Annotated in this window: 109 protein-coding genes, 1 tRNA gene, 2 pseudogenes and 1 riboswitch (1 of these 113 running past the window's edge); of the genes and pseudogenes, 42 read left to right on the plus strand and 70 right to left on the minus strand. The window is 70.3% G+C overall.

Translation table 11 applies throughout. The features are described 5' to 3' along the window. The 7 genes from JKG67_RS19220 to JKG67_RS11225 all read right to left on the minus strand — a co-directional run. Positions 1–299: DUF3558 family protein (locus JKG67_RS19220; protein WP_203337409.1), on the minus strand; the 299-nt coding region annotated here is incomplete at its 3' end. Continuing rightward, positions 299–1,063 (minus strand): hypothetical protein, encoded by a 765-nt coding sequence (locus tag JKG67_RS11200; RefSeq protein ID WP_203337410.1) that lies wholly within the window; start codon positions 1,061–1,063, stop codon positions 299–301. The genes JKG67_RS11200 and JKG67_RS19220, both read right to left, overlap by 1 nt. Before the next feature lie 316 nt (positions 1,064–1,379). Next, on the minus strand, positions 1,380–1,670 hold the full coding sequence (locus tag JKG67_RS11205) for a hypothetical protein (RefSeq protein WP_203337411.1): 291 nt from the start codon (positions 1,668–1,670) through the stop codon (positions 1,380–1,382). A gap of 1,107 nt (positions 1,671–2,777) precedes the next feature. Further along, the gene (locus JKG67_RS11210; protein ID WP_203337412.1) at positions 2,778–3,308 is read right to left on the minus strand and encodes a hypothetical protein; all 531 of its coding nucleotides are present in this window, start codon (positions 3,306–3,308) and stop codon (positions 2,778–2,780) included. Between the two features lie 88 nt (positions 3,309–3,396). Next, complete coding sequence (locus JKG67_RS11215) at positions 3,397–3,693, minus strand: WXG100 family type VII secretion target (protein WP_238998344.1); 297 nt, start codon at positions 3,691–3,693, stop codon at positions 3,397–3,399. Positions 3,694–3,727: 34 nt separating this feature from the next. Beyond that, complete coding sequence (locus JKG67_RS11220) at positions 3,728–4,039, minus strand: WXG100 family type VII secretion target (protein WP_203337099.1); 312 nt, start codon at positions 4,037–4,039, stop codon at positions 3,728–3,730. 64 nt (positions 4,040–4,103) lie between these two features. After that, positions 4,104–5,465, minus strand: coding sequence for a hypothetical protein (locus tag JKG67_RS11225; RefSeq protein ID WP_203337414.1), 1,362 nt, complete (start codon positions 5,463–5,465; stop codon positions 4,104–4,106). A gap of 148 nt (positions 5,466–5,613) precedes the next feature. On the opposite strand from JKG67_RS11225, the gene eccCa reads away from it, so the two are divergent. Then, positions 5,614–9,603, plus strand: coding sequence for a type VII secretion protein EccCa (gene eccCa, locus JKG67_RS11230; protein WP_203337415.1), 3,990 nt, complete (start codon positions 5,614–5,616; stop codon positions 9,601–9,603). 19 nt (positions 9,604–9,622) lie between these two features. Here the strand turns inward: eccCa and JKG67_RS11235 are convergent, their stop codons facing one another. Then, positions 9,623–10,072: a nuclear transport factor 2 family protein gene (locus tag JKG67_RS11235; protein ID WP_203337416.1), complete on the minus strand. Its 450-nt coding sequence runs from the start codon at positions 10,070–10,072 to the stop codon at positions 9,623–9,625. A gap of 144 nt (positions 10,073–10,216) precedes the next feature. Between JKG67_RS11235 and JKG67_RS11240 the strand changes: the two genes are divergently transcribed. After that, complete coding sequence (locus JKG67_RS11240; RefSeq protein ID WP_203337417.1) at positions 10,217–10,372, plus strand: hypothetical protein; 156 nt, start codon at positions 10,217–10,219, stop codon at positions 10,370–10,372. Between the two features lie 112 nt (positions 10,373–10,484). On the opposite strand, the gene JKG67_RS11245 is transcribed toward JKG67_RS11240, so the two are convergent. The 10 genes from JKG67_RS11245 to JKG67_RS11290 all read right to left on the minus strand — a co-directional run bounded on the left by JKG67_RS11245 (position 10,485) and on the right by JKG67_RS11290 (position 24,868). Continuing rightward, a complete protein-coding gene (locus tag JKG67_RS11245; RefSeq protein ID WP_203337418.1) occupies positions 10,485–12,071 on the minus strand; it encodes a helicase HerA-like domain-containing protein in 1,587 nt (528 codons plus the stop codon). 30 nt (positions 12,072–12,101) lie between these two features. Next, entirely contained in the window at positions 12,102–12,770 is a 669-nt protein-coding gene (locus JKG67_RS11250) for a response regulator (RefSeq protein ID WP_307816528.1), read from the minus strand. Continuing rightward, a complete protein-coding gene (locus JKG67_RS11255; protein WP_203337419.1) occupies positions 12,767–14,071 on the minus strand; it encodes a sensor histidine kinase in 1,305 nt (434 codons plus the stop codon). Before JKG67_RS11255 ends, JKG67_RS11250 begins: the two co-directional genes overlap by 4 nt. 86 nt (positions 14,072–14,157) lie before the next feature. Beyond that, the gene (cobC, locus tag JKG67_RS11260) at positions 14,158–15,543 is read right to left on the minus strand and encodes an Rv2231c family histidinol phosphate aminotransferase CobC (RefSeq protein ID WP_203337420.1); all 1,386 of its coding nucleotides are present in this window, start codon (positions 15,541–15,543) and stop codon (positions 14,158–14,160) included. After that, a complete protein-coding gene (locus tag JKG67_RS11265; protein WP_307816529.1) occupies positions 15,540–17,075 on the minus strand; it encodes a cobyrinic acid a,c-diamide synthase CobB in 1,536 nt (511 codons plus the stop codon). Before JKG67_RS11265 ends, cobC begins: the two co-directional genes overlap by 4 nt. Beyond that, positions 17,072–17,686, minus strand: coding sequence for a cob(I)yrinic acid a,c-diamide adenosyltransferase (gene cobO, locus JKG67_RS11270; protein ID WP_203337421.1), 615 nt, complete (start codon positions 17,684–17,686; stop codon positions 17,072–17,074). Before cobO ends, JKG67_RS11265 begins: the two co-directional genes overlap by 4 nt. After that, entirely contained in the window at positions 17,686–19,905 is a 2,220-nt protein-coding gene (locus JKG67_RS11275; protein ID WP_307816530.1) for a magnesium chelatase subunit D family protein, read from the minus strand. Before JKG67_RS11275 ends, cobO begins: the two co-directional genes overlap by 1 nt. Continuing rightward, complete coding sequence (gene cobN / locus JKG67_RS11280) at positions 19,902–23,648, minus strand: cobaltochelatase subunit CobN (RefSeq protein WP_203337422.1); 3,747 nt, start codon at positions 23,646–23,648, stop codon at positions 19,902–19,904. The genes JKG67_RS11275 and cobN overlap by 4 nt, the downstream gene beginning before the upstream one ends. A 52-nt stretch (positions 23,649–23,700) precedes the next feature. Beyond that, positions 23,701–23,771, minus strand: a riboswitch (cobalamin riboswitch). Between the two features lie 156 nt (positions 23,772–23,927). Then, entirely contained in the window at positions 23,928–24,380 is a 453-nt protein-coding gene (locus JKG67_RS11285; RefSeq protein ID WP_203337423.1) for a hypothetical protein, read from the minus strand. A 71-nt stretch (positions 24,381–24,451) separates the two neighbouring features. Further along, positions 24,452–24,868 (minus strand): hypothetical protein, encoded by a 417-nt coding sequence (locus JKG67_RS11290; protein ID WP_203337424.1) that lies wholly within the window; start codon positions 24,866–24,868, stop codon positions 24,452–24,454. Between the two features lie 56 nt (positions 24,869–24,924). On the opposite strand from JKG67_RS11290, the gene JKG67_RS11295 reads away from it, so the two are divergent. The 5 genes from JKG67_RS11295 to JKG67_RS11315 are packed head-to-tail and all read left to right on the plus strand — an operon-like array spanning position 24,925 to position 28,948. Further along, positions 24,925–26,049 carry a ferredoxin-like domain-containing protein gene (locus tag JKG67_RS11295; RefSeq protein ID WP_203337425.1) on the plus strand — a complete coding sequence of 375 codons (1,125 nt, stop codon included), beginning with the start codon at positions 24,925–24,927 and terminating at the stop codon, positions 26,047–26,049. Then, entirely contained in the window at positions 26,049–26,681 is a 633-nt protein-coding gene (locus JKG67_RS11300; RefSeq protein WP_443678536.1) for a precorrin-8X methylmutase, read from the plus strand. Before JKG67_RS11295 ends, JKG67_RS11300 begins: the two co-directional genes overlap by 1 nt. 40 nt (positions 26,682–26,721) lie before the next feature. Beyond that, on the plus strand, positions 26,722–26,973 hold the full coding sequence (locus tag JKG67_RS11305) for a type II toxin-antitoxin system VapB family antitoxin (protein ID WP_203337426.1): 252 nt from the start codon (positions 26,722–26,724) through the stop codon (positions 26,971–26,973). Further along, positions 26,970–27,368: a type II toxin-antitoxin system VapC family toxin gene (locus tag JKG67_RS11310; RefSeq protein WP_203337427.1), complete on the plus strand. Its 399-nt coding sequence runs from the start codon at positions 26,970–26,972 to the stop codon at positions 27,366–27,368. Before JKG67_RS11305 ends, JKG67_RS11310 begins: the two co-directional genes overlap by 4 nt. Further along, on the plus strand, positions 27,365–28,948 hold the full coding sequence (locus JKG67_RS11315; protein ID WP_307816531.1) for a precorrin-2 C(20)-methyltransferase: 1,584 nt from the start codon (positions 27,365–27,367) through the stop codon (positions 28,946–28,948). The genes JKG67_RS11310 and JKG67_RS11315 overlap by 4 nt, the downstream gene beginning before the upstream one ends. 1 nt (position 28,949) lies before the next feature. Here JKG67_RS11315 and JKG67_RS11320 read toward each other — a convergent pair whose 3' ends face one another. Further along, on the minus strand, positions 28,950–29,510 hold the full coding sequence (locus tag JKG67_RS11320; protein WP_203337428.1) for a hypothetical protein: 561 nt from the start codon (positions 29,508–29,510) through the stop codon (positions 28,950–28,952). A gap of 131 nt (positions 29,511–29,641) precedes the next feature. On the opposite strand from JKG67_RS11320, the gene JKG67_RS11325 reads away from it, so the two are divergent. Then, a complete protein-coding gene (locus JKG67_RS11325; RefSeq protein WP_203337429.1) occupies positions 29,642–30,634 on the plus strand; it encodes an LLM class flavin-dependent oxidoreductase in 993 nt (330 codons plus the stop codon). Here the strand turns inward: JKG67_RS11325 and JKG67_RS11330 are convergent. Beyond that, positions 30,631–31,341, minus strand: coding sequence for a cobalt-precorrin-6A reductase (locus tag JKG67_RS11330; RefSeq protein WP_203337430.1), 711 nt, complete (start codon positions 31,339–31,341; stop codon positions 30,631–30,633). The two genes, JKG67_RS11325 and JKG67_RS11330, sit on opposite strands and share 4 nt — an antisense overlap. 131 nt (positions 31,342–31,472) lie before the next feature. Between JKG67_RS11330 and JKG67_RS11335 the strand changes: the two genes are divergently transcribed. Further along, positions 31,473–32,585 (plus strand): cobalt-precorrin-5B (C(1))-methyltransferase, encoded by a 1,113-nt coding sequence (locus JKG67_RS11335; protein WP_203337431.1) that lies wholly within the window; start codon positions 31,473–31,475, stop codon positions 32,583–32,585. Between the two features lie 27 nt (positions 32,586–32,612). Here the strand turns inward: JKG67_RS11335 and JKG67_RS11340 are convergent, their stop codons facing one another. From JKG67_RS11340 to JKG67_RS11365, 6 genes and pseudogenes are all read right to left on the minus strand, one after another. Beyond that, complete coding sequence (locus tag JKG67_RS11340) at positions 32,613–32,843, minus strand: hypothetical protein (protein WP_203337432.1); 231 nt, start codon at positions 32,841–32,843, stop codon at positions 32,613–32,615. Positions 32,844–33,154: 311 nt separating this feature from the next. Further along, positions 33,155–33,895, minus strand: a complete 741-nt coding sequence (cobM, locus tag JKG67_RS11345; protein ID WP_203337433.1) for a precorrin-4 C(11)-methyltransferase — start codon at positions 33,893–33,895, stop codon at positions 33,155–33,157. Beyond that, positions 33,892–34,539: a precorrin-6Y C5,15-methyltransferase (decarboxylating) subunit CbiT gene (cbiT, locus tag JKG67_RS19300; RefSeq protein ID WP_443678537.1), complete on the minus strand. Its 648-nt coding sequence runs from the start codon at positions 34,537–34,539 to the stop codon at positions 33,892–33,894. The genes cobM and cbiT overlap by 4 nt, the downstream gene beginning before the upstream one ends. Then, positions 34,528–36,588: pseudogene (locus JKG67_RS11355) on the minus strand (cobyric acid synthase); the annotation flags it as partial. The gene cbiT and the pseudogene JKG67_RS11355, both read right to left, overlap by 12 nt. After that, complete coding sequence (locus JKG67_RS11360; RefSeq protein WP_203337434.1) at positions 36,585–37,514, minus strand: cobalamin biosynthesis protein; 930 nt, start codon at positions 37,512–37,514, stop codon at positions 36,585–36,587. The pseudogene JKG67_RS11355 and the gene JKG67_RS11360, both read right to left, overlap by 4 nt. Positions 37,515–37,538: 24 nt before the next feature. After that, positions 37,539–37,730 (minus strand): DUF5302 domain-containing protein, encoded by a 192-nt coding sequence (locus JKG67_RS11365; protein WP_203337435.1) that lies wholly within the window; start codon positions 37,728–37,730, stop codon positions 37,539–37,541. Positions 37,731–37,864: 134 nt separating this feature from the next. On the opposite strand from JKG67_RS11365, the gene JKG67_RS11370 reads away from it, so the two are divergent. Continuing rightward, positions 37,865–38,164: a type II toxin-antitoxin system VapB family antitoxin gene (locus tag JKG67_RS11370; RefSeq protein WP_203337436.1), complete on the plus strand. Its 300-nt coding sequence runs from the start codon at positions 37,865–37,867 to the stop codon at positions 38,162–38,164. Continuing rightward, on the plus strand, positions 38,161–38,670 hold the full coding sequence (locus JKG67_RS11375) for a LytR C-terminal domain-containing protein (RefSeq protein WP_203337437.1): 510 nt from the start codon (positions 38,161–38,163) through the stop codon (positions 38,668–38,670). The genes JKG67_RS11370 and JKG67_RS11375 overlap by 4 nt, the downstream gene beginning before the upstream one ends. Before the next feature lie 18 nt (positions 38,671–38,688). Here the strand turns inward: JKG67_RS11375 and JKG67_RS11380 are convergent, their stop codons facing one another. Continuing rightward, a complete protein-coding gene (locus JKG67_RS11380) occupies positions 38,689–40,152 on the minus strand; it encodes a potassium/proton antiporter (protein ID WP_203337614.1) in 1,464 nt (487 codons plus the stop codon). A 113-nt stretch (positions 40,153–40,265) separates the two neighbouring features. Between JKG67_RS11380 and JKG67_RS11385 the strand changes: the two genes are divergently transcribed. From JKG67_RS11385 to JKG67_RS11405, 5 genes are all read left to right on the plus strand, one after another. After that, a complete protein-coding gene (locus JKG67_RS11385) occupies positions 40,266–41,777 on the plus strand; it encodes an FAD-binding protein (RefSeq protein WP_203337438.1) in 1,512 nt (503 codons plus the stop codon). 93 nt (positions 41,778–41,870) lie between these two features. Further along, complete coding sequence (locus JKG67_RS11390) at positions 41,871–43,040, plus strand: pyridoxal phosphate-dependent aminotransferase (RefSeq protein ID WP_203337439.1); 1,170 nt, start codon at positions 41,871–41,873, stop codon at positions 43,038–43,040. 75 nt (positions 43,041–43,115) lie between these two features. After that, entirely contained in the window at positions 43,116–43,529 is a 414-nt protein-coding gene (locus tag JKG67_RS11395) for a hypothetical protein (protein ID WP_203337440.1), read from the plus strand. Next, the gene (locus tag JKG67_RS11400; protein ID WP_203337441.1) at positions 43,526–44,410 is read left to right on the plus strand and encodes a hypothetical protein; all 885 of its coding nucleotides are present in this window, start codon (positions 43,526–43,528) and stop codon (positions 44,408–44,410) included. The genes JKG67_RS11395 and JKG67_RS11400 overlap by 4 nt, the downstream gene beginning before the upstream one ends. Beyond that, a complete protein-coding gene (locus JKG67_RS11405) occupies positions 44,407–45,639 on the plus strand; it encodes a hypothetical protein (protein ID WP_203337442.1) in 1,233 nt (410 codons plus the stop codon). The genes JKG67_RS11400 and JKG67_RS11405 overlap by 4 nt, the downstream gene beginning before the upstream one ends. Positions 45,640–45,654: 15 nt before the next feature. Here the strand turns inward: JKG67_RS11405 and JKG67_RS11410 are convergent, their stop codons facing one another. Genes JKG67_RS11410 through JKG67_RS11440 form a run of 7 tightly spaced genes read right to left on the minus strand, consistent with a single transcriptional unit; the run spans position 45,655 to position 49,935 of the window. Beyond that, entirely contained in the window at positions 45,655–45,840 is a 186-nt protein-coding gene (locus JKG67_RS11410; protein WP_203337443.1) for a type II toxin-antitoxin system Phd/YefM family antitoxin, read from the minus strand. Positions 45,841–45,843: 3 nt separating this feature from the next. Next, complete coding sequence (locus tag JKG67_RS11415; protein ID WP_203337444.1) at positions 45,844–47,295, minus strand: vWA domain-containing protein; 1,452 nt, start codon at positions 47,293–47,295, stop codon at positions 45,844–45,846. Next, positions 47,295–48,170 (minus strand): AAA family ATPase, encoded by an 876-nt coding sequence (locus JKG67_RS11420; protein WP_203337445.1) that lies wholly within the window; start codon positions 48,168–48,170, stop codon positions 47,295–47,297. The genes JKG67_RS11415 and JKG67_RS11420 overlap by 1 nt, the downstream gene beginning before the upstream one ends. A gap of 49 nt (positions 48,171–48,219) precedes the next feature. Continuing rightward, a complete protein-coding gene (locus JKG67_RS11425) occupies positions 48,220–48,483 on the minus strand; it encodes a GlsB/YeaQ/YmgE family stress response membrane protein (RefSeq protein WP_238998334.1) in 264 nt (87 codons plus the stop codon). A gap of 10 nt (positions 48,484–48,493) precedes the next feature. Next, complete coding sequence (locus JKG67_RS11430; RefSeq protein ID WP_203337446.1) at positions 48,494–49,267, minus strand: crotonase/enoyl-CoA hydratase family protein; 774 nt, start codon at positions 49,265–49,267, stop codon at positions 48,494–48,496. A gap of 36 nt (positions 49,268–49,303) precedes the next feature. After that, complete coding sequence (locus tag JKG67_RS11435; RefSeq protein WP_203337447.1) at positions 49,304–49,714, minus strand: type II toxin-antitoxin system VapC family toxin; 411 nt, start codon at positions 49,712–49,714, stop codon at positions 49,304–49,306. Next, positions 49,711–49,935 (minus strand): type II toxin-antitoxin system Phd/YefM family antitoxin, encoded by a 225-nt coding sequence (locus JKG67_RS11440; RefSeq protein WP_203337448.1) that lies wholly within the window; start codon positions 49,933–49,935, stop codon positions 49,711–49,713. The genes JKG67_RS11435 and JKG67_RS11440 overlap by 4 nt, the downstream gene beginning before the upstream one ends. Positions 49,936–50,015: 80 nt before the next feature. Between JKG67_RS11440 and JKG67_RS11445 the strand changes: the two genes are divergently transcribed. Beyond that, the gene (locus JKG67_RS11445) at positions 50,016–50,927 is read left to right on the plus strand and encodes a metallophosphoesterase (protein ID WP_203337449.1); all 912 of its coding nucleotides are present in this window, start codon (positions 50,016–50,018) and stop codon (positions 50,925–50,927) included. Between the two features lie 60 nt (positions 50,928–50,987). On the opposite strand, the gene JKG67_RS11450 is transcribed toward JKG67_RS11445, so the two are convergent. The 9 genes from JKG67_RS11450 to JKG67_RS11490 all read right to left on the minus strand — a co-directional run bounded on the left by JKG67_RS11450 (position 50,988) and on the right by JKG67_RS11490 (position 60,160). Beyond that, a complete protein-coding gene (locus tag JKG67_RS11450; protein ID WP_203337450.1) occupies positions 50,988–51,977 on the minus strand; it encodes an alpha/beta fold hydrolase in 990 nt (329 codons plus the stop codon). Beyond that, positions 51,974–53,419: a wax ester/triacylglycerol synthase family O-acyltransferase gene (locus tag JKG67_RS11455; protein ID WP_203337451.1), complete on the minus strand. Its 1,446-nt coding sequence runs from the start codon at positions 53,417–53,419 to the stop codon at positions 51,974–51,976. Before JKG67_RS11455 ends, JKG67_RS11450 begins: the two co-directional genes overlap by 4 nt. After that, entirely contained in the window at positions 53,416–55,041 is a 1,626-nt protein-coding gene (locus JKG67_RS11460; protein WP_203337452.1) for an AMP-binding protein, read from the minus strand. The genes JKG67_RS11455 and JKG67_RS11460 overlap by 4 nt, the downstream gene beginning before the upstream one ends. 24 nt (positions 55,042–55,065) lie before the next feature. Then, a complete protein-coding gene (locus JKG67_RS11465; RefSeq protein ID WP_203337453.1) occupies positions 55,066–55,872 on the minus strand; it encodes a lysophospholipid acyltransferase family protein in 807 nt (268 codons plus the stop codon). Further along, entirely contained in the window at positions 55,869–56,684 is an 816-nt protein-coding gene (locus JKG67_RS11470; RefSeq protein WP_203337454.1) for an alpha/beta fold hydrolase, read from the minus strand. The genes JKG67_RS11465 and JKG67_RS11470 overlap by 4 nt, the downstream gene beginning before the upstream one ends. A gap of 79 nt (positions 56,685–56,763) precedes the next feature. Then, entirely contained in the window at positions 56,764–58,395 is a 1,632-nt protein-coding gene (locus tag JKG67_RS11475; protein ID WP_203337455.1) for a copper resistance CopC/CopD family protein, read from the minus strand. Beyond that, positions 58,395–59,108 carry a YcnI family protein gene (locus JKG67_RS11480; protein ID WP_203337456.1) on the minus strand — a complete coding sequence of 238 codons (714 nt, stop codon included), beginning with the start codon at positions 59,106–59,108 and terminating at the stop codon, positions 58,395–58,397. Before JKG67_RS11480 ends, JKG67_RS11475 begins: the two co-directional genes overlap by 1 nt. Before the next feature lie 111 nt (positions 59,109–59,219). Beyond that, positions 59,220–59,729 (minus strand): cell division protein FtsQ, encoded by a 510-nt coding sequence (locus JKG67_RS11485; RefSeq protein WP_203337457.1) that lies wholly within the window; start codon positions 59,727–59,729, stop codon positions 59,220–59,222. Positions 59,730–59,806: 77 nt separating this feature from the next. Then, complete coding sequence (locus JKG67_RS11490; RefSeq protein WP_203337458.1) at positions 59,807–60,160, minus strand: winged helix-turn-helix transcriptional regulator; 354 nt, start codon at positions 60,158–60,160, stop codon at positions 59,807–59,809. Between the two features lie 103 nt (positions 60,161–60,263). On the opposite strand from JKG67_RS11490, the gene JKG67_RS11495 reads away from it, so the two are divergent. After that, positions 60,264–61,118 (plus strand): SDR family oxidoreductase, encoded by an 855-nt coding sequence (locus JKG67_RS11495; protein WP_203337459.1) that lies wholly within the window; start codon positions 60,264–60,266, stop codon positions 61,116–61,118. A 5-nt stretch (positions 61,119–61,123) separates the two neighbouring features. Here the strand turns inward: JKG67_RS11495 and JKG67_RS11500 are convergent, their stop codons facing one another. Next, on the minus strand, positions 61,124–61,525 hold the full coding sequence (locus JKG67_RS11500) for a hypothetical protein (RefSeq protein ID WP_203337460.1): 402 nt from the start codon (positions 61,523–61,525) through the stop codon (positions 61,124–61,126). 73 nt (positions 61,526–61,598) lie between these two features. Between JKG67_RS11500 and JKG67_RS11505 the strand changes: the two genes are divergently transcribed. From JKG67_RS11505 to JKG67_RS11520, 4 genes and pseudogenes are all read left to right on the plus strand, one after another. After that, a complete protein-coding gene (locus JKG67_RS11505; RefSeq protein ID WP_238998335.1) occupies positions 61,599–62,201 on the plus strand; it encodes a MerR family transcriptional regulator in 603 nt (200 codons plus the stop codon). A 104-nt stretch (positions 62,202–62,305) separates the two neighbouring features. Beyond that, positions 62,306–63,301, plus strand: a complete 996-nt coding sequence (locus JKG67_RS11510) for an alpha/beta hydrolase family protein (RefSeq protein WP_203337462.1) — start codon at positions 62,306–62,308, stop codon at positions 63,299–63,301. A gap of 157 nt (positions 63,302–63,458) precedes the next feature. Then, positions 63,459–64,757, plus strand: coding sequence for a hypothetical protein (locus tag JKG67_RS11515; protein ID WP_203337463.1), 1,299 nt, complete (start codon positions 63,459–63,461; stop codon positions 64,755–64,757). A 311-nt stretch (positions 64,758–65,068) separates the two neighbouring features. Beyond that, positions 65,069–66,392: pseudogene (locus JKG67_RS11520) on the plus strand (ISL3 family transposase). A 63-nt stretch (positions 66,393–66,455) separates the two neighbouring features. On the opposite strand, the gene JKG67_RS19095 reads toward JKG67_RS11520, so the two are convergent. The 4 genes from JKG67_RS19095 to JKG67_RS11540 form a co-directional block, all read right to left on the minus strand. Continuing rightward, entirely contained in the window at positions 66,456–68,309 is a 1,854-nt protein-coding gene (locus JKG67_RS19095; RefSeq protein WP_203337464.1) for a pentapeptide repeat-containing protein, read from the minus strand. A gap of 461 nt (positions 68,310–68,770) precedes the next feature. Continuing rightward, positions 68,771–68,860: transfer RNA gene (locus tag JKG67_RS11530), tRNA-Ser, on the minus strand. A gap of 68 nt (positions 68,861–68,928) precedes the next feature. Then, entirely contained in the window at positions 68,929–69,393 is a 465-nt protein-coding gene (locus JKG67_RS11535; protein ID WP_372442074.1) for a nucleoside deaminase, read from the minus strand. Next, complete coding sequence (locus JKG67_RS11540; protein ID WP_307816533.1) at positions 69,393–69,887, minus strand: tRNA adenosine deaminase-associated protein; 495 nt, start codon at positions 69,885–69,887, stop codon at positions 69,393–69,395. Before JKG67_RS11540 ends, JKG67_RS11535 begins: the two co-directional genes overlap by 1 nt. Positions 69,888–70,015: 128 nt before the next feature. Between JKG67_RS11540 and upp the strand changes: the two genes are divergently transcribed. After that, the gene (gene upp, locus JKG67_RS11545) at positions 70,016–70,654 is read left to right on the plus strand and encodes a uracil phosphoribosyltransferase (RefSeq protein WP_203337465.1); all 639 of its coding nucleotides are present in this window, start codon (positions 70,016–70,018) and stop codon (positions 70,652–70,654) included. 54 nt (positions 70,655–70,708) lie between these two features. Here the strand turns inward: upp and thpR are convergent, their stop codons facing one another. Next, positions 70,709–71,296 (minus strand): RNA 2',3'-cyclic phosphodiesterase, encoded by a 588-nt coding sequence (gene thpR / locus JKG67_RS11550; RefSeq protein WP_238998336.1) that lies wholly within the window; start codon positions 71,294–71,296, stop codon positions 70,709–70,711. Between the two features lie 143 nt (positions 71,297–71,439). On the opposite strand from thpR, the gene JKG67_RS11555 reads away from it, so the two are divergent. Continuing rightward, on the plus strand, positions 71,440–72,972 hold the full coding sequence (locus JKG67_RS11555) for a Re/Si-specific NAD(P)(+) transhydrogenase subunit alpha (RefSeq protein WP_203337466.1): 1,533 nt from the start codon (positions 71,440–71,442) through the stop codon (positions 72,970–72,972). A 5-nt stretch (positions 72,973–72,977) separates the two neighbouring features. Further along, positions 72,978–74,423, plus strand: a complete 1,446-nt coding sequence (gene pntB / locus JKG67_RS11560) for a Re/Si-specific NAD(P)(+) transhydrogenase subunit beta (RefSeq protein WP_203337467.1) — start codon at positions 72,978–72,980, stop codon at positions 74,421–74,423. Between the two features lie 77 nt (positions 74,424–74,500). On the opposite strand, the gene JKG67_RS11565 is transcribed toward pntB, so the two are convergent. Beyond that, complete coding sequence (locus JKG67_RS11565; RefSeq protein ID WP_203337468.1) at positions 74,501–76,657, minus strand: MMPL family transporter; 2,157 nt, start codon at positions 76,655–76,657, stop codon at positions 74,501–74,503. A gap of 94 nt (positions 76,658–76,751) precedes the next feature. On the opposite strand from JKG67_RS11565, the gene JKG67_RS19100 reads away from it, so the two are divergent. After that, positions 76,752–77,495 carry a TetR/AcrR family transcriptional regulator gene (locus JKG67_RS19100; protein ID WP_203337469.1) on the plus strand — a complete coding sequence of 248 codons (744 nt, stop codon included), beginning with the start codon at positions 76,752–76,754 and terminating at the stop codon, positions 77,493–77,495. A 74-nt stretch (positions 77,496–77,569) separates the two neighbouring features. Here JKG67_RS19100 and JKG67_RS11575 read toward each other — a convergent pair whose 3' ends face one another. Together JKG67_RS11575 and JKG67_RS11580 are read right to left on the minus strand one after the other, a co-directional pair. Beyond that, positions 77,570–78,586: an amidohydrolase family protein gene (locus tag JKG67_RS11575; RefSeq protein WP_203337470.1), complete on the minus strand. Its 1,017-nt coding sequence runs from the start codon at positions 78,584–78,586 to the stop codon at positions 77,570–77,572. Continuing rightward, positions 78,583–79,008: a metal-sulfur cluster assembly factor gene (locus JKG67_RS11580; protein WP_203337471.1), complete on the minus strand. Its 426-nt coding sequence runs from the start codon at positions 79,006–79,008 to the stop codon at positions 78,583–78,585. Before JKG67_RS11580 ends, JKG67_RS11575 begins: the two co-directional genes overlap by 4 nt. Positions 79,009–79,147: 139 nt before the next feature. On the opposite strand from JKG67_RS11580, the gene JKG67_RS11585 reads away from it, so the two are divergent. Continuing rightward, positions 79,148–79,942, plus strand: a complete 795-nt coding sequence (locus JKG67_RS11585; RefSeq protein ID WP_203337472.1) for an IclR family transcriptional regulator — start codon at positions 79,148–79,150, stop codon at positions 79,940–79,942. 29 nt (positions 79,943–79,971) lie between these two features. Further along, a complete protein-coding gene (locus JKG67_RS11590) occupies positions 79,972–80,469 on the plus strand; it encodes an ASCH domain-containing protein (protein WP_203337473.1) in 498 nt (165 codons plus the stop codon). Positions 80,470–80,480: 11 nt separating this feature from the next. Here JKG67_RS11590 and JKG67_RS11595 read toward each other — a convergent pair whose 3' ends face one another. After that, positions 80,481–81,626: an acyl-CoA dehydrogenase family protein gene (locus JKG67_RS11595; RefSeq protein WP_203337474.1), complete on the minus strand. Its 1,146-nt coding sequence runs from the start codon at positions 81,624–81,626 to the stop codon at positions 80,481–80,483. A gap of 286 nt (positions 81,627–81,912) precedes the next feature. Between JKG67_RS11595 and JKG67_RS11600 the strand changes: the two genes are divergently transcribed. Further along, positions 81,913–82,674, plus strand: a complete 762-nt coding sequence (locus tag JKG67_RS11600) for a TetR/AcrR family transcriptional regulator (protein ID WP_203337475.1) — start codon at positions 81,913–81,915, stop codon at positions 82,672–82,674. Here JKG67_RS11600 and JKG67_RS11605 read toward each other — a convergent pair. Continuing rightward, a complete protein-coding gene (locus JKG67_RS11605) occupies positions 82,664–83,365 on the minus strand; it encodes an NAD-dependent deacylase (protein WP_203337476.1) in 702 nt (233 codons plus the stop codon). The genes JKG67_RS11600 and JKG67_RS11605 overlap by 11 nt on opposite strands. A gap of 98 nt (positions 83,366–83,463) precedes the next feature. Between JKG67_RS11605 and JKG67_RS11610 the strand changes: the two genes are divergently transcribed. Genes JKG67_RS11610 through JKG67_RS11620 form a run of 3 tightly spaced genes read left to right on the plus strand, consistent with a single transcriptional unit; the run spans position 83,464 to position 85,628 of the window. Then, complete coding sequence (locus JKG67_RS11610; RefSeq protein ID WP_203337477.1) at positions 83,464–83,769, plus strand: hypothetical protein; 306 nt, start codon at positions 83,464–83,466, stop codon at positions 83,767–83,769. After that, positions 83,766–85,112 (plus strand): putative T7SS-secreted protein, encoded by a 1,347-nt coding sequence (locus JKG67_RS11615; protein ID WP_203337478.1) that lies wholly within the window; start codon positions 83,766–83,768, stop codon positions 85,110–85,112. The genes JKG67_RS11610 and JKG67_RS11615 overlap by 4 nt, the downstream gene beginning before the upstream one ends. An 18-nt stretch (positions 85,113–85,130) precedes the next feature. After that, positions 85,131–85,628 (plus strand): hypothetical protein, encoded by a 498-nt coding sequence (locus tag JKG67_RS11620; protein WP_203337479.1) that lies wholly within the window; start codon positions 85,131–85,133, stop codon positions 85,626–85,628. Positions 85,629–85,640: 12 nt separating this feature from the next. On the opposite strand, the gene JKG67_RS11625 is transcribed toward JKG67_RS11620, so the two are convergent. Next, on the minus strand, positions 85,641–86,180 hold the full coding sequence (locus JKG67_RS11625; protein WP_203337480.1) for a hypothetical protein: 540 nt from the start codon (positions 86,178–86,180) through the stop codon (positions 85,641–85,643). A 115-nt stretch (positions 86,181–86,295) separates the two neighbouring features. Here JKG67_RS11625 and JKG67_RS18890 point away from each other — a divergent pair, with 115 nt between their 5' ends. From JKG67_RS18890 to JKG67_RS11640, 3 genes are all read left to right on the plus strand, one after another. Next, complete coding sequence (locus JKG67_RS18890) at positions 86,296–87,933, plus strand: helix-turn-helix transcriptional regulator (RefSeq protein ID WP_203337481.1); 1,638 nt, start codon at positions 86,296–86,298, stop codon at positions 87,931–87,933. Between the two features lie 170 nt (positions 87,934–88,103). Beyond that, positions 88,104–88,706, plus strand: coding sequence for a GNAT family N-acetyltransferase (locus JKG67_RS11635; RefSeq protein ID WP_203337482.1), 603 nt, complete (start codon positions 88,104–88,106; stop codon positions 88,704–88,706). After that, on the plus strand, positions 88,703–89,533 hold the full coding sequence (locus JKG67_RS11640; protein ID WP_203337483.1) for a class I SAM-dependent methyltransferase: 831 nt from the start codon (positions 88,703–88,705) through the stop codon (positions 89,531–89,533). The genes JKG67_RS11635 and JKG67_RS11640 overlap by 4 nt, the downstream gene beginning before the upstream one ends. Before the next feature lie 2 nt (positions 89,534–89,535). On the opposite strand, the gene JKG67_RS11645 is transcribed toward JKG67_RS11640, so the two are convergent. Continuing rightward, a complete protein-coding gene (locus JKG67_RS11645; RefSeq protein WP_203337484.1) occupies positions 89,536–89,850 on the minus strand; it encodes a DUF4333 domain-containing protein in 315 nt (104 codons plus the stop codon). 66 nt (positions 89,851–89,916) lie between these two features. Next, complete coding sequence (locus JKG67_RS11650; protein WP_203337485.1) at positions 89,917–90,255, minus strand: DUF4333 domain-containing protein; 339 nt, start codon at positions 90,253–90,255, stop codon at positions 89,917–89,919. A 155-nt stretch (positions 90,256–90,410) separates the two neighbouring features. Here JKG67_RS11650 and JKG67_RS11655 point away from each other — a divergent pair, with 155 nt between their 5' ends. After that, complete coding sequence (locus JKG67_RS11655; protein WP_203337486.1) at positions 90,411–91,322, plus strand: NAD(P)H-binding protein; 912 nt, start codon at positions 90,411–90,413, stop codon at positions 91,320–91,322. 10 nt (positions 91,323–91,332) lie between these two features. On the opposite strand, the gene JKG67_RS11660 is transcribed toward JKG67_RS11655, so the two are convergent. The 7 genes from JKG67_RS11660 to JKG67_RS11690 form a co-directional block, all read right to left on the minus strand. Then, entirely contained in the window at positions 91,333–91,944 is a 612-nt protein-coding gene (locus tag JKG67_RS11660) for a CPBP family intramembrane glutamic endopeptidase (protein ID WP_203337487.1), read from the minus strand. Positions 91,945–91,960: 16 nt separating this feature from the next. Continuing rightward, on the minus strand, positions 91,961–93,232 hold the full coding sequence (locus tag JKG67_RS11665; protein WP_203337488.1) for a glutaminase: 1,272 nt from the start codon (positions 93,230–93,232) through the stop codon (positions 91,961–91,963). A gap of 111 nt (positions 93,233–93,343) precedes the next feature. Beyond that, on the minus strand, positions 93,344–93,619 hold the full coding sequence (locus tag JKG67_RS11670) for a DUF4242 domain-containing protein (RefSeq protein ID WP_203337489.1): 276 nt from the start codon (positions 93,617–93,619) through the stop codon (positions 93,344–93,346). 78 nt (positions 93,620–93,697) lie between these two features. Further along, positions 93,698–96,196: an ATP-binding protein gene (locus JKG67_RS11675; RefSeq protein ID WP_203337490.1), complete on the minus strand. Its 2,499-nt coding sequence runs from the start codon at positions 96,194–96,196 to the stop codon at positions 93,698–93,700. A gap of 387 nt (positions 96,197–96,583) precedes the next feature. After that, positions 96,584–96,826 (minus strand): addiction module protein, encoded by a 243-nt coding sequence (locus tag JKG67_RS11680; RefSeq protein ID WP_203337491.1) that lies wholly within the window; start codon positions 96,824–96,826, stop codon positions 96,584–96,586. Between the two features lie 9 nt (positions 96,827–96,835). Then, on the minus strand, positions 96,836–97,018 hold the full coding sequence (locus tag JKG67_RS11685; RefSeq protein ID WP_203337492.1) for a hypothetical protein: 183 nt from the start codon (positions 97,016–97,018) through the stop codon (positions 96,836–96,838). A 125-nt stretch (positions 97,019–97,143) separates the two neighbouring features. Next, a complete protein-coding gene (locus JKG67_RS11690) occupies positions 97,144–98,088 on the minus strand; it encodes a 1,4-dihydroxy-2-naphthoyl-CoA synthase (protein ID WP_203337493.1) in 945 nt (314 codons plus the stop codon). A 40-nt stretch (positions 98,089–98,128) separates the two neighbouring features. Between JKG67_RS11690 and JKG67_RS11695 the strand changes: the two genes are divergently transcribed. Beyond that, a complete protein-coding gene (locus tag JKG67_RS11695; protein ID WP_203337494.1) occupies positions 98,129–99,139 on the plus strand; it encodes a hypothetical protein in 1,011 nt (336 codons plus the stop codon). Positions 99,140–99,163: 24 nt separating this feature from the next. On the opposite strand, the gene JKG67_RS11700 is transcribed toward JKG67_RS11695, so the two are convergent. Next, complete coding sequence (locus JKG67_RS11700; protein WP_203337495.1) at positions 99,164–99,772, minus strand: ACT domain-containing protein; 609 nt, start codon at positions 99,770–99,772, stop codon at positions 99,164–99,166. A gap of 147 nt (positions 99,773–99,919) precedes the next feature. Here JKG67_RS11700 and bluB point away from each other — a divergent pair, with 147 nt between their 5' ends. Further along, positions 99,920–100,546, plus strand: a complete 627-nt coding sequence (gene bluB, locus JKG67_RS11705; RefSeq protein WP_203337496.1) for a 5,6-dimethylbenzimidazole synthase — start codon at positions 99,920–99,922, stop codon at positions 100,544–100,546. On the opposite strand, the gene recD is transcribed toward bluB, so the two are convergent. From recD to recC, 3 genes are read right to left on the minus strand one after another with little or no spacing between them, the layout of a single operon-like run. Further along, on the minus strand, positions 100,528–102,291 hold the full coding sequence (gene recD / locus JKG67_RS11710) for an exodeoxyribonuclease V subunit alpha (RefSeq protein ID WP_203337497.1): 1,764 nt from the start codon (positions 102,289–102,291) through the stop codon (positions 100,528–100,530). The genes bluB and recD overlap by 19 nt on opposite strands. Next, positions 102,288–105,635 carry a UvrD-helicase domain-containing protein gene (locus JKG67_RS11715; protein ID WP_203337498.1) on the minus strand — a complete coding sequence of 1,116 codons (3,348 nt, stop codon included), beginning with the start codon at positions 105,633–105,635 and terminating at the stop codon, positions 102,288–102,290. The genes recD and JKG67_RS11715 overlap by 4 nt, the downstream gene beginning before the upstream one ends. Beyond that, on the minus strand, positions 105,632–108,955 hold the full coding sequence (gene recC, locus JKG67_RS11720; protein ID WP_203337499.1) for an exodeoxyribonuclease V subunit gamma: 3,324 nt from the start codon (positions 108,953–108,955) through the stop codon (positions 105,632–105,634). Before recC ends, JKG67_RS11715 begins: the two co-directional genes overlap by 4 nt. Positions 108,956–109,087: 132 nt before the next feature. On the opposite strand from recC, the gene JKG67_RS11725 reads away from it, so the two are divergent. From JKG67_RS11725 to JKG67_RS11740, 4 genes are all read left to right on the plus strand, one after another. Beyond that, positions 109,088–109,552, plus strand: coding sequence for an HNH endonuclease (locus JKG67_RS11725; protein ID WP_307816534.1), 465 nt, complete (start codon positions 109,088–109,090; stop codon positions 109,550–109,552). A gap of 309 nt (positions 109,553–109,861) precedes the next feature. Further along, positions 109,862–110,509: a hypothetical protein gene (locus tag JKG67_RS11730; protein WP_203337501.1), complete on the plus strand. Its 648-nt coding sequence runs from the start codon at positions 109,862–109,864 to the stop codon at positions 110,507–110,509. Continuing rightward, positions 110,509–111,027: a hypothetical protein gene (locus JKG67_RS11735; protein WP_203337502.1), complete on the plus strand. Its 519-nt coding sequence runs from the start codon at positions 110,509–110,511 to the stop codon at positions 111,025–111,027. The genes JKG67_RS11730 and JKG67_RS11735 overlap by 1 nt, the downstream gene beginning before the upstream one ends. Before the next feature lie 57 nt (positions 111,028–111,084). After that, a complete protein-coding gene (locus JKG67_RS11740; RefSeq protein WP_203337503.1) occupies positions 111,085–112,137 on the plus strand; it encodes a glycoside hydrolase family 16 protein in 1,053 nt (350 codons plus the stop codon). Between the two features lie 4 nt (positions 112,138–112,141). On the opposite strand, the gene JKG67_RS11745 is transcribed toward JKG67_RS11740, so the two are convergent. Both JKG67_RS11745 and JKG67_RS11750 read right to left on the minus strand, forming a co-directional pair. Continuing rightward, positions 112,142–112,528, minus strand: coding sequence for a DUF1304 domain-containing protein (locus JKG67_RS11745; protein WP_203337504.1), 387 nt, complete (start codon positions 112,526–112,528; stop codon positions 112,142–112,144). Between the two features lie 92 nt (positions 112,529–112,620). Next, on the minus strand, positions 112,621–112,913 hold the 3' end of the coding sequence (locus tag JKG67_RS11750; RefSeq protein ID WP_203337505.1) for an FAD-dependent oxidoreductase. The gene runs 1,093 nt beyond the window's last position; 293 of the gene's 1,386 nt are visible here — the last part of the coding sequence; its start codon lies off the right edge, out of view — the gene reads right to left on this strand; its stop codon occupies positions 112,621–112,623.

A 112,913-nucleotide genomic window follows, 5' to 3' on the forward strand; every position in this document is an offset into this window, starting at 1 on the left:
CCGACCAACACCTCCACACCGATCCCCCAATGCGGCCGCCACACGCACGCCGCCTCCAAATCCGACGCGTACAAGGTCCGCGTTCCAGGCCGATCCCCGGTCCGCCACTCCGCATAATCCTCAGGATCCAACAGATCGCACGGATCCACCGGGGCCTCGACAGGCTCGACCGGCGGGGCGGGCTCAATGGTGGGCTCAGTCGTGGGCGCCGGGGCACCCGTCGGCTCCGACGTCCCACCACCCGTGCAGCCAGCCAACAACACGCCGACCACCACCGCCACCCCGAGAAGACCCCGCATCAACCCACCGCATCCCGCCACGCCTGGATCAACACATCCATCAACTCATCAAAGTCCGCCTCCGACACACCTGCAGGACGCGACCCCGACTCCGCATCCCGGAAGTTCACCTCCAGCATCTGTCGCGTGGCATCGACCGTCACGTAGTCACCCCAGTCACGATCATCAGTGCCACGGAGCCGCGACATCCCCGCTGGCGCCGGCAACCGACGCACCGTTCCCTGCGCTAGTGAACGGCCAAAACTCTCGTTCTCCTGCTTGAGTGCCTCCGGACTCAACGCGTAGCCTCTCGTCCGCAAAGTCAGTCCTCGCGAGGAGATGTAGGCACACTCCCACCCCGCATCACCACGGGCGTACTCAACCTCACCCAACACACGCGTGAGGACCGGATGATCCACCGGAGGGCACTCCTCGGGCAGCACGATCGGATGCTCATGCATCGCCGGGGAAACCCGCTCGACCACCTTCTCCAGCAACGGCCGCACATCCTCCAACGGCACCAGACTCCGATTCACCCGCACCCACACCGTGTGCTCCCCCACCCGCGCCGCGCCCATCGTGTGACCAGCCGGAGTGTGGTAGGCCACCCGCACCGGCAACCGCTCGGTATGCCCGAACGCCGCATCACCGATCCCATCCCAGGCCACCAACTCAGCGAAACTGAGGTTCTCCTCCAGCCGCTCACGCTCATCCTCGAACTGGTCACCGGGCACCATCGTGTATCCGATCAGCACATCGGACCCGATCCCCCACTGCGACGGCATCAGACACACCGCCGAGGCAGGAGGACCGAACAGCGACACCCGCGGTTCCTGGTCCCCGGTGCGCCACTGCTCGTAATCCTCAGGATCCAACAACTCACACGGATCCACCGGAGCCTCGACCGGCGAGGCCGTCGGAGCTGGCTCCGTCGTGGGAGCCGGGGAACCAGTCGGCTCCGCCACCCCACCACCAGTGCAGGCAGCCAACACCAACATCAGACCAGCCAGCGCGACCGCACCACGTACCCGCATCAACACTCCCGAGGAGAGAAGGGAAACAAGAACCCGAAGTCTGCCACCCCCCACCCCGGGGCTCACTTCAACACCGGCGGGCCACCCTTGTCGTCATAGTCCTCGAACCACTCATCCCAAGCCCCACCAGACCCAGCATCCTTGCGATCCCGACCCCGCTTCCCCCCAGCACCACGACCACCCGCAGCCCCCGCCGCGCCGCCGCGGCCACCCGCAGCCCCCGCCGCGCCACCACGACCACCCGCGGCACCGCCACGACCACCCGCAGCACCCGCGGCACCGGAACGTCCCGCACCCGCAGCACCCACACCCCCACGCACCCCACCAGCACCCGTGCCACGACCCGCAGCAGGCGCATTCGTCAACAACCCCCGCGGCGACACACCACCAGCACCCTTCGACGCCCCAGCCCCAGCCCCAGCCCCACGCACACCCTGACCACCCGCAGCCACACCACCCTTCAACGCCGCCGCACCACCAGCCAGCGCAGCCGCACCACCCACCAGGCCACCAATCAACCCCGCAGCAGAACCCCCCACACCACCAGGCGCCGGCACCGCCCCACCCAACACCGGCGGCCCATACGAACCCGGCTCATCACCATTCCACGACCCATCAGGCAACGACGCCACCGGCGGCAACCCACCCACCGGCACCACACCAGGCCCAGTCACCGGCTGACCAGACCCCGCACCGGCACCCGGACCAGACACCCCAGGACCAGTACCCGATCCAAGCGCGGGACCCGCAGACACCGGCCCAGCCACACCCCCAGGCACCGAACCCCCCACACCACCAGGGACACCACCGGCACCCCCACTCACAGGCGTCGCAGGAAGATCCTCCTCATCAGCAAGCAACGCAAGCTTGTCCGCAGACTCCTGCAACCCCTCATCCATCTCACCAAGAATCTCCGCACACAACGCCTCCCGCTCAGCAGCCCGCTCCGCCTCCAACGCGGCCACCCGCTGCTCCCACCGCTCCACCGCCAACCGATGTTCCCGCTGCGCCGTCCCCACCGGATCCTCATCCCGCGGATCCAACCAATCCCGCATCACCGGCCGAGGACCCGACATCGCCTCAGACACCGACCAATCCCGATCAGTCACCTCCTGCTTGTAACGCGACTCCGCACCACGCACCGCACCCCGCGCCTCCCCCACCGCCACACGCGCCGCATCCATATCCTCAACCCGCCGCGCCAACGCCTCCTGCAACGCCTTGAACCGCGGATAAGCCTCGCGGTTAGCTGCCCCCTCTAGTGGACCTCCCCCGAGGCCCCCACTGCGGGCCCCCGAACCCCCACCGCTGTCGGCTTCCAGCGACTTGGCCATCTTCTCCAGCTCGTCGACCACCGACTGCAACCGCGACCGCCGCTGCTGCCAGTCATACGACGCACTCGCCGTGTCGGAGGAATCAAACTCATCCAGACTGGCCCGCAACCGCTGCTCGTTCGGCCCCTGACTCACCACGACTCCTCACCCTCAGACCCAGAGTCCCCAGACCCAGACCCAGTCCCAGACTCGACCGGCGGACCCGACTCCACCGGCAGACCCGGCTCGACCGGGTCAGCCGAACGCGGCTGATCCGGCAACTTCTCCTCAAACCGATTCATATCGAACTCCAGACGCTCATCAACCTCACGCGTCTCCCGCACCAACAACTCAAACGCCTCCGCAAACGACTCCAAATCAGCAGCCGCATCCCCCAACCGCCGATCCGACGACCGCTGCGCCGCCGCCAACATCGACACCACCCGCTGACCCCCACCCGTCAACCCGAACGCAGTCGACCGACCCACCACACCCCAATCCGGGCCCCGCATCTCAGTCAACTCCCCCGACTTCTCCTCACACTCACCCGCAAGCTTCTCCACCCCATCGAAGTCGACCACAAACTCCGACCCCGACCCCGACCCCGACCCCGACCCCGCCGGCACCACAAACAACCCATCCGGACCGAACAAATCCGTGAACAACCGCTCAAACCCACTCACCACGCCACCCCCTCACAACAACGGCCAATGCCGGGCCCGCCCCACACAGGGGACGACCCGGCACCAGCACACCAACACACAGCAACCTTCAGCCACCGAAACGGCCAGCACCCCGCTGATCAGCAGCCCGATACTCATCATTGGACGACGACACCGCCCGCGACACATCCTGGAGCAGCAACATCATGTCCTTCATCGCCCCATCCCACTCAGTCTTCGCCACCTGATACTGAGCCTTCGCGTTACCGTCCCAATCACTCTTCAACGGCGCCAACTCACCATCAAGCTGATCCAACCGGCCACCAATCTTCTGCGCCGTCGACATCAACTGCGCCGCAGCACCCTCAAGACCACCGTGATCAACCTTGATCCCGTCAAACGACATCACACACACCCCTTCACAGAACCGTCAAAGACCGTCACGACAACCGCGACGAGATATTGGTCATCACCGCAGAAGCCGCCTCATCAGTGGCCACGTTGTCCTTCTCCGTCTCAATCAACGACGACTCAAACCCATCCAACGCAGCCGTGATCCGCCGCTGGTTCTCCAACCACGCCGTCTTCAACCGCTGAAACGCCACCGCACCCTGCCCACCCCAACGAGCACGCAACGCCTCCATCTCGCCATCCATCTGCTTCGCCAAACCATCCAGGTCACCCTTGCAACCCGCCACCTTCTCAGCGGCCCTGGTCAAAGCCCGATCCGCTGCAGAGAAGCCCTGAGACATCCCCCAACTCCCTTCACTCGGAACCGGACACCATGCCCGGCACCCTGAGTCCTACCCACTGTGGTCAGGACCCAAACCTCGATGATGAAAATTCCCAAAGATTTCTGACCAGACCGGTCGAGACCACCATCGCGGCAAGCGCGAACGCGCCGCTGAGTGCCTCACCGATCTCGGCACGTCGCGACCACCACAGCGAACGCCAACCCCGACCCGTGGCCACCGCGGCGATCACGAGCAGGGCCGCGGACCCGACCGCGACACCTGTCACCCACAGGCTGCCATCGACCGTCCAGGAAGGCAACAGGGTCACCGTCAGCACCGTCCAGCAGACCAGCCCTGCGGCTCGTAGCAGCACCCGCGCCTGGGGATGCCGGTGGCTGCGAGCCGCGAAGAGCAGGCTCGCGCCCGTGCAGAAGACCAACACCCGGACGCCGATCCGATCGATCGGCAGCGTCACCGAGGCCACCGCCATCGGCGCCACCACGGCGCTCAACAGCAGCAGCGCGGCCGCGGACGCCACCACCATCCGCGTCCCCCGGGCAGCGATGGTGGCCACCTGCGCTTCCCTGACCGCGATCCGGGCCCGGGTCGCGGGGCGCCCGTCGCGAGCCGACCAGGCGGTGATCGCGAGTCGCTGCAGGTCGATCAGCGCATCGTCGGGTACGTCGATCGCGAACTGCGGCACGTACCTGGCGGCCAGCGCCACCAACAGCAACAGCACCGGCCACACCGTGCCGGGGGGCGCTCCCAGCACCGACGCCACCCCGGTGATCACGAAGACCAGCCCGCCGGCGTACATCCACACGGTCAGCGCCTCGTCACGGACCGGGGCCAGGCTGCGTGCCACCGCCGCGGTCACTGCGGCGGCGATCGCCGCCAGCCCGAGCAGCATCGGCAACCGTTCCCAGGCCGGATCCCACATCCACACGACGGTGGCCGCGGCCGAGAAGACCGGGGCAGCCAGCGCGCGGGCGCCCGCGCCGCGACCGAAGGGCAGCACGCCCACCAGCGCCGCAGCCCACAACAGCCCGCCGGTCAGTTGGGCGACCGAATCGCCGGTCGCGATCGCAGCGACCGCAGCACCGGAGGCCAGCAGACCGGCCACCAGCGACGACCAGCCGCCACTACCTCCGCCCGCAGCCGCCGCGACGGGCGACTGACCTGGCCGCGACGCGGCGACCCGGCCCTGCTCGGTGACCACCAGCAGGGCGCCCGACTGCACGCCGAGCCCCAGCAGCGGCCGGTCCCAGGGCAGCAGGGCCCCGTCCGGGGTGTGCACGCTCAAGGCCTGACGGAGGCCGACCTGCGCGGCGTAGGCGGCGGCCACGTCGCCCGCCGAGGCCACGGTGGGGACGGTCAGGTCCAGCACCCCCAGGGGTCCGTGCACGCTCAGTGCGACCACACCCGAGTGTTGGTCTGCGACCACCGTGTCGTCCTTCCCTGCGTTCCCCGGTCCGGTTGGCAGGGTAGTCCGCCCTGCCGCACCACGCCTATCATCATCTTCGAGTCGGCTCCGGGTGCCAGACCCGGGGCGTCATCTATGCGGCCCAAGGGGGCCCTGAGGGGAGCATCAGGTGAGCACCAGCCTCCGCCGTGGGCAGAAGCTGGAGGAGCCCGACCTCCCCACCGGCGAGATCGCGCTGCAACCCCCTCCGGAGCTTCAGGACCACGAGGGCGCCGCAGGCGTGATGATGAACGCGATCCCGATGCTGGGCAGCCTCGGCTCGATCGTGCTGGTGGCCACCATGGGCAGCGCCACCGGTGGGCGCAGTCTGATCGCGGCCGGCATGTTCCTCTTCGCCACGCTGGGATTCATCGTCGTGCAGATCGACCGGCAGCGGAAGCAGAAGAGCCAGCAGGTCACCGGCTCCCGGACCGAGTATCTGCGCTACCTGCGCGGCGTACGACGCACCATCCGCGACGCTGCCACCCAGCAGCGCCGCGCGCTGCACTGGCACCATCCCGACCCGCAGAGCCTGCCGGCGATCGCGGAGGACCGCACCCGGCTGTGGGAGCGTGGCCCGTCCGATCCTCAGCACCTGCAGGTCCGCTACGGCCTCTGCGCGCAGCCGCTGTCGATGAAGCTGGTCCCCCCCGAGCAGGCTCCCGCCGACCAGGTGGACCCGGCGGCCGCCTCGGCGCTGCATCGGCTGCTGGTGGTGCACCGTCTGCAACCGGACCTGCCCGCTTCGCTGGACCTGAGGGCCTTCGACCGGATCGAGGTGTGCGGCGAGGAGGAGCCGGCCCGGTCCCTGGTCCGGGCCCTGGTCTGTCAGGCGACGGCCTTCGCCAGCCCGGAGCACCTGGTCGTCGCGGTGCTCACCACCGAGCGCAACCTCGAGCACTGGGACTGGCTGAAGTGGCTGCCGCACAACCTGAGCAGCCGACTCACCGACGCCGTCGGTCCGCGACGGATGGTCACCACCAGCCTCGACGAGCTCGCAGACCTGCTGCCGGCCGACCTCGCCGACCGGGCCCGTTTCGGCGCCGACGACCGGCAGCCCGGCACCCAGGTGATGCTCATCCTCGACGACGTCACGCTGCCGCCGGGCAACCACGTGATCCCTCCCGATGGCCTGCACGGCGTCACCCTGATCGACATACCGCGTCGCTGGCATGCCCTGGAGGACGCCACCCGGCTGCGACTGGAGTTCATCGGCGAATCCGGCGGGCATCCGATGATCGAAGCGGTGCGCTACCGGGACGAGCCGGTCGAGGCGAAGGCGGACCAGTGCAGTCTCGCGGTCGCCGAGGCGTTCGCGCGGCGGCTGGCGCCGCTGCGTGACACCGGCTCCGAGAGCGCGGCCGACCCCGGGTCCGCGTCGGGCGAGATCGCCGGCAGCGTCGACTTCATGGACACCCTCGGGATGGGTGACGTGCACACCTTCGACCCGGCCGCCGCCTGGCGTCCCCGTCCGGCGCGCGACCAGCTGCGGGTGCCGATCGGCGCCGGCGAGGGCGGCACCCTGGTGCACCTGGACATCAAGGAGTCCGCCCAGCAGGGAATGGGACCGCACGGTCTGGTGATCGGTGCGACGGGCTCGGGCAAGTCCGAGTTCCTGCGCACCCTGGTGCTCGGCCTGGCGATGACGCACTCCTCCGAGCAGCTCAACATGGTGCTGGTCGACTTCAAGGGTGGCGCCACCTTCGCCGGCATGTCGGGGATGCCGCACGTCTCCGCGGTGATCACCAACCTGGAGGGCGAGCTGACCCTGGTCGACCGGATGCAGGATGCCCTCTCCGGGGAGATGGTGCGCCGTCAGGAGCTGCTGCGGGCGGCCGGCAACTACGCGTCACTGAAGGACTACGAGAAGGCACGCGCGGCCGGGGAACCGCTGGCGCCGTTGCCGTCGCTGTTCATCTGCGTCGACGAGTTCTCCGAGATGCTCAGCGCCAAACCCGAGTTCATCGACCTCTTCGTGGCGATCGGCCGGCTCGGCCGTTCGCTCGGGTTGCATCTGCTGCTCGCCTCGCAGCGGCTGGAGGAGGGCCGGCTCCGCGGGCTGGAGTCGCACCTGTCCTACCGAGTCGGCCTGCGGACCTTCTCCGCCGCCGAATCGCGCACCGTGATCGGCGTACCGGACGCCTACGAGTTGCCGCCGGTGCCCGGCCTGGGCTACCTCAAGCCCGACCAGTCGACGCTGCTGAAATTCAAGGCCGCCTACGTCTCCGGGCCGCCGTCCACCCGGGCCCGGGTGCAACGCGACTCCGGCGGCCAACTGCTCGGCATCATGCCGTTCACCATCACCGAGGTGCTGGCCGACCGGACGGTCGTCGAGGAGGTCGAGGAGGCGCCGGCGCCGGTCAAGCAGGAGGGCGAGCAGCCCTCCCTGCTGGACATCGCCGTCCAGCGGATGACCGGCAAGGGACCCGAGGCGCACCAGGTGTGGCTGCCGCCGCTGGACGTTCCGGACACCCTCGACGAGCTGATGGGGGACCTGCGGGTCGACCCGCAGTTGGGTCTGGTCAGTCCCCGGTGGCGCGGCCACGGCGGCCTGCTGGTGCCGTTGGGCACCGTCGACCGTCCCCGCGAGCAGCGTCGTGACGTCCTGACCGTGGACCTGGCCGGCGCCGCTGGCCACGCCGCGGTCGTCGGTGGCGCGCGCACCGGAAAGTCCACGCTGCTGCGCACCATGGTCGCCTCGATCTCGCTGTGCACCACTCCGGTGGAGTCGCAGTTCTATGTCCTGGACTTCGGCGGCGGCACCTTCGCGCCGCTCGCCCAACTGCCGCACGTGGCGGGTGTCGGCACCCGTTCGGAGCCCGACGTGGTGCGCCGCATCGTGGCCGAGGTGAACGGGATCGTGGACCGCCGGGAGCAGTACTTCCGCGCCCAGGGCATCGACTCGATCGAGACCTACCGGTCACGGCGGGCCCAGGGCCGGGCCGACGATGGGTACGGCGATGTGTACCTGGTCGTGGACGGCTGGAGCACCCTGCGCGCCGACTTCGACGACATCGAGATGCAGTTGCAGCAGTTGGCCGGCCGGGCCCTGACCTTCGGTCTGCACCTGCTCGTCGGCGCCGCCCGCTGGGCCGACTTCCGTTCGTCGATGCGCGACGTGTTCGGCACCAAACTGGAGCTGCGCCTGGGCGACCCGATGGAGTCCGACATCGACCGCAAGATCGCGGGACTGGTGCCGACCGGTCGGCCGGGTCGCGGACTCGTCCCTGGCAAGCTCCACTTCCTGGGTGCGCTGCCCCGTATCGACGGCGACCACAGCGACGCCACCCTCGGTGACGGCGTCGAGGATCTGATCGCTCGCAGCCGCGACGCCTGGCAGGGTCCGCGCGGACCCAAGCTGCGGCTGCTGCCGGAGCGGATCACCTTCGACGAGGTACGCCGGATGGCCGGGGACTCCAGTGCTCGCCGGCTGCTGGTCGGGATCAATGAGCGCGACCTGGCCCCAGTCAGCCTGGACGTCGACGCCGAGCCGCACCTGTTGATCTTCGGTGACGGTGAGTCCGGCAAGAGCGCCGTCCTGCGCGGCTACCTGCACGAGCTGATGCGGACCCGGTCTCCCAAGGAGGCCCAGATCGCGGTCGTGGACTATCGGCGCAGCCTCCTCGGTGAGGTCCCCGACGAGTACCTGTTGCAGTACAACACCAACGCCAACCAGGCGACGCCCGGCCTGGCCGAGTTGGCCACCTATCTGCAGACCCGGATCCCGGGCACCGAGGTGACCGCAGACCAGTTGCGGAACCGGTCCTGGTGGACCGGGGCCGAGGTCTTCGTGGTCGTCGACGACTACGACCTGGTGGCCACCCAGAGCTCCTCACCGGTGCAGTCGTTGCAGCCGTTGATGGCTCAGGCCCGCGACGTCGGACTGCATGTGGTGGTGGCTCGCCGCTCCGGTGGCGCCTCGCGGGCGCTCTATGAGCCGATCATCCAGTCGATGCGGGATCTGGCGATGCCCGGTCTGGTCCTCTCGGGCAACCCCGACGAAGGGGCCCTGATCGGGAACGTCAAACCCGCCAAGGGACCGGCAGGTCGGGGCCGGCTGATCACCCGCAGCGGCGGCGTCGAGGTCGTTCAGACGGCGTGGCAGGAGCCGATCGCCTGAGTGGTGTGGCGGGCGGAGTTCACACCGGGTCGTGGCGTGGCGCGAGGGTGACCTTGGCGCTGGGCAGGTCCTTCAGCGACCAGGTCAGCTCGTAGGTGCGCGCGTAGCCGGTGGCCGCGATCAGCCACTCACCGTCGACGCGCCGGTAGCGGTCGGCGTAGATCCCCGCACCCTCGAGGACGTAGTCGAAGTCGGGGGCGATCACCTTGTCCTGCAGGTACCAGCGGCCGGTCGCGGTGTCCCCGTCGACCTCGATCTCCGGGTGGTGGCACTGGTGCAGGGTGACCACCTGCGGGCCAAGGTTCTGGCGCATGTAGTCCACCAGGGTGTCGCGCCCGTCGAGGTCCAGTCCGGCGTACCTGCCCTCCACGTCCTCGGTGAGGGTGGCTCCGAACGCGTCCCACTCCTTGGTGTCCAGGGTCCGCAGGTAGCGGTACTTGAGTTGGCAGATCTGCTCCACATCGCTCATTGCTGCAGGTTACAACCACCGAGCGTGTTCGGCATCACAACCGCTGATACATGCGCTTAACCGTCCGTGCACCTGCCGGTCTCACATCACCTGCACAGTTGTCCTCAGATCGACACGGGGTCGACCATCCGAAGGAGGAACGCCATGGAGAACGAGATCAGCTCACTGCACACGAAGCGCGAGGAGGCCCAGGCCCGCCGTACCCGCGAAGCAGCCGCGCTGCTGGACTCACGTCACGACCTGGAAGGGATCTCCGCCATGGCGGAGCACTTCCGCGACGCGGTCCGCTGGACCGCCTGACCTGAGACCCGGGGGAGGCCAGCACACGGCCCGGGGCAGGGGGTTGCCGGGCCGGCTGGAGACCGCCGGGGTGGCGCGCTGCTGCAGCGCCACCCCGGCGGTTCGTTTCGTGTCAGCGCCGGCGGCCGGAGCCGAAGAGACTCCTCGCCACCTCACGGGCGGCCACCCGGGTGAACTCCTTGACCGCCGGATTGTCCAGGATGCCCGGCTCCTTGCGGGTGGTACGCCGGGTGGTCGAGCCGGACTTCTTGGCGAGCCGGTCCGCCTCCTTCTGCAACTGGGTGCGCTCGGCCTCCAGCGCGGCCCGCTCCTGCTCCAGGGCCGCCTGCGCGGCACCCTCCTCCAACGCCCGGGCCAGCATCTCGTGGGCCGAGTCGCGATCGATCGCCTCGGCGTACTTGTCGTGCCGGGGGCTCGCGGTGACGACCGCCTTCATCTCGGCCTCCTCCGCCGGACCCATCCGTGACTCGGGGGCACGAAGCTTGGTCCAGGCCACCGGGGTGGGCGCACCCTTCTCGTTCATCACCGTCACCACCGCCTCACCGATCCCGAGCGTGGTGATCACCTGACCCAGGTCGTCGTACGCCGAGTGCGGGTAGGTGCTGACCGTGGCCCGCAGCGACTTGGCGTCGTTCGGGGTGTGCGCGCGGAGCTGGTGCTGGATCCGGGAGCCGAGCTGGGCCAGCACCTCGTCGGGCACGTCGGTGGGCGTCTGGGTGACGAAGAAGACGCCGACACCCTTGGACCGGATCAGCCGCACGGTCTGCGCGATCTGCTCCAGGAAGGCCTTCGAGGCGTCCCGGAAGAGCAGGTGTGCCTCGTCGAAGAAGAAGACCAGCTTGGGCTTGTCGGCGTCACCGATCTCGGGCAGGTGCTGGAACAGGTCCGCGAGCAGCCACATCAGGAACGTCGAGAAGACGGCCGGCTTGCTGGCCAGGGTGGGCAGTTCGACCAGGCTGATCAGGCCGCGACCGTCCTCGGCGACCTGGAGCAGGTCACCGGCGTCGAACTCCGGCTCGCCGAAGAACGCCTCGGCGCCGGCGTCGGCGAAGGTGATCAGCGAGCGCAGGATCACCCCAGCGGTGGAGGTGGCCAGGCCGCCGAGGTCCTTCAGGTCGGCCTTGCCCTCGTCGGAGATCAGGTGCTTGACCACGGCCTGCAGGTCCTTGAGATCCAGCAGCGGCAGACCGGCCTTGTCCGCGTAATGGAAGACCAGCCCGAGGCTGGACTCCTGGGTGGCGTTGAGACCGAGCACCTTGCTCAGCAGGACCGGGCCGAAGGAACTGATGGTGACCCGCAACGGGATGCCGATCCCGTCGCCGCCGAGCGCGTAGAACTCGGTCGGGAAGCCGCGGCCCTGCCAGTCCTGACCGATCGACTCGCACCGCCTGATCAGCTTCTCGCCGCCCTCACCGGCGGTCATCACCCCCGACAGGTCGCCCTTGATGTCGGCGGCGAAGACGGGCACCCCGTGGCTGCTGAGCTGTTCGGCGAGCAGTTGCAGGGTGACGGTCTTGCCGGTGCCGGTGGCGCCCGCGACCAGTCCGTGCCGGTTCAGCATCCGCAGCGGGATGCGGATGTCCACTCCGCCTGCGGTGTCCGCATCGACCATCAGGCCGCCGAGTTCCAGGGCCGGTCCATCGAAGTCGTAGCCGGAACGCACTGCGTCGGCGATCGGGTGCTGCTCGCTCTGGGTCATGGCGGGCAGCCTATGACGAAGCGGCGAGGGTCAGCGAGGGTCGGTGGGGGCGAGTCCGTGCTCGTAGGCGTACACCACGATCTGCACCCGGTCCCGCAGTGCCAGTTTGCGCAGGATCGCGCCGACGTGGGTCTTCACGGTCGACTCGCTGGCGAAGATCTCGCCGGCGATCTCGGTGTTGCTCAGTCCCTTCGCCACCGTCGCGAACACCTCCCGCTCCTTCTCGGTGAGGGTCCGGTACGCCGGCGGCGGGGGCACGGCGGCCAGGTGTTGGCCGTCGAGAAGGGCGGTCAGATCCGCCGGCGCCAGCACCGCGTTGCCGGCGTGCACGGTGCGGATGGCATCGCGCAGCTGGGTCGGGGTGGCGTCCTTGAGCACGAAGCCACTGGCCCCGTGCCGGATCGCGGTGGCGGCCCGGTCGTCGAGGTTGAACGTGGTCAGCACGATCACTCGCAGCGGCTTCTCCCGAGCCGCGACCCGGGCGGGTGCGAAGAGTTGCCGGGTGGCCTCCACCCCGTCCATCTCCGGCATCCGGATATCCATCAGCACCACGTCCGGTTGCAGGTCGTCGGCGCGCCGCACCGCCTCGCGACCGTCCGCTGCAGTGCCCACCACCTCCATCCCCTGCTGGGCGTCGACGATGATCCGGACACCTTCCCGGAAGAGTTCCTGGTCGTCGACGAGAAGGACACCGATCACCGGTCGCCCTCGCCTCGGTGGTCGCGCACCGGCACCCAGGCGGTGGCGGTGAAGGTGACCTGGTCGGCGTCGGTGCGCCGGCGTACGTCGAGACGGCCACCGACCGCCTCGAGGCGGCGTCGCATCCCCTCGATGCCGTTGCCCAGCGCCAGTGTGGGTTCGCTGCCTGGGTCGCTGCCTTCGGGTGCGGGGTCGGCGACGGTGTTGCTGACCTCGAGCCGCAGCGTGTCTCCCCAGCCCGGCTCGGGCCAATGCCGCTCCACCCGCACCGGGTGGTCGCGATGGCCGTGCCGGATGGCGTTGGTGAGCATCTCCTGGAGCACCCGGAAGGCGACCGCCTGCAACTCCGGCGGCAGCGGCTGCGGTTCACCGAGGACCGTCGACTCGACCACGTGGCCGCCGGTCTCGATGCGACGGATCAGTGCGTCGAGGTCGCCCTCGCTGGGCGCCGACTTCGGGTCCAGGACGTGTCTGACGTCCTGCAGCGAGGTGCGGGCCGAGGTGGCGATGGTGGCCACGGTCCGCTTCAACTGCTCGGGGTCGTCGAGGTACTGCGCCGACTCGGCCTGGGCCAGGATCACCGCCAGCGAATGGCCGACCACGTCGTGCACGTCCCGGGCCAGCCGAGCCTGCTCGTCCTTGAGCCGGGCAATCTCCTGGGCCTGCTGGGCGGCGCGCCGGGCGCCGGCGGCGGCCTGCTCGGCCTCGGCCGCCTGCTGTTGGGCAACGGCCTGTGCCGCCTCGGAGTCCGAGGCCCGGCTGGCTAGCCGGACCACCAGTCCGGCCACCCAGGCGGCGATCACGAGCAGAGGCGGTGCCAGGCCGACGCCGACGTGGTTGAAGAACGCAGGCAGCTGCGGGTAGCCGGTGACCACTGCCGTTCCCACCACGTAGAGCGCCAACAACAGCGGCAGCACCACCGCCGCTGCGAACGCAGCGAACGAGGTGAGCGGCCTGCCCCATCGGGCGGCTCCGAAGAAGACCGCCAGGACCGCGAAGTCGACCAGCAGGACGCCGACCCCCAACACCACATGAGCGGCGCCGAGCAGCACCGCCACTCCCAGCGCGAGGGCGGGTCGCCTCCGGCAGAGCAGCACGGCCGCGGCCGCTCCGAAGGCGAACAGGATCGTCAGCCAGTGCCCGGTGAAGGTGAACACCCCGACCCAGAACTCGACCAGGCCGATCATCAGCACCACGCCTGCCGCGACGCCTTCGGGGATCCAGCGGCGCCACTCCTCGGGCTGCACGATCGCTTGTCCGGGTTGCGGCGGGACGGCTTCGATCATCTGTGTCTGTGTCATGTCTTCCACTCTTGCCGAGGGCTGCGGGGTGAGCATCCACCTCGGGTACCGACTCCCCCTCCGAGAGTACGACGCGCCGCGGCACCTCAGGGCAGCGCGGCGTCCAGCTCGGTCCGCAGCGTCGCGACCTCATCAGCACCGCGGGCCGCGAACCGCAGCCAGGTGTCGTCGAGCCCGGGGAAGGTGTCCCCGCGGCGCACCGCGATGCCGCGATCGCGCAACCGGGTCCGGAGCTCGGCCGCATCGGCGCGCCGGGCCAACAGGAACGGTGCCGCCGCGTCCGGTGTCACCTCGAATCCGCGGTCGATCAGCGTCTGGGTGAGGCGATGCAGCCGGGCCGGCAGGTCGGCGCGCACCTGGGCGGCGTACTCCCGGCCCTCTTCGCCGACGCACGCCTCAGCGGCGGCGGCGGCGAGGGTGCCCACTGGCCACGGCGTACGACGTCGGGTCAGCGTGGCGAGCCGGTCCGGGTGGCCGATCAGGTAGCCGACCCGGAGTCCGGCCAGCGCGTAGGTCTTGGTGAGGCTGCGGACCACCAGCAGGTCGGGGTCGGCGGCGGCCTTCGGGGCGAGGCTGTGTCGGGGGGTGTCGATGCCCTCGACCGCGTCCATGAACGCCTCGTCGACCACGAGAAGCCGGCCCGGGGTTCTAAGTCGGGCGAGCTCCGCGTGCGTGTGCAGCCGGCTGGTGGGGTTGGTCGGGTTGCCGACCATCACCAGGTCGGGGTCGGTCTCGGGTTCGGTGGTGATCCGGAACCCGGTGCCGCTGGTCAGCAGGAGTCGGGCCGGGGCGTGGCCGGCGGCCCGCAGCGCCGCCTCTGGTTCGGTGAACTGGGGGTGCACCAGCAGCGGAGAGCGCCACGGCTGCTGGGCGATCAGCGTGAACGCCTCGGCGGCGCCATGGGTGAGCAGCACCGACTCGGCCGGCACGCCGTGGGCTGCGGCCACCGCCGCCCGGCCGCGGTGCGGGTCGGGGTAGGCGGCCAGTTCGGCGATCGCGTCGGTCACCGCGGCGCTGAGGAAGGGCGGCGGTGCGGTGCCGTGCACGTTGACGGCGAAGTCGACCAGCCCGCCACCGACCTCGGTGTCACCGTGATGGTCCAGGTCCACCACCCGCCCCAGCGCGACGGTCCAGTGCGTGCTGCGTCGGGTGGCTCCGAGCAGGTCGGCGCCGGCTGCCCGAACGGCCGCCTCCGCGACACTGGGGGTGCCCACCGCGGCCCGGGTGCGGGCGCTCGGCGCGGCGACGGGTTGGCGGGCGAGTTCGGCGGCGGTGTGGCTGCGTACGGCGGCTGCCAGCGTGGCTGCGAGATGCCGGATCCCGGGATGGTCCGCGCGCCGGTCGAGGGTGGCCACCGCAGTGACCTGGTCGGCGTTGACGCCGTGGTCGGCCAGCAGTTTCCCGGCCAGCTCGCGCAGCTCTCCCGCGTCGGCCTCCGGGCGGCCCCCGACGCCGAGCAGGTACTCGCTCACGGCGTCGCGACCTCGCGGGTGACCGGCGCCTGCGGCTTGACGGCGAGGGTCCCGGTGCCGGCCTCGGCGCTAGCGGCGGGGCCTCCAGCCGCGAAGGTTCGGGCGGCCTCGACCAGCCGGCGCGCATGCTCGGGATGCCCCGCCCAGTGCACATGCAGGTACGACGCATGCACGGTGGCAGTGGCCCACCCTTCGGTGACCCGCCCCCCGCCGTACACCCCCCACTCCCACGCCGAAGTGGGGTTTGTGGCCGGCCGAGGTGGGGTTTGTGGCCGGTCGAGGTGGGGTTTGTGGTACGCCGCGACCGTCCGGTGGAACTCGTGCCCCCGCACCTGCTCGCCCACCCGAGTGAGGGGTGAGTCCGCGAGCGCGACGGCCTGTCGGTAGCCGAGGGTGAGCCGCTTGGTCATCTGCGAACTCATGGGTACGACATCAGCCATCGGGACCCCGTCGAGGGTGCGGCCCAGATAGAGGAGGCCGGCGCATTCGGCGACCACCGGCCCGCCGGCCTCAGCGAACCGTCGTACGTCGGAGCTCAGCGCCGCGTTGGCCGCCAGCCGCTCCACGTGCATCTCCGGGAAGCCGCCGCCGATCACTACGGCGGCCGTGTCCTCGGGCAGTCGGTCGCCGGCGAGCGGGTCGACTCGGATGACGTCGGCGCCGGCGGCCTCGAGGAGTTCGATGTCCTCGGCGTAGGTGAACGAGAAGGCCGGACCCCCGAAGACGGCGATCCGCGGACGAGATGTGACACCTCGACCGCCCAGAACTGGCACGTCGGCGGGGGCTGGCACGTCGGCGGGGGTCGGGGACCAGGGGGTGACGGAGAGGGCCGGGGCGGAGGCGGCCAGCGCCAGGATCGCGTCAAGGTCCACGTGGGTGGTGATCAGTTCGGCCAGCGCCTCGACCGCGGCGACGGCCTCGGGGCGACGTTCGGCGACCGGCACCAGCCCGAGGTGCCGCGACGGCACCACGATCTCGGGGAGCCGCGGCACCACCCCGACCACGTCGATGCCCCGGATGGAGGCCCGAGCCTCGGCCTCGTGACGAGGGGAGGCGACGTTGTTCAGGATCACCCCGGCCACCTGGAGTTCCGGGTCATAGCTGGTGAACCCGTGCACCAGCGCGCCGACCGACCGGGACGCAGCCGCACAGTCGACGACCAGCAGCACCGGGGCGGCGAGCAGGGTGGCCACGTGTGCGGTGGAGGAGAACCCCTCCCCGCCCAACTGCCCGTCGAAGAGGCCCATCACCCCCTCGACCACGGCCACGTCGGCACGGGTCGGCGTGTGCGCGCCGTGCAGCAGCAGCGGCGCGATCAGTTCCTCGCCGACCAGGTAGGGGTCGAGGTTGCGACCGACCCGCCCAGCCGCCAGCCCGTGATAGCTGGGGTCGATGTAGTCCGGCCCCACCTTGTGCGGGGAGACCGCCAGGCCACGGGCGCGCAGCGCCGCCATCAGCCCGGTGGCGATCATCGTCTTGCCGTGCCCGGAGCCGGGGGCGGCGACGACGAACCGCGGCAGCGCAACACTCACCACTCGATGCCCCTCTGCCCCTTCTGGCCGGCGTCCATCGGGTGCTTGATCTTGGTCATCTCGGTGACCAGATCGGCAGCCTCGACCAGCGCCGGCGCCGCGTCGCGGCCGGTGATCACCACATGCTGATGCCCCGGGCGACCGGTCAGCGTCTCCACCACGTCCTCGACGTCGACCCAGCCCCACTTCATCGGATAGGTGAACTCGTCGAGGATGTACAGATCGTGACGCTGGTCGGCCAGCCGCTGCTTGATCTCGGCCCACCCGTCGCGGGCAGCCGCGGCATGGTCCTCGTCGCTGCCCTGCTTGCGGGACCAGGACCAGCCCTCGCCCATCTTGTGCCACTCGACCGGCCCGCCCTGGCCGGTGTCGGCGTGCAGTTGGCCGAGCGCCTTGTACGCCGCTTCCTCGCCGACGCGCCACTTGGCGGACTTCACGAACTGGAACACCGCGATGTCCCAGCCCTGGTTCCAGCCGCGCAGCCCGAGCCCGAACGCGGCGGTGGACTTCCCCTTCTGGACTCCGGTGTGCACGATCAACAGCGGACGGTTGCGACGCTGCCGGGTGGTGAGGCCGTCGTCGGGGACGACAGCGGGGACTCCCTGGGGCATCAGGCCACTCCTCGTCGGTGGGTCGAACTGCTTCCGGTCGTACCGGGTCCACTGGTCGCGCCGGGTGCGACCACCCGGTCCCGGACCAGGCCGGCGATGGTCGCGGCGCCCACGTCGCCCATCGGCAGGTGCTCGGCACCCAGGCGGACGGCCAGGTCCCGGGCCAGGCCGAGGCGGACGGCGCCGGCTTCGGCGTCCACGACCACCCAACTGGCCGGATGGTCGGCGAGCGCACCGGCGGTACGACGGGCCCGGGCCAGGGCTCCCGGCCCGGCGGTCGCGCGGCCGTCGGTGATCAGCACCACCAGCGGGCGGCGCTGTGGATCGCGGGCGCGTTCCCGGCGTACCACCGCGTCGGCGGCCACCAGCGCTTCGGCGAGCGGGGTCCGTCCGCCGGTGGGGACCTCGGCGAGCATCCGTTCGGCGCGGTCCACGCTGGAGGTGGGCTCCAGGGCCACGGTCGCGCGGGCCCCGGAGAACGTCACCACGGCGACCTTGTCGCGGCGCTGATAGGCGTCCAGCAACAGGCTGACCACGGCGGTCTTCACCTCGCGGACCCGGCGCGCCGCACCCATCGAGCCGGAGGTGTCCACCACGAAGACGACCAGGTTGCCCTCTTTGCCCTGGCGCAGGCTGCGGCGCAGGTGCTGGGCTTGGAGGCTGAGCGGGTCTCGACGAGCTCGATCGGCGAACTGGTCTTGACCGGCGGGAGTGACGGCAGGGTCCCGCCGGGCGCGGTCTGCGGCGGCGGCCAGCACGGTGCTGATGGCGTGGATGCCCTGGCCTTGCGGATGGTCCAGGGGTACGGCGCGCAGGTGTCGGCCGACGACGGTCTGGGCGGTGGACCGGCGCCCGGTGACGCCCTGCCCCACCCGGTCGACCTGAAGCAGCCGGGCCGCGTACGGGGTGCCCGCCTCGACCCGGGTCCCCTCCCCGTCGACTTGGGCCCCATCCGCGTCGAGTTGGGCCTTATCCGCGCCGACTTGGGCCCCATCCGCGCCGAGTTGGGCCTTATCCGCGTCGACTTGAGCCTCCGACGGATCCGGGGGTGGCGGGGGCCCGCCGGTCGACTCAGGTCCGCCGGTCTCCTCCCCGCCGTTCTGCTCAGGTCCGTTCTCCGACCCGCCGTCCGGCCCGGAGTCCGACCCGCCGTCCGGCCGGCCGTCCGGCCCACCATCGGGACCGCCGTCCGGGTCATCCTCCGGATCATCCGGCGCATGCTCGTCGAGCAGCCGCTCCAGGTCCGTGCCGGAGTCGTGGTCATCGAACGGGTTCCGCCGACGCCGGTGCGGCAGCGCCAGCCGCGCCGCGACCCGCACGTCCTCACTCGTCACCTCGGCACGGCCGCACCACGCCGCGTGCGCGATCGCCGTTCTGGCCGTGACCAGGTCGCCACGAAGCCCGTCCACGTCGTACGCCGCACACAAGGTGGCGATCTGCACCAGCACCGCGTCGGGCAGCCTGATCGAGTCGAGCAACGCCTGGGCGGCGGTGATCCGGGCGGCGATGTCCCGGTCGGCGGTCTCGTGCTTGGCGACGAACGAGGCCGGGTCGGCCTCGAAGGCCAGCCGACTGCGGATCACCTCGACCCTCAGCTCCGGGTCGCGGGAGGCGGTCACGTCGACGGCCAGACCGAACCGGTCCAGCAACTGGGGACGCAGCTCGCCCTCTTCGGGGTTCATCGTGCCCACCAGCACGAACCGGGCGGCGTGGGTCACCGAGACCGCCTCCCGCTCCACCCGGGCTCGGCCCATCGCCGCCGCGTCCAGCAGCGAGTCGACCAGGTGGTCGGGCAGCAGGTTGACCTCGTCGACGTAGAGCAGTCCGCGATGCGCCCGGGCCAACAACCCGGGCTCGAAGGCGACCTCACCGGTGCCGACCAGTCGGTCCAGGTGCAGCGCACCGACGACCCGGTCCTCGGTGGCACCGACCGGCAACTCCACCAGCGACACCGGCCGGGAGACCGGGGCTCGATCGTGTACGGCCAGGTCGGGGCAACTGGGGTCCGGATCGGCCGGGTCACAGCCGAACCGGTCGCCGTCGACGACCTCGATCGGCGGCAGCACCGAGGCCAGGCCGCGGACCATCGTGGATTTGGCGGTGCCCTTCTCCCCGCGCACCAGGACGCCACCGATCTCGGGGCTCACCACGGCCAGGCAGAGCGCCAGTCCGAGGTCGTCCTGCCCGACGACCGCGGAGAACGGGAAGATGCCGTTCACTCCTGGGCCCCTTCGATCTGGCCCTCGGTCTCCAGCAACACCTCGGTCAGCGCCTGGGTCATCTCCGCAGGCGGCGCCTCCCACAGGCCACGCGACTGGGCTTCGAGCAGCCGTTCGGCCATCCCGTGCAGCGCCCATGGGTTCGCCTGCTCCAGGAACGCCCGGTTGTCGGCGTCGATCACGTAGGCCTCGGTGAGCTTCTCGTACATCCAGTCCGCGATCACCCCCGTGGTCGCGTCGTACCCGAACAGGTAGTCCACCGTCGCGGCCATCTCGAAGGCGCCCTTGTAGCCGTGCCGGCGCATCGCCTCGATCCAGCGCGGGTTGACCACCCGGGCCCGGAACACCCGCGAGGTCTCCTCGACCAAGGTGCGGGTGCGGACGGTCTCGGGTCGGGTGGAGTCCCCGATGTACGCCGCCGGGGCCTCACCGGTGAGCGCGCGGACGGTGGCGACCATGCCGCCGTGGTACTGGAAGTAGTCGTCGGAGTCGGCGATGTCGTGCTCGCGGGTGTCGGTGTTCTTGGCGGCCACCGCGATCCGCCGGTACGCCGTCTCCATCTCCTCACGCGCCGGCTCACCGTGCCGGTCGCGACCGTAGGCGTAGCCGCCCCAGACCGTGTAGACCTCGGCCAGGTCGGCGTCGGTGCGCCAGTCCTTGGAGTCGATCAACTGCAACAGCCCGGCACCATAGGTGCCCGGACGGGAACCGAAGATCCGCGTGGAGTTGCCGTCTGCGGCCACGTGCGCGCGGACGTAGTTCTGCTCGGCCGGCTCGTCCTGGGCGGCGGCCATCTTGACGGCGTCGTCAAGCAGCGCCACGACGTGCGGGAAGGCATCCCGGAAGAAGCCGGAGATCCGCATGGTGACGTCGATCCGCGGGCGACCCAGCTCCTCGAGGCTGATCGGTTCGAGGTGCGTGACGCGACGCGACGCCTCGTCCCAGACCGGGCGGATCCCCAGCAGGGCCAGGCATTCGGCGATGTCGTCGCCCGCGGTCCGCATCGCCGAGGTCCCCCACATCGAGAGCCCGACGCTGGCCGGATAGTCGCCGGTCTCGGCCTTGTGCCGCTCCAGCAGCGAGTCGGCCAGCAGCTGTCCGGTCTCCCAGGCGAGTTGGCTCGGGATCGCCTTGGGGTCGACGGAGTAGAAGTTGCGCCCGGTCGGCAGCACGTTGACCAGCCCCCGCAGCGGCGACCCGGACGGGCCCGGCGGCACGAACCCGCCGCGCAGCGCACGGACGAGGTGGTCGAGCTCGTCGGTGGTGGCGTCCATCCGGGGCGCCACCTCGGCGACGGCGAACTCCAGCACCCGGCGTACCGCTCGCTGGTCGATCGCGCCTCGTCGGTCGAGTCCCTCTCGCTGGTCGAGTGCCGAGCTCTCTCTTCGGTCGAGTGCCGCCGAGGGACGAGGCGGTGTATCGAGACCACCCTCCAACACCGACAGCGCCTTGTCGATCGCGGCCTCCGCCCAACCGCCACCGTCGAGTACGGCGATCAGCTCGCGGGCCACCGCCTCGATCCGGTCCGAGCCACCCCGGTCCCGCGCGGACTCGTCCAGGCCGAGCGCCTCCCGCAACCCCGGCACGTGGGCGCTGCCGCCCCAGATCTGCCGGGCCCGCAGCACCGCGAGCACCAGGTCGATCTTGGCCTCACCGGCCGGCGCCTGGCCGAGCACGTGCAGGCCGTCGCGGATCTGGGAGTCCTTGATCTCGCAGAGCCAGCCGTCGATCTCCATGATGATGTCGTCGAAGCGTTCGTCGTCGGGCTTGTCGATCAGCCCGAGCTCACGGTCCATCTTCGCGGCCTGCAGCAGGGTCCAGATCTTGCCGCGCAGGCTGGGCAGCTTGGCCGGATCCATCGTGGCGACGTTCCCGTACTCGTCGAGCAGTTGCTCGAGCCGGGCGATGTCGCCGTACGACTCGGCGCGCGCCATCGGCGGCACCAGATGGTCGACCAGGGTGGCGTGCGCGCGGCGCTTGGCCTGGGTGCCTTCGCCGGGGTCGTTGACCAGGAACGGATAGATCAGCGGCAGGTCGCCGAGTACGGCGTCGGGGGCGCAGTCGGCGGACAGGCCGGCGTTCTTGCCCGGCATCCATTCGAGGTTGCCGTGCTTGCCGAGGTGGATCACCGCATCCGCACCCCAGCCGCCGTCGGTCGGCGAGGCGGCCAGCCAGCGGTAGGCGGCCAGGTAGTGGTGGCTGGGCGGCAGATCGGGGTCGTGATAGATCGCGATCGGGTTCTCCCCGAAGCCTCGCGGCGGCTGCACCATCACCACCACGTTGCCGGACTGGATCGCGGCCAGCACGATGTCGCCGTTGTCGACGAACAGGCTGCCCGGGGCCTCACCCCAGTGCTCGACCATGTCGCCCCTGAGCCCCTCGGGCACCGTCTCGAACCAGCCGCGGTAGACCTCGGCCGGGATCCGGTTGGTGTTCGCGTTGAGTTGGGCTTCGGTGAGCCAGTTCTCGTCGTACCCGCCCGCCTCGATCAGCGCATGGATCAGCTCGTCGCCGTTGCCGGACGCGACGCCGGGGAGCTCCTCTGCACCAACCCAGCCCTCGGCCGCGAGCCGCCGCAGCAGCGCCACCGCCGAGGCGCCGGTGTCCAGGCCGACGGCGTTGCCGATCCGGGCGTGCTTGGTGGGGTACGCCGACAGCACCACCGCGACGCGGTGCTGTGCCGGGTCGACGTACCGCAGCCGCCCGTGGCTGACCGCGAGGCCGGCGACCCGAAGCGCACGCTCGGGGTCCGCGACGTACGCCGGAAGTCCGTCGGTGTCGAACTCCTTGAAGCTGAAGGGCACGGTGATCAGCCGGCCGTCGAACTCCGGCACCGCGACCTGGGTGGCGGCATCGAACGGTGAGACGCCCTCGTCGTTGGCTTCCCAGTCCGCGCGGGTGGAGGTGAGGCAGAGCGCCTGCAGGATGGGGCGGTCGAGGTCGGCGAGCGCGCCGGTGTCCCAGGATTCGTCCTCCCCGCCGGCCTGGGCCTTGGCGGGGGTGGTGCCGCCGGCGGCGAGGACGGTGGTGACGATCGCGTCGGCCTCACCGAGCGCCGCGAGCAGGTCGGGTTGGGCGTCGCGGAGGCTGGCGCACCAGATCGGCAGCGCGATTCCGCCCTTGGCCTCGATGGCGTCGCTGAGTACCTCGACGAACGAGGTGTTGCCGGACATCTGGTGGGCGCGGTAGTACAGCACCGCCACCTTGGGCCGCTCGCCGGTCGAGTAGCCGTCGCGAGGCGCGGCCGCCGGCGCACCCTCCTCGCCGGTCGAGTAGCCGTCGCGAGGCACGAGCGTCGGCGTATCGAGACGCTCCGGCCGACCCCACGCCGGCGCCGCCGCAGGAGCGTCGAAGCCCTCGCCCGTCAGCAGCACCGTGTCGGAGAGGAACCGTGCCAGGTGCTCGAGGTTGGCCGGTCCGCCGTGCGCCAGGTAGGCGTGCGCCTGCGCGGCGACTCCGGCGGGCACGGTCGAATGGCCCATCAGTTCGGCGTCGGGGGCCTGCTCGCCGGTGAGTACGACGACGGGCCGGGGCCCGGCGAGCAGCCGGTCGAGTCCCTCAGCCCAGGCCTGCCGACCGCCGAGGAGCCGAACCACGACCAGGTCGGTGCCCTCCACCAGTGCGTCGAGGTCGGCAAGGGTGGTCCGCGCGGGGTTGGCGTAACGCCACGACACCGGGGCATCGGTGTTGGCAGCGCGGGCGCTCATCAGGTCCGTGTCGGAGGTCGACAGGAGCAAAAGCATGGGGATCGGCCTTCCTGGGGTGTCCTCGCCCCGGGGGTCATGCGGGCGACAGGAGTTCCTGACTTGACGACGGGTACGTCGTACACAGTGGCGGGACCGTGCCGGAGTCTCACCGGCTTCCTCCGCTGTGTCGCCCACGGTGGCGGCGCGTCCGGGTGGACGCACCGAGGCCGAGCATATCCGCCGCCGGGTGTGGGCGGACAGGCCAGCCGCCCGGTCGCCACGGCTGTGCCGGTACGGCGGTCGACTGGTCTGCGCTGTCAGGGGCGGATGACGGTTTCAGGATCCCTCGCCGTGGCCCTCATCCCACTCCGGCGGATAGGGCGGGTGAGCGAGCAGCAAGGCGCTCAACTCCGACTCGGACAACGGCGGCAACTCGTTGTAGGGGTGCCAGGTGTTGTGCCCTGCGGTCAGGAAGGCACTGACCTCGGGGGGATCGCCGATCAGGTAACCGAGTTGCCGCAGCGCGGGCGTCAGCGTCTCGGCGAGGTACTGGTGAAGGCGACGCAGTTCGGACTCGCCACGACGCCGCCGGTAGCGCGGATGCAGCGGGTATCGGCGCTCACAGAGCAGGACTGCCGCGTCAAGGTCCCCCGCCCGCTCCAGTGGGGTGTCGCCGAGGTGGTAGCCCGAGAACCCATCCGACCGTGCCTCGAAACCCTGCTCACGCAGACACTGGGCATGGACGTCACCGAGCTCACCAGGGGAGATGAAGCGGACGAACTCACTCACCTCTGCACCTCCCCAAACCGAACTGACCCCGCGAGACCGGTGTGATCACCCGCACCGATCCTGCCACCAAATCACCGATAGCTCTCGTAGCGGACAGTTTCGGTGGCGCAACCCCAGGGAAGATGCAATCGGGACCACGAGGCGGTGAGATCACCGGCCTGGACCCGGGCGGCGACGACCCGGTCTCCTTTGTGCCGCAGCGTCTCGACGATCCAGCCGTCACGGGCATGATGGATCCACCCCACTACTCCCCGCAGCACCATCTCAAGATCGGCACCTCCTGGGGCCTCCTCGTCGATCTGCACCGACCCGACGCGGTACCGGGCACCGCCGTCGACGTCGTACACGACGACCGTGCAGTGGTGGTCGCTGTCCTGGGTGGCGGTGACCTCGACGCTCGGCCCAGGAGCCACCTCGATGCGGACCCGCGGGTCTGCGCCGAAGGCATTGGCCAGGTGGCGGCGCACCGCTTCGACCCAGTCCTCCATTCCGCGAATCCTGCCACCTACGGCACCGAGCCGGTGCGCGCGTAGGCTCCTATCCCGTGATCGAGCAGCCAGAGTCCGTCGACGGCGACCGCTGCCCCGGCGCGCTGCGTCTGCATCAGGCCGACGACGGGCACGTCGCTCGGATCCGGGTGCCCGGCGGGCGGCTCACGGCGCGGCAGTTGGTGGCCCTCTGCGATCTCGCCGACGACCTGGGGGACGGCTGCCTGCATCTGACGTCGCGGGGCAATGTGCAGGTGCGGGGGCTTGCTGGCGACGTCGGGCCCGCGCTGGCGACCCGGCTGTCCGCGGCCGGTCTGCTCCCGTCGCTGGCCCACGACCGGGTCCGCAACGTCGTCGCCTCCCCGGCGCCGGACCTGGACGGCGTACTGGCCGAGTTCGATGCGGCCCTGTGTGCGGATCCACGGCTGACCGCGCTGTCGGGGCGGTTCCTGTTCGGCCTCGACGACGGCTCCGGGGAGATCCTTGCCCTCGCCCCCGACCTCGCCACCCAGCGACGAAGTGTCACAAATGGGCCGACGAGGTTTCAGTTGTGGGTGGCCGGGGTGCCCACAGGCCTGTACGACGACCCGGTGCCGCCGCTGCTCCGGGCAGCCGCCGCGTTCCTCGACGTACGTCCCGACGGAGCCTGGCGGGTCACGGACCTGCCCGCACCCGAACTCGCCGCCCTCCGCGGTGACACAGCGGCCACAGGCCCCACCTCGACGGGCCACAAACCCCACCTCGGCGGGCCACAAACCCCATCTCGGCGGGCCACAAACCCCACTTCGGCGGAGGGGTGGATGCCGTTGGGGAGCGCGGTGACGTCGCAGTGGCGGGTCGTGGCCTCGCTGGTGCGGGAACAACTGGCGCAGGCGCAGTTGGTGCTGACGCCGTGGCGGAGCGTGGTGCTGCGCGGCGTGACACCAGCCGAGGCCCACACGGCCCTGCCCGACTGGGGGTTCGCCGCCGACTCACCTCAGGCGCTCACCAGCGCCTGCATCGGGGCCCCCGGCTGCGCCAAGTCACTGGCCGACGTACGCGCCGATGCCGCCGGCCTGGCCAGCGCGAATCCCGGCCGCCGACTGCATGTGAGCGGGTGCGCCCGCAGGTGCGGGCACCCGATCGGGGATCATCTGGAGGCGGTCGCGACCAGCGACGGGTACCAGGTAGGAGAGCACTGATGCAGTACGAGAAGGACGGCAACGCCATCTATGAGGAGTCCTTCGCGACCATCCGCCGCGAGGCCGACCTGGGTCGGTTCGACGCCGACACCGCCCAGGTGGTGGTGCGGATGATCCACGCCTGCGGTCAGGTCGACCTGGCTGCCGACGTGGCGCACACCCCCGGACTGGTCACCGCCGCCCGCACCGCCCTGGCCGCCGGGGCGCCGATCCTGTGCGACGCCCACATGGTCGCCTCAGGGGTCACCCGAACCCGGCTGCCGGCCGACAACGAGGTGATCTGCACGTTGCGCGACGAACGAGTCCCGGCGCTGGCCGTCGAGCTCGGCACCACCCGCTCCGCCGCCGCCCTAGAGCTGTGGCGCGACCGACTCGACGGCGCCGTGGTCGCGATCGGCAACGCCCCCACTGCACTGTTCCACTTGCTGGAGATGATCGCTGCCGGCGCACCCAGGCCCGCTGCCGTGGTCGGCATCCCGGTCGGCTTCGTGGGCGCGGTGGAGTCCAAGCAGGCGCTGGCCGAGAGCGACCTGGGTCTGGAGTGGCTCGTCGTACACGGCCGCCGCGGCGGCTCTGCGATCACCGCAGCCGCCCTCAACGCCCTGGCCACCGAGCAGGAGATCATCCGCTAGTGGTAGAGTGGTACCTTCTGATGGTAGAGAGGGTAGACGCATGGGTCTGAACATCAAGAACGAGCATGTTCACCAGCTCGCCCGCCTGGCCGCCCAGCGCACCGGGACCACCCAGACCGGCGCCATCGAGGCTGCGCTCGAGCAGTACCTCGCCGGTCTCGACGAGCCTCAGCAGCGCTCGGCGCGGCGGGCCCGCGTCGACCTGATCCTTGCCGATGTCGACGCCAGGCTCGGGGATGGGCCCGGGCTCAGCACCGACGAACTGTACGACGACGCCGGGTTGCCCGCGTGATCGTCGACAGTTCAGCCCTGATCGCCGTGTTGGCGGCCGAACCCCTCCGTCCGCGACTGCTTGACGCGATGCTGGCCGCCGAGCGGCTGCTGATGTCGGCAGCCACCTACCTGGAGACCGCCGCCGTCATCGATCGCCGCGGCGACCCGGTGCTCTCCCGCCGGCTCGACGAGCTCCTCGAAGCCCTCGGCCTGGAGATCGTCGAGGTATCCCCGGACCAGGCCCGGCTCGGGCGGGAGGCCTACCGTGACTTCGGCAAGGGCTCGGGGCATCCGGCCGGCCTGAACTACGGGGACTGCTTCACCTACGCGCTGGCCAGGGACAGCGGGCTGCCGCTGCTGCACACCGGCGACGACTTCAACCACACCGACGTACGAACGGAGACCGTTCAGTGACGGCCATCGAGACCTCCCGACCCACCCGTCCGGGACGTTTGTACGGCGTCGGGCTGGGCACCGGCGACCCCAAGCTGTTGACGCTGCGAGCGGTCGAGGTGATCGATCAGGTCGACGTGGTCGCCTATCACTCCGCCCGCCATGGGCGCTCGCACGCACGGCGGATCGCGTCCGCGCACATCCGCGCCGACCACATCGAGGAGCACCTGGTCTATCCGCTGACCACCGAGACCACCGACCACCCGGGTGGGTATCGCGGCGCCATCGAGGAGTTCTACACCGAAGCCGCCGCCCGGCTCGCCGCGCACCTGGACGCCGGCCGCGACGTGGCCGTGCTGTCGGAGGGTGACCCGCTGATCTACTCCTCCTACCAGCACATGCACAAGCGGCTGGCGCATCGCTATCAGACCGAGACCGTGCCTGCGGTCAGTTCGATCTCGGCGTCCGTGGCTGCACTGGGGGTGCCGCTGACCGAGGCCGACGAGGTACTCACCGTGCTTCCGGGCACGCTCCCCACCGAGGAACTGGCCGCCCGGCTGGCCTCCACCGACTCCGCGGTGGTGCTCAAGCTGGGCCGCACCTTCGGGTCGGTGCGGGAGGCGTTGGCGCGCGCCGGGCGACTCGAGGACGCCTGGTTCGTGGAGCGGGCCACCATGGACGAGCAACGGATCGCGCGGTTGGCCGAGGTGGATCCGGACGAGGTGCCGTATTTCTCGATGGCGGTGCTCCCCTCGAAGGTCGCCGGGATGACGCCGAGGATCGGCACCGTCGACGGCGAGTCGCTCAACGAGTCGCTGGTCGAGCCTGTCGAGACCGAAGCCTCCGGGACGGCCGCCGGCTCGGTGACCGTGGTCGGCACCGGCCCGGCCGGACCGATGTGGCTCACCCCCGAGGTCAAGGGCGCGCTGGCGACCGCCGACGACATCGTCGGGTACACGACGTACGTGAAGCGGGTGCCCGAGCGTCCCGGCCAGGTCCGGCACCTGTCGGACAACAAGGTCGAGTCCGAGCGCGCCGAGTTCGCGCTCTCGCTGGCTTCGCAGGGGCGCCGGGTGGTGGTGGTCTCCAGCGGCGACCCGGGCGTCTTCGCGATGGCCACCGCGGTGCTGGAGGTCGCTTGCGAGCCGCGGTACGCCGGCGTACCGGTGCAGGTGCTGCCGGGGATGACCGCCGCGCACGCCGCCGCCGCCCGGGTCGGCGCCCCGCTGGGGCACGATTACGCGACCATCTCGCTGTCGGACCGGCTCAAGCCGTGGGACGTGATCGCCCAGCGGATCCGGGCCGCCGCCGAGGCCGACCTGGTGCTGGCCATCTACAACCCCGCCTCCTCGGAGCGGCGCTGGCAGGTCGAGGCGCTCGCCGAGTTGCTGATGGAGATCCGCAAGCCCGACACCCCGGTGGTGCTCGCCCGCGATGTCGGCGGGCCCACCGAACAGATCCGGATCGTCGACCTGGCCACCCTCGACCCGGATGTGGTGGACATGCGCACCCTGATCCTGGTCGGCTCCTCGCAGACCCAGCGGGTGGACCGCGCTGGCGGGGACACCGTGGTGTGGACGCCGCGGCGCTACCCGGAGTAAGTCACCGGCGTCGTATCGCGAAGAGCTCCTCATCGGTGATCGGGGTGAAGGTGCCCGCGCGCCACTCTCCCCAGGCTCCGCCGCTCTCGGCGAGCCACGCTGCGAGTTCCTCGACGTAGTCGGCAGCGGCGGCATTCAACTGCGCCGCGTCCATCTCCGGCTCGGCCAAGGCATAGTCGAACCGCTCGCCGAAGGCCCGCACGCACGCCCATCGCAGCTCGTCGGGGGCATCGTCGCCGTCAGGTCCGAGTCGGAAGTAGCCCTTGGACGCGTCGACCTCCCCCGCACCGGAGAACTCGTCGTCGTTGGCGGGATGACCCGGGAACTCCCCGAAGGCGACCTCCATGACGGACTCGTAGGTGCGTTCGGTCGCCGCCTCGAACCAGCTCTCGATCAGCGCCCACGACACTCCATCCACCGGATTCCGCCCCACCAGAACCGCCACCTCGAAAGGCTCCCCCGGCTGAGCGAGGCTGCGCACCAACGGACCCAGCAGTCGGTCAAGGAGCCACGACGAGTAGGGGTCGGTGGCCGGGGCCGAGAACGGATCGCTGGTCACCATGTGCCTCTCCGTGGGTAATAGCGGGAGTACCGGTGCGCCCGAGCGGCAGTCGAGTGCACCGCGCCACACTATCCGCTCCTGCCCGATCTGCGCCGCCTCCCGGAATAGCGCCCCGACCCCCGAGGTTGGTGATGACCGTGCCCACCCCACTCTCGATCCTCGACCTGGCCACCGTCGCCCGCGACTCCACTCCTGCCGAGGCGTTCGAGGCGAGTGTGGCGCTGGCCCGGGCCGCGGAACGGCACGGATACGCGCGGGTCTGGTACGCCGAGCACCACAACATGCCCTCGATCGCCTCGTCGGCCACCGCGGTGCTGATCGCCCACATCGCCAACCACACGTCGACCATCCGGCTCGGCTCCGGCGGGGTGATGCTGCCCAACCATCCGCCGCTGGTGATCGCCGAGCAGTTCGGCACCCTGGCCACCCTGCACCCGGACCGGATCGATCTGGGCATCGGCCGGGCGCCGGGCACCGACATGCAGACGGTGCGGGCGTTGCGCCGCGACGCGGGCGCCGCGCACTCCTTCCCCGGCGATGTGCGCGAACTGCAGGCCTTCCTCGACACCGACGTGGACGGCGTACGGGCCATCCCGGGGACGGGCACCAAGGTGCCGATCTACGTGCTCGGGTCGTCGACGTACGGCGCCCAACTGGCCGCGGAGTTCGGCCTGCCGTACGCGTTCGCGTCGCACTTCGCGCCCGCGGCGCTCCAGCAGGCGGTGGCGCTGTATCGAGCCGAGTTCCAGCCGTCGGAGCAGTTGGCCGAGCCGTACGTGATCGCCGGCGCGAACGTGATCGCCTGCGACACCGACGAGGAGGCCGCCGACTGGTTCCGGATCGTGCGGCGGTCGCGGGCGCGACGCTTCCTGGGACGCAGCGGGCTGGGCGATTTGAGCGACGAGCAGGTCGACACGCTGCTGGAGACCCCGCAGGGTCAGCAGGTGGCGCAGATGCTGCACTACTCCGCGGTCGGGTCGCCGGAGACGGTGGCGGCGTGGATGGGTGAGTTCGTGACGCACAGCGGGGCCGACGAGGTGATCACCGTGCACTCGGTGCCCGGCCTTGAGGCGCGGCTGCGGTCGGTGGAGTTGCTGGCCCAGGCCTGGGGGTTGGGCGCTTAGCCCAACCAGTCCAGTACGCCGTCCACGTCGCGCACGTGGGCGATCCCGTCGGGGAGCGGCGGGCGGTCCACCACCACCACCGTGACACCGAGCTCCTCGGCTGCGGTGAGCTTGGCCTCGGTCGCGGGGGAGCCCGAGTCCTTGGTGACCAGCATGGTGATCTCGTGGTCGCGTAGCAGGGTGCGTTCGTCATCCAGGGTGAACGGGCCGCGGGCGAGCAGCAGTTCGTGGTGCTCGGGCAGCGGCGGGTCGGGTGGCTCGATGGCTCTGATCAGGAACCATGCCGGTGAGTTCGCGTACGCCGCGACCTCCTGCCGACCGATGGTGAGGAACACCCGTCCGGCGGCGACCGCGGCTGCGGCCGCATGATCAGCGACCCTGGTCCAGCCGGGTCGGTCCGACCACGCCGGCCGGCGGAGCACGACGTGGTGGGTGCCGGTCATCGCCGCGGCGGTGACGGCGTTGGCGGTGATCGTGGCGGCATAGGGGTGGGTGGCGTCCACGAGTGCGTCGTACCCGACCTCGGCCAGGTGGGCCGCCAGTCCGCCGGCGCCACCGAACCCACCGACCCGGACCGCGCCCGGCGGCAGCAGCGGATCGGTCACCCGCCCGGCCAGCGACGAGGTGACGTTGTGGCCGGCAGAGATCAGGACGCCCGCCAGCGCCCGCGCCTCCGCGGTCCCTCCCAGAATCAACACCCTCGCCATGCGGCTCATCCTCCCCCACGAGATGTACTTCATGGCCGCGCGAGGTGGGGGTTGTGGCCCGCCGAGGTGGGGGTTGTGGCCGACTGGTGGGCTGCTCCGTGGCTACCTCGGGGTCGGTGGATGATGGTGCGGTGAGCGAACAAGAGCCGGTGAGCGGTCGCGGGGCGCAACTGGCGCGCACCGGGCTGCGCAGCGGCTGGACCACCGGCGCCTGCGCCACTGCGGCGACCACGGCGGCGTACCAGGCGCTGCTCACCGGCGAGTTTCCCGACCCTGTCACCATCCGGCTGCCCGCCCATGAGCCGGCGTTCGCGCTCGCGGTCGAGGAGTTGGCCGCCGGTCACGCGATGGCCGGGATCGTGAAGGACGCCGGCGACGACCCGGACGTCACCCATGGGGCGCTGGTCCGGGTCACGGTACGACGTGGCGCGCCGGGCAGCGGGGTCACGTTCGTGGCCGGACCAGGGGTCGGCACGGTGACCAAGCCGGGACTGCCCCTGGCGGTCGGTGAGCCGGCGATCAATCCCAAGCCTCGTGAGTTCATCACCGACCACGTGCAACGCCTGGCTGTGACCCACGGGGACGCCGGCGACCTGGTCGTGGAGATCTCGGTCGACCACGGTGAGGAGATCGCGCGCTCCACCTGGAACCCCCGGCTCGGCATCCTCGGCGGCCTCTCCATCCTGGGCACGACCGGCGTGGTCGTCCCGTACTCCTGCAGCGCATGGATCGACTCGATCCGACGCGGCATCGACGTGGCCCGGGCCGCCGGCCACAGCCACGTCGCCGGCTGCACCGGGTCGACCTCGGAGCGGGTGGCGGTGCAGACCTACGCGCTTCCCGAGGACGCGCTGTTGGACATGGGGGACTTCGCCGGCGCGGTGCTCAAGTACCTACGCCGGCACCCGGTCCCCCGGCTCAGCATCGTCGGAGGCTTCGCGAAACTCTCCAAGCTGGCTGCGGGTCACCTGGACCTGCACTCGGGGCGGTCCCAGGTGGACCTGGGGTTCCTCAGCGCCCTCGCCACCGAGGCCGGTACGCCGCTCGAGCTCACCGACGCGAACACCGGCCTGGAGGCACTGCACCGCGCGCAAGCGGCCGGCGTACCGCTCGGCGATCTGGTCGCGGAGCGCGCCACCGACACCGCCCTCGGCGTCCTACGCGAGGCGCCGGTCACCGTCGACGTCATCTGCATCGATCGGGCCGGGGAGGTCGTGGGGCGGAGTCAGCCGCGGTCGCGTTGAGCGTGACACACGCAACCGATCACAGGCTCATGGCGTTGGCTTCTGCAGGCTCGCCAACCACTCGTTCGCTACCGCAATCGCGGACTCACGTTCCGGAGCAACTGTTCGCCTCTCAAGCCGCTCGACCTCCGCCAGCGCATCGGTCTTCCAAGACACAAGGGCGACGACGTGCTGGCCCCGAAAGAGCCGCGAGATCATCCACTGAACGGGAATCAGCACGAGGAAGGTCACCACCCAGGCGACCAGTTCGTGCTCCAACAGGAAGCCACCCCTAGGGACCACCCAGAAGCCACGCCGGACCACCCGAACCACCTGGGTGCGATCGCCCTCCCTCAGCGCAGGAGACTGGAAGGCAAACCAAGGCCATAGGTGGTCATCGGATGACTTGTCCTGTTCGCGAGAAGTCACAGGGTCCCTTTCGCCAGTGCCGTGACGGCAAGGAGGACACTAGCTCCCAAGCGAGGCTAACCACGGCATCGACCGGGATGGCAAGACCGTGGGGCGGAGTCAGCCGCGGCGTCGCTGAGCGGCCACAACGCCCACCTCGGCGGGCCACAAACCCCACCTCGTCAGCGGGGGCGGGTGCAGCTGTAGAGGTGGGAGTCGCGGAAACCCTCGGCGGCCAAGGAACGACCGACCAGGATCACCGCGGTACGACGCAGCCCGGCCTCGGTGACCTGCGCGGCGATGGTGGCCAGCGTGCCGCGGAGCACCACCTCGCCGGGCTGGGAGGCGTAGGCGACCACCGCGGCCGGACAGTCCGATCCATAGTTGGGCAGCAACTCGGCGACCACCTCATCGACCAGGTGGGTGGCCAGGTGCAGCACGATCAGCGCGCCAGCCCGGCCCAGGTTGTCCAGGGTCTCCCGGGGCGGCATCGCGGACGCCTCCCGGGCCAGCCGGGTGAGCACCACCGACTGGTTCACCTCCGGCACGGTCAGCTCACGGCCCAGCGCGGCCGCGGCCGCGGCGAAGGCCGGCACGCCGGGCACCAGCTCGTGGTCGATGCCGCGCGCCTCCAGCCTGCGGAGCTGCTCGGCCACCGCGGAGTAGATCGACAGATCCCCCGAGTGCAGCCGGACCACATCCAGGCCCCCAGCATCGGCGGCCACGAACTCGGCCTCGATGGCGTCCAGGTCCAAGCCCTGGGTGTCCACCAGCCGGGCGTCGGCGCGACACTCGGCGAGCAGTTCAGCAGGCACCAGCGACCCGGCGTACAACACCACCGCGGCCTCGCGGAGCAACCGCTGACCACGCACGGTGATCAGGTCCGGTGCGCCGGGTCCGGCACCGACGAAACGCACCGTCATGGACTCTCCTCGGGTTTGATCGCGATCCACTGCACCACCGGCAGCGCGGCGCGCCAGCCGGTGAAGGCGCCGACATCTCCCGCGCGGGCGACCTCCAGCCGGGTCAGTGTGCCGCCCAGCTTCTCCCGCCACGTGACCAGGTCGGCGGCCGACTCCAGGGTGACCGCGTTGGCGACCAGCCGGCCGCCGGGTCGCAGCGCCGCCCAGGCCGCGTCCACCACCCCGGCACCGGTCAGCCCGCCGCCGATGAAGACCGCGTCCGGGGCGGCCAGTCCGGCCAGCGCCTCGGGTGCGGTGCCGACCACCACCCGCAGCTGCGGTACGCCGAGTGCGCGGGCGTTGCGCTCGATCCTCGCGGCCCGCTCGGCGTCACGCTCGATCGAGATCGCGGCCGCGCCGCCGGCCCGCATCCATTCGATGCCGATGCTCCCGGACCCGCCGCCGATGTCCCACAGCGCCTCGCCGGGCCGCGGTGCCAGCGTGCTCAGGGTGACCGCCCGGACCTCGCGCTTGGTCAGCTGGCCGTCGTGCTCGAACGCCTCGTCGGGAAGCCCGGCGACCTCTGGCCAGGACACTCTCCCGGCAAACTCGACGGCGACCACGTTGAGCCGCGGATAGGGCCCGGCGACCGCGTCCGCGCGCACCCGGTGCGACGACTCCGTCGCCGTACCGAGGTCCCCGAGCACCGTCAACTCCGACTCCCCCCAGCCGTGCTCGACCAGGATCCGACCGACCTCAGCCGGCGTACCGCCGTCGACCGAGAGCACCAGCGCCCGGCCACCCGCGTGCCGCAGCAGCGCGTGCGCGTCGCCGGTCAACGTGGAGACCACCGGGGTGTGTTCGGTCGGCCAGCCCAGCCGGGCACAGGCCAGGGAGACCGACGAGACCGCGGGGATCACCCGCAGCGACTCGGGGCCGAGCGCAGCGGCGAGGGTGCGTCCCAGACCATGGGTCATCGGGTCGCCGGAGGCGAGTACCACGACCCGGCGACCTGCCTGGGCAGCGATCGCCTCGGTCGGGTCGAACGGGCTCGGCCACAGCGTTCGCTCGGCGGTCACGTCGCCGGGCAGCAGGTCGAGTTGGCGGCGGGCACCGAGCACCACCTCGGCCTCGACGAGCAGCGCCCTGGCCAGGTCACCGAGGCCCGACCAGCCGTCGGCACCGATGCCGATCACCGGGAGGGGGTCTCGACCAGCTCGACCGACCGGGAGCGGGTCTCGACCAACGGGGGCAACGCCGGCGTCGACGATGCGCATCAACGCGTCGTACCCGACATGCTCCTCGACCGCGTCCGCGAGCCGGTCCAGCATCGCCTCCCGCCGGTCGGCGTAGGACACCCCCGGCCGCGGTTCCCAGGCCGCACCCGACCGCGCTGCCACGTCGCCCAGGAACGCCCGGCGGAAGTCGTCGTTCTCGAAGGCGCCATGCCAGGTGGTGCCGAAGACCGGCCCCCGCGACCAGCCGTCCAGGAACGCCTCAGCGGTCGCGCCGTCGACGAGGCCAGCCACCCCGTGATGGATCTCGTACGCCGTCACTCGATGTCCGCGCCAGGCTCCCGCGGGCAGCCCGAGGACCTTCTCGGCGCCGAACTCCACCCGGGTCGGCAACAGCCCCAGCCCGGCGACCTCGCCGCCACCCTCGACCCCGGCCGGGTCGCTGATCAGCTCGGCGAGCATCTGGTGGCCGCCACAGATCCCCAGCACCGTCCCACCGGCGGCGACCCGGCGGCGCAGCACCTCGTCGAGGCCGCGTTCGCGCAGCCAGGTCAGGTCGTTCATGGTGGCCCGGGAGCCGGGCAGCACCACCAGATCGGCCTCGGCCAGATCACCGGCCCGGCTGGTCAGGGTGACCGAGACACCCGGCTCGGCGGCCAGGGCGTCGATGTCGGTGGCGTTGGAGATCCGGGGGAACCGGAGCACCGCCACCCGCAGTTCGGAGGCCCCGGAGTCGGGGATCGCGGCCAGCGCCAGGGCGTCCTCGGAGTCGAGCCAGACGTCGTCGAGCCAGGGCAGCACGCCCAGCACCGGCAGCCCGGTGCGTTGCTCGAGGGTGCGCAGCCCGGGGGTCAGCAGCGTCACGTCGCCCCGGAACTTGTTGACGATCCAGCCACGCAGCAGGGCCGCGTCGGCGGGGTCGAGGATGCCGTGGGTGCCGTACATCGCAGCCAGCACGCCGCCGCGGTCGATGTCGCCGACCACCACCACCGGCAGGTCGACCTCGCGGGCCAGGCCGAGGTTGACGTAGTCGCCGCCGCGCAGGTTGACCTCGGCGGGCGACCCGGCGCCCTCGGCGACGATCACGTCGTAGCGGCTGGCCAGGTCGCGGTAGGCGGCGAAGGCGGCCTCGGCGAGGTGTCGTCGGCCGGTGGCGAACTCTCCGGCGTCCAGGGTCCCGGCGGGGCGGCCCATCATCACGATGTGTGAGCGCCGGTCCGAGCCGGGCTTGAGCAGCACCGGGTTCATCGCCGGCTCCGGAGTGACCCGGGCCGCGATCGCCTGCAGCCACTGGGCTCGCCCGATCTCCGCACCGTCACCGTCGGCGGCCAGGCAGACGTGGGAGTTGTTGGACATGTTCTGGGACTTGAACGGCGCCACCGAGACTCCGCGGCGGGCCAGCAGTCGGCAGATCCCGGCGGTGACCAGGCTCTTCCCGGCGTCCGAGGTGGTGCCGGCGACCAGCAGCCCCCGGCTCATCGTCGGCTCCGCAGCAGCGCGGCGGCCACGGCGACCACCAGGGCGGCCACTCCGACCCGACGCGACAGCCGGCCGACGGCAGCCACGTCGGGGACCGTCACCGCGCGTCCGTCACCCATCACGCCTCGATTCTCGGTGATGCCGTGGTAGCGGTTCTCACCGCCCAGCCGAATCCCGAGCGCCCCGGCGAAGGCGGCCTCGACCGGTCCGGCGTTCGGGGAGGGGTGGAGGTCGGCATCGCGCCGCCAGATCCGCCACGCGCCAGCCCGGTCCGGACCGATCCCGACGGTGACCAGGGCGGTGGCCCGCGCCGGCAGCCAGTTGGCGGCGTCGTCGAGTCGGGCGGCCGCCCAGCCGAAGTCGGCGTACCGGTCGTTGCGGTAGCCGACCATCGCATCGAGGGTGTTGACCGCCCGGTAGCCGAGCAGGCCGGGGACCCCGGCCACCGCGCCCCACAACAGCGGCGCGACGACCGCGTCGGAGGTGTTCTCCGCCAGCGACTCCACCGTCGCCCGGGCGAGTTCGTCCTCGCCCAGCCTGGACGGATCGCGGGCGCACAGGTGGCTGAGTCGCTCCCGTGCCGCGCCCAGGTCGCCGCGCTCGAGGCGCGCCGACATCTCGGCCCCTTCGCGCAGCAGTGAGGTGCCCCCCAGCACCACATAGGTGGCCGCGGCCACGACCGCTGTCTCGGTGGCTGGCCCGCCGCGGCGGGCCAGTCGCTCGATGGCGACCCCGCCGAGGGTCACTGCGCCGACCAGCACCCCGACGTACGCCGTGCCAGCAGCGCGGTCGGGCCGATACCGGCGCCGCTCCAGGGCGCGGGCCGCGGTGCCGAACCCGGCGACCGGATGCCCTCTGCGCGGGTCACCGAGCGTCGCGTCGAGGCCGAAGCCCAGCAACAGGCCAACGGCTCGGGCGGTGCTCATGAGGTGGCACGGTAGCCGCCCGGGTCAGGACCCTCCGCCACCCGCCTTGCGGCGATGCATCTTCGGCGCTCCGCCGATGACCTCGGGGCCATGCACCTTCTCCGGGGCCTCGCTGTCGTGATGGGCCTCGTGGTGCTGGTTGTTCTTGCGATCCAGGGCCTCGCGCATCTTGGCCTTCAGGTCGGCGTTCGCGTCGTTGTCGCGCTTTCCGGTCATCTCCACAACCTCCTGCTTCGGTGCCCCCACCATGTCACCGTCCGGCTGGGAACCCAACCGGTTTCTGGACGTGTCGAGGCGCCGCTTCGGCTGCGGCCAGCGGCGGCCCGGCCCGTCTCCTCTATGATCCAGCGGTGATCTTCAAGCGGGTGGGCGACGGGCGCCCCTACCCCGACCATGGGCTGAGCTCGCGTGGTTGGGCGCAGGTGCCACCCCGTCAGGTGCGACTCGACGACCTGGTCACCACCAAGGCGATGCTCAATCTGGAGAGCCTGCTGGATGCGGACTCCACGTTCTACGGCGACCTGTTCGCGCATGTGGTCCGGTGGCGGGGTGACCTCTATCTGGAGGACGGCCTGCATCGGGCGGTCCGGGCTGCACTGCAGCAGCGTCTGGTGTTGCATGCCCGGGTGTTCGAGGTGGGCGACGAATGAGCAACGCGATGCGGTCGGCGGCCACCTTGGCGGTGCTGTCGGTGCTGGTGCTGCTGGCCGCCGTCTGGGGGTGGCAGGCGGTGACCGCGCCGGTGCGCGAGGAGGTCGTGGAGACCGGCCCGCCGCCCCTGTGTGTGGACCGTGCGGTGGCGACCGGCGACCGGGTCACGCCCGACCAGGTGACCGTCAGTGTCTACAACGCCAGCGGTCGTGCCGGGCTGGCCAACTCCACGCTGGAGGCACTGGTGGAGGCCGGGTTCGCCCCCGGCCGGACAGGCAACGCGCCTCCCGGTGTGGAGGTGCGCTTCGTCCGGATCTGGGCCGAGGACCCGCAGCACCCGGCGGTGCGCCTGGTGGCCCGGCATCTGGGCAACCCGGTGGTCCGACCCAACGAGGGTCTCGACACTCCGGGCGTGATCGTGCTGGTGGGCGCGGAGTTCGCCGGAGTCGAGGACGGTCCGGCATCGGTGCCGGCCCGGTTCGACGCGCTGGTCTGCGGCCCCTGACGCGCCGTACCCCGGCCACTACTCCAGCCAGCGCGCCAGGCGACCGCGCTGGGACACCGCTCTGAGCCTGCGCTCGGTGGCCTCGCGGACGGCACGTGGGGTGACCACGAGCAGGTCGTCGCCGCGTTTGAGCACCGCGTGTGGGTCCGGCACCCTCGTCTTGCCGTCCCGGACGATCAGGGCGATCACCGCGCCGACGGGGAGCCGAAGCTCGCGGATCTCGACCCCGTGCAGCTTCGAGCTCGGCGCGATGGTCACCTGGAGCACTTCGGCGTCGACCCGGCCGAGGGGGGCGGCTTCGAGGTCGAAGCCCCGCGGCTCGGCCCGGCGGGAGACCTTGAGCAGTCTGGCCGCCACCGGCAGGGTCGGCCCGGTGACCAGGGTGAAGACGACCACCATCACGAAGACGATGTCGAAGAGGCGTTGCGCATCGTCGGCGCCGGCAGCGAGGGGGATGGTGGCGAGGACGATCGGCACCGCCCCGCGCAACCCTGCCCAGGACAGGAAGCCGAGGTCGCGCCAGGGCATCGGCTGGACCGCCGCACAGACCAGCACCGACACGGGCCGGGCGACCAGTGTGAGGATGAGGCCGGCCAGCAGCGCGATGCCGACGACCTCCCAGGTGAGCCGGCTCGGTGAGAGCAGCAGGCCGAGCATCACGAACAGGCCGATCTGGGCCAGCCAGGCCAGCCCTTCCACGAAGGAGCGGGTGGCGGCCCGGTGCGGCAGCGCGGTGTTGCCGAGCACCAGCGCCGCGACGTAGACGGCGGCGAAGCCGGAGGTCCAGGCCACCGACGCGACGGCATAGCCGAGCAGGGTCAGGGTGAAGATCGCCAGCGGGTAGAGACCCGAGGACGGCAGCGCCACCCGGCGCATCAGCATCGCCCCGCCGAGTCCGACCCCGTAGCCGAGCAGCGCGCCACCGAGCAGTTGGAAGACGATGATCGCGGCTGTCCCGCCGAAGCCGTGCTCGATGGCGGCGCCGGAGGTGATCAGGGTGACCAGCACGATGGTGGGGGCGTCGTTGAGTCCGGACTCGGCCTCCAAGGTGCCGGTGAGTCGCTGCGGCAGGGGCACCACCCGGAGCACCGAGAAGACCGCGGCGGCGTCGGTGGGGGCGGTGATCGCGGCCAGCAGTACCGCGAGCTCCCAGGGCATGCCGAGGATGTAGTGGGCGGCCACCGCGACCACGGTCACCGAGGCCGCGGTGCCCAGCGTGGCCAGCGCGACGCCCATCCGCATCCCGGGGCGGACCCGGTCCCAGTCGGTGGAGAGGCCACCTTCGGCCAGGATGATGACCAGGGCCCCGAAGCCCAGCGCTTGAGCCAGATCGGCGTCGGAGAAGCTGATCCCGAGTCCCGCCTCGCCGAGCGCGACGCCCATCAGCAGGTAGAGCAGCAGGCTGGGCAGACCCGCCGAGAACGAGATGCGCACCGCCAGGATCGCCAGCAGGGTGACCGTGGCGCCGACCAGCACGAACATGTTGAGCTGCTGGACGTCGAAGCTCACGGCGGCCTTTCCGGTCGGTGGCCACGAATCCTATCGGCCACCGACGGGAGGTGGTCAGCGATTAGAACCTGTTCTAGTATTGCGTCATGGTCGAGACCGCCGGAACTGCCCTGCCCGCCACACTGCCCGCCTCTGTCGTCGACGGCAACACCGACATCGCCGATGTGGTGGTGGTCGGCTTCGGCATCGCCGGCGGATGTGCCGCCCTGGAGGCGGCCCGGGCCGGGGCCAAGGTGGTGCTGCTGGAGCGCGCAGCAGTCCACGGCGGCACGTCGTCGATGAGCGGCGGACACTTCTACCTCGGCGGCGGTACGGCGGTGCAGCGGGCCACCGGCCACGACGACTCCCCCGAGGAGATGTTCCGCTACCTGATGGCGGTGATGAAGGAGCCCGACGCGGAGAAGGTCCGGGCCTACTGCGACGGCTCGGTCGAGCACTTCGACTGGCTCGAGGACCTCGGCTTCGAGTTCGAGCGGTCCTACTACCCGGAGAAGGCCGTGATCCAGCCCGGCACCGAGGGTCTGATGTTCACCGGCAACGAGAAGGTGCACCCCTTCCGCGACCAGGCGAAGCCAGCCCCCCGCGGCCACAAGGTGCCGGTGCCCGGGGACACCGAGGGGACCCGGGTGATCATGGACCTGCTGCGCACCCGGGTCGAGGAGGCGGGCGTGGACGTCCGGTTCGAGACCGGGGCGACGAACCTGGTGCTGGCCCAGGGCGGGGCCCCGACCGACTCGACCGACTCGACCGGCGAGGGCTCGGACGGCGAGGTGGTCGGCGTCGCCTGGAAGCGCTTCACCGAGACCGGCGTGATCGCCACCCGATCGGTGGTGTTGGCCGCCGGCGGCTTCGTGATGAACGCGGACATGGTGGCCAAGTACACCCCCAAGCTCGCCGAGAAGCCGTTCGTGCTCGGCTCCACCTACGACGACGGGCTGGGCATCCGGCTCGGCGAGTCGGTAGGCGCGGCGACGGCGTTCATGGACGAGCCGTTCATCACCGCCCCCTTCTATCCGCCCTCGTCCCTGGTCAAGGGGATCCTGGTGAACAAGCGCGGCGAGAGGTTCGTCGCCGAGGACTCCTACCACTCCCGCACCTGCGGCTTCGTGATGGAGCAACCCGACTCCGCGGCGTACCTCATCGTCGACTCCGAGCACATCGAGCACCCGGCCTTCCCGCTGGCACCGTTCATCGACGGCTGGGAGACGGTGGAGGAGATGGAGGAGGGCCTCGGCCTGCCCACCGGGTCGCTGGCCAAGACCCTGGACCGCTACAACGAGCACGCCGCCCGCGGCGAGGACCCCGACTTCGGCAAGCACCCCGACTGGCTGGCCCCGCAGGCGACCGGCCCCTGGGGCGCCTACGACCTGACCCTGGGCAAGGCGTTGTACGCCGGCTTCACCCTCGGCGGTCTGGTGACCACGGTCGACGGCGAGGTGCGCCGCCCCGACGGGTCGGTGATCGCCGGCCTGTACGCCGCCGGCGCCTGCGCGTCCAACATCGCCCAGGACGGCAAGGGGTACGCCTCGGGCACCCAGCTCGGCGAGGGCTCCTTCTTCGGCCGCCGCGCCGGCCGACACGCGGCGCAGCGCTCCTGACACCCAGCGCTCCGGACACCCAGCGCTCCGGACACCCTGCGCTCCGGACACCCTGCGCTCCGGACCTGGCGACACCTGACAGACTGAGCGGTCATGACCGACCGCTGGCAGATCGCGAGTCGTGCGAACGTGCCGCCGTTCCACGTGATGGACCTGTTGGCCCGGGCCGCGGAACGGCAGCGCAGCCACGGAGATCTGGTGAATCTGGTCGCCGGCCAACCGAGCACCGGGGCACCCGCCGCGGTCCGGGCCGAGGCGAGGCGGCTACTGGCCGGCCCCGACCCGCTCGGCTACACCGTCGCCAGCGGCATCCCGGAACTGCGCGAGGCCATCGCGGCGTACCACCTCGACCAGCACGGTCTGAGCGTGGACGCGGCGGACGTGATCGTCACCACCGGCTCCTCGGGCGGCTTCCTGCTGGCGTTCCTGGCCGCCTTCGAGCCGGGGATGCGGGTGGCGATGGCCCGGCCCGGCTACCCCTGCTACCGCAACGTGCTGACCGCGCTGGGCTGCGAGGTCGTCGAGCTCGACTGCGGACCGGCGACCCGCTACCAGCCGACGGTCGCTCAGTTGGAGGCGCTCGACACGCCGGTGCACGGCCTGATCCTGGCCAGTCCGGCGAACCCGACCGGCACGATGCTGCTGCCCGAGGAGTTGGCGGCGCTGGCGACCTGGTGCGAGGGACGCGGCGTACAGCTGATCAGCGACGAGATCTACCACGGCATCGAGTACGCCGCCCCGCACCTGGCCCGCTCCGCCTGGCAGAGCAGCCGGGAGGCGATCGTCTTCAACAGCTTCTCCAAGTACTTCTCGATGACCGGCTGGCGGATCGGCTGGATGCTGGTGCCGGCACGCCTGCGCCGCGCGGTCGACGTCCTGACCGGCAACTTCACCATCTGTCCGCCGGTGCTGAGCCAGCACGCCGCCATCGCCGCGTTCACGCCCGAGGCGCGCACGGAGCTGGACGGTCACGTCGCCCGGTACGCCGACAACCGGGCCGTGCTGCTGGCCGGCCTGGCCGACCTCGGGATCACCGGACTGGCCCCCGCCGACGGCGCCTTCTACGCCTACGCCGACATCGGCGACCTGACCGACGACTCGATGGCCTGGTCGCTGGCGCTGCTGGCGCGCACCGGCGTCGCCGTGGCGCCGGGCGTCGACTTCGACGTCGTGAACGGTCACCGGTTCGTCCGGTTCAGTTTCGCGGGGCCGGGTGAGGACCTGGAGCGCGGCCTCGAGCGGCTCGCCGAGGTGATCGGTTGAGAAGCCCGGAACTTTTCTGGGTTCGGAAGGTTTGACCGGCAGCTGAGTGGGTAGGACCCTCATCGAGGAGGTTTCATGTACGGCGACGACGACGTGATCCGGCACCGGATCGGACAGCTGCGTGAGCAGGGCACCGACCTGCGCTCGCTGGCCGACCAGTTGGTGGCCCGGGTCGACGGCAGCAACTGGACCGGGCGGGCCGGGGAGTCCCTGCGCGGCCGGGTCCGGGACCGGGCGGCCCTGCTCCGCGCCAGCGCCGGAGACCACGACACGGCTGCGGACACACTGGCCCACCACCTCACCACCGTCGAGGACACCCGGGACACCATCACCGGGATCGAACGACGAGCAGGTGCCCTGCTCACCGAGGCCAGGGCCCGCGCCGAGGCCGGCACCGACGACCCCTCCGACGCCGCCCTGCTCACCTTCACCCCACCGCCGGCGGGCCACCGCGACTGGCTCGACCTCGACCTTCCGGGACTGAGATGACCACGATCGACCTGACCTCCAGAGCCGCGGCTGCTGCCGCCGGACCCTTCGGCGAGTTGCCTCGCCGGGTCGGCCTGACCCTGCCCGAACTGCAGTTGCTCGCCGAGTTCGCCGGCGGCGCCCCGCTGCCGTTCGATCTGGCCGACGTGCCGGCCACGAACCCTCTCGAGGGGCGGCTCGGCGACAGCCCCCAGGGCGGCGACCGTGCCGCCCACGAGCGCGCCGTGGCCGCCCTGCACGATCCCCGTGAGTCACTGCAGCGACGCGGGTTGCTCGTCGACGACACCCCCGATGCCGGCGCGGTGGGGGCGATCGGTCTGCTGGCGGCTCCCGAGCTCGCCCTTGACATCGAGGTGGCTGTCGCCTCCGGCCAGGCCCGGGCGTGGCACCGGCAACGTGCCGGAGCGGTGGCGATGCTGGGCACGGTCGACGGGATCGTCTTCGAGCTCGCCTGGTGCGCGGCCAGGCATTGGGCCGATGAGCTGGCCCGGGTGGCGGTGCTCCCCGAGGACCTGACCCTGACCGACTCCCAGGTCCCCACTCACCTGGTGATGCCCTACTCCGTCGCCGACGCGGTCGGCGAGGCGATGGCCACCGGACGGGGTGATGTGGTGACCACGTTGACCTCCGGGGACGCCCAGTTGGCCGGTGCCGCCACCGCCCTGCACACGGAGGCACGTGGCCGACTCCGGGTGCTGGCGGCCCGGGTGGCCGACGAGACGACCCGGATCGGGGTGGTGAGCTGGCTGCTGGTCGGTGACGGCTGGCGGGCGCTGCGGCCGCACGGTGCCGGGGACGACCTGCAGGTGGAGGTGCGGTCGGTGGAGCCTGCCGACCTCGCCGCAGAACTGGCGCCGGTGCTGACGGAGGTGCGCGCATGAACGACGACCGCTACATCGAGATGCTCCGGCTGGCGGAGTCCTTCGGCAACGCCGCCGAGGAGTTGCGCCACCGCGCCCGCCTGGGTCAGGAGATCCTCACCGACCCCGACGTCAGCGACTCCGCTCCGCTGTCGCCGCGCACCTTCGAGGCGGTGGAGCGCGACGTGCGGGCGGCGACCACCGGTGGCCACGGCCTGCTGTCGCGATCCCTGGAGTTGGACGCCGACGCGCTGGTGGTCCGGGCCACCGTGCACACCTACCAGTGGATCGACGCACTGACAGCCGCCGCCCAGGCGTCGTTCGGCACGATCGCCGGTCGCGCCTTGGGCTATCTCGCTCCCGAGGTCGAGCTCGGCGGCGCCATCGTCTCCGCTGGGCTGATCGAGACCGACGCCCTGGATCGCGACCATGTGGCGGCCTACCTCGGCGAGTTGGCCGAATCCCATCCCGAGTTGATGGACCACGTCACCAGCGGTGGCGGCGGGCTGATCGACGCCCTGCAGATGCGCTCACTGTTGACCAGCCCGGTGCTCGCTGGCCCTGACAGCGCGGCGGCCGCCCGCGGCGGCCGGCGGGCGATCGGCATCAGCGACGTGGAGACGAGTGCCGCCGCAGCGCTGCGCGACGTCGCCGGACTGGAGTCCGCCGGGCCCGAGGCTGCCGTCGATGCCGGCTCCGGCGCCGCACCGGCGACCCTCGCCGACCTGCTGGCCGCCGTCGAGCAGAACGCGGAACCGGTGCTGGTCAGCCGCGTCGGCGACGACCGGTGGATCGCCTACCTCTCCGAAGCCAGCGCCCCGTCGGCCCGGCTCAGGCTGGTCGGCGCCGGCCCCGAAGTAGGCCGGACCGTGGCGGCGATCGCCGAGATCACCGGCCCCGGCGCCCGGGTGATGCTGGTCGGTGGCGGCCGGGCCGGCGCCCTGGCGGCCGAGGTGGCCGCGGCAGCCACCCCGTTCACGGTCGACCAGGTGGTCACCGCCGGCGCCCCGGCAGCGCACGTGCCGCGCCTGCCCGCATCGGTGCGGATGCTGTCGCTGGAAGATGACGCGGACCCGGTGGCGCTGCTCGGATCGTTGATCAACCACGGCAGCGACAACCGGGTGACGGTCATCTACAGCAGCGACGACACCGGTTGGGCGGCTGGCGGGCGGGCCGCGGACGCCGCGGATCACCCGGCGTTGCGCGCCGAGATCCAGCGGATCCGGGAGTTGGGTTACCTGGCCGGCTGATCGCCCCTGGCCGAATCAGCGGGCCCGATGGACCGAGTTGCGGTGACCGACCTCGACCACAGTGAGGGTGCGGCTGCCGAAGATGGGTGCGACCAGCGGTTCCGCGTTGCGCGTGATCGTGTACCGCTCATGCTCGCGCTCGGCGCGATCGGCGAACTCGGACAGGTGAGCCTTGAGGTCCGACAGTGAGGTGATCTGCATGGCTCAGACGATGTCGTGCACGAAGTCGGTCAGCTGGGTGAGGTTGCGGCACTCCACCATCGGCACCACCTCCCCGTAGGCGGTCGCCGCGGAGTCACCGGTGTCCCAGTTCCGACGGGCCTCGGGGTTGAGCCACCACGCGTGCCGGGTCTGCGCCTTGATCGTGGTGAGGGCGTCGAGGCCGAGATCGCTCCAGTTGGAGCGGGCATCTCCGAGGATCAGCAGGGAGGTCCGCGGGCCCAGCGCGTCGGCATGCAGTTCGGCGAACTTGGTGAACGCCCGGCCATAGTTCGTCCGCCCCCACAAAGCCGCATGGGCGGTGCTGGCGGAGAGCTCCTCCATCGTCTCGACGATGTCGCGGCCCGGCCGGAAGTGGTCGGTGACCTCGTGCACGTGGTCGATGAAGGTGAAGGCGCGCACCTTGCTGAACTGCTCACGCAGGGCGTGCACCAGCAGCAGCGTGAACGAGGCGAAGTGGGCCACCGACCCGCTCACGTCACAGAGCACGACCAGCTCGGTGCGGTGCGGCCGGCGTGGCCGGTGGTGGGTGGTCAGCGGCACCCCACCGGTGGACAGCGAGGCCCGGACGGTACGCCGGAAGTCCAGCGGGCCCCGGCGCCGGGCGTGCTGCTCCTGGGCCAACCGGGTGGCCAGCCGCCGCGACAGCGGATAGAGGAGCCGGCGCATCTCATCCAGGTCGGTGCGTCGGGCGGCGAGGAAGTCGAGGCGATCGATACTCGGCCGCACCGTCACGTCGGCGACATGCTCGGGCCCCTTCTGCTCCGCGATCCGTCGCCGGGCGTCGTCCTCGACCCGGCGGGTGAAGTCGGCGATCCGGGAGGCGGTCAGGGTCTCGGCGCGTTCGGTGTCCTCGCCGGCGGCGACCAGGGCGGCGGCGATCCGGTCGGCGAGTTCGCCGGGTCGGATCCGGTTCATCGCCTGGTGGGCGGACCACGACGACATGCCCTCCCCGCGGCCCGGCATCGCCCCGAACCGGGCCGTGCCCTCGACGGCCAGCCGGCCCAGCTCCGGGTCGTCCGCCGCGGCCAGGGCGGCCTCGAGGCGCGACTGGTACTCCGCCAGGGCTTCGGGCCCGTCCTGCCGGCGGCGGTGCAGCGCCTGCTGATCGAGGTCGATCCGGTCGGGCCCGTGGTCGAGGTGGTCGGGGTGGTCGAGACCCTCGTCCCCGACCCCGTCGCCGACCAGCGCGGGGAACCACAGGTCGAAGACGGTGTCGAAGGTGGTCCGGTGGTCGTGGCGTTTGACCAGGGTGGCGGCGTACACGGCGCGCACCGTCTCGCGCTCACCCCAGCCGACCCGGCCGAGCCCCGCGACCGCGTCCAGACCCTCGGCCAGCGACACCGACAGCCCGGCCTTGCGCAGGGCGGCCAGGAACTCGAGGTGCCGGTCCAGCAGTCCGGGCGGCACCGGTGGTCGGCTGCGGAACCGGGGCATCAGCGGGTCCGCAGTCGCAGTTCCCGGATGGCGCGCTCGGCGTCGGAGGCGTGCTTGAGCACGGCGCCGAGGGTGCTGGTGATCGCGTCGTTGTCCAGGTCTCGGATCTCCAGGGCGATCAGGGTGCGCGCCCAGTCGATCGACTCGGCGATCGACGGTGCCTTCTTGAGCTCCAGTTCCCGCAACCGGGCGACCACGTCGACGAGCTGGGTGGCCAGCCGCTGATCCAGGTCAGGCACCTTCGAGGTGATGATCTCGCGCTCCCGGTCCGCCTCGGGATAGTCCAGGTGCAGGTAGAGGCACCGTCGCTTCAAGGCCTCCGACAGCTCGCGGGTGGCGTTCGAGGTCAGTACGACGAAGGGACGCGCCGCCGCGGCGATGGTGCCCAACTCAGGGATGGTGACCTGGAAGTCGGACAGGATCTCCAGCAGCAGTCCCTCGAACTCGACATCGGTCTTGTCGACCTCGTCGACCAGCAGCACCGTGGGTTCGGTGCGCCGGATCGCGGTCAGCAGCGGCCGGGTGAGCAGGAACTCCTCGGTGAAGATCTCGTCGTCCCAGACGTTCCCGATGTCGGTGGAGTCGTCACTGGCGGCGGCCTGGATGCGGAGCAGTTGCTTCTTGTAGTTCCACTCGTACAGTGCCCGGGCCTCGTCCAGGCCCTCGTAGCACTGCAGCCGCACCAGGTCGGCGCCGCAGGCGGCGGTGACCGCCTTGGCCAGCTCGGTCTTGCCGACGCCAGCCGGCCCCTCGATCAGCAGGGGCTTGCCCAACGCGCCGGCCAGGTAGCCGATGGTGGCGGTGGCGTCGTCGGTCAGGTAGCCGACATCGGCGAGTCGGCGGGTCGCATCGGTCGGCGAGGAGAACCAGGTCACCCGGCCGACCCTACTGCCGGACGTCAGCTGCGGGCCGTGCGGCCGGCCGTCAGCTGCGGGCCTTGCGGCCGACCAGTCCCTCGGCGGTGCCGACCAGCAGCACCGCAGCGATCACCGCGATCACGAAGCGGGTGAAGGTGAAGTCGGTGATCGGCCGATCACCGAAGAGGCTGGCGATGGTGCCGGCGATCAGCGCCGCGACACAGCCGAGACCGATGGTGGCGAGCAGACCGAGATCCTGCTTCCCGGACTTGAGAAGTCGAGCAACGGCACCGATCAACAGACCGACGATGATGAACGAGATGATTCCCATGACTGCGACCCTACCCGGGAATCGGGGCCGCAGCCCCGTGTCGGCCCTCGCCGCCGGCGAACCGGGCCGCACCGGCCAACGCGTCGCTGTGCAGCGACACCATGCCGTGCGCGAACTCCACAGCCAGTGCCTCCGGCTCGGTCAGCCCCTCACCGTCGAGCACCGAGAGCCGATCGCGCCGCAGGCAGGTCTGCGGCAGCGTCGCCAACTGCTCGGCGAGTTCGACGGCGCGGACCAGCGCGGTGCCTCGGGGCACCACGCGGTTCACCAGGCCCAGGTCCCGGGCCTCGGCGGCGCCCACCTCCCGGCCGGTGAGGATCAGGTCCATCGCCCGGCTGGCGCCGATCAGCCGGGGCAGCCGGACCGTGCCACCGTCGATCAGCGGCACCCCCCAGCGGCGACAGAAGACGCCCAGTACGGCGTCCTCGGCGGCCACTCGCAGGTCGGCCCAGCACGCCAACTCGAGACCTCCGGCGACGGCGTACCCCTCGATGGCAGCGATCACCGGCTTGCCCAACTGCATCCGGGTCGGCCCCATCGGCCCGGGTCCGTCGGGATCGGCCCGGTTGCCCTGGTCGGTGCCGACCTTCTTCAGGTCGGCACCGGCGCAGAAGGTGCCGCCGGCACCGGTGAGCACGGCGACCGCGGCATCCTCGTCGGAGTCGAAGGCCGCGAACGCCTCGTACAGGGCGGCAGCGGTGGGGCCGTCAACGGCATTGCGGGCGTCCGGCCGGTCGATGGTGATGACGGTGACCGGCCCGTCGCGGTCGATGCGAACTGTCATGGAGACACCCTAGGGTTTGCCGGTGATCGGGGGCGGTCACCAGCGCAGCACGGCAAGATCGGCGACCCCGTCGAAGGCGGGGTCGGCGGTCACCAGGGTGAGTTCATGGTTCAGCGCCTGGGCGGCCAGCAGTCGGTCGAACGGGTCCTTGTGGTCCCAGTCCAACGTGCCGGCGAGCAACGCGTCGTCTGTCGTGACGGCCAGTTCGAGCGCTCGCAACCCTCCCCTCGCCTCGGACCAGGAACCGCACAGGGCCGCGGCGCCCGTGTACTTGCCCAGCCTGACCTTGAGGGACACCTCGAAGGCCGACCCCGCCGACACGAACCGTCGCGGGGACGACTCGAGGGCGGTGAGAACGTGAGCCGGAACGGTGGCGCCGCGGGCCACGCACCAGTAGAAGGCATGCGTGTCGAGCAGGAGGTCCCCGCGGTTGGCCGCCCCACTCACAGACCCATCTCCGCCAGTTCGTGATCGGTCATGGGGGCGAAGAACTCTGCGGGGATCTCGGGCAGGTCGAGGAATCCGATCTCGACGCGCGGCTGCGTGTAGGGCTCCAGTCGAGCGATGGGCGTGCCGCCGCGAGCGATCACGATCTCCTCCCCCGCCTCGACGCGCGCCAGCAGTCGCGAGAGGTTGGTCTTCGCCTCGTGCACATTGACGGTCGTCATGATCTCGAGGATAGCAAACTAAGTTCGGTGGACTAAGTCCTGTCGCATCCGTTCTCGGCTGGTCGCCGTAGGCTCAGGGTGTGGAACCGCTCGGCCAGTACCCCGATCCCACCCATGTGGTGGCTCACCTCAGCGACCCGCATCTGCTCGCCGACAGCCTGCAGTACGGCGCCATCGACACCGCCGCGCACCTGGAGCGGGCGCTCACCCGCCTCGGCCGCCTGCCCACCCCGCCCCAGGCGCTCATCTTCACCGGGGACCTGGCGGACAAGGCCGAGCCGGCGGCGTACGCGAAGCTCCGGGAGATCGTGGAGCCGGTGGCTGCACAGATCGGCGCCGAGGTCGTCTGGGTGATGGGCAACCACGACGACCGGCGGGCCTACGCGCAGGGCCTGTTCGGCGTCGACACCGAGGCGCCCCAGGACCGGGTCCATGACGTCGCCGGTCTGCGGATCGTCGCGCTCGACACCAGCGTCCCGCACTGGCACCACGGCGAACTCTCCGACGACCAGCTCGACTGGCTTCGCGACGTCCTCGCCGAGCCGGCTCCGCACGGGACCCTGCTCGCCCTGCACCATCCGCCGATTCCGGTGCCGATGCTCCGCCTGGCCGAGCTGATCGAGTTGCACGACCAACCGCGTCTCGCCGAGGTCCTCGCCGGGACCGACGTGCGCGGCATCCTCGGGGGACACTTCCACTTCACGTCGTGGTCCACCTTCGCCGGCGTACCGGTCTCGGTCGCCTCCGCGACCTGCTACACCTCCGAGCTCGCCCCGGACCAGCGGCTGCTGTCCGCCGTCGATGCCCACCAGTCCTTCACCATGCTGCACCTGTACGACGATCGGGTGGTGCACTCGGTCGTGCCGGCCACCGACGGGCCCGAGGTCAGCGGCTACGGGCTGGAGATGCTGGAGCCGTTCCTCGCCCTGACGCCCCAGCAGCGCTTCGAGATGGTCTCCCACCGGAACTCCCCGCTCAACCGGCCCGACTGAGCCAGAAACTCCCCGCTCGATCGGCCGGGCTGAGCCGGGCCTGAGCCGGGGCTGAGCCGCTCAACCGTCGGCGGCTTCGACCTGCGGCGACGGCGCGACAGTCTCCAGCGCAGAGAGGAACAGCGGCAACCACTCGTCGCGGCGGAAGATCAACGAGGCATGTCCGCCGAGCAGTTCGAAGGTCCGCACCCCCGGGATCAGCGCGGCCATCTCCCGCTGCCGGACCGTCGGGATCGCCCGGTCCTTGCCGGTGATCACCACCGCAGTGGGGACGTCGACCTCAGCCAGCCAGCCCCGGGAGTCGAACCGGCCCAACTCGCCGAGGACCATCGGATAGGCCCAGGGGCTGGTGCTGCCCAGCTCCGCCATCGCCCAGGCCCGCAGGTCGTCGGTGCCCGGAGGCGGCGTCAGATCCAATCGGGTGCGCCGGGCCTGGACCCGCTGCTTGGCGGTGCCGTGGTAGCTGCGGTTGACCACCCGCAGGGTGGGGTAGAAGAGGCGCTCCCCGGGGTTCCCGGCCCACCGGGCCGCAGTCGAGCAGAGCACCTTGCCGGCCACCCGGTCAGGGTGCCGACGCCAGAGCATCTGGGCGGTGGCGCCGCCCATCGAGTAGCCGGCCACCAGCACCTGATCCAGGCCGAGGACGTCCAGCACCGCGGCCGCGTCGTCGGCACAGTCGGCGATGCTGAACCGGTCCGAACAGATCCCTCGCCCGTGCCACCGCTGGTCGAACAGGATGACCCGATAGTGCGGACGCAGCGCCTGCAGCACGGTGAACCAGGTCAGCATCCCGGTGGTGCCGATCCCATGCATCAGCAGCAGTGGCGGGGCGTCGGGGCGCTCCCCGGGCACATCCACGATCAGCGTCGAGCCCCGGCCGGGCAGGTCGACCACCTGACCGGCCGGCAGGGTGCCGACCGGGGGGATGTCCCGGTCGCCGACCGCCCGGCGTACCGCCCAGGAGGCCGCCGGGCCACCGACCCGGCCGGTGACCGACGCGGCGGTCCGAGTCGCCCGCCAGGTGTGCTGTGCCGCTGTCCGGAAGGTCATGCGGACTCCCGTCCAGAGGTGGTTTCGCCGTGCCCGGCCCCGCCCGGACCGGTGCGCAACTCGGCCAGCGCCTCAGGGAGGAACGAGGCGAGCGTGTCGGCATCGGGGAGCAGATCGGGGCAGGCGAGGAGGGTGAAGTTCATCCGGTCCACGTAGGACCAGACGGTGACATTGAGGCCGATGCCCTCGACCAGGGGGCCGACGCTGAACACGTCGGAGAAGCTGGCGCCGCCGATCTTCACGCGCTCCCGGGGACCGGGGACGTTCGAGACGATCACCGAGAACGGGGCCGGATGCCAGCGGGCCGCGCGGTTGCCGCTGTAGGCGCGCACCGCGGCCATCGTCGGCGCGGGAGGCAGGAACTGCGACCAGTCCACCGCGGAGCTGCCGAGCCGTTCGTTGATCGCCTTCGCGTCCCGCGTGGTCCTGGCGATCATCGCCAGCCGCTGGGTGGGGTCGTCAATGTCGGTGGCCAGCGTGGTGAACAGGTTGGACACGTTGTTGCCGAACAGTCTCGGCTCGGCGTCACGATGGTCGAGGGCGACCGGGACGCCGGCGGTCAACGACATCGACGGGCGCTCCCCATGGAGCGCCAGCCAACGCCGCAGCGCCCCGGAGACCACGGCCAACACCACATCGTTGAGGGTGACGCCCGGGTGGTCGCGGCGTACCGCCTTGAACTCGTCGAGACGCAGGGTGACGGTGGTGAAGCTGCGCCGCGGAGTCAGCGGCCCATTGAAGGAGACCCGTGGGGCGTCGCGGATCGGCATCGGGGTGCGGGTCGGGTTGTCCCGCTTGAACCGGACCACCGAGGCCAGGATCCGTACGGTGCGCAGCAGCAGCCGCGGCAGCAACGCCAACTGCAGGAACGCATCGGTGAGGGCCTCGCGGACCAGGTGCCGATCCGAGGGGATCGCCTCATCGTCGACGGCGTCGTCGTAGACGACCGGACGCCGGTCGGCCGAGCTGACGTCGACGAGGTTGGCCAGCATCGAGTTGGCGGCCACGCCGTCGGCGACTGCGTGGTGGATCTTGGCGACCACCGCCACCTGGCCCCCGGCCAGGCCGGTGCACAGGTGCACCTCCCACAACGGCACGGACCTGTCCAGCGGGGTGCTGGCGATCTCGCCGATCAGCTCCTCGAGGTCCGCCCGGCTGCCGGTGCCGCCGACCTGGTGACGGAAGAAGTGCCGGTCCGGGTCGATCCGGCGCTGGGTGATCAGCACCGGGTGGTTGAGCCGGAACGGGATCGGCACCACCCGACGACGCAACGCCGGCATCCGCCGGAGCCGGGTGAGCATCGCCGGGACCAGGTTGTCGAACGTCATCTCCGGGCTGGGCTCGATGACGGCGACCTTCAGCGTGTGCATGTGCATCGCCGGCGTCTCGAGGTAGAGGAAGCTGGCGTCGGCGCCACGCATCCGGGTCAGTCGGCGGGTCACGTCGTGCTCCCCGGCAGGTCCCGGACCAGCACCTTGCCCGAGGCGTTCCGGGGCAACTCGTCGAGGAGCACCACGTCGCGGGGCACCTTGTAGCCGGCCAGCTGGCTGCGGACATGGTCGCGGATGTCGTCGGGGTCGAGCAGCTCCGCCGCGGTGGGGACGACGTACGCCGCGAGTCGTTGTCCGAACGCCTCGTCGTCGACGCCGACCACGACCACCTCGCGAACGCTGGCGAGTTGGCCGATGGCGCGTTCGACCTCGATCGGATGGACGTTCTCCCCGCCGGAGACGATCATGTCGTCGTCGCGGCCCACGACGAAGAGACGACCGGCCGCGTCGAACCGGCCGACGTCACCCGACACCATCCAGCCGTCCAGCGACTCCTTGCCGCCGCCGTGCGTGTAGCCGTCGAACTCCGAGGCGCCACGGAGCACGATCCGTCCCACCTCACCGACCGGCACCGGCGTCCCGGTGTCGTCGACGAGACGGACCTGGGTGCCGCGCACCGGCCGACCGGCGGTGTCCGGAGCCTGCCGGAGATCGGCGGGTCCGGCGACGCTGATCTGGCCGGCCTCGGTGGCGTTGTAGCTGTTGTGCACCACCTCACCGAAGCGGTCCATGAAGGCGAGCACCGCCTCGGACCGCATCCGGGAGCCGCTGGCGGAGACGAACCGGAGGCTCGGCAGTGCGTAGCGATCCAGCACCTCAGCGGGCAGTTCGACGATCCGCTCCAGCATCACCGGCACCACGGCGATCGCTTCGGCGTGATGCCGCTGCGCCAGCTCCAGGGTCGCCTCGGGGTCGAACCTGCGGCGCAGCACCACCGTGCAGGTCATCGTGGCGGCGATGGCGAGCTGGCCGAACCCCCAGGCGTGGAAGGTGGGGGCAGCCACCACCACGGTCTCCTCCGCGCGCCACGGGATCCGCTCCAGCATGGCGGCCATCTCGTCGGCGCCGCCGCCGGAGCGGTTGGCGCCCTTGGGGGTGCCGGTGGTGCCGGAGGTGAGCAGCACCACCCGGCCCGGCTTGACCGGCGCCGGATGCTGGCCCAGGTGTTCGCTGATGAGGGCGTCGGTGGTGACCCGATGACGGGAGGGGTCGTCGGTCCAGGCGACGACCTCGGTGAGCTCCGGGATGGTGGCGCGGGCCTCGGCGATCAGGCCGGCGAACTCCTCGTCGAAGACGATCAGGCCGGCACGCTCGCGGACCATCACCTCGGCCAACTGGGGCGCGGAGAAGCCGGTGTTCAACAGCAGCGCGGGGACGCCGAGCCGGGCGGAGGCGAGCAGCGCGTCGACGAAGCCGCGGTGGTTGCGGCAGAGGATGGCGACCGAGGTCGGTTCGGTGAGTCCGGCCAGCCCGATGGCCAGCGCGTCGCCGCGGTCGACGAGTTCGCGCCAGGTGAGGGAGCCTCGCTCGTCGATCAGCCCGACCCCGTGCGGGTTGCGGTTCGCGGCGAGCGCGAAGCCGGTGGTGGCATGCGGGCCGTAGCGGCGCAGGATCTGCGCCATGCGCAGGTACTTGTCCGGGCGCATCGGCGCGATCATGCCGCTGCGCAGCAGCATCGAGAACGCCCACAGCTGCCGCCAGATCCCGGCGAGCACGCCCAGCACCGTCCTCATCCCCACACCCTCATCCCAGCTCCCTCATCCCAGCACCGGGAATCGGCGCTTGCGGGCGAGTCCGTCCAGGGCCTCCTGCATCCGCCGGCGTACCTCGGCGTCCACCTCGGCGATGTCGGGATCCGGACCGAACTCGGCCTCGATGTCGATCGGCTCCAGCACCTGGGTGACGATCTTGGTCGGCAGCGGGATGTTCGGCGGGAAGGCGCCGGTCAGTCCGAAGGGGAAGCCGATCGACAGCGGGAAGTAGCCGGACCGGATCACCTTGTCCAGGCGCAGCAGCCGCCCGATCATCTCGCCGCGGGTGAGGAAGAGTTGGGCCTCGTGGCCACCGATGCTGACCGCGGGGACGATGGGTACGCCGGCGTCCAGTGCGGTGCGCACGTAGCCGGTGCGGCCGTTGAAGTCGATCACGTGCCGCTTGTGCCAGGGCCGGATCACGTCGTAGTCGCCACCGGGGAAGACGATGGTGACGCCACCGGCCTCCAGCAGCGCCTGGGCGTTCTCCTTGTGGGCAGGCAGGAAGCCCCAGCGTCGGAAGAACGGGCCGGCGGGGCCGGTGAACATGATGTCGTGGCCGAGACAGTAGAGCGGCCGGTCGGCGCCGAAGTGGCTGAAGAAGTCCACCGCGATCACCGGCACGTCCATCGCCAGCATGCCGCCGGAGTGGTTGGCCACCAGCAGTGCGCCACCGTCGGGGACGTTCTCCAGTCCGCGGACCTCGGAGCGGAACCAGACCTTCATCGCCAGCCGAAGCAGCGGGATCAGCGTGGCCACGTAGCCCGGGTCCCGCTCGGCGAGCATCTCCTCCGGGGTCAGTTCGGCGCTCACTTCCCGACCGCCTGAAGCAAGGGTTGCTGGCCACGCAGTCGGCCGGCGAGGGCACGGCGCCAGCCGAAGGGCTGCCAGTCGTCGAGGTCCTGGCTGAGCCGGTCCACCACCGCCGCCTGCACCAGCGGGTTGGCGACCATCCCGACGTGGCTGCTGGGCACCTCGACGTTCTCGGCGATCGGGTCGCGGGACTCGTCGACGCGACAGCCACGCCACGGCACGATCCCGTCGGTGCGCGACCAGATCGCGGTGACCGGGACCGGCACCGGACCGCGGAGCTCGTCGATGATGTCGCGAGCCCGCTCGGAGACGCCGTGCTTGCGGCGGGAGCGTTCGAACATGGCGGTGGCCCGGGTGCGTTCCCCCTCGGCCCGCCACGGAGAGCCCAGGCAGATCACCTGGCGCACCTGGTCGGGGTGGGTGTGGGCCAGCCAGCGGGCAAGCAGGCCGCCGAAGCTCCAGCCGACCACGCTCACCGGCTCGTCGTACTGGGCGGCGATCTCGCCGAACCGGGTCACCAGGCCGTCGATCTTGCGGTCGGTGAGGCCGATGTTGCGGCCCTGCTGCCAGCCGTGCACCCGGAAGCCCTGGTGCTTGAGGTGGCCGCGGAGTCGCCCGGTCATCGCATCGTCGGCGGAGAAGCCGGGCAGCACCAGCACCGGCCGTCCCTGGCCGGTCTCCCGGGGCGGGATCAGCAGATCCCCGGCCCGCGAGGCGGTGTACTCACCGAGCCAGCGGGGGAACTCCAGGAACAGCAGCGCGCGCGGCGGGCCGGCCGCGGCGGCGTCGGAGGATTCGTCGAAGTCATACACAGGCCACTCCCAGACTAGAACACGTTCTAGATGGTAACAGTGTTCCGGCCCGGGTGGCCAAACCTCGGCTCGCCGCTCCTCAGCCCCGCCGTCGGCCCACCTCGACCTCGAACGTGACCGCCGGTTCGGAGAACCGGTCGAGTCGTGCGGAGACGGTGAAGGTCCAGGTGCCCGTCTCCGGGATGATCACGTCGCCCAGATGTCCGCCACCGGAGGCGTGGATCAGCCTGATCTCCCCCAGGTTCAGGTCCCCCTTGGTCACCCGGAGCACCGGCGACACCGTGGCGCGACCGCCTCCCGGATCCAGCAGGCGCACTCGGATCCTGTTGCTGCCGGTCCGGGCCGGGGTGACCTCGAGCTCGATCGGGTGCTGGTCCGCCAGCACCGCGGTCTGCACCAGCGGCGGCTGCTCCCGTCCGGCCGGCGGCTGATTGACCAGGAATCCGGTGACCGCCAGCACCCCGACCAGCACCGCCGCTTCGGCCGCGACGGTACGTCGTACCGTGCCGGTGGTGGCGACCCGTGCGCTGCCGGTCGCCCGGCGGGTCCTGGGCAGCAGCACGAACCGGTTCCACGCCGCCAGCGCCACCACGATCAGCACCAGACCCGTCTTGGTCAGCAGCAGCCGTCCGTAGCCGGTGTCGATCAAGGCCTCGGGGCTCGGCACTATCCGCCACGCCAGGAGCAGCCCGGTCAGCACCAGGATGCTCAGCACCGCCGCTGCGACGGTCGAGAACCGGGACAGCAGTTGGGCCGCCAGTTCGGCTCGGCTGGTCGCCGCGGGCAGCGAGATGGCCAGCGCGATCAGCCCGCCGAGCCACACACCGCCGGCGAGCACGTGCACCGCGTCCGCAGCGGTGCTGACCAGTTCGAGCCGACTGTGGCCGGTCAGTGCAGGGGAGATCGTGGCCAGCACCGTCCCGGCGCCGACCAGCGGTCGGGCCGGGTGGGGGCGGCACATCACCCCGGCCGTGACCGCCCCCAGACCGAGCGCCAGCAGCACCAGCGACCAGCGCAGATCCGCTGAAGCGCCTCGCCAGGCCTCGACCAGCCCGACGCTGCTGCCGAGCTGGTTGCCCACCGTCAACTGCAGCCCGGCCAGGCCGGCCAGCACGGCCACCGCCGATCCGGCCAGGGTGAGCTGCCGGATCCTCCGGGCCGCCTCGTCGAACCGACTGAGCCGCGGCAGCAGCCAGGTCGTGAAGATCGCGGTGCCGATCGCCAGGAAGAGGCCGAGGTATCCGATGAACCCCCACACCGAAAGACCCACCGTGGACGCCTCGGCGGAGCCCCCGATCGGGGCGACACTCGGACTCGGCTCCCCCACCGAGAAGGTCAATGCACCGCCCACCGGATGGGTGTCGGCGGAGATGATCCGCCAGGTCAGCACGTAGGTACCGTCGGCCAGTTCCTGGTCGACGTCGACGATCAGCCGCGCCCCTTCGGTCCGCGCCTGGGACGGCACCACGGTGGCGGTGGCGTCGTACAGCACCACCTGGTCCGGGACCAGGGTGACCGGTTCGTTGTAGGTGAGGGTCAGCGAGCGCGGCGCCTCGGTCAGCACCTGGTGATGCGCCGGGTCGGAGTCGATCACGCTGGCGTGGGCGTGGGCGGGGATCGCGAAGGCGGCCAGCACGGCGGCCACGACCGCCGTGGTGGCGGCGAGCCACAGGGCCCGCCGCCCCCACGTCCCGAGTCCGGGGTGGATCATCAGGACGGGCGCCGAACCCGGAGCAGCGCGGCACCGCCGGCGATCATCCCGAGCAGCCCGGCGCCGAGCCCCAGCCACGGCAGCGCGCCACCGGTGGTCACCGCGGCACTCGCCTCGTCGGTCCCTTGCTCGTCGGTCGCGTGCTCGTCGGTCGCGGGCCCGTCGTCACCGTGCCCGTGACCGGCCGCCTCGGTGAGGACGAACGAGGGGGCCGGGTAGTCGAGGTCGTGAGCGTCCTGGCCGTCGGCGGGCACCTGGATCCAGGCGGCCTCACCGCGCTCGCAGGTCTGCACCGTCGGGAAGACCAAGGTGTCATCGGCGGCATCCGGGAGCCGCACCGAGAGTTCGAAGGCGTCGCGTTGACCGTCGGGCAGTGGGCTGTCGGTGCGGTAGACCACCATCGCGTCGCGCTCGGTGACGGTGTTCCCATGAGCGTCGGTGATCGGCTCGTCGAGAGTCTCGGTCTCCACTCGGACGTCCCAGAGCGGGTGCCGGGTCGCGGTCACCGAGGTGATCTGCTCGGGGATGCGGATCGCTACCTCGGTGGTGGCCGAGCCGTCGCAGCCATGCGGGACGCTCACGGTGAGCACGGCGTAGGAGTTGGCGTCGGTGGTGGTGGGGTCGACGGTCACGTGGGCGGCGGCCGGGCCGGCCAGCGCGACAGCCGCGAGGCCGGCCACAGCGGTGGCGGCGAGCATGCTTCTCACGGGCATGGGTCGCAGGTGCATGGTTCGCAGGTGCATGGGATTCCTCTACTGATCATCTGGGTTCTGGGCAGGCGTACGCCGCGCACCCGAACCGGCCGCTCACCGGGAGCGGATGGATCAGGCGCGGCAGAGCGCTGCCGGTGGACCCCGACGGGGTGCGGCCGTGAGGACCTGCTGTGAGCGCGGGAGGGTCGGTGCGGGCAGCGGTACGGCGAGCGTGGTCCGCACGGGGACAGGGCCGAGCGCCGGCCAGTCAATGATGCTGGCCAGCATCCGTCGGCGCAGCCGCCAGACCGCCGCAGTGAGCAGGGCGCTCACCGCATGCGCGGTCAGCATCGGCGTCGACACCTGGAGGAGGTGGGCGCCGTGGCCGGCGGCCAGCATCAGCAGCGCATGGATGCCGAACTGGGCCACCCCGAGGCCGAGCAGCATCGGCACCATCGACGTCCGGCCCGGGACGACGAGCCACGAGGCGCCGAAGACCAGGCCGGTGAGCGCGATCAGCCAGCCGGCGCTGGGCAGCGCCCCTCCTGCCCAGGTGTGCGCCAGGGTGACTCCGACCATGATCTCGCCGGTGGCGAGAGTGGTGCGCGACAAGGAGCCGCGCGCGGGCCGAAAGGTGATCACGGCGCGTATCCTCCCAGATCGCCCCAGCTCGGCTACACCAGGAACGGGCCGGCCGAGTCACGCCGCCCGCGGAGCCTTCAGCCGAGGATCTCCTCGGCGTTGGCGGCGATCCAGCGCATCAACGGCTGCAGCAGCGCTGCCAGTTCACGGCCACGCTCGGTGAGTGAGTACTCCACATGCGGCGGCACCACCGGGTGCGCCAGCCGGGCCACCAGTCCGTCCTCACCCAGGGTCCGCAGCGTCTGGGCGAGCATCTTCTCGCTGACACCTTCGACTCGCCGGCGCAGGTCGCTCCAGCGCAGCGGCTCCTCCTCGGCCAGGGCGAGCAGCACCAGCACCCCCCATTTGCTGGTCACGTGGTCGAGCACCGTGCGGCTGGGGCAGTTCGCCGGGAAGACGCCGCCCGGGAAGATGCGATCACTTACCACCATGGAAGTACCTTACTTCAAAGTGGGTACTCGCTCATGGGAAGTATGCGGACGACCGCGCAGTTGAGGTGATCGACACACCCCACTGATGAAAGGTCTTGCGACCATGAGCATTCTCGTCACCGGCACCTCGGGCCACCTCGGCCGCCTCGTCGTCGAAGCGCTGCTGGAGCGCGGCGTACCCGCCGCCGACATCGTCGCCACCGCCCGCACCACCGAGTCGATCGGCGACCTGGCCGCCCGCGGCGTGCAGACCCGGCGCGCAGACTACAGCGACCCCGCCTCCCTCGATGCCGCCTTCGCCGGCGTGGACCGAGCGCTGCTTGTCTCCTCCAGCGAGATCGGCCAGCGCGCAGCCCAGCACCGCAACGTCATCGACGCCGCCAAGCGCGCAGGGGTCTCGCTGCTGGCCTACACCAGCATCCTCAACGCCCCCACCTCCCGGCTGCTGCTGGCCGCCGAGCACCAGGAGACCGAGGCCTACCTGGCCACCTCCGGCGTACCGCACGCACTGCTGCGCAACGGCTGGTACACCGAGAACTGGACCGGCCAGCTCGCCGTCCAGCTCGAGCACGGAGTGGTGGGCGCCGCCGGTGACGGGCGGGTCAGCGCGGCCCCGCGGGCCGACTTCGCTGCCGCTGCGGCTGCGGTGCTGCTCAGCGACGACGCGGCCGGCTCGGTGCACGAGCTCGGCGGAGCGGCGTTCACGCTCACCGAGTACGCCGCCGCACTGTCGGTCGCCTCGGGCCAGCAGGTCAGCTACACCGACCTGGACACCGACGCCTACGCGCAGGTGCTGGTCGGGGTCGGCCTCCCCGAGGCCGTGGCGGCCGTGTTCGCCGACGGCGACCGCGGGGTACGCGAGGGCGAACTCTTCGTAGAGCCGACCGCCCTGGAGGCGCTGATCGGCCGTCCTGCCACGCCACTGGCCGACGTGGTCAAGGCGACACTGGCCGGCTGAGCGGGTCAGAGGAGCAGCCCGAGTCCGAGCGTGGTCAGCGACGCGGCCAGCACTGCGGCACCGACGAAGACCAGCACGATCCATCGGCTCGGGCGCTCCCGCCCCTGGCCCAGCGAGGCGAAGAAGAAGCCTGCGGGCATCAGCAGCGCGGCTGCGGCCACCCCGGCGCGGCCGAGCCAGCCGAGCGGTCCGTCCATCCCGGCCGCGTCGGCGTAGGGCTGGACGACCAGGGCGAGCAGCAGCAGGACGCCGGCGTGGGCATGTCCGGCGCGGGCGAACTTCTCCTGGAAGGCGGTCACCTGCTCCCGGCCGGTGGTGATCCGGACCAGGTAGAGGCCGCCGGTCTCCACGGTGACCAGGGACAGCAGCAGGATCCCGGCCAGGATCTGACTCTCGGTGGACAGCATCACGACTCCTTGGATAGTTGACTATCTAATAGTGGATAGTCAACTATCCAAGTGTCAAGATGGCTCGGTGTGGATGAGTGAGCTGGCCGAGCGGAGCGGGACTCCGGTGCCGACGATCAAGTACTACCTGCGCGAGGGCCTGCTGCCGCCCGGGGAGGCAGCCGGGGCCACCCGCAGTCGCTACGTCGCCGCGCACGTCGACCGGCTGCGGCTGATCCGGGCACTGGTGGAGGTGGCCGGGCTGAGGCTCGACCAGGTGCGTGACATCCTCGCCGCGATCGACGACTCCACCGATCGCGCCCACGCCATCGGTGCCGCCCACCGACTCCTTTCCCCCGCCCCGCCGCACCCGCCCACGACGGCAGCTCAGTCCCGCGTCGCCGCCCTGCTCAGCGAACGCGGGTGGCTGCCGGAGCCCACCAGCAGCCACGCGGTCGCCCTCGCCGCCGCCCTGGACCGGCTCGACGCCGCCGGCCTGACCCTGAGTGAGACCGCGTTGGCCGAGTACGCCGATGCCGCGGGAAGGATCGCGAGCACCGATCTGGCCGGGGTCGGCGGCACCGCCGCGGCAGCGACCGCCCACGCCGTGGTCGGCACCCTGCTCGTCGAACCGGTCCTGCTCGCCCTACGCCGCCTCGCCCAGGAGGACCTGGCCCGACGGCGCCTGGGCGACTGACGCCGGTTCGAATCGAGTCGCTGAGCACTGGCTGGGTGGACTGGCTGGGTGTGGACCGGCTGGCTACTGTCGACTGCGTTGACAGCGAGCGCCGGAGGCAGCAGATGGCAGGTCGGTTCCTTGCCGCGACAGCACTGGTGCTGCTGCTCGCGGGCTGCTCCACGGAGCCGGTCGCACCTCCCGGCGCCCCGCCCGCGTCACCGTCGGCGACGCCCCCGGACTCCCCGCCGACCGAGCCCCCCGCCGAAGCACCGATGCCCCACACCCTGCCCGCCTTCTTCGACCACGAGTTCTCCGGCGGGGACCTGCGGCTGGGCGCGGTCCGGGAGCGGACATCGCGCTACACGTCGTACGACGTGACCTATCGCAGTGAGGACCTGACCATCTCCGGGGTGCTCAACGTGCCGGCGGGGCCGGGGCCGTTCCCGGCGGTGGTGCTGGCGCACGGCTACATCGACCCGGCTGTCTATGTGCGCGGGCAGGGGATGACGCGGGAGCGGACCGTGCTGGCGCAGCGCGGCTATGTGGCGCTGCATGTGGACTATCGCAACCACGCGGATTCCGACCGCGATCCCGGCCCGCTGGGGACCTTCCGGCTGGGCTATGCGATCGACGTGATCAACGCGGTCCATGCGTTGCTCGACAGTGATCAGGTGGCTGTGGATCCGGAGCGGGTCGCGATGATCGGCCGGTCGATGGGCGGGTCGGTGGTCCAGCAGGCGCTGGTGATGTCGCCGGGGCTGGTGCAGGCGGGCGTGGTCTTCGCGTCGGTGTCGTCGGATGCCTGGGAGTACGTCTCGCACTTCAGGGGCGAATCGTTCTGGGACGAGGCGATGGACCACCACGGACTGACGGACCCCGCAGCGTTCGCGGAGGCACTGTCGCCGATCAACTACTTCGACCGAATCAGCGAACCCGTACTGTCCCACCACGGCCGCTCCGACGACGTCTGCCCACCACGCTGGGCCACCGCCACCCAGCGGGCGATGCGGGCGGCCGGCGTCGACTCGCGGCTGCGCTGGTGGGACGACGGGCACGCCTTCGGGCCGGCGTTCCCCGAGTCCATGGAGGTGACGATGCGGTTCCTGGAGCGTCGGTGAGGAGCGGCTTAGCAGCGTGGAGTCAGTCGATATCGATGCCTGTCTCCGAGCCGGACCTGAACTAGACGGTATGGAGTGAGCGCTCGGGGCTACTGAGTGGACACTCCATACCGTCTAGTCCAGCGACGACAACCGCCGCTCCCTCGTCTCCTACCTCGTGCTCCCCCGGCCCGATGATCTTGTTAAGGGTGCGTTTCTGTTCGGCGGAGTGATTGCCGCCAACCTGGCCAGCGGCAATGCGCCGCCAACGGACGCCGCAGACCTTGGCCGCGATCTGCTCCAGGTCGCGGCTCTGTGGGTCGCGGTCGAGGTACTCATCTACCAAGCCCGCTACCAGTGGAATGACATAGTCGGCCGCAGCGAGGACTGGGTGGCGCCGACGGCGAGCACCCGCGGTCGGCTGCCAGAGTCCCCCGGCGCCCATCACGCCTCCTGGTTGGTCATCCTGCTTCGCCTATACCTCGTCATCGTCATCGTCACCATCGACTGGAGCCCCGGTAGCTTGCAGCTCGCAGTCGACCGCGCGCTCTTGATCGCCGTGGCCGCGACCGCCGCTACGGCGATCATCTACGAGTCCCTCCGTGCGTGGCTGCGACACAGGGAGGACTGTTCGAAGCTCGGCATGTACGCCCTGCTCGCAGCCGTAGGTCTCGGCTACCCAGTGCGGTTCACCATCGGCTGGTTCGCTGTCCAGCCCGACGGGGTCACCGACGGCTTCGGGTGGCTCGTTGCCGGCTTCTGGCTGGTTGGCATTCAATTCGTCGCGCTGACCTGGGGGCTCGAGGCGGCCGATCACCACTACTACGACGCCGACGGCGTCGCTACGCCCATTGCGACTAGCTTGGCCTCGTTGCGTCGCAAGCCGCACCTCCTCCCGGTCCTGGTCTCGGCTGGCCTGCCTCCGGGCTCCCCCATCCGTGGCTTTTCCAAGCCGGGTGACGGCGGTGAGGTTCCGATTCTGCGTTACACCCAGCGACGCTGGAAGCCACCGCCGTGGCGGCTCGCCGCCGCGGCCTTCCTAGCCACCACCGGATGGCATGCCCCGGTCGCGGTCGGTCTCCCCGCCACCTACACTTGGGCGTGGGCGGTCATTCCCTGCCTGATCGCATTGCTCCCCGTCACTGGCCGCGGAGCGCTCGGTGCCACGACCCTGGCGTGCGTGACCATGCTGTCCGTCCAGGTGGCTGGCCTTGTCGATGCCCGCGCCGACCTCGACAACATCCCTCTGTCGGAGATCAGGATCGCCTTGCTCTTTCTGATCGTGATGCTGCCCGCGGCCATTCAGGCCTTCGACAAGCTCACATACCGGAAGAGCCGCGGAATGGCGAAGCGCATTCTGCTCGGCTCCGCGTCACTGATCCTGCGGCTCTACGGCCTCCTCAGTGGAGACGGGTGGCGACCGGCCCGAAGTGACGAGAGCCGTGACCCTCAACAGCGACACCACCTAGTGCAATGACGACAGCTGAGTCCTTGATCCGATGGCTGTTCGATCGTCACGTGCATGGGCTGTCGAGGTGCACTGCATGCGCTCCGGACAGTTGCGCGCCGTCCACCTGGGGCTCACCGAGGAGACCTGGTTAGGTCACGCCGATAGGGGACGAAGGTGATCCGCGAGGGAGTATGCGGGGCGGACTCGCGGGGGATTGGCTCTTCCCAGATGAGGGTGTAGCCGGGTTGTGATGACGTGGCGGCGCGTCGGTGCCGGGATAGAGGTCGAGGTCTCCCGAAGATGAAGGTTCCTACGCCTGACATCTGGAAGACCTCGACGTGCCTGACGCTACCCCTCCGGCCGGCTTCGCCTGCGCTGATCTGACCGCCTTCGCTCGACTTGATGGCCTCGGCTTGGCCGTGGTCGGGCAGCGACTCGAGCCCGACCGTGCGGTGCTGGCGTGCTTGGTCGTCGAACCCGACCAGTGGTGCCACCGCTGCGGCTGCGAGGGCACGGCACGAGACACGGTGGTGCGGCGGTTGGCGCACGAGCCGCTGGGCTGGCGCCCGACCACACTCGAGGTCACGGTGCGCCGCTACCGCTGTGCCGAGTGTGATCACGTGTGGCGCCAAGACACCACGCTCGCCGCGGAGCCACGCGCCAAGGTCTCGCGCGGCGGGCTGCGCTGGGCCCTGGAAGGGATCGTGGTCCAGCACCTGACCGGCGCCCGCGTGGCCGAAGGGCTCGGGGTCGCGTGGGACACCGCGAACAACGCCGTTCTGGCCGAAGGGAAGCGGGTCCTGCTCGATGACGAGCACCGCTTCGACGGCGTCCGGGTCCTCGGGCTCGATGAGCACGTGTGGCGCCATACAAGGCGCGGCGACAAGTCCGTCACCGTGATCATCGACCTCACCCCGGTGCGTGACGGCACCGGCCCCGCCCGGCTGCTCGACATGGTCGAGGGCCGCTCGAAGCAGACGTTCAAGACCTGGCTCGCCGAGCGACCCCAGGCCTGGGCGACGGGATCGAGGTGGTCGCGATGGACGGCTTCACCGGCTTCAAGAGCGCCGCCGCCGAGGAGGTCCCCGACGCGGTCGCGGTCATGGATCCCTTCCACGTCGTGAGGTTGGCCGGCGACGCCCTGGACAAGTGCCGTCGTCGGGTCCAGCTCCAGGTCCATGGCCACCGCGGATTCAAGGACGACCCGCTCTACAAGGCGCGCCGCACCCTGCACACCGGCGCCGGACTGCTCACCGACCGCCAGAAGGGCCGGCTCACCGTGCTGTTCGCAAACGATGCACACGCAGAGGTCGAGGTAACCTGGTGGATCTACCAGCGCATGGTTGCCGCCTACCGCGAGCCCGACCGCACCCAGGGCCGCAAGTCCATGGTCAAGCTGATCGAGTCGATCAGCAGCGGCGTCCCGAAGGCCCTCACCGAGATCATCACGCTCGGCCAGACCCACAAGAAGCGCGCCGCCGACGCACTCGCCTACTTCGACCGACCGGGCACCAGCAACGGACCGACCGAAGCACTCAACGGCCGGCTCGAACACCTCCGCGACAGCGCGCTCGGGTTCCGCAACCTCACCAACTACATCGCCAGTCGCTGCTCGAGACCGGCGGCTTCAGACCGCAACCGCTACACCCTCGATTGGGATGAGCCGGATGAAGGCGTCCACGGTACGTGGAAACATGCGATGCTGCCTCCGGAGATCCGTGGTTGCTAACGGAACGAATGACGCGGAGGCTCAAAGCCGTCCGGCCAGCGCGTTGAATCATCGCACATTATACGTTCAAGATTATCTTCCTTGAGCCCTTTCACGCCACTGAGATCGCATTCACGAAGGTCGCACCGATACAGAGAAACGTCCCGAAACCTCACATCCTGGAGAACGGCCCCCCTCATATCTGCGCCGTCGATGCGCATATTCTTCCATTCGCCGCCACTGACAGATACACCTCGCAGATCAGCCCGGTCAAGTTGGACGCTGTCGAAGTACGAGTCATTGAAAGACGCATCCTTGAGTCCGGCTTCCGAGAAGTCCAATCTCTGGAACTGGGTTGATCCAAATTTCGCGCTGGACGCTTGAATGGGAGCGGAATCTGTCGACAAATCAACGAAAGTGGATTCGACAACATCGCATCCTTCGAGGTCGAGGCCATCAAAAGAGCACCGCTCGGCTGTGACTGATTTGAGATGCCCAAAAGAGAGCTTGGCGCGAGTAAGGTCCACGTCACGCAGTTTCACATTCTCCAGCACCGAATGGCGGAGATCAGCAGAGTCCAGTATCGCACCTCTTGGGAGCGACCCCATCCGGAAGGACGAGTAACTCAAGTTGATCCCGCGCAGGTCAGGGTAGTTGGCACCGCGCGGCAGATCACTTAGGACTTTCAGAGTAGGTAAAGTATGCCGCGGAAGAGGGGTGTCTTCAGGGCTTTCAGATCGCTTCCAGGTCGACTCCCTCGCATAGGCCGCCAGGACTTCGCAGATTGTGTCACGGTCCCGAGGTGAGTCGCGCGCAACCCTTGCCAGGGCGTATACGCCTCCGAGGTTCATACTCAAATGATCGCTACTCAACTGTCGGACAGCTTCGCTATATCGACCGGTCGAGTTGGCATCTCGATCAAGCTGATGTCTTAGATGCGTATAGACCAAAGTCAGTGCCGCACCGAGGCCGGCCAAGACTGCCAGGATAGTTCTTCTCTCATTCGTATAGGCTTGGGAGACCTGCTCTGGCGTTAGACCCTCGATATCGACGAGAAGTGTCGGCAGGTAGTACAAGAATGTAGCGCCAAACAACGCGGCAGTCCCACCGACGAGTAGCAGATCCACAAATCGGAGCCCCGTCCGTCGAATCAATCTGACTAAGCGGTTCGCCCAGTTGCTCTCTTGTTGCTTCGATGCGTCCTCGGCTTCGTGTTCCCGGAAGCGAATACCGATCCACTCGAGATCATCGTCATCTTCTTCAGTAGTTCGATAGGGATCAAGAAGCCATCGGAGCCGTAGGAGCAAGGCCAGAGTCGACACGACGAGAGCAACGGGCTGCCAATGATCTCGGAGGCTCACGAGCCGAATATCGATTCCCGCCCAGTCGACCAATCGCGTGCCGCCCACGTACAAAACAAGGCCTATAACCAGCAGGGTAAGTGCGGGAAGTACGAGCCAAAGCATTTCCTCTATACTGAGATCATCCCTGAACCAAAAAGTTACCGCGGTCACGAAGGCCCCAGCGACCACGGCCCCCACGAACAGCCAGGCGTTGATGCCCCGTGACCGGAGAAGCTCGAAGAGCGACCAGACTTCTAGAGTATGCAGGGCTAGGAATGTGCCGATTGCAATGACAAGCGCCGCCGAGAGCACAGCCGGCCCTGGGTACATCCCATCCGACATGTACCAGGGGGCAACAAGCGCCATGAGCGTCCCAAGAACCACCAGGATCAGTAGCAGGTGGGTTGAGACGATCCCTACGAGAGCACCAAACCAGAAGCTGCCGGAGAGGACTAACACCACCGTTAGTCCGCCGACAAGGACGCTGTGACGGAACCTCAAGACCGAACCCCTTTCCCTCTCATCCACCATGGAATCCGACGCGCAAGCGTCCCGCCCAAATCTCTCACGGCGAGGGGCCTCCGCGGTCGTGACACGACTCAGCCGCCGGAGCGGCGGCAGCCGATTTGCCTGGGAGGACACTCCGCGCTCCCCGTCTGCGGGTGCTGTCCGACACGGACTCCGCGCTGCCTTGGATCCGGCGCGCCGACATCCGATCGTCTACGCCCGACTGGAGCAGGTCATCTCACTGCTGACCCGCGCCGAGAAGCTCTACGCCACCGTGGGCGACGAGGCCCGCACCATCCTCAACAAGGCCGTCTTCGGCCCCTTCGAGGTCGACAGCCTGTCCGACGACGGCGCCACCATCCCCGCCGTCGTCCGCGCCCCCCTGGCGCCGGTCGTCGGCGCCGTCCTGGCCACCGCCGGGGCGGTACACGCAAGAACCCCCGGCGAGCTTTCGCTCACCGAGGGTTCCAGCATGTGTCACTTGGCGGTGGCGGAGGGATTTGAACCCTCGGTGGGCTTGCACCCACAAACGCTTTCGAGGCGTTCTCCTTAGGCCGCTCGGACACGCCACCGCGGGAAAGGCTACAAGAGGAGCCCCCCTCAGGGGGAATCGGGCGAGTACGCCGGGCGGGGAAGCGGTTCACCCTCCGCGGTGCCGGGCGAAGAACTCCTCCAGCAGCGCGGTCGACTCCGCCGCCAGCACACCAGAGATGACTTCGGGCCGGTGGTTGAGGCGTCGGTCCCGGACCACGTCCCAGAGCGATCCGACGGCGCCGGCCTTATCGTCGTACGCACCGAAGACCACCCGGGCCACCCGGGCCAGCACCGCAGCCCCCGCACACATCGTGCACGGCTCCAGGGTGACCACCAGTGTGCAGCCCTCGAGCCGCCACTCGCCGCGGACCGAAGCAGCCTCGCGCAGCGCCACCACTTCGGCATGGCCGGTCGGGTCGGCCTGCTCCTCACGGACGTTCCGGCCGCGCCCGATCACCGCCCCGTCGGCGTCGAGGACCACGGCCCCGACCGGCACGTCATCGGTGTCGGCGGCGATCCGCGCCTCGGCCAGAGCGACGTGCATCGCGTCGACCCATGCGTCACCCACCATCAGGCCGAGGTGAGCCCGACCGCGTCATCGAAGAGGTCGCCGAACCCGACCCGCCGGGCGATCTCGGAGAGCGCCTCGTCGGGGTAGAGGTCGTAGTCGTCCAGCAGCACGCCCATGTCGATCGCGGTCACCCCGGCGTCGGCGAGGATGCCGAGGTCGCCGGCGGGGGCCTGCTCGTCCTCGTCCTCGGGCATCGGCAGGTCGAGCAACTGGACCGCTTCGCGGGCCAACTCCCACTCCTCGGCGGCGGTGACGTCGGACAACAACACGTGGACCTGACTGCCGGTCACCCGCACCAACAGGAAGAAGTCCTCGTCGATGCCGATCAGGCCGAGCGCACCACCGTCACCGGGGAACCGACGCAGCCCGGTGACCACGGCCCCGAGTTCCTCACAGAAGTGCTCGGCGATCTCGGCGACCTGCCACTGGCCTTCCTCACGGTAGGCAGCCAAGGCGAAGTCAATGCTGTCGGTCTGACCGGCCACTGCACCCACCCCTCGACTCCTAGGCAACGCCCAACGCCTTCGTGCACCACTGTGACAGAGATGCAGCACCCCAACAAGCCTGTTAAGACAAGGACGCGCGCCGCTGCGAACCGTCCGCACGGGCTATCGTGCACCGCATGCGCACCCACGTCGTCGACCACCCGCTGGTCTCGCACAAGCTCACCACCCTGCGCTCGGTGGAGACCGACTCGCCGACCTTCCGGATGCTCACCCAGGAACTCGTGATGCTGCTGGCCTACGAGGCCACCCGCGAGGTCCGAGTGGCCCCGGTGCAGATCCAGACCCCGGTCTCCCCGGCCACGGGGGTCAAACTCGCCGCACCCAAGCCGCTGGTGGTGCCGATCCTGCGCGCCGGACTGGGGATGCTCGACGGGATGATGCGGTTGCTGCCCACCGCCGAGGTCGGCTTCCTGGGCATGATCCGCAACGAGGAGACCCTCGAGGCGTCCACGTACGCCGAGCGACTGCCCGACGATCTCGCCGGTCGCCAGTGCTACGTGCTCGACCCGATGCTGGCCACCGGCGGCACGCTGGCGGCGGCGATCCGGTTCCTGGTCGAGCGCGGAGCCAACGACATCACCGCGATCTGCCTGCTCGCCGCCCCCGAAGGCTGCGCCCGGCTGGAAGCGGGCCTGGCCGGGCTCGACGTACCGGTCACCGTGGTCACCGCGGCTGTGGACGAGAAGCTCAACGACCGCGGCTACATCGTCCCGGGCCTCGGTGACGCCGGCGACCGCCTCTACGGCGTCGTCTGAACGAAGTAGCCCATCTCGTCCGCCGAGGTGTGACACCTCGGCGAACGAGATGGGCTACTTCGTCAGGGGGGACTCGGCGACGATCTCGTAGCGGGGTCGTCCGCGCCGACCCTGTCCCAGGTACGACGCCACCAGCGTGAGCGTGTCCGCCGACCAGGCCGGACCCTGATAGGTCTCCAGCAGCCGCACCCAGTTGCTGACCTCGGCGGGCCGACCGAGCCGGGCGACCGTCAGATGCGGGGTGAAGCGTTGTCCCTCGGCTGGCGCACCGGCCCGGGTCCCGGCGGCCCGGCAGCCCATTGCCAGCCGAGGCAACTCGACCTCGCCGACCTCGTCCAGAGCCACCCCCACCCACAGCACCCGTGCGCCGGCCGGATGCGGGAACGCCCCACCCCCGGACAGCCGCGCCTCGAAGGCGGTTCGTTTCGCCGCGGCGCGCTCCAACCGCTCGATCAGATCGTCCAGCTTGCGCTCCGGCACCGCCGGATAGAAGGCGCAGGTCAGGTGGAAATGGTCCGGGTCCGACCACCGGAACGGCGCCGCGTCGCGTCGTACCTCCAAGAACGCATCCAGGTGAGCCACCGCCTCCTCGGAAGGACGCACCGCGGCGAACATCCGCAACGTCGACGGGAGCCCGGGCATACCACCGATGCTGCCAGAGAGCCCCCACCACCACCGGGGTGTGACTGACATCTCAGCGTCTCATCCACCGCATGGGGGATCACAACTCGCCAGTACATGGGTAGGTTGTCGCACGCTGTGCACTCGACAGGCAGGAGGCCCTCGTGCTGATCGGCATTCCCCGGGAATCGAAACCGGGAGAGACCCTGGTCGCCGCGACGGCGAAGACCACATCCCAGCTGCGCAAACTCGGCTACGACGTCGTCGTCGAGTCCGGCGCAGGCAACGGCGCCGACCAGGCGGACGGCGCGTTCGTGGACGCAGAAGCGCGCGTCGGCACCGCTGACGAGGTCTGGGCCGCCGACATCGTCGTCAAGATCAACGCCCCGACCGACGACGAGATCGCTCGACTGCGTCCCGGCGCGACGGTGATCTCGATGATGGCCCCGGCCCGCAACCCCGAGTTGGTGGACCGGCTGTCCCAGGCCGGGGTGACCGCCCTGGCGATGGACGCCGTGCCGCGGATCTCGCGGGCGCAGTCGATGGACGTGCTGTCCTCGATGGCCAACGTCGCCGGCTACCGCGCCGTGGTCGAGGCCGCCCACGAGTTCGGGCGCCAGTTCACCGGCCAGGTCACCGCCGCCGGCAAGATCCCCCCGGCCCGCGTCTTCGTGGTCGGCGCCGGCGTCGCCGGACTGGCCGCGATCGGCGCCGCGTCGGCGATGGGCGCCATCGTCCGCGCCTTCGACGTACGCCCCGAGGTGGCCGAGCAGGTGCGCTCGATGGGTGCCGAGTTCGTCTCCGTGGAGATGGAGTCCGAGGTCTCCTCCGACGGCTACGCCAAGGAGATGACCGCCGAGCAGGAGGCGGCCACCGCGGCGATGTACGACGAGGAGGCGCGCAACGCCGACATCGTCATCACCACCGCGCTGATCCCCGGCCGTCCCGCCCCGAAGTTGATCCGCGCCGAGACGGTGGCCGCGATGGCCAACGGCAGCGTGATCGTCGACATGGCGGCGGCCAACGGCGGCAACTGCGACCTCACGGTCACCGACGAGCGCACCGTCTCCGACAACGGCGTGACGATCCTCGGCTACACGGACCTGTCCAGCCGACTGGCCGCGCAGACCAGTCAGCTCTACGGCACCAACATCGTCAACCTGCTCAAGCTGCTGACCCCCGAGAAGGACGGTCAGCTCACCTTGGACATGGACGACGTGGTCCAGCGCGGCATCACCGTGACCCGGGACGGCGAGACCATGTGGCCGCCGCCGCCGGTGCAGGTCTCGGCCGCCCCGGGCCAGCCTGCGAAGGTGCAGCCCTCCGCGCCGGCCAAGCAGCCGACCAAGCTCAGTGAGCGCGGCCGGATCGTCACCGTGGCAGCAATGGGCGCGGTGCTGTTCGGGCTGGTCGCCATCGCGCCGCCGGCCCTGCACAGCCACCTACTGATCTTCGCGCTCGCGGTGGTCGTCGGGATCTATGTGATCGGCAACGTGGCGCACGCTCTGCACACCCCGCTGATGTCGGTCACCAACGCGATCTCGAGCATCATCATCGTCGGCGCCCTGCTGCAGATCGGCACGGGCAAGCCCCTGATCACCGCCTTCGCATTCGTGGCGGTGCTGTTGGCCAGCATCAACATCTTCGGTGGCTTCGCGGTGACTCGCCGCATGCTCGCCATGTTCTCCAGGAGCTGAGACGGTTGTTCACCACTGACACTGCCGCATACGCGGCGTACATCGTCGCCGCACTGCTGTTCATCCTGGCCCTGGCCGGGTTGTCCAAGCACGAGACCGCCCGCGCCGGCAACACCTTCGGCGCCCTCGGCATGGGTGTCGCCCTGGCAGCCACGCTGGCGCTGGCCTTCGGCCACGGCATGGACAACACCGGCCTGGTGCTGCTCATCGTCGCGGTCCTGATCGGTGCCGCGATCGGCCTGTGGCGCGCCCGGGTCGTGGAGATGACCGGGATGCCCGAACTGATCGCCCTGCTGCACAGCTTCATCGGTGCCGCCGCGGTGATGGTCGGCTGGAACCGCTACTTCAAGGTCGAGGCCGACCCCGACGGTGCGGCCGCCCAGGAGCTGGACCTGCTCGGCCTGCTCGGCATCCACGCCGCCGAGGTGACGATCAGCGTCTTCATCGGCGCGGTCACCCTGACCGGGTCGATCGTGGCGTTCCTCAAATTGTCGGAGCGGATGAAGTCCACCCCGATGGTGTTGCCGGGCAAGAACGTCCTCAACATCGGCGCCGTGGTCGCCTTCGTGGCGATGACCGCCTGGTTCGTCATCGACCCGCAACTGTGGATGCTGATCCTGATCACCGTGCTGGCGCTGGCGCTGGGCTGGCACCTGGTCGCCTCCATCGGCGGCGGCGACATGCCGGTCGTCGTCTCGATGCTGAACAGCTACTCCGGGTGGGCCGCGGCCGCACTCGGCTTCCTGCTGCTCAACGACCTGCTGATCATCGTCGGCGCCCTGGTCGGCTCCTCGGGTGCGTTCCTGTCCTACATCATGTGCAAGGGCATGAACCGCTCCTTCATCTCGGTCATCGCCGGCGGTTTCGGCATCGAGGCCGCCCCCTCGGGCGACACCGACTACGGCGAGCACCGCGAGGTCCTGGCCGACGAGGTCGCCGAGATCCTGGCCCACGCCACCTCGGTCGTCATCACGCCGGGCTACGGGATGGCCGTGGCCCAGGCGCAGTACCCGGTCGCCGAGGTGACCGCCAAGCTGCGCGAGCGGGGCGTCAACGTCCGCTTCGGGATCCACCCGGTGGCAGGTCGACTGCCCGGCCACATGAACGTGCTGCTCGCCGAGGCGAAGGTCCCCTACGACATCGTGCTGGAGATGGACGAGATCAACGACGACCTCTCCGACACCGACGTGGTGCTGGTGATCGGCGCCAACGACACCGTCAACCCGTCGGCCGCCGAGGACCCGGCCAGCCCGATCGCCGGCATGCCGGTGCTGGAGGTCTGGAACGCCCGCGAGGTGATCGTCTTCAAGCGGTCGATGGCCACCGGGTACGCCGGCGTCCAGAACCCGCTGTTCTTCCGCGAGAACACCCGGATGCTCTTCGGCGATGCCAAGGACCGGGTGGAGGACATCATCCACCACCTCGGCGCCATGCAGCCCGCCGGACGCTGAGCGCACCGGCGTAGGAACGCGCAGGGGCGGTGACCCGGTCGGGTCACCGCCCCTGTTCCGTCTCATCCGGCCGCGTGTCAGCGGCCCACCAGCGCCGGCTCGGGCGTGGAACCGGGCTCGGGATCCTGCCCGGCGCCCGACTCCTCCCGGAAGCCGTGCCGCAGCCACCACCGGCGCATCGGTCCCGGCGCCCACCAGTTCCAGCGGCCCAGCAGCTTCATGGTGGCCGGGACCAGCAGTCCGCGGATCACGGTGGCGTCGATCAGCAGCGCGATCAGCATGCCGACGCCGAGGATCTTCATGAAGACGATGCCCGACAGCGCGAAGGCACCGATGACGACACCGAGGAGCACCGCGGCGGAGGTGATGATCCGGCCGGTGCGCTCCACGCCGGTGGCCACCGCCAGCACGTTGTCGCCGGTGGCGTCCCACGCCTCACGCACCCGCGACAGCAGGAACACCTCATAGTCCATGGACAGCCCGAAGACGATGGCCAGCATCAGGATCGGCGGGGTCGCGTAGAGGTAGCCCGGGCTGGTGAAGTCCAGCAGCCCTTCGAGGTTGCCGTCGGCGAAGATCCAGGCGACGATCCCGAACGCGGCCGAGATCGAGAGCAGGTTCATCAACACCGCCTTGATCGGCAGCACGATCGACCCGAAGGCGAGGAAGAGCAGCACCAGCATCACCACGACCACGAACACACCCATCCAGGGCAGCCGCTCGGCGATGGAGCTGAGCAGGTCGACGGTGTCGGCGGACAGCCCACCGACCAGCGCCTCGGCACCGGTCGGCGCCTCGACGGCACGCAGCGCGCGCACCATCTCCTGGGACTCTCCCGACTGGGCGCTGGCCTGCCAGATCGCCCGGATGACGGTGAGGTCGGTGTCAGCGGCGATCACCGCCGCGTCGAGGCCGTCGATGCCGTTGACCGCGGTCAGGTACTCGTTGACCCCGGCCTGGTCGGCACCGGCCAGCGTCACGTTGGCGGTCGCCTGCTCGGGGCCGAACTCGGCCAGTTTCTCGGTCGCCTGGTGGGCTGGGGCGTGCGCCGGCAGCACCCGGTGGTCGAAATCGCCCCAACTCGCGCCGAGGAAGGGCAGACCAAGTCCGATCAGTGCCGCGGTGAGCAGCGTGACGACTGCGATCGGGCGGCGCATCACGGCACGCGCCGTCCGCCCCCAGAAGCCGAAGTCGTGCGGGTCACGCGGGGCACGGCCCCACGGCAGTCGGCCGGCATCGATGCGGCGTCCGAGGAGTGCCAGTACGGCGGGCAGCACGGTCAGCGAGGCGACCATCGCCACCAGCACCGCAGCGATGCCCCCGTAGCCGAGCGATCGGAGGAAGGCCTGGGGGAAGAGGAGCAGTGAACTCATCGCGGCGGCCACGATCAGTCCGGAGAAGGCGATGGTCCGCCCGGCGGTCGCCATCGTCGCGACCAGGGCGTCGTTCACCGAGCGGCGGGTCAACTCCTCCCGGTAGCGGCTGACCACGAAGAGCGCGTAGTCGATCGCCAGCCCCATCCCGAGCAGCGTGACGACGTTGACCGCGAAGACCGACACCTCGGTCACCTCGGTGAGCAGTCGCACCGCGGCCAGGGCTCCGATCATCGCCAGCACGCCGACCATGAACGGCATCAGCGCGGCCACCACGCTGCGGAAGATGATCAGCGACAGCAGCAGGACGATCGGGAGGGCGATCAGCTCGGCCCGCTCGAGGTCCTCCTGGCTGAGGTCGTTGAGGTTGGCGTACGTCGACCAGATGCCTGCCAGGTGCAGGGTGAGGCTGTCCGCCTCCAGGAGGGGGGCGATCTCCTCGTAGGCATGGCCCATCTGGTCCTGGTCGTCGCCACCGAGAGAGATGATCACCTGCGCGGCGTGACCGTCCTCGGTCACCATGGCGGGCTCGTCGACGGCGTACCAGGGCACGACTGCGCTGACATGCTCGGCGGGCAGGGTGGCCAGCGACTGTTGCACCGCCCCCCGGAACGTCGGGTCGTCGGCAGTGAGGTCCTCGGAGGAGTAGATGGCGACCACGTCGACGCCGAGGTTGCCGAAGGTGTCGCGCTCGAGTTCGAGTTGCCGGGCGGAGTCGCTCGCCGGGTCGTCGTACCCACCATTGGACAGCGCCCCGAAGACCCCGGTGCCGTACCAGGCCGCGCCGAGTGCGACGAACAGCCCCACCATCAGGACGGGCAGCGCCCGACGGACCACGAAACGGCCCAAGGTCTCGATCATGTCGACTCCAGTGAAGTGTGATCAGTAGTGTTAACGGGGTTTACCGTAAACGGTGTAAACTCGCCACGTCAACCCCCGAACACAGGAGGCACGAGTGCCGACGGCCACCCGGCGAGAGCGTCAGCGAGAAGCGACCTTCGAGGAGATCGTGTCCACCTCCCGGGACCTCCTGGCGGCCGGCGAGGAGTTGTCCCTGCGCGCGATCGCGGCTCGGATGGGGATGACGGCGCCGGCGCTCTATCGCTATGTGGCGAACTACCAGGAGCTCGTCGACCTGGTCGCCTTCGAGATCGACAAGGCGGCCACCGACCTGTTCCGCGCGGCCGCCGACCGGCACCGCGGCGATCCGGCGGCGAGTGCCATGGCCGCGGCGGTGGCCTTCCGTCGTTGGGGCCAGGAGAACCCCCGGGAGTTCGGGCTCGTCTTCGCGAACCCCGTGGCCGAGAGCGCCTGCCTGCGCCGCGACCTGATCACGATCTCGCACTCGTGCCGGTTCATGAACGACTTGCTGATCGATCTGCATGAACGTCATCCGATCCCGCACCCGACCCGCGACGAGCTACCCCCCGGCGTACTGGAAACCGTCGTGGACCCGGTGATGCCCGTCGACCTCGACCGGCTCACGGACGAGAACCGTGGGCTGCTGTGGGTGTTCATGCGGGTATGGGCCGCCCTGTACGGCGTGGTCACCCTCGAGGTCTTCGGCCACATCGACCCGCGACTGATCGAATCCGGGGTGATGTTCCGGGACATGATCGCGAACCTGCTGACCCCACTGGGCCTCACCGAGCGCGCCGAGGAGCTCCTCGCCCTGGTCGGCGAGGAACTCAACCGATAGCAGGACCGGGCGCGGCACTCCGCGAGTCGACCCGTGGTGGCTGCCCATCGGCGGCCACCACGGTCGCCCGGGATTCAGGCGAGCATGCGATCTCGCCGCCCGACCCTCGCAATGGTCTCCTCCACGTCCATGCCGTGGAGCCGCAGCATGTTCTCACCCAGGATCTTGCGCTTCGCCTGAGCGGTGAGCTGTGGGTATCCGTACCCGTCGCAAAGGTCTTGGGGGATCTCGAAGTCCCAGAACGCCTGGAGGGCCCATTGCGGCTGCCAGATCGGTGCCTCGGATCCGTAGACGATCTTGTCCTCTCCGCACCAGAAGAGCAGCTTCCCGAGCAGCTCAGCGAACAACCGTGGCGCCCGCACCACAAAGTTGATCGAGGCGGCCAGCGAGGCGTACAGGTTCGGGTAGCGGATCAATTGCCAGCAGGTCTCATCGATGAACGGGAGCCCGACGTGGTAGATCACGAAGTTGATGTCTGGGAAGGACGCAGCTGCCCCGTCCATGTCCCACGTCTGCGTGAACTCGACCGGCTGGGGACCCAGCGGCACTCCCTTGTGTACACCGACCAGGTCGATCCCAAGCTCCTGGAGCCTCTCGAAGACCGGGAAGGCGACTTTCGGGTCGTCCATCCGCCAGGGCACCATGCCTCCGTCCTCGTACCGGACGTTGTAGAACTTGAAGCCACGGGCGCCGTACTCCTCGACCTGGCGCGTCACATCGTCCAGAGCCTTCTTGCCCTCCAACGGATTCACCGTGCCCCAAAGGACTGTCCGGTCGGGATCGGCCTGCGCCAGCTTGGCGCACTCCTGCCACGGCGACAGCCCGTCCCGGTAGAGGTCGGTCAGCGGCAGCGGCATCGCCACCAGCATGTCGGTGTCAGAGTTGGCATAGACCATCTCGCGGATCTCCTCGATGGACCACTTGTGCAACCACTCCTCGGCAGGCATCACCTCCTCACCCTCGGGAGTCAAGGTGGCGTGGAAGGCGTAGAGGTGGTTGGAGAACATCTCCCCTTCCTTGCCGAAGGCGTTCCCCTGTTCGAAGTTGAAGGGGTGGGCCACCCCGTCGAACACGAATGCATCGCCGATCATCGCTGCTCTCCTTCATGGTTCGGCCAGTTGGCAGCCACATAGTTTGTTGGGTCGGGCACCGCAGCGGGCTCGGGCAGGAATGTGAGTTTGCTGCGCGCCGAGGCGCTAAGGCGCTCGGATCCCCACACCTCGTCCCAGACGATCTCCACCGCCGCCTCCGCGACGTCCTCGAGTCCGACCACGGCTGCCTCTATGTCAGTGAGGACCTGTGAGGCGAACGGGCACCAGCCGGACGTCAACAGCAACTCCACCCGCGCTCGGGATCCGCTGATCTCCGCCCGGTGCAGCAGCCCCATGTCCACCACGGAGATCCCCTTATCGCGACAACAGGGATCGAAGACCCCTGTCAGCACGTCACGGATCCTTGGATCCACTGTCGGCGCCCCGTCCTTGGTCGCCTCAGCCAGCGTCTGCTGGGTCATGCGCAACACCTCCTTGTGCGATGCGCACAAGTCAAGTGCGGCGGCCCAGACGCCGGAACCCCCCTGGATTTCCCATCACGAAACGCTGTGGCGCTGCTCACAGCGACAACTACGATGGTGATCATCGAAGGAGTGAGTGATGCCCCGCAACGACCCGTCTCCGCCTCCCGAAGACTTCGTTCAGAGCGTTGGGCGTGCGCTGCGTATCCTCGAAGTTGTCAGCGCCTCCTCGTCGTTGCCGGTGAAGGCCATCGCGCGACGCTGTGACCTCAACCTCTCCACCACCTACCACTTGGTGCGCACCCTGGCCTACGAGGGCTACCTGCACAGAGCTACCGACGGGACCTACAGTTGCGGGCGCGAGGTGGCCCGCAGGTTCTACGACCTCCTGGAATCGTGTCCGAAGCCACCGACTGCGCGGGAGGCCATGCGACACCTCGTCGGGCAGACCGGCCTGAGCGCCTACCTCGGCCGACTCCATGGGGACGCCGTGGTGGTCGTCGACTACGTGGAAGGTCCTGGGTCGCCCTATCTGGAGGACTTCGAGCGTGGCCTGGATGTCTCAGCCCATGCCACAGCCTTGGGCAAGGCCCTGCTTCTGACGCTTCCTGGGCGAGAGCGCCGCGCCCTACTGCGGCGCCAGGGGATGCGCCAGTTCACCGCCAACACGGCTACCGATGTGGAGCGTCTGGCCAGGCTGCTGGCCCGCACCGAGGTCGGGACCCTGGTCGAGGAGCATGGGGAGTTTCGTGACGGCGTTGCCTGCGCCGCCATGCTGGTGCCCGGCCCACAGCACGAACCCGCCTGGGCGTTGGTGGTGAGCGCCCACGGCGAGCAGGTGCCCGCCAGCGCGCGGGCTGAACTACGGCTGACTGCCGGGGACCTGCAGGCATCGGGCTCGCGACGCCAGTTCAATCCCGTCGGGAACACCTGAGTATCCGGGTGTCGGCTAGCGTTCCCGGCATGACCCAGGACCTGATCGACTCCTTCTGGCAGGTCGCGCGTGTCCGCGCGAACCTCAACCGACTCTCGATCTACACCGGGCCGCAGCCCCTCGATGCGATCACGCCACCCGCCTGGGCCTTCGGCGCGACCCCCGAGCACGCCGACGAGCTGCTGGCGCTGGTCCTCGCTGGCACCAAGACCGCCACCTCGACGGCCCTGTGGGACATCGAGGCTGACCCCGACGAACCGATGCCCGAGCGGGGCGGGCTCTCCATCCTCCTGGACGGTTCGAGCCGCCCGCGCGCGCTGATCGTGACCAGCGCGGTGTCCGTGGTGCCGTTCGACGAGGTCGACGCCGACCACGCCCGGGCCGAAGGCGAAGGGGACCGCACGCTCGAGCACTGGAGCGAGGTCCACCAACGCTTCTTCACCGAGCACGCCGCCCACGACCGCGGCTTCTCCCCCACCATGCCGGTGGTCCTCGAACGGTTCGAGGTGTTGTACGACGGGTCCTGACCGGGCGCGGCTCAGAAGCCGAGCTCGCGGCCGATGAGCTCCTTCATGATCTCGTTGGAGCCGGCCCAGATCTTGGTGACCCGGGCGTCGCGCCAGGCACGAGCGACGCGGTACTCGTTCATGAAGCCGTAGCCGCCATAGATCTGCACGCAGTGGTCGAGGACCTCACCCTGGGTGTCCGAGGACCACCACTTCGCCTTCGCCGCCTCGACCGCGGACAGTTCGCCGACCGAGTGCGCGGCCACGCACTTGTCCATGTAGGCCTCACAGACCTCGACCTTGGTGACCAGTTCAGCGAGCAGGAACTTGATGTGCTGGAACTTGCCGATGGGCTGGCCGAACGCCTGCCGTTCTTTGGCGTACTGGATGGTCTCCTCGAGGATCTGCTTGGCGTGCGCGGTGTTCGCGATGGCGCAGGCGATCCGCTCCTGGGGCAGCTTCTGCATCATGTGGACGAAGCCCATGTTCAGCTCGCCGACGATGTCGTCGTCGGTGCAGCGCACGCTCTCGAAGAAGAGCTCCGCGGTGTCGGACTCCTCCATGCCGACCTTGTCCAGCTTGCGACCCCGACTGAAGCCCTCCTTGTCCGCATCGATGGCGAACAGGGTGATCCCCTTGGGCCCCTTCTCCGGGTCGGTGCGGACCGCGGTCACCACCATGTCGCAGGAGAAGCCGTTGGTGATGAAGGTCTTGGAGCCGTTGATGACCCACTCATCCCCGTCGCGGACCGCGGTGGTCTTCAACGCGGCCAGGTCGGAGCCGCCGGACGGCTCGGTCATCCCGATCGCCAGCAGGCACTCACCCGAGGCGACCTTGGGCAGGTACTTCTGCTTCTGCGCCTCGGTGCCGAGTTCGACCAGGTACGGCGCAGTGATGTCGGCGTGGATGCCCACACAGGTCGGCAGCGCGGCGTTGACCTTGGCCAACTCCTCCTCAAGGATCGCGTTGAAGCGGAAGTCGTCGGCCCCGGCGCCGCCGTACTCCTCGGGGATCGCCAGACCCAGGAATCCCTGCGCACCCGCCTCGAGCCAGAACTCGCGCGGCAGGGCCTTGTCGGCGATGTACTGCTCGCTGTGGGGGATCACGGAGCGTTCGAGCCAGGTGCGCACCGACTCGCGGAAGGACTCGTGGTCGGCGTCGTAGATGTCGCGCTTCATGCCGCCCATACTACCCGTCGGTAACGACCAGGTCGCGCCCCACGGACCGCGCAGAACCACCGGCCCACAGCCCCCGTCCCGAGCCAGCGAACCGGGCAGTGTGACGTAGGTCGCAATTCCGGAGATCGGCGCGTGTGGCCCGACATCGTTCGCTCCTGCTGGGGGTAGGCTGGATGAACACCAAGTTCACGGGGACAGTGGTGGCTGATCGTGGGGAGCGATTCAGACGCCAACACGACACGGAGAGTGAATGCCGGTGGTTCCGCAGGAGCGTGCAGGAAGCGTCATGTCCATCACGCACCCCCCGCGCCCGCACCGCCGGCCTGAGTCCGGAGGGAACCCCGAGACCGTGAACCCACCCATGGGTCGTCGCGAACGACTCCGCAAAGAGGCCACCGAAGAGATCCTCGAGACCGCCCGCGGGCTGCTGGAGAGCGCCCCGGACGGAGGGTTCTCGCTGAGGGCGGTGGCTCGTGGGATGGGGATGGCGCCGTCGGCGATCTATCGGTACTTCGACTCCCGGCAGGCGCTCGCGCAGGCACTGGCCGAGGAGGCCTGTCGCCGGGCTCTCGGGGAGTTCGAGCAAGCCCTGGCCGGCGCCACGAGCCATCGCGAACGTGTCGAACGGCTGGCGGCGAGCTACCGGTCGTGGGCGCTGCGGCACCCGGCCGAGTACTCCTTGATCGTCGGGGTCAACCAACCCGGCGACGACGACGCTGACCATTCCCCGCACGTGCTCAACCGGCTCCTGCTGCTGCCCCTGCGGGATGTCTGCGTCGCCGCAGCACGCGAAGGCAAGCTCAACCTGCGCCGGACCGAGCAGATGCCCACGGAGCTTCGCCTGGCGGCACCCGCGCAGACGTGGCTCGATCTGGGCGAGGACCTCGATGCGCGGTACGCCGGGTTGCTGGTCGCCGCCACCGCCGCACTGCACGGCATCGTCTCCTCGGAACTGTTCGGTCACGCCGGCGATGTCATCGACGAGCCGGAACTGCTCTTCGACGTCTACGTGAAGCTGACCCTGGACTCGCTGGGCTTCACCGACTGAGCCGACGCGCGGTCAGCTCGGCGACCCAGGCCGGCACCAGCATCGACGCCGGACCGTGCCGGGCATCGCGGAACCACACCGTGCCCTGACTCGGCTCGAGGTTGAGCTCGACAGTATGGGCGCCCCACAGCCGGGCCAGTTGGACGAAGCCGGCGGCCGGATACACCGCCCCGGACGTGCCGATGGACACGAAGAGGTCCGCCGCCGCCAGTGCGGCTTCGATCCGGTCCATCTGCCGGGGCACCTCCCCGAACCAGACGATGTCGGGCCGCAGCGACGCGGCACCGCATCCCGGGCACGGCGGACCGTCGGCAAGGGGGGCCGTCCACGGGCACCGCCCGTCACACGACGTACACCAGGCCGAGCGCAGCTGGCCGTGCATGTGCACCAGTCGCCGTGAACCGGCCCGCTCGTGCAGGTCGTCCACGTTCTGGGTGACCAGCAACAGATCGTCACCCAGCGTCTCCTCGAGTTCGGCCAGGGCCAGGTGGGCCGGATTCGGCGTCACCAGTTCGAGTTGGGCACGCCGAGCGTCATAGAAGGCGTGCACCAGCGCAGGGTCACGCTCGAAACCCTCCGGGGTGGCCACGTCGGCAACCGAATGCCCCTCCCAGAGGCCGCCGGCGTCGCGGAAGGTGGACACCCCACTCTCCGCAGAGATGCCTGCTCCGGTGAGCACCACGACCTTCATGGAGGGAGCCTAGTGAAGAAGATTCACGTCTCGGGTGGTTTGAACCGATCGGCCAGTGGGTAGAACCTCCCTTGACGCATCGGCGGAGGAGGCAGCCAGTGGAAGTGGATCCCGACGAGCTCGACGACGCAGCCCGCCTGCTGCGCGACCTGACCGGCGAGCCGGACGGCTACGAGTTCACCGGCACCCGGGTCACGGGTCAGAACTTCGGCGACCCCGAGCTGGCCGCCTGGGTCGACGCCGTCTTCGGCAACTGCCAGCAAGCCGGAGCGCTCCTGCACGCGGCAGCCGCCCGGATGGCCGAGGACCTGGTCGCTCAGGCCGCCGACTACCGCGACACCGACGCACGGGAAGCCGACCAGTTCACCCGACTCCTGCCGCCGACCATGGGAGGACCACTGTGAGCTGGACGCTGACCCGGGCCGAGCTCGGACAGACCGACGACCACTTGATGCTGATCCCCGGCAGCGTGACCACGGTGCAGAGCAACGCCACCCGCTTCGGCAACGAGCGGGCCAGCATGGAGGAGATACTCGACGGCATCAAGCGGATCCGCACGCCCAGTTGGGGCGGTGTCCCCGGATGGCTCTTCGAGAACAACCTCAACCTTCAGGTTGAACGGTGGCAGGAATACGTGAAGGTGCTGGACATCGCCGAGCAGGCGCTGACCAGCTATGCCGACGACCTGTCCCAGGCCCAGGTGGAGGCCCGTGAGGCTCTGCAGCTGTGGAACGAGGGTGTCGGCGAATCCGAGGAGGCGATCCAGGCCTACAACGCGTCCGTCGCGGCGTACAACACCTTCATCTCCTCCACCGCCTGCCAGGCGCCGGGCGCGCCGCCGGCGATGGGGCCTGCTCACCCCGGCCAGTTCGTCGACCCGGGCGAGGCCAAGCGGCGGGAGGCCCAGGAGATGCTCGCCCAGGCCCGTGCCGACCTGGCGGCTGCGGCTCGGACCGCGACGGTGAAGCTTGGCAACACCCCCGGTGGGCGGACCGAGGGCGGCGTCGACGTGGGTAGTGGGAGCACCGAGTGGTCGGGGCCGAGCATCGACTGGGAGCTATGGGACAGCAAGTTCGGCGACCCCAAGCACGGTTCCTCCGGCTACGAGACCGGTGCCCCGGAGAGCTCGTGGAAGATCGACCTGGCCACCTTCGAGGCCGAGGGCAGCGTCGTCAACATCAACGGCTCCTACGAGAACTACCACGGGTCGGTCAAGGTCAATGCCGACGGCTCGATCCAACTCATCCAGGGCTCGGCGAAGGCGTCGTTCGGCATCGACGGCAACGGTCTGCAGGCCTCCGCCAATGCCCAGTTCAACCTGCTCAGAGCCGAGGGCTCGGTCGGTGCTGAGTGGGGCATCGTCGAGGCGGGTGCCAGCGGCTACGCGCAGGTCGGCGCCGAGGCGTCGGGGAACCTGCACGTCGGCCCCACCGGGGTGCACGCCAACGGTGAACTCTTCGCCGGCGCCCGGGCCGGCGCGGAGGCCACCGTGGACGTCGGTGGCGTGGGGGCCAAGGGTGGCGCCGAGGCCTGGGCAGGAGTCGGCGCCAGCGGCCATGTCGACCTCGGATACAGCGACGGCAAGTTCACCATCGGCGGGTCAGGCGGTCTGGCGCTCGGAGTGGGCGGCAAGGTGGAGCTCAACCTCACTGTCGACGTCGGCAAGGTCACCGACACCGTGTCCAGTGCTGCGGACACGGTCGGCGGTTGGGTCTCGAGCGGCGCTGAGAAACTCAAGATCTGGTGAATGTGTGAGGGTGGAGACATGAAGCAACTGCCTGTCCCGTTGGAGTTCCGGCTGCCGAACGAGCACTGGGAGCCGATGGTGCCCGAGACACTCGGGGTTGAGTACGCCGCCTTCCTCGCGGTGCGTCGCAACCTCGACCCGGCGTACTCGCCGACGATCACGATCAGCGGCGACTACCGACTCGACGAGGCGACGCTGTCCGACATCGCCGACGAGGCGGTCGCGAAGTACCAGGGCCAGGTCGACCAGCTCCGGCTGTTGCAACGCCAGGACATCGGCTCGGCCGAGGCTCCCGGGATCAGCCAGCTGATCGGCATGAGCGCCCCCATCGACGGGACGCACTTCGACCTGCGGCAGGGGCAGATCCTGATGGCCCTGATCGATCAGGACGACCCGACCAAGCGGGTGGTGCTGATCTACACGCTCAGCTGCACCGCCGACCAGCTCGCCCAGATGTCGGGGGAGTTCCAGGAGTTCCTCGCCTCCACCCGACCGTTCCCCGAGCAGCAGGGTTGACCCCGGAGTCCGTCAGTCGAACCAGCCGAGCGAGAACGCCAGGATCAGCACGACGGCCGAGATCAGGGCTCCAACGCCGCCGATCAGCGCGAACACCAGACCGAGCTTGGCGTAGCCACTCATCCGGTAGCGCAGCCCCAGGTGCTTGCCGATGTCGGTGACCACGCGACGCCCCTCCTCGGAGTGGAAGGTGTAGTCGACCACCCGGGTGAACTCACCCCGCTCGTTGAAGGCCCAGGTCTTCTCGAATCCGGATCGGATCACCCGGCCCTTGACCACCTCGGCCGAGCCGGCGATCCGGGGGATGCCCGCCACCCACTCGACCCGCTTCTCCACATCGAGCACCCGGAACCAGCCGTCGCCGACCGTCACCCGATGGTCCACGGCGTACTTCAGGCCGGCCTTGTTCAAGATGCCGTACCAGGTCGCGTCGGCAACATCGATCCGGACGTCGAACCCCTGATCCGTCGACGTCACCTGGTACGGCGTGCCCGCGAAGGCGTCGCGCACCCGACGCTCGAACTCGTAGGCAACTCCCGAGAGCTGGGCCATCACGTTCCCTTCCGCAGAGGACCTCCCGGCCAACCCTAGGACATCTCGACCGGCGCTCCGCTCCGGTTCTGCCCGACCGGCTGCATCCGGGGCCGCGAGTTGGCACCATGGGGGGATGGTCAGTCCCGAGGCCGGCGTCGATCTCGCCGACGCCCGAGCGGCGTACCAGCGTCGCGACTGGGTCGCGGCCCGGGACGCCTACCAGCGGGCCCACAGCCTGACCCCACTGGACCTCGACGACCTGTACGCCGCCGGCAACTGTCACTGGTGGCTGGGCGAGCTGCCCGCCTCGGTGCCGCTGCTGCAGGAGGCCTACCGTCAGGCGGCCGCCACGGCCCAGCCAGGTCCGGCCGGCCGGATCGCTCTCGACATCGCGTACACCCTGCAGATGATCGACGAATCCGCCCAGGCGTCGGGCTGGATGAGTCGCGCCTACCGATGTGCCGGCGAGGATCCCGAGGATGCCGTGAACGGCTACCTGCGCTACATCGAGTTCGAGTCCGCCCTCGGCGGCAACGAGCTCGAGCAGGCCGCCACCCTTGCCCGCAGCATTCAGACCGCCGGTGACCGCCATCGGGAACCGACACTCGCCGCGTTGGGGGTGCTGGCCGAGGGCCGGGTGCTGATCCGCCGCGGCGAACTCGGGCGGGGTCTGGCGCTTCTGGACGAGGCGATGGTGGCCGCGCTCTCCGACGATCTTCCCCCGGACTGGGCGGGCAATATCTACTGCAACCTGATGGCGGTGTGCGAGGAGATCGCCGACCTGCAGCGGGCCGGGGAGTGGACGGCCGCCACGGCACGCTGGTGCGACAGCATGCCCGCCGGGTCGGGACCGTTCATGGGGATCTGCCGGGTGCATCGCGCGCATCTCCACTACCTGCAGGGGGACTGGTCGAAGGCGGAGCGGGAAGCCCGACTGGTGATCGACCGCGACCATGCGTTCGTGGTCTCCATCGTCGCCGAGGCGCACTACCTGCTCGGTGAACTGTCGCGGCAGCGCGGCGACCTGGCCGGGGCCGACCGGGAGTTCACCGCCGCGCACGCCCTGGGTCGTGACCCGCAGCCGGGGGTGGCCCTGCTGCAGGCGGACCGCGGCGATACCGCCCGGGCGAACGTGTCGATCGGATCCGCGCTCGAGAGCTGCTCCGGCGACGCCGCCGCCCGGGGACGACTGCTCTCTGCCGCCGTCGAGATCGCGCTGGCGGCTGACGATCTGGGGGCGGCCCGCGGGTTCAGCGACGAGCTCGCCGCCGTGGCGGTCGCGTTCCCCACCCCGGGGTTCGAGGCCGCCAGTGCCTACGCCCTGGGGTTGGTCCGGCTCGCCGAGGACGAGGGGGCCGCGGCGCTGCCGCTGTTCCGTCAGGCGTTGCAGAGCTGGCAGTCGGTGAAGGCGCGGGCTCGGGTGGAGCAGGCCAGGCTGGGGTTGGCCCGCAGTTATGAGCTGGTCGGGGATCCGGAGGCCGCCGGCCGGGAGCGGGCGGCGGCCAGGGTGCTGCACCATGAGCTCGGCGACCCGTCGGCCCAGGACGGCGCGCCGTTGCCCGGTGGCCTCACGCCCCGGGAGGCCGAAGTCGTCTGCCTGGTGGCCGGGGGGCGCAGCAACCAGGAGATCGCCGACGTCCTGGTGCTGAGCGTGCGGACCGTGGAGCGCCACCTGGCGATGGTCTATCAGAAGCTCGGGGTCAGCGGTCGGAGCGCCCGCGCGGCGGCGGCGTCGTTCGCGCACCGCGAGGGGCTGATCGAGACCCGCTGAGTGGCTGGGCTGAGTGACCCGGTCGAGTGGCCGCGTCGAGTGGCCGAACTGAGTGATGAGTTGGGTGGCGGGTTGGGTGCCAGCACCCATGTCGTACGACGTCAGTCGCCGTAGCGTCGAAGTCCACCGACGCCGCATGGTCGGTGACCATCCCACGATCGGAGACAGCGATGAACACCCGACTTTCCGAGGCGCCTGCCCCGCCACGCACCGAGCATCCAGCGGTGCGGACGTTGGTGCTCGCCTTCACCAACGACCCGGTGATCCGGTGGATCTACCCCGACGCCGGCCGCTACCTCGCCCACTTCCCGGAGGTCGCCACCCTGCTCGGGGCGGCGGCGTTCGAGGCCGGCACCGTCGACCACACCTCGGACGGCAGCGGCGCCGCGCTGTGGGTGCCGCCGAACTCGCCCGCGGACCCCGAGGCTGCCGGCGAGTTGCTGGCCCGCAGCGTGGCCCCGGAGCGCCTCGAGGTCATGTTCGCCTTCCTGGGTCAGGTCGACGAGTTCCACCCGACCACCCCGCACTGGTACCTACCCTTCATCGGAGTCGACCCCCGGCACCAGGGGCGTGGCGTCGGGTCGGCGCTGCTGCGCACGGCGCTGGCCAGGGTCGACGGGGACGGGGTCGGCGCCTATCTGGAGGCCTCCAGCGAAGGGAACCGGGCGCTCTATGAGCGGCACGGGTTCCAGGTGCAGGGCGAGATCCGGGTGGCGGACTCGCCGCCGTTGTGGCCGATGTGGCGCCCGGCGGTCTCGGACGGTGTGCGATGAGCACCGGACAGTTGCAGGGCAACCCTGCCCGCGCCTACGAGGAGTACTTCGTCCCGGCCATCTTCGATCCGCTGTCCGCGCACACGCTGCGCCGGGCTGCGCTGACCCCCGGCGAACAGGTCCTCGACCTGGCGTGTGGGACCGGCATCATCGCCCGACTGGCCGCGCCCCTGGTCGGCGCGGGCGGACGAGTCCTCGGCGCCGACCTGAACCCCGCCATGATCGAGGTCGCCCGGGAGGTGAGCGGCCACGGGCCCGGCGCCCCGGAGTTCGTGGTCGCCGACGCCACCGCGCTCGACCTGCCGGGTCCGGGCTTCGACGCGGTGATCTGCCAGCAGGGGCTGCAGTTCTTCGCTGACAGGGCTGAGGCGGTGCAACGGATGCGGCACCTGCTGCGGGACTCCGGGCGCCTGGTGGTGGCCACCTGGCAGAGTCCGGAGCGGCACCCGTTCTTCCAGGCACTCGCCGAGGTGGAGGCGCCGCTGCTGGCCGAGGTCGGCCTGTCGGCGACACCGGACGATCTGCTCGCCCCGTTCAGCTTCGGCGACGCCGACGCACTCGGGGACCTGTTGACGGCCAACGGCTGCTCGACGGTCGAGGTCGAACCGGCCTCGATCACCGCCCACTTCGCCGACGCGGACCGCTTCATCGAACGGCAGGTCTTCGCCTACGTGGCCGTCGTACCGGCCTTCGGCGCCGACCCCGCGGCGTTCACCGAGTACGCCCGCCGGGTCGCCGAGGCGACCCGCGACCTGGTGGACACGCATCGGGTCGGCGACCACATCGCGGTGCCGATGCACACCCAGATCGCGGTCGCCACCGGCTGAGGTCAGGACATCGGCTGGTCGTCCACCTGGATGTCGTAGTTGATGGTGGTGCCTTCCACGCCGGTCACCTTGACGGTCACCCCGTAGCTCGTACCCTCATGGGTGAGCACGCAGCGCATCTCGGTGTCGATGGATCCACGCAGGTCGCCCGGGCACTCGATCTTGTCGGGGGCGACCCCGACGATCTCGGTGAGTTGCTGGGTGACCTGCTCCTCCACCTGGTCCTGGCTCAGCGAGAAGCCACTGCTGGTGAACGAGCAGCCAGCCACGAGTGCGGCCGCGCCCAGCCCGGCGAGGACGCCCGAGATCCGTGCCATGCGATTTCCTTCCATCGTCAGCCGTCCTGGGTGGACGGCGCGTCAACGCCTCACCCTAGGTCATCGTCACGACGGTTGCGGATCGACCTCGATGGTGAAAGTGACCGTGCGTCCCTGCACACCGGTGACCACGACGCTGACCCCGACTTCACCGCCGGGGGTCGTGGCCACGCAGTCGCGACTCTCCCCGACCTCGGGCTCGAGGCCCTCGGGACAGGTGACCGCGACCACGCTGAGATCGGCCAGGTCCGCAAGCAGCCGTGCCTCCAACTCCTCCGCGGTCATCGCTTCGGCGGAGGCCTGACAGGCCACGGCGAGCAGCCCGACACCCAGCAACGGAACACCGGCGAGGACGCGACGCGTCGTCGGTGACTGTTCACGTCGCCGTTCGCGACGGTTCGGCATGAGTCAGTAGTACCACGCGGCGCGGGTCCGGAGGAGCGGTTCGCGGGTCACGACCGTGCCCGCTGGCGCCTCGCCGCTTCCGGGGAGGGATACCGTGAGGTCGTGGCCACCGACCCGGCGCAGCGAATCCCCAGCAGCCTTCGAAGGGACTCACGATGACCAGCGATCGGCCGACCCGCATCCTGCTGACCGGGGCCTCCGGGTTCGTCGGCCGCAGGTTGGGCAGCGCGCTCATCGAGCAGGGGCACGACGTGGTGGCGATGACCCGCCGCCCGGGCGAGTACGACGGCCCCGGGCGTCCCGTCGGCGGCGACGTCACCAGGCCCGAGACCCTCACCGAGCCCCTCGATGGTGTCGACGTCGCGTTCTATCTCGTGCACTCCCTGGATGCCGCCGACTTCGAGGAGCGCGATGCGGCCGCCGCTCGCGCGTTCGGCGAGGCAGCCGCAGCGGCCGGCGTACGCCAGATCATCTATCTGGGCGGACTGGGCGAGGACGACGGCGAACTCTCGGCCCATCTGCGTTCCCGGCGTGAGGTCGAGGGACTGCTCGGCGTCGCCGGCGTGCCCGTGACGGTGCTGCGGGCCGCCATCGTGGTGGGCCACGGAGGCATCTCCTGGGAGATCACCCGACAACTGGTCAAGAACCTCCCGGCGATGGTGGTGCCCCGCTGGGTGACCACCCGCACCCAGCCGATCGCGGTCGACGACGTGGTCCGCTACCTGGTGGGCGTCGTCGACGAACCGCGGGCGCTGGGCCAGGTGTTCGAGGTGGGCGGCCCCGAGCAGATGACCTACCTGGAGATGCTGCAGATCGCCGCCGAGGTCAACGCTGGCTACCCGTTGCCGATCGTCCGGGTCCCCGTGCTCACCCCACGCCTGTCGTCGTACTGGCTGGCCCTGGTCACCGACGTCGACGTCGCGACCGGCCGTCACCTGATCGACTCGATGGGCACCGAGGTCATCGCCACCGACAACCGGATCCGCGAGATCGTTCCCGGGGAGCCGCTGTCCTACGCCGAGGCGGTACGACGCGCCCTCGAGGAACGGCGTACCAGCGTCAGCTGAGCTGGCCGGGTCACAGACCGAACAGCGCGGGCAGCACGAAGAGCATCGTCATCGACCAGGTCACGTGGGTGATCGCCGGCGCCAGCAGACCGCCCGAGATCTTCCGCTGCTGACCCACGACGAGGCCCAGCAGGAAGGCCGCGAAGGCCAGCAGCGGGTTCCCGGTGACCAGCGTGGCCAGGGTGTAGACCAGGGTCGTGACCAGCACCGGGTGACGCGGCACCGCGTCGTACAACGCGCCCCGGAAGTACATCTCCTCGGCGACCCCGTTGACCAGGGCGATGACCACCACCAGCGGACCGACCCCCACCACGGCGTACGTCATCACGTCGACGACACGCTCGGCGAGCCAGGGGATCTCGCGCACCACCAGGGCCCCGACGATGAAGAAGCCCGACAGCAGCCCGCCCACGAGCAGCGCGGGGATCACCGGTCGCCGGTCTCGGGTGCGCCCGAGGTGCAGCGGGCCGGAAGCGACGGCGCCTCCCGCCCACACGGCCGCCAGAGCGACGCTGCCGACATAGAAGGCGGCGCTCCCGGGCTCGGCCCGCAGGGAGACCCCGAGCAGGATGGCACCGACGATGGCGGTGACGACGGTTGCCGCTGCCCGTCGTCGGTCCATGCCGCGAGCGTACTTGTCAGTCCGCGGGGGTGCCCCGATCCTCGTCCAGGCTGGCGATCACCCGGGGGCGTACGCCGTCGCCGGCGTCGGGGTCGTCGAGGATCCCCTCCGGGTCGACCAGGGTCACCTGTTTGTCGTCGTGCAGGGTGAGCCGACGCACCGCTTCGAGGAGGACGCGCCGGGCCACGTCGCTGACGCCGTGCACGCGGGTCAGGTCGAGGACCACCTCGCGATGCGGCAGGTCCGCCTCGACCACCTCCCGGACCACCGCTTCAGCGCCGGCGAACCGGATCACCCCCTGGAGCCCGAAGACATGCGTGTCCCCGCGCTGGTCGTGACCGCGCAGCACCGAGCGGCCGACCGGGGGGACCTCCATCAGGTGCAGCCCCATGTCGTCGCTGAGTCGTTCGAAGAGCTTCACGCCGCGGGTGGAGTTGCCGTGCGCGTCGAGTCGTGGGGAGAAGACGGCGATGCCCACCTGCCCGGGCAGCACGCCGAGGATCCCGCCGGCCACCCCGGACTTGGCGGGGATGCCGACGGCGGTCATCCAGTCACCGGCGGCGTCGTACATGCCACAGGTCATCATCACGCTGAGCGTCTGGCGGACCGCCCGGTCCCCCGACAGCCGCCGACCGGTTGCCGACTGGACGCCCCCGTTGGCGAGCGTCGCCGCCATCATCGACAGGTCCCGGGTCGTCACGCTCAGCGAGCACTGTCGGATGTAGCCGCGGACGACGTCCTCGGGGTCGCCGTCCAGGATGCCGTGGTTGCGCAGCATGTAGCCGATGGCGATGTTGCGGTACGCCGTCTCCAGTTCGGAGGTGTAGACCGCCTCGTCGTAGTGGAGTTCCCGGTCGGCGGCCAGGCTCATCCGCTCCCGGAAGCGCTCGGTCCGCTCCTCAGCGTTGCGACCGTCGATCAGGGAGTGCGCGGCGATCGCGCCGGCGTTGATCATCGGGTTGCGGGGCCGGCCCGAGCCCTCCTCCAAGGAGATCTCGTTGAAGGCCTCGCCGGACGGCTCGACGCCGATCTTGGCGAGGACGGCGTCGAAGCCGGCGTCGAGCAGGGCGATGCCGTAGGCGAAGGGCTTCGACATCGACTGGATCGAGAACTCCGCGTCCGCGTCGCCTGCGCAGTACGTCGCTCCGTCCGGGGTGGTCAGCGCGATGGCCAACCGTTCGGGGTTCGCGCGGGCGAGTTCGGGGATGTAGTCGGCGACCGCTCCGCCGTCACCACCGCGGCAGTCGTCGAGCACTTCGGCCAGGTAGTCCGGGATCGGTGAGCGCATGCCGCGAGGGTACGACGTGACTCGACGGACAGGGCCGCCGTGGTCCCACGCGGGCGTGGGTGCCGGTGAGCCGCGGCCGTCGTCCCGGACTCACCGGCGGAGGTGGCAGGGTCAGACTCTGTAGAAGTAGGGGTCGAGGACCGAAACCTCGGTGATCGTGTCGATCGGAAGCCCGGTGTCCGCAGCAGCGGACCTGATCGCCTCCGGCGAGGGACCGTCGTAGATGCAGAACGTCTTCGTCTTGTCCGGTGACACGTACGAGTGAACCCAGGTGACGCCGTGACCGGCGTTCCCGTCGACAACGTTCAGGCACGCCTTCGCGCCGCTGTCGTCCTGCGGGATCGCGAGACCGTCGGGGAAGGTGCGTTCAATGAGATATCTGGGCATTGGCTGTCTCCTTCGATGTGTGTTGGCCCGTTCAACCTCACCGTAGGGACCGTGGCACTGCAGGCGCCTCCGTGAACCTCACCCAGATTGGGACCCGGACTCACCCAGGAGTTCGTCGCGCCGGGTGACACCGCGCTTGCGGAGCACCGCGGAGACATGGTGCTCGACGGTGCGCCGGGAGATGAACAGCCGGGAAGCGATGGCCGGGTTGTCCAGGCCGTCGAGGAGCAGCTCATGGATCTCGGCCTCACGCTCGGTCATCCCCCATGGGTTCTCCAGCGTCCGCGAACGAGCTGGGCGTGGCACCGGCAGGCCACGGGAGGCAAGTCGGCGTCTTGACCAGGCTGCGGCCGGCCGGGCACCCAACCGGTCGAGGATAGCCAACCCTTCGGCGGCCGCGTCGGCATCACCGTCCACCAGCGCGAGGGCCCGTTCGTAGGGGCAGCCGATCCGCTCCCAAGCCTCCGCCGCTGCCGTCCAGTCCCCTCGCATGTGCGCTGCGAAAGGCTCCGCCGCCCGCGGGGCGGGCTCGTCGAGACCGCCGTTGCGCCACAGCCAGTAGCCGATCTCGCCCTGCGCCCAACGGCTGTCGGTCTCGAGTGCCTGCTGGTAGGGCCGTTGGAGAACCGCGACGCCGGATGGGTGGTCACCCGAGAGCCAGTGCTGCTCCGCCGCGCCGCACAGCCCCGACCACCGGTGCTGCAGCTCCAGACCCTCGAGCCGCTGAACCTCTGCCAACGGTTCGAGCGGCCGTGGATCACCACGGCGTACCCGCAACCGACCGACAACGCCCAGGACCGTGGACTTGTTGATCGGCGCACCGTGGTCAATGTTCACCGCGGCCGCCAGCTGAGCGGCCTCGTCCCATCGCCCCTGCTCGAAGCGGATCCGGGCCTGCCATGCCCGGGCGTAGGCGACGTCGTAGTCGTTGTCCCGACTGAGCGAGCTGTCGACCAGTTGCTGCGCCCACTCGAAGGCGTCGTCGTACCGCCGCACCTCGCCGCCTCCGCTGCCGAGCATGCGGAGCGCGTCCATCTCCAGAATCGGATCTCTGCGTGCCCGAGTCTGGGATAGCAGACTGGTGAGGTGCGCGATGCCGACGTCAGGGTCGCCGGTCACCAGTTCGATCGTGCCCAGCATCAGTCTCGCGGCCGCGGCGGCCGTCTCGTCTCCGATCTCGGCTGCGACGGATTCAGCCTCGGCGACACTCTCGAGGGCCGGCACGTGGTGGCGGGCCAGCATCCGACCGCGCGCGGAGTACGTCAAGGCGGCTGCCAGCTCCGACGTGGGCCCGAGTGGCCGGAGCACCTCCACGGCGTGCTCACGGAGGACGGCGGCCGCGGCGACGTCACCGGCGCGCCACTGTGCAGCCGCAAGGTGACACAGCACCCGACCACGCAGTGTGTCGTCGCCGATCCTCTCGGTCTCCTGCAGTGCCTTCTGCAGATGACCGACCGCATCCGCATGGCGGTCGAGCGCACCCAGTACGACACCCAGCCGGTCGTGTACTTCGACGCGGTCGTGCGGGGACAGTTTCGATTCCTGGTCGACCAGTGCGGTCAGGAAGCCGGCGGCCTGGCGATTGGCGCCTCGCTCGACGGCCTCCTCGGCAGCAGGTCGGCAGTGCGTGACGACGGTGGACGGATCCCCGGTCCCCACTGCGTGGTGAGCCATTCGTGCCAGGTCAGTGGAGCCGGCCAACTTCTCGAGGAGGCGTCGATGCAGCTCCCTGCGGCGGACGAGCGGCAGGCTGTCATAGACGGCCAGCCGGGCGAGCTCGTGGCGGAAGGTGATCCGGTCGCCGCTCTCCACCAAGAGGCCGTGGGCCCGCTCAGGCTGCGCGACCGCCCACAGCTCCAATCCGCCCGGCTCCACCGAGACCCACTCCAGGATCTCGCGGGTGCCTTCCGGGAGCGCGTGCACGCGCGCGAGCACCGCGTCTGCCACCGTCTCGGTGATCCCACCCCCTCCGGCCACGAGCTCGGTCACGAAGAAGGGGTTGCCCTGGGTGGCCGCCAGGACTTCAACCGGGTCGAGTCCCGCGCCCTCGGACAGGACGGCCACGGCCGCCGACGACAGCGGTCCGACCTCGACCCGATGGACGCGATCTCCGAGTCGGGCAAGGTCGCCCAGCACCCGCTGGAGCGCGGGTCCCATCTCGTCACCCCGATAGGTCGCGACCACCAACGCTCGGCAGCCCTCGAGCCGACGGCCGAGGAACTGCAGCATCGTGAGCGTGGCGTCGTCTGCCCAATGGAGGTCCTCCAGCACCACCGCGACCGGAGTGGTCCGGTCGCGCAGCACCGCGAGCAGCGCGTCGTACGCCTCGAAAGGGTCTTTTCCAACTGTCAAGCCGGCAGCTGGTGCCAGATCGAGCAGGGGACCCAGGGGGCGGGGCGTCGCGAGGGGGTCGCACCACCCCCACCAGGATTCGACGTCGCTGGTAGCACTGCGGACGAGACTCGTCTTGCCGGAGCCGGCCTCACCCTGGACGAGGACGATCGAACTCTGGCCGGCGCCTGCGTCGGTCACCCAACCGGCGAACGACGCGAGCTCTGAGTCCCGGTCGAGCAGCATGAGGGAATCGTAGGCCTGTGAGCGGTTCGATGCCGGTCACAAGCCACTGCGGTGCAGGGTGGGCGCACGAAACTCCCGAATGACCTGCGGTCTCGACAGGCTCGACCACCGGCGACTCCGAACACCTACAGCCACCTGTGGCCGACCGCCGAGGACCGGACGCGAGCAGCCGCGAGCGATCTGATGCGTGAGGCGCTCGGGTCATTCACGCCAGGTGGCCACTCTTGAGGGACACCGCGATCAACCCGACGACCATCTGCTCCATTTCGCGGCGCCAGGCGACCGCCTTCTCGCCGCTCAGGCGCTTCCAGTCCAGTCGATGGGCAGGAGATGATTGGTGGACACAGACTTGCCGGTCGTGCACTCATCGAATGTTGAGCGTCACCGCTACTGCCTCGCGGCACGGTCCTCCGCGAGCTTGGCCTTGACCTCGTCATGGGAGATGGTCTGCACGCGACCGCTGGTGATGTCGTCGACCCGGGACGTGATCTCTGCCGTCCACGCCTCGTGGACCTCGGTCGAATCGGCCGGGTCGTCGAGACTGGCCAGCAGCGCATTGGCCACCTGAGCGCGCTGATCCACCGGGAGCGTCAGCGCCAACTGCATGATCTCATCGATTCCGACGGTCATGACACAACTCTACGCCGAGGTCCCAGTCGACGTCTGCGCTGAGCGCCACTTGAGGTCGAACCGTGCCCTCACCTCATCAGCGGTGATCGCCCGCGATGGATCGGCCTTCAGCGCGTCGTACGCCGCGACCGCCTCACCGCGTAGCCACTTCTCCGCCGCGTCCTCGAAGCACTCCGAATCGCGCACCGACATGCAAGTCAGGCTAGCCGACGGCACAGACGCGCGGCTCGATCCGAATTCTTGCCACAGTTCTGCCACATCTGAAACCTCATCAGGCCTCTGACCTGCGGGTCTCGACAGGCTCGACCACCGATGAATCAGTAGTACCAGGGGTACGGCGACCAGTCGGGCTCGCGCTTCTCCAGGAACTGGTCGCGGCCCTCCTGGGCCTCGTCGGTCATGTAGGCGAGTCGGGTGGTCTCACCGGCGAAGAGTTGCTGGCCGACCAGGCCGTCGTCGAGGAGGTTGAAGGAGTACTTCAGCATCCGCTGCGCAGTCGGGGACTTGCCGTTGATCTTGCGGCCCCAGTCCAGGGCCACCTTCTCCAACCGCGCGTGCTCGACGACCCGGTTCACCGCACCCATCGCGTGCATCTCGTCGGCGTCGTACTCCTCGGCGAGGAAGAAGATCTCGCGGGCGAACTTCTGGCCGACCATTTTGGCCAGGTACGCCGACCCGTAGCCGCCGTCGAAAGAGCCCACGTCGGCGTCGGTCTGCTTGAACCGCGCGTGCTCCTTGCTGGCCAGGGTCAGGTCGCAGACCACGTGCAGCGAATGGCCACCGCCGGCCGCCCAGCCCGGCACCACGCAGATGACCACCTTGGGCATGAACCGGATCAGCCGCTGGCACTCCAGGATGTGCAGCCGAGCCAACTTGGCCTTGTCGATCACCGACGGTTCCTCGGCGCCGGTGTCGCCGGCGCCGATCGTCTTGTCCTCGTACTGGTAGCCGGCCTTGCCGCGGATCCGCTGGTCACCGCCGGTGCAGAACGCCCACTTGCCGTTCTTCGCGCTCGGCCCGTTCCCGGTCAGGATCACGCACCCCACGTCGGCCGACTGGCGCGCGTGCTCCAGGGTGCGCAGTAGTTCGTCAACCGTGTGCGGCCGGAAGGCGTTGAGGACGTCGGGTCGATCGAACGCGATCCGGACAGTGCCGTGCTCCTTCGCCCGGTGATAGGTGAGGTCGGTCAGATCGGCGAAGCCGGGCACCTCGTCCCAGTCGGCCGGGTCGAAGATCTCGCTGACACCCGCAATGGCACTCATGGAAGCGAAGGCTACCGATCCTCGCCCGTACCCTGATCCGGTGACCCTCACCAAGCAACTCCTCGACGCCCAGGTCGCCTGGATCCTCGACCAGGTCCTCGGCGACCGGCTCGCCGAGACCGTGGCCGCCGACGTCGACCGCGTGCTGGCCATCGCCGGCGATCTGCCGCTGGCCGACCTGGTGGACGTCGACCAGGTCGCTCCGGTGGTCCGACGACTGGTCGCCGGCGTCCCCAGCACGGTCGCTGCCGATGCGCTGGTCCGTCGTACCGTCGAGATCCTGTACGCCGGACCCGAGGAGCGGTTCTCCGCCGACCAGGTGCTGGCCCGCGACCAGGTCGAGGCACTCGTCGGCGAGGTGCTGCAGGGCAGCCGACTGGCAGAGAAGGCACTCGACGACCTGGCCCGGAGCCCGCTGATGGCCACCGTCGCCTCACGGTTCGTCGGCCGACTGGTCGGCGAGGTGCTCCAAGCCAACCGCGCGGTGGCCGACAAGGTGCCCGGGCTGGGTCAGTTGATGTCGTTCGGCACGTCGGCGGCCTCGATGGTGATGGGGGCGGCCGACAAGCAGTTCGAGGCGCTGATCGGCGGCGCCAGCGGCAAGGGCGCCACCTTCGCGGCGCGCCGACTCAACAAGATCCTGCTGGAGACGCTGCAGGACCCGACCACCCGCGCCGCCGTGATGGAGGTGTGGGACATGTTCGCCGACAAGCCGCTGCCGCTGCCGAGTGAACACGTGGCCGAGGAGGACGTGCTGCGGTTCGCCGGCGTCCTGCACGAAGCGGTGGCCACCGCCGCCGCCTCCGGACCGGCCGGCGACCTGGTCGAGGCCCTGGTCGCCGGCTTCTTCCATGTGTACGGCGAGCATCCGCTGGCCACGCTGCTGGAGGAGTTGGAGGTGACCCGGGACGATCTCATCGAGGACCTCACCGCCGTGGTGGGCACCACCGCTGCCGCGCTGCATCGGGCGGGCGTGCTCGAGGACGCGATCCGCAGCCGGTTGGCGCCGTTCTGGTCCTCCGACGAGGTAGCAGCCCTGCTGGAGAGGTGACCGCCGTCCTGGGGCAATGAGAGGTCAGCTGGCGATCGAGACGGCGAGGCCGGCCATGTGACCGAGCCGGGCGATCTCTGAGTCCAGGATCTCCGGCCCACCCCGGCGACCGATGATCACCACCTCGTCGGGACCCAACGGGGCACCGGCGAGCTCGTACATGTCGTCGCCGTCCAGCCGCTTCGGACGCGTCAGGTCGACCCACTGGCACTGCTCGGGAGCAGCCGGGGTCCGATGCACGATCACCGGACCGTCGGCGCCTCGTCGCACCCGGGCGCCCCAGTCGGCACGGAAGGTGATCGGGAGCAGGTCGACGAACCTGTTCAGCGCCTCGGCCGGGTTGGCGGTGAGCTCCTCCACCGCTTCGAGGTCGAGGAAGATGTTGCCGCCGGCGGCGTACCGGGAGATCCAGAGCACCTTCACCCCGTCCAGCCGGTTGCAGGCGGACACGAGCGAATCGGGGAGGACTCCGGCCGCGGTCTCCAGCAGCACGTCGTCGACCGCGGTGCCGTTGCCGCGGTGCTCGACGATCTCGATCGCCTCGATGTCGCCACCGGCCTCACCGATGGCGGTGGCGACGCGGCCGAGCGATCCGGGGACGTCGGGCAGCTCCACGCGGAGCAGGAAGGGCATGTCTTCTCCTGGTCGATTCTGGTGACCTCACGACCATACTCGGCTCACATTGCTGGACTGTTTCGGTCCCCTCTGGGGCGGATCCCGAGGCTCGACCGGCGGGCACCCCGCCCCCGTGCCCGGGCGAGCCGGTAGGTTGGCGCGGCCATGGACCTGTACGACGCGATCAACCGCCGCCGCGACACCCGCGCCGAGTTCACCGGGGAACCGGTCGACGAGGCGGTGCTGCGCCGCGTGTTCGGCGCCGCCCACGCCGCCCCCAGCGTCGGCATGAGTCAACCGTGGGACTTCGTGCTGGTGCGGGACCCGTCGACCCTGGACCGGTTCGCCGCGCACGTGGCCCAGGAGCGTGACGTCTTCGCCGCCTCGTTGAGCGGTGAGCGTGCCGAGACGTTCTCCCGGATCAAGATCGAGGGGATCCGGGAGTCCGGGCTCGGGGTGGTGGTCAGCTATGACGCGGGGCGCGGTGGCCCGGCGGTCCTCGGTCGGCACGCGATCGCCGACGCCGGCCTCTACTCGGTCTGCCTGGCCATCCAGAACCTGTGGCTGGCGGCGACCGCCGAGGGTCTGGGCGTGGGTTGGGTGAGCTTCTATCGGGAGGAGTTCCTGGCCGACCTCGTCGACCTGCCCGAGGGGGCCCGACCGGTGGCCTGGCTGTGCCTGGGTTCGGTGGCCAACCTGCCCGAGGTGCCGGACCTGGAACGGTTCGGCTGGCGTCACCGGTCCCCGTTGGACTCGGTGCTGCACCAGGAGCGCTACCGGACCGGCGACTGACCGGAGAGGCGGCCGGCCAGGCCGGTCGCGCGACTGGCCCGGGTGAGCACCGCTGCCCGGACCGCCTCCTCACTGCCGATGATCCGGACGTGGTGGCGGGCCCTGGTCAACGCGGTGTAGAAGAGTTCGCGGGTCAACAGCCGCGAGTCGGCCTCCGGCAGCAGCACGGTGATCTGATCGGCCTCGCTGCCCTGCGCCTTGTGAATGGTCAGCGCGTGCATCGTCTGCACGGCGTCGAGCCGCACCGGCGCGAAGTCGCGGGTCCGGTCGCCGCCCTCGATGTGGGCGCGCAGCCGGCTGCCGTGCTGCACCACGACCCCGGTTTCGCCGTTGTAGAGGTCCAGGGCCCGATCGTTGCGGGTGACCAGCAGCGGCCGACCTGGATACCAGACCCGGGCCATGTCCTCGCCGGTCTCCTCGGCCAGCCACTGCTCCACCTGGCTGTTCCAGCGCCGGACACCGTGCGGACCCTCCCGATGAGCGCAGAGCAGTCGGTGCCCCCGGAGGGCGGCCAGCGCGGAGTCGGCGTCGCCCTCGACTGCGGCGGCGTGCGCCGCTTCGGCGGCGGGCAGGCAGTCCGCGCGCACCGCCGCCTCGACGGCCGCCGGGTCGTCGGTCTCGACGAAGGTGATCTGGGTGGACGAGGTGCGCAACCGGTCCAGGACCAAGTCCGGGTCGCCGCTGCGCAAGGCATCCGCCAACCCCTGGATGTCGCGGGTGGCTCGGAAGTTCTCGGTCAGCGCCAGCACCGGCGAGTCCGGTGTCCCGGCACAGCCGGCGACGATGTCGGCGAGCACCGCCCCCGCGCCCACCGAGGTCAACTGGTCCGGGTCGCCGACCAGCAGCAGCCTGGTGTCGGGCCGCAGTGCTTCGAGGAGTCGCGCCATCATCGTCAGGTCCACCATGGACGATTCGTCGACGACCACCAGGTCCGCTCCGAGCCTGTTGCCGCGGTGATGGGCGAACCGGGTCCGGTTGTCCGGGCGCCAGCCGAGCAGTCGATGCAGGGTGACCCCGGCCAGCGGGGACAGCAGACGCACAGCGGCACGGGTCTGGTCCGTGCTTGCGGCCAGCGCGAGCTCGCTGTTGACCGCCTCGGTGAGTCTGGCCGCCGCCTTGCCGGTCGGGGCGGCCAGCACCACCCGGAGCCGTTGCCCGGCGTGTTGGTCGGCCAGGAGCAGCAACATCCGCGCGACCGTCGTGGTCTTGCCGGTGCCGGGCCCCCCGGTGAGGACGACGGTACGCCGGGTGAGTGCCGCGAGGGCCGCCCGCTGCTGCTCGGGGCTGAAGTGGCCGTCGAGCGTGTCGGCCAGGGCCGTTGCCCGGGCCTGGTCGATGCCGTCGACGGCACCGATCCGTGTGCTCAGCTGGTCGGCGACCTGCCTCTCCAGCAGGTGGTAGCGGTCCAGGTACACCAGGCCGGCCTCGACGTGCAGGATGCGGTCCCGGACCAGCGGTGACGTGGCTGGCGGCGGGTCTGGCGCAGCAGTCAGCCCTTCGGGCAGCCGGTCTGCGATGGTGGCCAGGTCCAGACAGACCGAGCCGTGCCGCACCGCCCGCACGGTCAGTGCGGTCACCAGCAGGGCCGCTTCGTCGGCCTCGCCGGCCAGTCGGCCGATCGTGCGGGCCACGTGCACGTCGCCGGCGGTCAGCACACCGGCGGCGTTCCAGTCGGCCAGCGGGCCGGTGGCGGCGAGCGCCAGCCGGCGGTCGTAGGCGTCGTCGCCCTGCCAGAGCTCGGTCATCGCAGGCTCCCGTCCAGCAGGTCGGAGACGGCCGCCACCAGCTCGATCGGTGGCTGCCACCCGAAGACACCGGCCGGCTGGCCGTCGTACCGGGGCGTGTCGGGGCCACACATGCCGCGCAGGTAGAGGTAGAGGACGCCACCGAGGTGCTGCTCGGGGCGGTAGCGGTCGGTCAGCCGCCACCGCAGGAACCGGTGCAGCACACAGGCGTAGAGCAGCGCCTGGAGTGGGTAGTCCGAGTGCGCCATCGCTTCCTCGAGGGCCTCGGGGCGATAGGCGTCCGCGGTCAGCGGCGAGTCGAGGTCGCCGAGCCAGTTGGTCTTGTAGTCGACCACCAGGTAGCGGGCGTCGTCACCGTGGCCGACCCGCATGGCCACGTCGATCGACCCGGTGAGGTAGCCGCGCAGCGGCTGCGCGGCCAACTCTCCGGTCAGCCGGTCGGCGTACCACCGGACCGGGTCGCCGGGAGGCAGGTGCTGGCGCAGCAGCGGCGCCAGGTCCCCCAGCGTGACCTCGGTGCCGTGATGGTGGTCGCCGCCGTCCAGGGGCACCTCGAACTCGACCTCGCAGAGTCGGTCACCGGTGCCGATGTCGCGCAGCGTGGCGTCACCGGCCAGCGGGCCCAGCGGCGTGTCGCAGACCGCGACCAGCGCGTCGACCAGGGTGTCGGTGTCCAGGTCGACCGGCCACCAGAGCTGCTGGTCGAGGATGTGGCGGCGTAGCTCTGCCGCCAGGTCGTCCGCCTGCGGGTCGGCGTGTTCGAGGACGGCGTGCACCAGGGAGCCGAAGGTGGCCCCGGAGGGCAGGTCGGCCATCGGGCTGAGGGGGGTCTCGACAGGCTCGACCGCCGAGGACTCCGACCCGACCGCCGAGGACTCCGACCCGACCGCCGAGGACTCCGGCTCGACCGCCGAGGACTGCGGCTCGACCACAGGAGATTCAATCAGCGGGGACTCGGGTTCACTGGTGACGCCAGGGGCCTCGTGGCCGACCCGGCTCAGCGCGGTGTACGACGTACGTCGCCACCAGTGATCCACCCGGCGGGTGAAGCGTCGCAGCCGCAGCTCGGCCGGCGGCGGCTCTGCGGGGGGCCGACCGGCCGGGGCGTGCACCGCATGCTCGACGGCTATCCCCCACCGCCCGAACACCGCCGCGAGGTCGTTGTCGCCAGGCAGGTCGGCGATCTGGGCGACCTGGTCCGGCTGGCCGGGATCCCGCAGCAGCACCCGGTGCAGCGGAGAGGCGGCGGTGCTCTTCGCGGTCGGTGCCCACCAGCACACCACCTGGGACTGGGCCCGGGTCAGCGCGACGTAGAGCAGCCGCAACCACTCCCCGTCGGACTCCTCCCGCCAGCGACGCAGGTGTTCGCGGCGTGCCGAGCCACTGTTGCCGCCGATGTCGAGGCACCGCTGGCCGTCCTCGTCGTGGAAGAGGGGCAGATCGGGTTGCGTGATGTACCGGTCCCACAGGGTCGGCAGATGGACGACCGGGTACTGCAGCCCCTTGCAGCCGTGGATGGTGACCAGTTGGACGGCCGCGGCGTCGGAGTCCAGTCGGCGGCTGCGTTCGTGCGCGTCGGCGGCGGTGTCGGCGACCCGCTCCCGCAGCCAGGCCAGCAGGCCCACCACGCCGCGACCCTCGGCGTGCCCGAGCTGGTGCAGCAGTTCACCGAGGTGCTCGAGGTCGGTCAGCGTGCGCTCCCCGCCGGTGCGGCCGAGCACCCGGGCCGGCAACCCACCCACCCGGGCCGCTTCGAGCACCGCGGCGCAGCCACCATCGGCGAGCAGCAGCGCCCACTCTCGCAGCGTCTCGGCGACCTGCTCGGTCAACTCGTCGCCGCGCTCGTCCAACTCGACCGCCGTGTGCCCGAAGAAGCTGGTCAGGGCCGCGGACCGGACCCGGGGGCTCCGGTGCGGTTGCTCGAGACCCTCCAGCAGCCGCACCCACTCCGAGGCGGCGGGCGTGTCGAAGACGCTGCCGCCGGACCTGACCGCGGCAATGCCGAGCGCGCGCAACTCCTGCTGGATCGCATCGAGCTCGGCGTGCTTGTGGGCGATCACCGCGACATCACTGGCGACCAGCGGCCGCCCGTCATAACTGGCGCCGGAGCCCAGCAGGCGGCTGATGTCCAGGGCGACGTCCCGGGCGATGTAGGCCCGCACCGGCGCGACGGGCGGGTTCTCCTGGGCGCCGGGCAGGTCGTCCCGTCGCAGGTACCGCAACCGGAACGGCGCGGACTCGGGAGCGCCGTGAAGGCGACTGCCGGGACGCTGGCTGCTCACCTCGGAGACCCGGATCCGGTCGTGGCCCAGCGGCAGGCCGCGCAACAGCCCCTGGAGACGGTCGACCAGCGGCGCGTCGCTGCGCCAGTTGCTGTCCAGGCTCTTCTGCGCGGTGACATGGGCGCTGACCGACGCGGTCAGGTAGGTGTGCACGTCGCCGCCGCGGAACGCATAGATGGCCTGCTTGGGGTCACCGATCAGCACCATCGTCGCCTCACCACCGAAGGCCCGGTCGAGCACCTGCCACTGGTGGGGGTCGGTGTCCTGGAACTCGTCGACCAGGACGTACTGCCACCGATCCCGCATCCGCGTGGCCGCCGGGGCGTCGGGTTCGGCGAGGACGGCGGCCAGTTGGCTGAGCAGGTCGTCGTAGGTGAGGATCCCCTGGCGCCGTTTACGTCGTTCGACCTCGTCGCGGACCGCGAACCCGAAGCGTGCCCGCAGCGCAGCGGCGGGGTCGGTCTCGGCGGCCGGGTCGGGCACCAGCCGGGCCAGCGGGTCCTTGATCACGCGGGTGGCGAGGGAGAGCGCGGTGGCGTGATCGAAGCCGTGCTGTTCGCTGCCGTCGGCGAAGCGACGAAGGTAGAAGTCGTCGACCACCTCCCGGACCAGGTCGTCGACCTCCTCGACCAGCACCGCGCGCGGGTCGCTGTCGCCGGCGACGCCGAGGGAGTCCAGGACCAGCGAGCAGAAGCCGTGGGTGGTGGTGATGGTGGCCGCGTCGAAGCGGGCCAGCGCGGCGGTGAGGCGAGCGAGTACGACGGTCCGGGTGTCCGGGTCGGCGTCGAGCAGCCAGTCGGTGAGCTCGGAGTCGGCGTCCCCGACGGCCTCCCCGGCGAGCAGGCTGCGCGCCTCCTCGAGCTGTTCGCGGACCCGGCTGCGCAGTTCCGAGGTGGCTGCGCGGCCGAAGGTGATCACCAGGATCCGCTCCAGGTCGACACCCTCGGCGACGTAGCGGGTCACCAGCGCGGCGATCGCCCACGTCTTGCCGGTGCCGGCGCTCGCCTCGAGGACCGTGGTGCCTCGGCCCGGCAGCGGGTCTGCGATCCGGAAGGTGGTCACATCGCCACCTCCCACTCCGAGGCCAGCAGCGGCGACCAGATCCGCTCGGCCGCGGCGGGCAGGGCCGCCGCAGCGGGCGTACGTCCGAGCAGCACGTCGACGTCGGCGCCCACCCCGAACGCGAGGGCGTGATAGGGGTCGGCGTCCTCCTTGGGGTAGCCGTTGAACCGGTCGGTCGTCCACTCCCGGGCGGCGGCCTGGCCGGCGGAGTCGCGATGGCGGCGGGCTCGTTCCGCCCAGGCGGCCCCGGTCTCGACGGGGCAGGCGACGGGCGTGGTCAATCCCAGGTCGCGCAGCGCGACCAGGTCGCGGAGGGTCTCGACGGGGTCGACGACATCGGCGCGCAGTCCCCGGGCGACGGCCACCTTCGTGGCGGAGCGGCCGCCGGCCTTGCCGACGGCACAGCCGAGCCAGGCCGTGTCCGGTCGGCTGGCGGCCAACGCGAGCAGGTCGACCCACAGGCCCAACCGTTGCGCGGCCTTGACCCGTCCCCAGCGCATCGACAGCACCGTGACGTCGTGCACGCCGGCGACCGTGCCGATGAGGCGGCGGCCACCGCCGAGGTCCACGTCGACGTCGATGGTGGCCGGTTGGGCGCTGCGGAACCGCGCCGACGCCTGCCACAGTGCCTGACAGTCGCGCACCAGGGGCTCCAGGGTGGCTGCGGCCAACGCGCCCGGGGGCAGCGTGCCACGCAACTGCTCGAGGGTGAGCAGCGCGCCGGGCTCGCCGCCGGCCAGCAGCTCCGCAAGCAGCCGGTCGCCGATCTGCCAGGTGGCGAGATGGTCCAACTCGATCGGGATCGCGTCGGGGAGTTCGTTGTGGGTCAACGGGGCACCGACGTCGAGCCGCTCCTTGAAGAACGTCCGAACCGGATGGGTGAGGAACGCCCTCAACTCCTCGACGGTGACGTCGGCAGCGGGCAGTGCGGTCAGTGGTGCGGCCAGCAGCTCCGGGGGCGGGGTCCGCTCGGCGGCCGCTGCGGCTGCGCCGTCGCGGGCCGCGGCGTCGAAACTCCGACCCGCGAAGTTGCGTCGGTCGTGGGCTTGCAGGGGGTGCCGGGTGAGCACTCGTCCGGCAACCGGGTCCGCGGTGGTTCGGTCCAGGGCGGCCAGGAGTTCGGCGAGGGGCACGGCGGGTGGACGCTCGGCGCCACTGCGCTCGTCGGCGCCGCTGTAGGTGACCACCAGGTGCTCGCGGGCGGCCAGGATCGCATCGAGCAGCAGTTGCCGGTCCTCGCCGCGCCTGTCGCGCTCTCCGGTCATCGGCCGACGCAGCAGCACGTCATCACCGTCGGCGAGGGTGCCGCGCGGGAACACCTGATCGTCGAGGCCGAGCAGGCAGACCACCCGGTGCGGGATGGACCGCATCGGGGTCAACGTCGCCACCGTGATCGCGCCGGTGCGGAAGTTGGCGCGGGTCGGCCGACCGGCCAGCCGCTGCTCGAGCATCGCTCGTACGTCGGGGAGGCTGAGCTCGGTGGGGGCGTTCTGCGCGGCTGCACCGATGCCGGCCAACTCCCGCTCCAGTTGCGGCAACTGCCAGGCGTCGGCGGCCGCGACCCGGGTGAGAGCGCGTACGCCGTCGCGCAACGCGGCGAGCCAGTCGGCGACGCTACGGGACTGGGCCAGCGCGGCCAGGCAGCGCTCCAGCCGGTCCAGGAACTCGGCGAAGTCTCCGGCCAGGTCGAGTTCATCGCTGCCGATGTCATCGACCGGCACCGCCCGGCCCAGGGGCCGGCGTTCGTCGTCGCTGAGCGCTACCCCGGCGAGGATCCGTTCCAGCCCGGCGGCGAAGGTGTTGCCGCCGTACTGTCCCAGCCCGTACCTGGTCAGGGTCAGCTCCGCGGACAGCCCCCACCGGACGGCGGCACGGTCCACCCAGTCGTGCAGGCGCTCCAGGCCGTCGTCGTCGAAGGAGAAGCGCATCCGGCACGGTGCGGCACCGGCCAGGTCGAGCACCTCGGCGGCGGTGGCCCGGCCGGCGGCCAGGGTCAGCAGGTGGCCAGCCACCGCCAGCAGCGGGTTGGTGGCGCGCAGCGACCGGTCGGCCAGACGCAACCGGAGGCGATGCCCGGGGTGCCCGGCCCACCCGTCGGTGTCGGCGGGCGCGAGGCCGAACGCGGACTGGATCAGCGGGGCGTAGCTCTCGATGTCGGGGCACATCACCACGATGTCGCGGGGCTCCAGGTCGGGCTGGTCCTGCATCAGGCCGACCAGCACCTCGCGGAGCACCTCGACCTGGCGGGCCGGGCCGTGGCAGGCATGCACCTGCACGGAACGGTCGTCCTCGGCCAGGTGTCGGTCGCCCCGCTCGGCGGGGGTGGGGGCGTGGTTGTCGCGCAGATCGTCCTGCAGCCAGCCCAGCAGCGTGGCCGGGGCCGGCGGACCGGCCAACGTCTCGGCGGTCGCGTCGGCCAGCAGCGGCGCCACCGCCCGGCGCAACTCCCGGGCGTCCCGACCCAGGGACGCGAGCAGCGGGTGACCGACCAGCTCGACGGAACGGTCCTGGTCGCGGGGCACCACGCTGTCGCCGAGTTGCCCCTGGGCCTCCCAGAGAGACCGGGAGACCTGGGGCAGCCACAGGTGCACCTCGCGGTGCGTGGCGAGTGCCTGCAGCAACTCCAGTTCGGTGACCGGGATCCGGGTGTGCCCGAAGAGGGAGAGCCGCTCGGGCAGGTCCAGCGACCCCGGCGCCTCCCGCAGCTGGTCCAGCACGCCGTGGTGGCGGACCTCGGGCGGGTCAGCTGGCACCACCTCCAGCAACCGTCGCCACAGCTCCGCCTGCCAGGCCAGGTCGGGCGCCAGGTGGCCACCGGCGCCGTCGCTGTCCTGGCCGGCCCGCCAGTCGGCCAGCAGCCCGGGCCGCTGCACGGCGTACGACGCGAACCTGGTGGCCAGCCGGTGGGCGGTGGCCCAACGACGGGCCCGGCGCAGGTCCCGCTCGGTGTCGTCGCGCCCCTCGCCCAGGTGCCGGGCGAGCGGCCGGCACCAGTCGGCATCCAGGTGCGCGTCGATCGTGGCCAGCAGCGGCCACACCAGACGGTCCGGGTCCCACGGGTCATCGTCCTCGCTGCCGGTCACCATCGCGACCAGGGAGCGCGGGTTGAGGAACCGGACCCCGGCACAGACCCCGTCCCCGAGACCCGGTGCGGCGCCGAGACGGTGCGAGAGCCGCTGCGCCAGCCACCGCTCGACACCCCTGGTCGGCACCACCACCACCTCGGTGGCGAAGGGATCCGGCAGCGGGTCGCTCAGCAGCCGGGCAAGCCCGTCGGCCAGCACGTCGGTGCTGGGGGCGTGGTGCAGGTGAACGGGCACGGCGGACAGCCTGCCATGGAGCACCGACGAAGTGGCCGGGCCGATGCGGTGGTTCCGCGTCGGCATGCCTACTCTTGCCAACGAGAGTTCAACGCACGTCACGTCTCCTCGAAGCGGCCGGAGGTGATTGCGGTGACCGCCACCCAGGTGACCTTGCTGAACGCCTCCTATGAGCACCACGACGTGGTGTCGTTCAAGCACGCGGTCCGGATGCTCTTCCGCGGCGTCGCCACCGTCGAGGAGTCGGTGGCGGACAAGATGATCGGCCCGCATCCGTGGCCGAAGGTGATCCGGCTGGTCCGGTACGTCTCCCAGCGATGGCTGCACCGGCCGGCGGGCTGGTCGAGGCGCGGCATCCTGATCCGCGACGGCGGCACCTGCGGCTACTGCGGAGCCCCCGCCACCACCATCGACCACCTGCTGCCCGCCTCCCGCGGCGGGCCGTGGTCGTGGGAGAACTGTGTCGCCGCCTGCCGGCACTGCAACGAACGCAAGGGCAACCGGACCCCCGAGGAAGCCGGGATGCGGCTCAAGGCGCCGGCGTACCACCCGACCAAGGCGCGACTGATCACCCTGCAGGCGGCCGCCGCCGGGTGAGGCGGAAATAGAGAACGGCTCCGCGTCGACGGGGGAGGCGACACGGAGCCGTTCATAAGAGCTTCGCCGGTGTCTCGGGTCACCGGCGAAGCAAGACCCATCCTGCCCCACGAGTCACCGGCTTGTCACGTTGTCGTCACAGAAAGTTCGCGAATCCTTCGTCAGAGGGGGCGTTGGTCCCGTCTCGGGCGGGCCATCCGGTCCGGCTGCTCGGCGGCCTGAGGCCACTAGGCAGTTTCTCCTCATGGCGGCCACCGCCCGGCCGCCCCTAGCGTGCGTGCCCGCGACACCCATCCTGAGGAGCACGCAATGAGTGAACGATCCACGTCGAAGGCGGCCCTGATCGTGGCCAGCCTGGCGTTGGTGCTGTCCGCGACGACCGGAGCCACCGCGGCCGTGGTGACCAGTCAGCAGATCGCCAAGAACGCGGTCAAGTCCAAGCACATCGCCAAGAGCGCCGTGAAGTCGCGGCACATCGCGCGGGGGACGATCAAGTACGGCGACCTCGCCCCCGCCGCCCGCGAGCAGCTGCAGGGACAGCAGGGCCCGGCCGGACCCGCTGGACCGAGCGGTCCCGCCGGCGAGATCACCCCCCTGGCGTCGGGCGAGACCATGTCCGGCCCGATCGCCGCCGCGGGCGCGAAGCTCGACAATGGCACCGGCGGTTACCTCAGCGCGGTGATCCAGTACCCACGCCCGCTTGCCGCACCGGCGCCCAACGGGGCACTCGCCCAGGTCTGGGGCACCACCTACACCGCCGACTGCCCCGGGCCGGGTCAGGCGGCCGCCGGGAAGCTGTGCATCTACTCGTCGCTGCACAGCCTGGTGGCCAACCCCTACATCTACTCGGACGACGCCTGGGCCGACGGCAGGAACGGCGTCGTGGTGTTCTGGCCGTTCAACGGCAACTCCGGCAACGCCTGGGTTGCGGGCAGCTGGGCCTACACGGCGCCGTGATGGGGATGCGACGCAAGGCCACCCGGGTGGCGGTGACGGCCGCCCTGCTGATCGCGGCCACGGGATGTGGCGAGAGCCTGAGCGAGCGAGGCGCCGAGCGGCTGCTCGAGCAGTTCACCGACGCCGAGAACGTCGACGTGGACTTCGAGACCGGCGACTTCTCGGTCACCACCGAGGACGGGTCGGTGCAGATGGGCGCCCGGCTGCCGCAGGGTTTCCCCGACGATGTCCCCCTGGTGTCCGGCGAGGTGCTGCACGGAGCTGAAGTGCTCGGGGCCGACGGCGAGGCGCACTGGACCGTCTCGCTGCAGGTCACCGGCGCCCCCACCGACGCCTACCGGGCGGCGGTCGAGCAGTTGGAGGCCGTCGGCTTCACCTCACAGGGATCGATGGACCTGAGTTCGCCCGAGGAGACCGTGTTGGGCGCCACGTTTGAGCGGCCGCCGTACACGGTGGTGGTCTCCGTCATCAGTGACGAGCCGACGATGCTCAACTATGTGGTCGGGCGCACGGGTTGAGTCCCGTGTCCCCTAGAGTCAGGCCGCGTCACCCACGCCTGGATCAGGAGACCCCCCTTGGCACCGCGCGTCCGGACCATCCTCTCTGTTGCGACCACCACGACGCTGTTGGCTGCCGTTGCCGCGGGCACCAGCGCCCCGGCGATCGCGCAGCCCACCAGCCAACCGGTCGTCGTCCATGCTCCGGCGCCCACCGGGACGTGCTTCGACTGGTTCCCGAACCTGATCCGGCAACTCCAGTGCCACCTGGGCCTGATCGACGTACCTCCGGGCCAGACACCCAACCCCCTCCCCGACCCGTGGCCGGCACCCGACCCCTCGCCCGACCCCGACCCGTCCCGGTTCGACTGCGGCGACACAATCCTGAAGCGCGACGGCACTGCGTGGGCGTGCACGTTCGCCGACGACTTCTCCGGCACCGAGCTCGACCGCACGCTGTGGGTTCCTCAGCGCCAGCACAGCAACGGCACGGCGTCGGTGTTCGCCTGCTACATCGACGACCCGGCCGTGGTCGACGTCTCCGGGGGGTCGCTGAACCTGTCCGTGGTGGAGATGGACGAGCCGGTGCCCTGCCCCGATGGGCGGCAGACCAGGTACGCCGCCGGCCAGGTCTCGACGTACCAGATCTGGAGTCAGGCCTACGGCCGCTTCGAGGCACGGATGCGGGTGCAGGAGTTCGATCGCCCGGGGCTGCATGAGGCGTTCTGGCTGTGGCCGGACACCCGACACTTCCCGTGGACGCACCTGTGGCCGGCCTCGGGTGAGATCGACGTGATGGAGACCTACTCCAAGGACCCACACCTGGCCGTCCCGTTCCTGCATTCGGGGGTCAGCGCGGTGCTCGGCCCGGTGCCCGGGCTCAACACCGCGTGGGACTGTGTCGCCCACCGTGGCGAGTGGAACACCTACGTGCTGGAGTGGTCGGCGACCCGGATCAAGATCCTCGTCAACGGCCGGACCTGCCTGAACACCGCCACCGATGCGGCCTTCCACAAGCCGTTCCTGATCGCATTCACTCAGGCGCTCGGCGTCGGCGCCAACGGCTACGACGACTCCGCCGGGTTCACTCCGGCGACCATGAACGTCGACTACGTGAAGGCCTGGAAGTAGCGCGTCAGCGCCACACTCCGACGATCAGGGCGATCACCCCGAGCGCCGGCACCAGGCCCTGCTTCACCGCGGCGGAGGCCTTGTCCGGGCTCGACAGGATCAACACCGCTGCGGCGGCGACCATCGACCCGGCGCCGGTGAACACCAGCGTCGCGCCGACCGCTTCGAAGCCGGCGGCGTACACGCCGATCCCCAGGAACACCGCGATCGCGAGGAAGAGGTTGTAGAAGCCCTGGTTGAACGCCAGCACCTTCGTCGCCTCCGCCTCCTCAGCGCTGGTGCCGAAGACCGCTCGCGCCCGGCGGCTGGTCCACGCGATCGACTCCAGATAGAAGATGAAGACGTGCACCAGCGCCGCGATGCCGGTGAGGACGAGTCCAGTGATGACCATGGTGGTGCCTCCTTGATGCCAGGAGTCGACACCCTACCGATCAGAGGCCATCGCCCCGGGCAACGGAACCAGAAGGGACAACTGAGCAGGGTCTAGGGCAATGTCGTAGCGGTCACCGACGGTGCCGATCGAGGGGAACGCCCGTATCGTGTGGCCCCTACTGGGCCTGAGGGATGGTTCACCACCAGTCCGGCCGTGAACCGGGCCATGCTCGCCAGGGCACGAGCTTGGCGCAGGGCGTGGCGGGGGTGCTGAGCGGAACCAGCGATCAAGGCGCCGGTGGTCCGCGCTGTCGCCGTCAGGAACGCTCCCGTCGGAACTGCTCGCAGCGGTGGGATGGTCTTGTTGAGGATGCCTGCCAGGCGTAGGGCCACCTCAGGGTCCC

This window comes from Nocardioides limicola (assembly GCF_016827675.1).
Lineage (GTDB): Bacteria > Actinomycetota > Actinomycetes > Propionibacteriales > Nocardioidaceae > Nocardioides > Nocardioides limicola.

Coding starts and splice junctions, on each gene's coding strand:
- thpR (WP_238998336.1), bottom strand. CDS start 71,296: ATGCCCGGGCTCCCGTCGACGTTGCGGATGTTCGCCGCGGTGCGTCCT.
- JKG67_RS11365 (WP_203337435.1), bottom strand. CDS start 37,730: ATGACCGGAAAGCGCGACAACGACGCGAACGCCGACCTGAAGGCCAAG.
- JKG67_RS11620 (WP_203337479.1), top strand. CDS start 85,131: ATGAAGCAACTGCCTGTCCCGTTGGAGTTCCGGCTGCCGAACGAGCAC.
- JKG67_RS11400 (WP_203337441.1), top strand. CDS start 43,526: ATGACCACGATCGACCTGACCTCCAGAGCCGCGGCTGCTGCCGCCGGA.
- JKG67_RS11480 (WP_203337456.1), bottom strand. CDS start 59,108: ATGCCCGTGAGAAGCATGCTCGCCGCCACCGCTGTGGCCGGCCTCGCG.
- upp (WP_203337465.1), top strand. CDS start 70,016: ATGCGCACCCACGTCGTCGACCACCCGCTGGTCTCGCACAAGCTCACC.
- JKG67_RS11375 (WP_203337437.1), top strand. CDS start 38,161: ATGAGCAACGCGATGCGGTCGGCGGCCACCTTGGCGGTGCTGTCGGTG.
- JKG67_RS11300 (WP_443678536.1), top strand. CDS start 26,049: ATGCAGTACGAGAAGGACGGCAACGCCATCTATGAGGAGTCCTTCGCG.
- JKG67_RS11500 (WP_203337460.1), bottom strand. CDS start 61,525: ATGCTGTCCACCGAGAGTCAGATCCTGGCCGGGATCCTGCTGCTGTCC.
- JKG67_RS11305 (WP_203337426.1), top strand. CDS start 26,722: ATGGGTCTGAACATCAAGAACGAGCATGTTCACCAGCTCGCCCGCCTG.
- JKG67_RS11590 (WP_203337473.1), top strand. CDS start 79,972: ATGACCCAGGACCTGATCGACTCCTTCTGGCAGGTCGCGCGTGTCCGC.
- JKG67_RS11580 (WP_203337471.1), bottom strand. CDS start 79,008: ATGACCCAGCAGACGCTGGCTGAGGCGACCAAGGACGGGGCGCCGACA.
- JKG67_RS11600 (WP_203337475.1), top strand. CDS start 81,913: ATGTCCATCACGCACCCCCCGCGCCCGCACCGCCGGCCTGAGTCCGGA.
- JKG67_RS11385 (WP_203337438.1), top strand. CDS start 40,266: ATGGTCGAGACCGCCGGAACTGCCCTGCCCGCCACACTGCCCGCCTCT.
- JKG67_RS11605 (WP_203337476.1), bottom strand. CDS start 83,365: ATGAAGGTCGTGGTGCTCACCGGAGCAGGCATCTCTGCGGAGAGTGGG.
- JKG67_RS11430 (WP_203337446.1), bottom strand. CDS start 49,267: ATGACAGTTCGCATCGACCGCGACGGGCCGGTCACCGTCATCACCATC.
- JKG67_RS11220 (WP_203337099.1), bottom strand. CDS start 4,039: ATGTCTCAGGGCTTCTCTGCAGCGGATCGGGCTTTGACCAGGGCCGCT.
- JKG67_RS11745 (WP_203337504.1), bottom strand. CDS start 112,528: ATGGTCATCACTGGACTCGTCCTCACCGGCATCGCGGCGCTGGTGCAC.
- JKG67_RS11240 (WP_203337417.1), top strand. CDS start 10,217: ATGGAGAACGAGATCAGCTCACTGCACACGAAGCGCGAGGAGGCCCAG.
- JKG67_RS11405 (WP_203337442.1), top strand. CDS start 44,407: ATGAACGACGACCGCTACATCGAGATGCTCCGGCTGGCGGAGTCCTTC.
- JKG67_RS11625 (WP_203337480.1), bottom strand. CDS start 86,180: ATGGCCCAGCTCTCGGGAGTTGCCTACGAGTTCGAGCGTCGGGTGCGC.
- JKG67_RS11325 (WP_203337429.1), top strand. CDS start 29,642: ATGACCGTGCCCACCCCACTCTCGATCCTCGACCTGGCCACCGTCGCC.
- JKG67_RS11565 (WP_203337468.1), bottom strand. CDS start 76,657: ATGATCGAGACCTTGGGCCGTTTCGTGGTCCGTCGGGCGCTGCCCGTC.
- JKG67_RS11460 (WP_203337452.1), bottom strand. CDS start 55,041: ATGAGGACGGTGCTGGGCGTGCTCGCCGGGATCTGGCGGCAGCTGTGG.
- JKG67_RS11475 (WP_203337455.1), bottom strand. CDS start 58,395: ATGATCCACCCCGGACTCGGGACGTGGGGGCGGCGGGCCCTGTGGCTC.
- JKG67_RS11380 (WP_203337614.1), bottom strand. CDS start 40,152: ATGTTCGTGCTGGTCGGCGCCACGGTCACCCTGCTGGCGATCCTGGCG.
- JKG67_RS11330 (WP_203337430.1), bottom strand. CDS start 31,341: ATGGCGAGGGTGTTGATTCTGGGAGGGACCGCGGAGGCGCGGGCGCTG.
- bluB (WP_203337496.1), top strand. CDS start 99,920: ATGGACCTGTACGACGCGATCAACCGCCGCCGCGACACCCGCGCCGAG.
- JKG67_RS11510 (WP_203337462.1), top strand. CDS start 62,306: ATGGCAGGTCGGTTCCTTGCCGCGACAGCACTGGTGCTGCTGCTCGCG.
- JKG67_RS11575 (WP_203337470.1), bottom strand. CDS start 78,586: ATGATCGGCGATGCATTCGTGTTCGACGGGGTGGCCCACCCCTTCAAC.
- JKG67_RS11655 (WP_203337486.1), top strand. CDS start 90,411: ATGACCAGCGATCGGCCGACCCGCATCCTGCTGACCGGGGCCTCCGGG.
- JKG67_RS11640 (WP_203337483.1), top strand. CDS start 88,703: ATGAGCACCGGACAGTTGCAGGGCAACCCTGCCCGCGCCTACGAGGAG.
- JKG67_RS18890 (WP_203337481.1), top strand. CDS start 86,296: ATGGTCAGTCCCGAGGCCGGCGTCGATCTCGCCGACGCCCGAGCGGCG.
- JKG67_RS11690 (WP_203337493.1), bottom strand. CDS start 98,088: ATGAGTGCCATTGCGGGTGTCAGCGAGATCTTCGACCCGGCCGACTGG.
- JKG67_RS11395 (WP_203337440.1), top strand. CDS start 43,116: ATGTACGGCGACGACGACGTGATCCGGCACCGGATCGGACAGCTGCGT.
- recD (WP_203337497.1), bottom strand. CDS start 102,291: ATGACCGAGCTCTGGCAGGGCGACGACGCCTACGACCGCCGGCTGGCG.
- cobM (WP_203337433.1), bottom strand. CDS start 33,895: ATGACGGTGCGTTTCGTCGGTGCCGGACCCGGCGCACCGGACCTGATC.
- JKG67_RS11255 (WP_203337419.1), bottom strand. CDS start 14,071: ATGACACAGACACAGATGATCGAAGCCGTCCCGCCGCAACCCGGACAA.
- JKG67_RS11425 (WP_238998334.1), bottom strand. CDS start 48,483: ATGGGAATCATCTCGTTCATCATCGTCGGTCTGTTGATCGGTGCCGTT.
- JKG67_RS11665 (WP_203337488.1), bottom strand. CDS start 93,232: ATGCGCTCACCGATCCCGGACTACCTGGCCGAAGTGCTCGACGACTGC.
- JKG67_RS11205 (WP_203337411.1), bottom strand. CDS start 1,670: ATGCGCCTGCTGCGGGTCGTGGCACGGGTGCTGGTGGGGTGCGTGGGG.
- JKG67_RS11410 (WP_203337443.1), bottom strand. CDS start 45,840: ATGCAGATCACCTCACTGTCGGACCTCAAGGCTCACCTGTCCGAGTTC.
- JKG67_RS11215 (WP_238998344.1), bottom strand. CDS start 3,693: ATGTCGTTTGACGGGATCAAGGTTGATCACGGTGGTCTTGAGGGTGCT.
- JKG67_RS11680 (WP_203337491.1), bottom strand. CDS start 96,826: ATGACCGTCGGAATCGATGAGATCATGCAGTTGGCGCTGACGCTCCCG.
- JKG67_RS11660 (WP_203337487.1), bottom strand. CDS start 91,944: ATGGACCGACGACGGGCAGCGGCAACCGTCGTCACCGCCATCGTCGGT.
- JKG67_RS11490 (WP_203337458.1), bottom strand. CDS start 60,160: ATGGTGGTAAGTGATCGCATCTTCCCGGGCGGCGTCTTCCCGGCGAAC.
- JKG67_RS11390 (WP_203337439.1), top strand. CDS start 41,871: ATGACCGACCGCTGGCAGATCGCGAGTCGTGCGAACGTGCCGCCGTTC.
- JKG67_RS11495 (WP_203337459.1), top strand. CDS start 60,264: ATGAGCATTCTCGTCACCGGCACCTCGGGCCACCTCGGCCGCCTCGTC.
- JKG67_RS11700 (WP_203337495.1), bottom strand. CDS start 99,772: ATGCCCTTCCTGCTCCGCGTGGAGCTGCCCGACGTCCCCGGATCGCTC.
- JKG67_RS11415 (WP_203337444.1), bottom strand. CDS start 47,295: ATGCCCCGGTTCCGCAGCCGACCACCGGTGCCGCCCGGACTGCTGGAC.
- JKG67_RS11585 (WP_203337472.1), top strand. CDS start 79,148: ATGCCCCGCAACGACCCGTCTCCGCCTCCCGAAGACTTCGTTCAGAGC.
- JKG67_RS11245 (WP_203337418.1), bottom strand. CDS start 12,071: ATGACCCAGAGCGAGCAGCACCCGATCGCCGACGCAGTGCGTTCCGGC.
- JKG67_RS11650 (WP_203337485.1), bottom strand. CDS start 90,255: ATGCCGAACCGTCGCGAACGGCGACGTGAACAGTCACCGACGACGCGT.
- JKG67_RS11440 (WP_203337448.1), bottom strand. CDS start 49,935: ATGACGACCGTCAATGTGCACGAGGCGAAGACCAACCTCTCGCGACTG.
- JKG67_RS11450 (WP_203337450.1), bottom strand. CDS start 51,977: ATGACCTTCCGGACAGCGGCACAGCACACCTGGCGGGCGACTCGGACC.
- JKG67_RS11535 (WP_372442074.1), bottom strand. CDS start 69,393: ATGGTGGGTGACGCATGGGTCGACGCGATGCACGTCGCTCTGGCCGAG.
- JKG67_RS11290 (WP_203337424.1), bottom strand. CDS start 24,868: ATGGAGGACTGGGTCGAAGCGGTGCGCCGCCACCTGGCCAATGCCTTC.
- JKG67_RS11235 (WP_203337416.1), bottom strand. CDS start 10,072: ATGAGCGATGTGGAGCAGATCTGCCAACTCAAGTACCGCTACCTGCGG.
- JKG67_RS11645 (WP_203337484.1), bottom strand. CDS start 89,850: ATGGCACGGATCTCGGGCGTCCTCGCCGGGCTGGGCGCGGCCGCACTC.
- JKG67_RS11685 (WP_203337492.1), bottom strand. CDS start 97,018: ATGTCGGTGCGCGATTCGGAGTGCTTCGAGGACGCGGCGGAGAAGTGG.
- JKG67_RS11505 (WP_238998335.1), top strand. CDS start 61,599: ATGAGTGAGCTGGCCGAGCGGAGCGGGACTCCGGTGCCGACGATCAAG.
- JKG67_RS11360 (WP_203337434.1), bottom strand. CDS start 37,514: ATGAGCACCGCCCGAGCCGTTGGCCTGTTGCTGGGCTTCGGCCTCGAC.
- JKG67_RS11735 (WP_203337502.1), top strand. CDS start 110,509: ATGGGGATGCGACGCAAGGCCACCCGGGTGGCGGTGACGGCCGCCCTG.
- JKG67_RS11635 (WP_203337482.1), top strand. CDS start 88,104: ATGAACACCCGACTTTCCGAGGCGCCTGCCCCGCCACGCACCGAGCAT.
- JKG67_RS11670 (WP_203337489.1), bottom strand. CDS start 93,619: ATGCCCAGATATCTCATTGAACGCACCTTCCCCGACGGTCTCGCGATC.
- JKG67_RS11200 (WP_203337410.1), bottom strand. CDS start 1,063: ATGCCGTCGCAGTGGGGGATCGGGTCCGATGTGCTGATCGGATACACG.
- JKG67_RS11730 (WP_203337501.1), top strand. CDS start 109,862: ATGAGTGAACGATCCACGTCGAAGGCGGCCCTGATCGTGGCCAGCCTG.
- JKG67_RS11675 (WP_203337490.1), bottom strand. CDS start 96,196: ATGCTGCTCGACCGGGACTCAGAGCTCGCGTCGTTCGCCGGTTGGGTG.
- cobN (WP_203337422.1), bottom strand. CDS start 23,648: ATGCTTTTGCTCCTGTCGACCTCCGACACGGACCTGATGAGCGCCCGC.
- JKG67_RS11320 (WP_203337428.1), bottom strand. CDS start 29,510: ATGGTGACCAGCGATCCGTTCTCGGCCCCGGCCACCGACCCCTACTCG.
- cobO (WP_203337421.1), bottom strand. CDS start 17,686: ATGCCCCAGGGAGTCCCCGCTGTCGTCCCCGACGACGGCCTCACCACC.
- JKG67_RS11595 (WP_203337474.1), bottom strand. CDS start 81,626: ATGAAGCGCGACATCTACGACGCCGACCACGAGTCCTTCCGCGAGTCG.